Source organism: Klebsiella sp. KPN54798 (assembly GCF_021184225.1).
Lineage (GTDB): Bacteria > Pseudomonadota > Gammaproteobacteria > Enterobacterales > Enterobacteriaceae > Klebsiella > Klebsiella pneumoniae.
The window spans coordinates 1,539,868-1,655,210 of the sequence record NZ_CP089234.1 but is presented as its reverse complement, the minus strand read 5'-3'; the positions used below and the strand labels follow the sequence as shown (position 1 = coordinate 1,655,210).

At 58.1% G+C, this 115,343-nt stretch carries 91 protein-coding genes, 1 tRNA gene and 3 pseudogenes (1 of these 95 running past the window's edge); 45 read left to right on the top strand and 50 right to left on the bottom strand.

The features are described from left to right. Window positions 1–693 precede the first annotated feature (693 nt). Window positions 694–1,629, top strand: coding sequence for an alginate lyase family protein (locus LPQ25_RS08105; RefSeq protein WP_223274102.1), 936 nt, complete (start codon window positions 694–696; stop codon window positions 1,627–1,629). Between the two features lie 153 nt (window positions 1,630–1,782). Here LPQ25_RS08105 and LPQ25_RS27365 read toward each other — a convergent pair whose 3' ends face one another. Then, a complete protein-coding gene (locus tag LPQ25_RS27365; RefSeq protein ID WP_349815752.1) occupies window positions 1,783–1,950 on the bottom strand; it encodes an integrase core domain-containing protein in 168 nt (55 codons plus the stop codon). Between the two features lie 51 nt (window positions 1,951–2,001). Between LPQ25_RS27365 and LPQ25_RS08100 the strand changes: the two genes are divergently transcribed. Together LPQ25_RS08100 and LPQ25_RS08095 are read left to right on the top strand one after the other, a co-directional pair. Then, window positions 2,002–2,394: a hypothetical protein gene (locus tag LPQ25_RS08100; protein WP_050767837.1), complete on the top strand. Its 393-nt coding sequence runs from the start codon at window positions 2,002–2,004 to the stop codon at window positions 2,392–2,394. Window positions 2,395–2,425: 31 nt separating this feature from the next. After that, window positions 2,426–3,517: pseudogene (locus LPQ25_RS08095) on the top strand (alkyl/aryl-sulfatase); the annotation flags it as partial. Window positions 3,518–3,584: 67 nt separating this feature from the next. On the opposite strand, the gene LPQ25_RS08090 reads toward LPQ25_RS08095, so the two are convergent. Beyond that, entirely contained in the window at window positions 3,585–4,220 is a 636-nt protein-coding gene (locus LPQ25_RS08090; protein ID WP_014907204.1) for a helix-turn-helix domain-containing protein, read from the bottom strand. 203 nt (window positions 4,221–4,423) lie between these two features. Between LPQ25_RS08090 and LPQ25_RS08085 the strand changes: the two genes are divergently transcribed. After that, window positions 4,424–6,400 (top strand): alkyl/aryl-sulfatase, encoded by a 1,977-nt coding sequence (locus LPQ25_RS08085; protein WP_014907203.1) that lies wholly within the window; start codon window positions 4,424–4,426, stop codon window positions 6,398–6,400. Window positions 6,401–6,482: 82 nt separating this feature from the next. Here LPQ25_RS08085 and LPQ25_RS08080 read toward each other — a convergent pair whose 3' ends face one another. Then, window positions 6,483–7,409: a LysR family transcriptional regulator gene (locus LPQ25_RS08080; protein WP_014907202.1), complete on the bottom strand. Its 927-nt coding sequence runs from the start codon at window positions 7,407–7,409 to the stop codon at window positions 6,483–6,485. A 120-nt stretch (window positions 7,410–7,529) separates the two neighbouring features. On the opposite strand from LPQ25_RS08080, the gene LPQ25_RS08075 reads away from it, so the two are divergent. Together LPQ25_RS08075 and LPQ25_RS08070 are read left to right on the top strand one after the other, a co-directional pair. Continuing rightward, on the top strand, window positions 7,530–9,341 hold the full coding sequence (locus LPQ25_RS08075) for an adenine deaminase (RefSeq protein ID WP_014907201.1): 1,812 nt from the start codon (window positions 7,530–7,532) through the stop codon (window positions 9,339–9,341). A gap of 2 nt (window positions 9,342–9,343) precedes the next feature. Further along, on the top strand, window positions 9,344–10,687 hold the full coding sequence (locus LPQ25_RS08070; protein ID WP_014907200.1) for an NCS2 family permease: 1,344 nt from the start codon (window positions 9,344–9,346) through the stop codon (window positions 10,685–10,687). Here the strand turns inward: LPQ25_RS08070 and LPQ25_RS08065 are convergent. Beyond that, window positions 10,677–11,576, bottom strand: coding sequence for a LysR family transcriptional regulator (locus LPQ25_RS08065; protein WP_004149074.1), 900 nt, complete (start codon window positions 11,574–11,576; stop codon window positions 10,677–10,679). The two genes, LPQ25_RS08070 and LPQ25_RS08065, sit on opposite strands and share 11 nt — an antisense overlap. Window positions 11,577–11,759: 183 nt before the next feature. Between LPQ25_RS08065 and LPQ25_RS08060 the strand changes: the two genes are divergently transcribed. Continuing rightward, window positions 11,760–12,077, top strand: a complete 318-nt coding sequence (locus tag LPQ25_RS08060) for an RcnB family protein (RefSeq protein ID WP_002912749.1) — start codon at window positions 11,760–11,762, stop codon at window positions 12,075–12,077. Next, window positions 12,052–12,513, top strand: coding sequence for a GNAT family N-acetyltransferase (locus tag LPQ25_RS08055; RefSeq protein WP_004189070.1), 462 nt, complete (start codon window positions 12,052–12,054; stop codon window positions 12,511–12,513). Before LPQ25_RS08060 ends, LPQ25_RS08055 begins: the two co-directional genes overlap by 26 nt. On the opposite strand, the gene apbC is transcribed toward LPQ25_RS08055, so the two are convergent. Then, window positions 12,510–13,619: an iron-sulfur cluster carrier protein ApbC gene (apbC, locus tag LPQ25_RS08050; RefSeq protein WP_002912751.1), complete on the bottom strand. Its 1,110-nt coding sequence runs from the start codon at window positions 13,617–13,619 to the stop codon at window positions 12,510–12,512. The genes LPQ25_RS08055 and apbC overlap by 4 nt on opposite strands. 153 nt (window positions 13,620–13,772) lie before the next feature. On the opposite strand from apbC, the gene metG reads away from it, so the two are divergent. Beyond that, complete coding sequence (gene metG / locus LPQ25_RS08045) at window positions 13,773–15,806, top strand: methionine--tRNA ligase (protein WP_002912753.1); 2,034 nt, start codon at window positions 13,773–13,775, stop codon at window positions 15,804–15,806. Between the two features lie 114 nt (window positions 15,807–15,920). Here metG and LPQ25_RS08040 read toward each other — a convergent pair whose 3' ends face one another. The 3 genes from LPQ25_RS08040 to LPQ25_RS08030 are packed head-to-tail and all read right to left on the bottom strand — an operon-like array spanning window position 15,921 to window position 18,840. After that, a complete protein-coding gene (locus LPQ25_RS08040) occupies window positions 15,921–16,391 on the bottom strand; it encodes a YehS family protein (protein ID WP_002912756.1) in 471 nt (156 codons plus the stop codon). 47 nt (window positions 16,392–16,438) lie between these two features. Then, window positions 16,439–17,158, bottom strand: coding sequence for a two-component system response regulator BtsR (gene btsR / locus LPQ25_RS08035; RefSeq protein ID WP_004144215.1), 720 nt, complete (start codon window positions 17,156–17,158; stop codon window positions 16,439–16,441). Then, window positions 17,152–18,840: a sensor histidine kinase gene (locus LPQ25_RS08030; protein ID WP_002912760.1), complete on the bottom strand. Its 1,689-nt coding sequence runs from the start codon at window positions 18,838–18,840 to the stop codon at window positions 17,152–17,154. Before LPQ25_RS08030 ends, btsR begins: the two co-directional genes overlap by 7 nt. A gap of 229 nt (window positions 18,841–19,069) precedes the next feature. On the opposite strand from LPQ25_RS08030, the gene LPQ25_RS08025 reads away from it, so the two are divergent. After that, window positions 19,070–19,183: a protein YohO gene (locus LPQ25_RS08025; RefSeq protein ID WP_002912762.1), complete on the top strand. Its 114-nt coding sequence runs from the start codon at window positions 19,070–19,072 to the stop codon at window positions 19,181–19,183. Here the strand turns inward: LPQ25_RS08025 and LPQ25_RS08020 are convergent. From LPQ25_RS08020 to bglX, 5 genes are all read right to left on the bottom strand, one after another. Further along, a complete protein-coding gene (locus tag LPQ25_RS08020; RefSeq protein ID WP_004180609.1) occupies window positions 19,158–19,895 on the bottom strand; it encodes an ABC transporter permease in 738 nt (245 codons plus the stop codon). The genes LPQ25_RS08025 and LPQ25_RS08020 overlap by 26 nt on opposite strands. Continuing rightward, complete coding sequence (locus LPQ25_RS08015) at window positions 19,879–20,826, bottom strand: ABC transporter ATP-binding protein (RefSeq protein WP_014907199.1); 948 nt, start codon at window positions 20,824–20,826, stop codon at window positions 19,879–19,881. Before LPQ25_RS08015 ends, LPQ25_RS08020 begins: the two co-directional genes overlap by 17 nt. After that, window positions 20,819–21,976, bottom strand: coding sequence for an ABC transporter permease (locus tag LPQ25_RS08010; protein ID WP_004144224.1), 1,158 nt, complete (start codon window positions 21,974–21,976; stop codon window positions 20,819–20,821). The genes LPQ25_RS08015 and LPQ25_RS08010 overlap by 8 nt, the downstream gene beginning before the upstream one ends. 7 nt (window positions 21,977–21,983) lie before the next feature. Further along, the gene (gene osmF, locus LPQ25_RS08005) at window positions 21,984–22,901 is read right to left on the bottom strand and encodes a glycine betaine ABC transporter substrate-binding protein OsmF (RefSeq protein ID WP_004144225.1); all 918 of its coding nucleotides are present in this window, start codon (window positions 22,899–22,901) and stop codon (window positions 21,984–21,986) included. 136 nt (window positions 22,902–23,037) lie between these two features. Further along, window positions 23,038–25,335, bottom strand: a complete 2,298-nt coding sequence (bglX, locus tag LPQ25_RS08000; protein ID WP_015875047.1) for a beta-glucosidase BglX — start codon at window positions 25,333–25,335, stop codon at window positions 23,038–23,040. A 194-nt stretch (window positions 25,336–25,529) separates the two neighbouring features. Between bglX and dld the strand changes: the two genes are divergently transcribed. Next, the gene (gene dld, locus LPQ25_RS07995; RefSeq protein WP_002912827.1) at window positions 25,530–27,275 is read left to right on the top strand and encodes a D-lactate dehydrogenase; all 1,746 of its coding nucleotides are present in this window, start codon (window positions 25,530–25,532) and stop codon (window positions 27,273–27,275) included. A gap of 85 nt (window positions 27,276–27,360) precedes the next feature. After that, complete coding sequence (locus LPQ25_RS07990) at window positions 27,361–27,915, top strand: GNAT family N-acetyltransferase (RefSeq protein WP_002912829.1); 555 nt, start codon at window positions 27,361–27,363, stop codon at window positions 27,913–27,915. Window positions 27,916–28,256: 341 nt separating this feature from the next. Here the strand turns inward: LPQ25_RS07990 and pbpG are convergent, their stop codons facing one another. Then, window positions 28,257–29,207, bottom strand: coding sequence for a D-alanyl-D-alanine endopeptidase (pbpG, locus tag LPQ25_RS07985; RefSeq protein WP_004180615.1), 951 nt, complete (start codon window positions 29,205–29,207; stop codon window positions 28,257–28,259). Window positions 29,208–29,395: 188 nt separating this feature from the next. Further along, a complete protein-coding gene (locus LPQ25_RS07980; protein WP_002912831.1) occupies window positions 29,396–29,983 on the bottom strand; it encodes a Yip1 family protein in 588 nt (195 codons plus the stop codon). A 154-nt stretch (window positions 29,984–30,137) separates the two neighbouring features. On the opposite strand from LPQ25_RS07980, the gene LPQ25_RS07975 reads away from it, so the two are divergent. Continuing rightward, a complete protein-coding gene (locus tag LPQ25_RS07975; RefSeq protein ID WP_002912833.1) occupies window positions 30,138–30,707 on the top strand; it encodes a DedA family protein in 570 nt (189 codons plus the stop codon). A gap of 33 nt (window positions 30,708–30,740) precedes the next feature. Here LPQ25_RS07975 and mdtQ read toward each other — a convergent pair whose 3' ends face one another. The 6 genes and pseudogenes from mdtQ to dusC all read right to left on the bottom strand — a co-directional run bounded on the left by mdtQ (window position 30,741) and on the right by dusC (window position 39,506). Next, a complete protein-coding gene (mdtQ, locus tag LPQ25_RS07970) occupies window positions 30,741–32,180 on the bottom strand; it encodes a multidrug resistance outer membrane protein MdtQ (RefSeq protein ID WP_014907196.1) in 1,440 nt (479 codons plus the stop codon). A 268-nt stretch (window positions 32,181–32,448) separates the two neighbouring features. After that, window positions 32,449–33,843: a glycoside hydrolase family 1 protein gene (locus LPQ25_RS07965; protein WP_014907194.1), complete on the bottom strand. Its 1,395-nt coding sequence runs from the start codon at window positions 33,841–33,843 to the stop codon at window positions 32,449–32,451. A 15-nt stretch (window positions 33,844–33,858) separates the two neighbouring features. After that, window positions 33,859–35,833 (bottom strand): annotated as a pseudogene (bglF, locus tag LPQ25_RS07960) (PTS beta-glucoside transporter subunit IIABC). A 30-nt stretch (window positions 35,834–35,863) separates the two neighbouring features. After that, the gene (gene bglG, locus LPQ25_RS07955) at window positions 35,864–36,697 is read right to left on the bottom strand and encodes a transcriptional antiterminator BglG (RefSeq protein WP_002912842.1); all 834 of its coding nucleotides are present in this window, start codon (window positions 36,695–36,697) and stop codon (window positions 35,864–35,866) included. A gap of 155 nt (window positions 36,698–36,852) precedes the next feature. Then, a complete protein-coding gene (locus tag LPQ25_RS07950; protein ID WP_041937791.1) occupies window positions 36,853–38,217 on the bottom strand; it encodes a carbohydrate porin in 1,365 nt (454 codons plus the stop codon). A gap of 356 nt (window positions 38,218–38,573) precedes the next feature. After that, entirely contained in the window at window positions 38,574–39,506 is a 933-nt protein-coding gene (gene dusC / locus LPQ25_RS07945) for a tRNA dihydrouridine(16) synthase DusC (RefSeq protein WP_014907191.1), read from the bottom strand. A 357-nt stretch (window positions 39,507–39,863) separates the two neighbouring features. On the opposite strand from dusC, the gene LPQ25_RS07940 reads away from it, so the two are divergent. The 4 genes from LPQ25_RS07940 (at window position 39,864) to sanA (ending at window position 42,958) form a co-directional block, all read left to right on the top strand. Then, a complete protein-coding gene (locus LPQ25_RS07940) occupies window positions 39,864–40,262 on the top strand; it encodes a CidA/LrgA family protein (RefSeq protein ID WP_002912865.1) in 399 nt (132 codons plus the stop codon). Next, complete coding sequence (locus LPQ25_RS07935) at window positions 40,259–40,954, top strand: CidB/LrgB family autolysis modulator (protein WP_002912867.1); 696 nt, start codon at window positions 40,259–40,261, stop codon at window positions 40,952–40,954. Before LPQ25_RS07940 ends, LPQ25_RS07935 begins: the two co-directional genes overlap by 4 nt. Window positions 40,955–41,081: 127 nt before the next feature. Then, window positions 41,082–41,966 (top strand): cytidine deaminase, encoded by an 885-nt coding sequence (cdd, locus tag LPQ25_RS07930; RefSeq protein ID WP_002912869.1) that lies wholly within the window; start codon window positions 41,082–41,084, stop codon window positions 41,964–41,966. A 275-nt stretch (window positions 41,967–42,241) separates the two neighbouring features. After that, window positions 42,242–42,958, top strand: a complete 717-nt coding sequence (gene sanA, locus LPQ25_RS07925; protein WP_002912870.1) for an outer membrane permeability protein SanA — start codon at window positions 42,242–42,244, stop codon at window positions 42,956–42,958. Between the two features lie 70 nt (window positions 42,959–43,028). On the opposite strand, the gene mglC is transcribed toward sanA, so the two are convergent. From mglC to folE, 6 genes are all read right to left on the bottom strand, one after another. Next, the gene (gene mglC / locus LPQ25_RS07920) at window positions 43,029–44,039 is read right to left on the bottom strand and encodes a galactose/methyl galactoside ABC transporter permease MglC (protein ID WP_002912871.1); all 1,011 of its coding nucleotides are present in this window, start codon (window positions 44,037–44,039) and stop codon (window positions 43,029–43,031) included. A gap of 15 nt (window positions 44,040–44,054) precedes the next feature. Next, window positions 44,055–45,575: a galactose/methyl galactoside ABC transporter ATP-binding protein MglA gene (mglA, locus tag LPQ25_RS07915; protein ID WP_002912876.1), complete on the bottom strand. Its 1,521-nt coding sequence runs from the start codon at window positions 45,573–45,575 to the stop codon at window positions 44,055–44,057. A 118-nt stretch (window positions 45,576–45,693) separates the two neighbouring features. Next, complete coding sequence (mglB, locus tag LPQ25_RS07910) at window positions 45,694–46,692, bottom strand: galactose/glucose ABC transporter substrate-binding protein MglB (RefSeq protein ID WP_002912878.1); 999 nt, start codon at window positions 46,690–46,692, stop codon at window positions 45,694–45,696. A gap of 296 nt (window positions 46,693–46,988) precedes the next feature. After that, the gene (gene galS / locus LPQ25_RS07905) at window positions 46,989–48,011 is read right to left on the bottom strand and encodes an HTH-type transcriptional regulator GalS (protein ID WP_002912919.1); all 1,023 of its coding nucleotides are present in this window, start codon (window positions 48,009–48,011) and stop codon (window positions 46,989–46,991) included. 155 nt (window positions 48,012–48,166) lie between these two features. Further along, entirely contained in the window at window positions 48,167–49,324 is a 1,158-nt protein-coding gene (gene yeiB / locus LPQ25_RS07900) for a DUF418 domain-containing protein YeiB (RefSeq protein WP_014907189.1), read from the bottom strand. A 15-nt stretch (window positions 49,325–49,339) separates the two neighbouring features. Next, entirely contained in the window at window positions 49,340–50,008 is a 669-nt protein-coding gene (gene folE, locus LPQ25_RS07895) for a GTP cyclohydrolase I FolE (protein ID WP_002912924.1), read from the bottom strand. Window positions 50,009–50,368: 360 nt separating this feature from the next. Between folE and fghA the strand changes: the two genes are divergently transcribed. Continuing rightward, window positions 50,369–51,202 carry an S-formylglutathione hydrolase gene (gene fghA / locus LPQ25_RS07890; RefSeq protein ID WP_014907188.1) on the top strand — a complete coding sequence of 278 codons (834 nt, stop codon included), beginning with the start codon at window positions 50,369–50,371 and terminating at the stop codon, window positions 51,200–51,202. Between the two features lie 70 nt (window positions 51,203–51,272). Here fghA and cirA read toward each other — a convergent pair whose 3' ends face one another. From cirA to yieE, 3 genes are all read right to left on the bottom strand, one after another. Continuing rightward, the gene (gene cirA, locus LPQ25_RS07885; protein ID WP_004890725.1) at window positions 51,273–53,246 is read right to left on the bottom strand and encodes a catecholate siderophore receptor CirA; all 1,974 of its coding nucleotides are present in this window, start codon (window positions 53,244–53,246) and stop codon (window positions 51,273–51,275) included. Window positions 53,247–53,744: 498 nt separating this feature from the next. Next, on the bottom strand, window positions 53,745–55,214 hold the full coding sequence (locus tag LPQ25_RS07880; protein ID WP_004890722.1) for an amino acid permease: 1,470 nt from the start codon (window positions 55,212–55,214) through the stop codon (window positions 53,745–53,747). A gap of 178 nt (window positions 55,215–55,392) precedes the next feature. Further along, a complete protein-coding gene (gene yieE, locus LPQ25_RS07875; RefSeq protein ID WP_002912932.1) occupies window positions 55,393–56,259 on the bottom strand; it encodes a DNA-binding transcriptional regulator YeiE in 867 nt (288 codons plus the stop codon). 265 nt (window positions 56,260–56,524) lie between these two features. On the opposite strand from yieE, the gene LPQ25_RS07870 reads away from it, so the two are divergent. Continuing rightward, on the top strand, window positions 56,525–57,574 hold the full coding sequence (locus tag LPQ25_RS07870; protein WP_002912935.1) for a YeiH family protein: 1,050 nt from the start codon (window positions 56,525–56,527) through the stop codon (window positions 57,572–57,574). A 71-nt stretch (window positions 57,575–57,645) separates the two neighbouring features. Next, a complete protein-coding gene (gene nfo, locus LPQ25_RS07865; protein ID WP_002912937.1) occupies window positions 57,646–58,500 on the top strand; it encodes a deoxyribonuclease IV in 855 nt (284 codons plus the stop codon). A gap of 50 nt (window positions 58,501–58,550) precedes the next feature. Here the strand turns inward: nfo and fruA are convergent. From fruA to fruB, 3 genes and pseudogenes are all read right to left on the bottom strand, one after another. Beyond that, a pseudogene (gene fruA / locus LPQ25_RS07860) lies at window positions 58,551–60,243 on the bottom strand (PTS fructose transporter subunit IIBC). A 16-nt stretch (window positions 60,244–60,259) separates the two neighbouring features. Beyond that, on the bottom strand, window positions 60,260–61,198 hold the full coding sequence (fruK, locus tag LPQ25_RS07855; protein ID WP_002912941.1) for a 1-phosphofructokinase: 939 nt from the start codon (window positions 61,196–61,198) through the stop codon (window positions 60,260–60,262). Beyond that, entirely contained in the window at window positions 61,199–62,329 is a 1,131-nt protein-coding gene (gene fruB, locus LPQ25_RS07850; protein WP_002912947.1) for a fused PTS fructose transporter subunit IIA/HPr protein, read from the bottom strand. It abuts the gene before it with no gap. A 336-nt stretch (window positions 62,330–62,665) separates the two neighbouring features. Here fruB and setB point away from each other — a divergent pair, with 336 nt between their 5' ends. Then, window positions 62,666–63,847 (top strand): sugar efflux transporter SetB, encoded by a 1,182-nt coding sequence (gene setB / locus LPQ25_RS07845; RefSeq protein ID WP_014907186.1) that lies wholly within the window; start codon window positions 62,666–62,668, stop codon window positions 63,845–63,847. A gap of 39 nt (window positions 63,848–63,886) precedes the next feature. Here setB and LPQ25_RS07840 read toward each other — a convergent pair whose 3' ends face one another. After that, complete coding sequence (locus LPQ25_RS07840) at window positions 63,887–64,141, bottom strand: YkgJ family cysteine cluster protein (RefSeq protein ID WP_004175066.1); 255 nt, start codon at window positions 64,139–64,141, stop codon at window positions 63,887–63,889. A 147-nt stretch (window positions 64,142–64,288) separates the two neighbouring features. Here LPQ25_RS07840 and yeiP point away from each other — a divergent pair, with 147 nt between their 5' ends. Beyond that, window positions 64,289–64,861, top strand: coding sequence for an elongation factor P-like protein YeiP (gene yeiP, locus LPQ25_RS07835; RefSeq protein ID WP_002912951.1), 573 nt, complete (start codon window positions 64,289–64,291; stop codon window positions 64,859–64,861). A 70-nt stretch (window positions 64,862–64,931) separates the two neighbouring features. Here yeiP and uxuA read toward each other — a convergent pair whose 3' ends face one another. Further along, window positions 64,932–66,122 carry a mannonate dehydratase gene (uxuA, locus tag LPQ25_RS07830; protein WP_014907185.1) on the bottom strand — a complete coding sequence of 397 codons (1,191 nt, stop codon included), beginning with the start codon at window positions 66,120–66,122 and terminating at the stop codon, window positions 64,932–64,934. A gap of 207 nt (window positions 66,123–66,329) precedes the next feature. Between uxuA and LPQ25_RS07825 the strand changes: the two genes are divergently transcribed. From LPQ25_RS07825 to yejF, 9 genes are all read left to right on the top strand, one after another. Further along, a complete protein-coding gene (locus LPQ25_RS07825; protein ID WP_014907184.1) occupies window positions 66,330–67,796 on the top strand; it encodes a mannitol dehydrogenase family protein in 1,467 nt (488 codons plus the stop codon). Window positions 67,797–67,916: 120 nt separating this feature from the next. Further along, window positions 67,917–68,894 (top strand): CobW family GTP-binding protein, encoded by a 978-nt coding sequence (locus LPQ25_RS07820; protein ID WP_004189021.1) that lies wholly within the window; start codon window positions 67,917–67,919, stop codon window positions 68,892–68,894. Window positions 68,895–68,931: 37 nt separating this feature from the next. After that, window positions 68,932–69,645 carry a phosphatase PAP2 family protein gene (locus LPQ25_RS07815; protein WP_002912965.1) on the top strand — a complete coding sequence of 238 codons (714 nt, stop codon included), beginning with the start codon at window positions 68,932–68,934 and terminating at the stop codon, window positions 69,643–69,645. 426 nt (window positions 69,646–70,071) lie between these two features. Beyond that, a complete protein-coding gene (gene mepS, locus LPQ25_RS07810; RefSeq protein ID WP_002912967.1) occupies window positions 70,072–70,641 on the top strand; it encodes a bifunctional murein DD-endopeptidase/murein LD-carboxypeptidase in 570 nt (189 codons plus the stop codon). A gap of 188 nt (window positions 70,642–70,829) precedes the next feature. Then, window positions 70,830–72,392 (top strand): cyclic di-GMP phosphodiesterase, encoded by a 1,563-nt coding sequence (locus LPQ25_RS07805; RefSeq protein WP_002912968.1) that lies wholly within the window; start codon window positions 70,830–70,832, stop codon window positions 72,390–72,392. Between the two features lie 68 nt (window positions 72,393–72,460). Further along, window positions 72,461–74,266 carry an extracellular solute-binding protein gene (locus tag LPQ25_RS07800; protein ID WP_014907183.1) on the top strand — a complete coding sequence of 602 codons (1,806 nt, stop codon included), beginning with the start codon at window positions 72,461–72,463 and terminating at the stop codon, window positions 74,264–74,266. A gap of 9 nt (window positions 74,267–74,275) precedes the next feature. Further along, entirely contained in the window at window positions 74,276–75,370 is a 1,095-nt protein-coding gene (locus LPQ25_RS07795) for a microcin C ABC transporter permease YejB (protein ID WP_004149130.1), read from the top strand. Then, on the top strand, window positions 75,370–76,395 hold the full coding sequence (locus LPQ25_RS07790) for a microcin C ABC transporter permease (protein ID WP_002912972.1): 1,026 nt from the start codon (window positions 75,370–75,372) through the stop codon (window positions 76,393–76,395). Before LPQ25_RS07795 ends, LPQ25_RS07790 begins: the two co-directional genes overlap by 1 nt. Before the next feature lies 1 nt (window position 76,396). After that, window positions 76,397–77,986 carry a microcin C ABC transporter ATP-binding protein YejF gene (gene yejF / locus LPQ25_RS07785; protein WP_041168936.1) on the top strand — a complete coding sequence of 530 codons (1,590 nt, stop codon included), beginning with the start codon at window positions 76,397–76,399 and terminating at the stop codon, window positions 77,984–77,986. A gap of 3 nt (window positions 77,987–77,989) precedes the next feature. Here the strand turns inward: yejF and LPQ25_RS07780 are convergent, their stop codons facing one another. From LPQ25_RS07780 to rsuA, 3 genes are all read right to left on the bottom strand, one after another. Next, window positions 77,990–78,334, bottom strand: coding sequence for a YejG family protein (locus LPQ25_RS07780; protein ID WP_002912974.1), 345 nt, complete (start codon window positions 78,332–78,334; stop codon window positions 77,990–77,992). Between the two features lie 331 nt (window positions 78,335–78,665). Then, the gene (locus LPQ25_RS07775; protein WP_009486448.1) at window positions 78,666–79,862 is read right to left on the bottom strand and encodes a Bcr/CflA family multidrug efflux MFS transporter; all 1,197 of its coding nucleotides are present in this window, start codon (window positions 79,860–79,862) and stop codon (window positions 78,666–78,668) included. Further along, window positions 79,859–80,578 carry a 16S rRNA pseudouridine(516) synthase RsuA gene (gene rsuA, locus LPQ25_RS07770; protein WP_002912977.1) on the bottom strand — a complete coding sequence of 240 codons (720 nt, stop codon included), beginning with the start codon at window positions 80,576–80,578 and terminating at the stop codon, window positions 79,859–79,861. The genes LPQ25_RS07775 and rsuA overlap by 4 nt, the downstream gene beginning before the upstream one ends. A 147-nt stretch (window positions 80,579–80,725) precedes the next feature. Here rsuA and LPQ25_RS07765 point away from each other — a divergent pair, with 147 nt between their 5' ends. Together LPQ25_RS07765 and rplY are read left to right on the top strand one after the other, a co-directional pair. After that, on the top strand, window positions 80,726–82,483 hold the full coding sequence (locus LPQ25_RS07765) for a DEAD/DEAH box helicase (protein WP_004144263.1): 1,758 nt from the start codon (window positions 80,726–80,728) through the stop codon (window positions 82,481–82,483). A 136-nt stretch (window positions 82,484–82,619) separates the two neighbouring features. Then, complete coding sequence (rplY, locus tag LPQ25_RS07760) at window positions 82,620–82,904, top strand: 50S ribosomal protein L25 (protein ID WP_004189006.1); 285 nt, start codon at window positions 82,620–82,622, stop codon at window positions 82,902–82,904. Between the two features lie 58 nt (window positions 82,905–82,962). Here the strand turns inward: rplY and LPQ25_RS07755 are convergent, their stop codons facing one another. Next, the gene (locus LPQ25_RS07755) at window positions 82,963–83,850 is read right to left on the bottom strand and encodes a LysR family transcriptional regulator (RefSeq protein WP_004189004.1); all 888 of its coding nucleotides are present in this window, start codon (window positions 83,848–83,850) and stop codon (window positions 82,963–82,965) included. Window positions 83,851–83,954: 104 nt separating this feature from the next. Here LPQ25_RS07755 and LPQ25_RS07750 point away from each other — a divergent pair, with 104 nt between their 5' ends. Further along, complete coding sequence (locus LPQ25_RS07750; RefSeq protein WP_014907180.1) at window positions 83,955–85,241, top strand: serine hydrolase domain-containing protein; 1,287 nt, start codon at window positions 83,955–83,957, stop codon at window positions 85,239–85,241. A gap of 18 nt (window positions 85,242–85,259) precedes the next feature. Here LPQ25_RS07750 and LPQ25_RS07745 read toward each other — a convergent pair whose 3' ends face one another. Next, the gene (locus LPQ25_RS07745) at window positions 85,260–85,856 is read right to left on the bottom strand and encodes an NUDIX domain-containing protein (protein ID WP_004144265.1); all 597 of its coding nucleotides are present in this window, start codon (window positions 85,854–85,856) and stop codon (window positions 85,260–85,262) included. An 82-nt stretch (window positions 85,857–85,938) separates the two neighbouring features. Here LPQ25_RS07745 and LPQ25_RS07740 point away from each other — a divergent pair, with 82 nt between their 5' ends. After that, entirely contained in the window at window positions 85,939–86,700 is a 762-nt protein-coding gene (locus LPQ25_RS07740) for a DeoR/GlpR family DNA-binding transcription regulator (protein WP_014907179.1), read from the top strand. A 19-nt stretch (window positions 86,701–86,719) separates the two neighbouring features. On the opposite strand, the gene yejK is transcribed toward LPQ25_RS07740, so the two are convergent. After that, a complete protein-coding gene (yejK, locus tag LPQ25_RS07735) occupies window positions 86,720–87,727 on the bottom strand; it encodes a nucleoid-associated protein YejK (protein WP_004144267.1) in 1,008 nt (335 codons plus the stop codon). 186 nt (window positions 87,728–87,913) lie between these two features. Here yejK and LPQ25_RS07730 point away from each other — a divergent pair, with 186 nt between their 5' ends. The 5 genes from LPQ25_RS07730 to eco all read left to right on the top strand — a co-directional run bounded on the left by LPQ25_RS07730 (window position 87,914) and on the right by eco (window position 92,033). Then, window positions 87,914–88,141 (top strand): YejL family protein, encoded by a 228-nt coding sequence (locus LPQ25_RS07730; protein ID WP_004195346.1) that lies wholly within the window; start codon window positions 87,914–87,916, stop codon window positions 88,139–88,141. Between the two features lie 18 nt (window positions 88,142–88,159). Further along, on the top strand, window positions 88,160–89,920 hold the full coding sequence (gene yejM, locus LPQ25_RS07725; RefSeq protein WP_002912990.1) for an LPS biosynthesis-modulating metalloenzyme YejM: 1,761 nt from the start codon (window positions 88,160–88,162) through the stop codon (window positions 89,918–89,920). 76 nt (window positions 89,921–89,996) lie between these two features. Next, a tRNA-Pro gene (locus LPQ25_RS07720) sits at window positions 89,997–90,073 on the top strand. 184 nt (window positions 90,074–90,257) lie between these two features. Then, window positions 90,258–91,367 (top strand): AI-2E family transporter, encoded by a 1,110-nt coding sequence (locus LPQ25_RS07715; RefSeq protein WP_002912992.1) that lies wholly within the window; start codon window positions 90,258–90,260, stop codon window positions 91,365–91,367. A gap of 174 nt (window positions 91,368–91,541) precedes the next feature. Then, the gene (gene eco, locus LPQ25_RS07710) at window positions 91,542–92,033 is read left to right on the top strand and encodes a serine protease inhibitor ecotin (RefSeq protein ID WP_004175048.1); all 492 of its coding nucleotides are present in this window, start codon (window positions 91,542–91,544) and stop codon (window positions 92,031–92,033) included. A 66-nt stretch (window positions 92,034–92,099) separates the two neighbouring features. Here eco and mqo read toward each other — a convergent pair whose 3' ends face one another. Next, window positions 92,100–93,734, bottom strand: a complete 1,635-nt coding sequence (gene mqo / locus LPQ25_RS07705) for a malate dehydrogenase (quinone) (protein WP_002912994.1) — start codon at window positions 93,732–93,734, stop codon at window positions 92,100–92,102. Between the two features lie 359 nt (window positions 93,735–94,093). Between mqo and LPQ25_RS07700 the strand changes: the two genes are divergently transcribed. Further along, window positions 94,094–95,254, top strand: a complete 1,161-nt coding sequence (locus tag LPQ25_RS07700; protein WP_014907177.1) for a SulP family inorganic anion transporter — start codon at window positions 94,094–94,096, stop codon at window positions 95,252–95,254. On the opposite strand, the gene mgtE is transcribed toward LPQ25_RS07700, so the two are convergent. The 6 genes from mgtE to LPQ25_RS07670 all read right to left on the bottom strand — a co-directional run bounded on the left by mgtE (window position 95,217) and on the right by LPQ25_RS07670 (window position 102,564). After that, window positions 95,217–96,653 carry a magnesium transporter gene (mgtE, locus tag LPQ25_RS07695; RefSeq protein WP_002912996.1) on the bottom strand — a complete coding sequence of 479 codons (1,437 nt, stop codon included), beginning with the start codon at window positions 96,651–96,653 and terminating at the stop codon, window positions 95,217–95,219. The genes LPQ25_RS07700 and mgtE overlap by 38 nt on opposite strands. A gap of 148 nt (window positions 96,654–96,801) precedes the next feature. Continuing rightward, window positions 96,802–98,445: a multidrug ABC transporter permease/ATP-binding protein gene (locus tag LPQ25_RS07690; RefSeq protein ID WP_004175044.1), complete on the bottom strand. Its 1,644-nt coding sequence runs from the start codon at window positions 98,443–98,445 to the stop codon at window positions 96,802–96,804. Window positions 98,446–98,519: 74 nt separating this feature from the next. Then, window positions 98,520–99,173, bottom strand: a complete 654-nt coding sequence (gene alkB, locus LPQ25_RS07685) for a DNA oxidative demethylase AlkB (protein ID WP_014907176.1) — start codon at window positions 99,171–99,173, stop codon at window positions 98,520–98,522. Beyond that, a complete protein-coding gene (gene ada, locus LPQ25_RS07680) occupies window positions 99,173–100,237 on the bottom strand; it encodes a bifunctional DNA-binding transcriptional regulator/O6-methylguanine-DNA methyltransferase Ada (protein WP_014907175.1) in 1,065 nt (354 codons plus the stop codon). Before ada ends, alkB begins: the two co-directional genes overlap by 1 nt. A gap of 73 nt (window positions 100,238–100,310) precedes the next feature. Beyond that, window positions 100,311–101,363, bottom strand: coding sequence for an FAD:protein FMN transferase ApbE (gene apbE / locus LPQ25_RS07675; protein WP_004180700.1), 1,053 nt, complete (start codon window positions 101,361–101,363; stop codon window positions 100,311–100,313). A gap of 103 nt (window positions 101,364–101,466) precedes the next feature. Then, window positions 101,467–102,564, bottom strand: coding sequence for a porin OmpC (locus LPQ25_RS07670; RefSeq protein ID WP_004180702.1), 1,098 nt, complete (start codon window positions 102,562–102,564; stop codon window positions 101,467–101,469). Between the two features lie 771 nt (window positions 102,565–103,335). Here LPQ25_RS07670 and rcsD point away from each other — a divergent pair. Together rcsD and rcsB are read left to right on the top strand one after the other, a co-directional pair. Next, complete coding sequence (rcsD, locus tag LPQ25_RS07665; RefSeq protein ID WP_014907174.1) at window positions 103,336–105,993, top strand: phosphotransferase RcsD; 2,658 nt, start codon at window positions 103,336–103,338, stop codon at window positions 105,991–105,993. 15 nt (window positions 105,994–106,008) lie between these two features. After that, window positions 106,009–106,659, top strand: coding sequence for a response regulator transcription factor RcsB (rcsB, locus tag LPQ25_RS07660; RefSeq protein WP_002913007.1), 651 nt, complete (start codon window positions 106,009–106,011; stop codon window positions 106,657–106,659). A 45-nt stretch (window positions 106,660–106,704) separates the two neighbouring features. Here rcsB and rcsC read toward each other — a convergent pair whose 3' ends face one another. Beyond that, entirely contained in the window at window positions 106,705–109,545 is a 2,841-nt protein-coding gene (gene rcsC, locus LPQ25_RS07655) for a two-component system sensor histidine kinase RcsC (RefSeq protein ID WP_004180704.1), read from the bottom strand. A 131-nt stretch (window positions 109,546–109,676) separates the two neighbouring features. Continuing rightward, complete coding sequence (gene gyrA / locus LPQ25_RS07650; protein ID WP_004140833.1) at window positions 109,677–112,310, bottom strand: DNA topoisomerase (ATP-hydrolyzing) subunit A; 2,634 nt, start codon at window positions 112,308–112,310, stop codon at window positions 109,677–109,679. A gap of 146 nt (window positions 112,311–112,456) precedes the next feature. On the opposite strand from gyrA, the gene ubiG reads away from it, so the two are divergent. After that, on the top strand, window positions 112,457–113,185 hold the full coding sequence (gene ubiG, locus LPQ25_RS07645; RefSeq protein WP_002913014.1) for a bifunctional 2-polyprenyl-6-hydroxyphenol methylase/3-demethylubiquinol 3-O-methyltransferase UbiG: 729 nt from the start codon (window positions 112,457–112,459) through the stop codon (window positions 113,183–113,185). A gap of 343 nt (window positions 113,186–113,528) precedes the next feature. After that, window positions 113,529–115,343, top strand: partial view of a class 1a ribonucleoside-diphosphate reductase subunit alpha gene (nrdA, locus tag LPQ25_RS07640; RefSeq protein ID WP_009307388.1) — the 5' portion only. It continues 471 nt past the right edge of the window; the window shows 1,815 of its 2,286 coding nt (coding positions 1–1,815); it begins with the start codon at window positions 113,529–113,531; its stop codon lies off the right edge, out of view.

Sequence of the window (115,343 nt, the reverse complement as noted above, 5' to 3'; positions counted from 1 at the left end):
TAGGTTATTTATTGCTTTGGAGCATAAATGTAATTATTTTTAGTAAATTTCATAAACCATATTGTATAAGAGGTTAACGTAAGCAGTTTTGAGTTGAAAGTATAACCAAAGGCTCAAAAGCGGTGGTTATAGTAACTACAAAAGGATAGATACCAGAAACACTTAGTACCAGCGTACAAGATGTGTGCTGGTCCTTCAAATTCTTCTAAGCCTCATCCATTTTGTTTGTTGTTTACCAAAGAGTTATATCAATGATTCATCTCGTGACCAAGGACTAGTAACACCTCTTGTTTTGAGTCCATAGGTACGAAAAAGCGACATTTCTCAACTTAACGGTCTATACTTCGCAGGACGCACCCTTAAAAAAACAATAAAATCAATGTATTACTTTTTGATTCTTTTCGTTACAATGTTAGTTATTTACATTTTCTATACTTTAACTTAAAGCTTGCTCATGAGAATTATGAATTTATACTTTGCTCGATCTCATATCAAATAGCTTGTAATTTGGATCACTTGTGAGTAGTGGCATGACATTGCTTCCTCCAAGATCCAACAGGAATTAAACCAACTATCAATAGGTCAATCAGAATTATGCGAAATGTAGCCACTACTCTCCTGGCCGTTGCTTCAATCCTAGCAGTATGCCAATCATCCGTATCAGCACGGATGACATGTTCTATCAATGTCGACATGAAATACGTCAAGCCTCCAATTTCAAGAATTAAAGATGATACAGGCAATCTTCGTCCTCCATCACCGATGCAGCAGGTTCATACGGAAAGCATGTTAGCTGGGCAAGATATTTATATTCAAAGCATTAAATCGGAAAAAGATCTGCGCCTAATGTTAGTAAGTGCGATCGCATGGAAAAATGGATTGGGAAATGAGTGGTTTGAAGCATCGAAAGAATATCTTCTAGCTTGGATTAACACTTATGAGCCGGAATATCACCCCATAAATGAAACTGTTTTTGATCAATTAATTCAAACGTACGTAATTATTAAGTCAAATCTATCACCCCAAGAGCGCAGCGATATAAACAAATATTTATATAGTTGGGCAAATGGATACATAACTCGAATGAATAATGCACCAAAAGGAATATCTTGGTATAGTAACTGGCAAAGCCACAGAATTAAACTCATTACATTAATAGCTGTTGCAACAGATAATGATCACCTTTTTAACGAATCAAGAAGATTATTTAAAAAGCAAATTGAAGAAAACATGAATAGTGAGGGGGAGGTTGTTGACTTCAAACAACGAGATGCTATTCATTATGTTGTATACGACCTCCAGCCGCTACTACAGGCTGCACTTGCCGCAATGTCACGCGGTGAAGATTGGTACCATTGGACTGCTCCAAATAATGCGTCACTTGAAAAAGGAATAAACTGGCTGACCCCCTATGTCACAGGAGAAAAAACGCATAATGAATTTATAAATTCAAAAATAAAACTTGACGCCATAAGAAAGCAGCGCGGTCTAAAAAATTTCAATGGTATATTTCGGCCTGAGGAAGCTAAATCAGTTTACTGGTTAGCATCTGCATTCAATGCATCATATGAGCCACTAGCCTTGAAGCTCTTGGCTAAACCTCCTTTGATTATGGATTGGTGCAATTAATTTCATTTCAACAATAGTCATCTACATTATAATATGATGCATTCTGGTTAAGGATGCATCTTTTCGCAGTCCTAAGTCTCATTGGGTTAAATATATTGTCACATCAACATTTGATAACTCGCGGCAATGGCACAAATTCAGTGCAGTGCTAAATCAGAGCTCCTCGTCTTTCCGAAGACTTCGAATGAATTCAGCCAGAGTCGTGTCATTAAGTGACGAATGCTCCCTATCATGATTATATTCCCTGCGCCACTTGGCGAGTTTGTCCTGCGCATCTTCCCGTGGGAGGAACCAGTGAAAGTTTGCGCAGACTTTCTCAATAAACGGATTATCCTTTGGTTTTCCTAGGCGTGAGAAGTCCAGCGTGACACCGTGCCCATACAGCTATTTCCCCAGACTTTTCGAGATAAACTCGCTGCCGTTATCCGTCTGGATACGTACTGGCAAGCGCTTATTCAGCCCCCGTATTCCTTCCATTATGCTGACCACATCCTCGCCTTTCAGCTATATTCCGGCATGGTTAGCCAGACACTCACGACTAAAAATATCCACTACAGTCACCACCAGAAAACGTTGCCGGTTAAAAAGACTATCCGCCATGAAATCCCTACTCTAACACTGATTGATGTGCGTCAGACCCGAGCGCTGCTGGTGAAGTGCGGCACTGAAATGCTTGCAGGGGCGTTTTCTGCGCAGATTCAGCCCTACCTGGCAATAAATCCTGTGTGTTTAATTTTTGTTAATTTTCCAGCCTTCCCGCTATAACTGAATAGAAATACGTGGACAACCAAATAATATTAGGAAGAAGAAACTGATCGAATCCGCAGAGGATGTCACTCACACCCTGCATAACACTTACTCGCTGCGCGGGGCGAAGATCCGTGAGCCGCTGCCGTGGTCGAAATATATCAACCAGGCGATCGTTCGCTGGGGCGATAAGGCTGAGATCATTATGGCCCAGCATCACTGGCCGACCTGGGGCAACGAGAACGTGGTGAACCTGCTGAAGAGCCAGCGTGACCTGTATCGTTATATCAACGACCAGACCCTGAGGATGGCTAACGAAGGCCTGACCCGCGATGAAATCGCCGCTAACTTTAAGCTACCGGACAGCCTCGCCAATACCTGGGCTAACCGCGGCTACTACGGCTCGGTCAGCCACGATGTGAAGGCCACCTACGTGCTGTATCTCGGCTGGTTCGACGGCAACCCGGCCACCCTTGACGAACTGCCGCCGGAAGAAGCGGCGAAGAAGTTCGTCGATTACATGGGTGGCGCGGATGCCATCCTGAAGAAAGCGAAAGAGGACTATGACCAGGGTAACTACCGCTGGGTTGCCCAGGTGGTGAGCAAAGTCGTCTTCGCCGACCCTAACAACCAGCAGGCGCGTAATCTGGAAGCCGATGCCCTGGAGCAGTTAGGCTATCAGGCGGAGTCCGGCCCGTGGCGTAACTTCTATCTCACCGGCGCCCAGGAGCTGCGTAACGGTGTGGTAAAAGGCCCGACCCCGAACACCGCCAGCCCGGACACCGTCCGCGCCATGACCCCGGAAATGTTCTTTGATTATCTGGCGGTCCATATCAATGGCGAAAAAGCGGGTAACGCGAAGTCGGTGTTCAATATCGATCTCGGCAGCGATGGCGGCCAATATAAGCTGGAGCTGGAAAACGGCGTGCTGAACCACACCGCGAATGCGCAAGCCAAAGAGGCGGATGCCACCCTGACGCTGGATCGCGCCACCCTGAACAAAATCATCCTCAAAGAAGAGACCCTGAAGCAGGCGGAAGATAAGGGTGAGGTGAAAATCAGCGGTAACGGGGCTAAACTCGATGAAATGCTTGGCTATATGGACCCGTTTGACTTCTGGTTTAACATCGTGACGCCGTAATGATTCGCTGACGGGCGTAGTGGGTAGCAGGGCGGTGAATGCCGCCTTGTTACCTTCTCAGCGACGTTTAGTACTCTGCGGGCAACGGTCGATCGATAGAGATAAGCTTGCCACGTTTCATGGTGATATATCCCCCCGCCTTTAAGTCCGCCAGCACGCGAAAAACATGGGTACGCGAAAGATTGGTACGCCTGATGATAAATAACGCCAGTCCCTCATTTTCACCCTCATGCGTATGCTGCCGATACAGATAGCGATATAGCATCGGGCGAATCGTCTGATAGCTCGTCACCTGACGGCGTTCATTGTGCAGGTCGATGGTAAAGATACTCATGAACACCAGCACTTTCGCCAGCGCCTCAACGCGCTGCGGATGATTTTCAATAAACAGACGATCGAAGGCCGCGTAAGTGATTTTTCGCAGCGTCACCGGGCCACTGCCTGTATATTCAAATTTCGCCAGCGGGCAATACCGCTCCATCAGGCCAATCGGCATATGCTCAATGGAATTACCAATACTCAATCCATTATCCGGCATTAATATTGATAACGAACCCTCGGTACAAAAATAAATATATCCTGTCTCCGGACGCCAATTTTTACTGGCGGCGAGAATAACCTCTTCACCCTCCACGAGGATATCAGCAAAAAAGTCGGCTATGGTTAACGTTTTATAATAACTATGTATTTCCTGGAAATTCATCCTCTGCCCTCGCCTGCGCCGTTAGCGACAGTATAGCAGTCCTCGCCTGCTAAAGACGAGAGGCTCCTTTGGCGGCGCCGCGCCAGTCCCATATGGGACTATTCAGCGGAATATTAGTCTTTAGAATAAACCGCAAGCCATTCACTTTTTAAGCGGGAAATATTGCTTTTATTCCCACGTAATAAATTACCTGAGAGGTAGTGATGAAATTAAATCAGATAGCCAAAAATCTGACGCTGGCCGGAATGTTATCGTCTTTGTCGATAACCGCCTTTGCCGCCGCGCTACAACAGGATGCCACACCGGCCACGCGTGAGGCGAATCAGGCGCTATACCGCAAACTGCCGTTCGCGGATAAAACCGACTTTAATAACGCCCATCAGGGTTTTATCGCCCCCCTGCCGCCAGCGATGCTCAAAGGCGCACAGGGAAATATTATCTGGGATCCCGCCAAATATGATTTCGTCAAAGAAGGCGAAAAGGCGCCGGACACCGTCAATCCCAGCCTGTGGCGACAGTCACAATTGCTCAATATCGGCGGCTTGTTCAAAGTTACCGACGGCGTTTACCAGATCCGTAATCTCGATCTTTCCAATATGACCATTATCGAAGGCAAAACCGGGATTACGGTCATCGACCCCTTGCTGAGCGCCGAACCGGCCAAAGAGGCTCTGGCGCTCTATTTTGCCCACCGGCCGAAAAAACCGGTGGTGGCGGTGCTGTTTACCCACAGCCATGTGGACCACTACGGCGGTATCCGTGGCGTAGTCGATGAAGCTGACGTGAAGGCCGGTAAAGTGAAGATTTACGCCCCTGCCGGCTTTATGGAGGAAGCGGTTTCCGAGAACATCATGGCCGGTACTGCGATGAGCCGCCGCGCCAGCTACATGTACGGCAACCTGCTGAAGCCGGACGCTAAGGGACAGGTCGGCGCCGGTCTCGGCACCACCACCTCGGCGGGTACCGTTACGCTGATCCCGCCGACCCACTACATTACCCATACCGGTCAGCAGGAAGTGATCGACGGTCTGACCTATGACTTTATGATGGCGCCGGGCTCGGAAGCGCCGTCGGAAATGTTGTGGTATGTCAAAGAGAAGAAAATGATCGAGGCGGCAGAGGATGTGACCCATACCCTGCACAACACTTACTCTCTGCGCGGCGCCAAAATCCGCGATCCGCTGGCGTGGTCGAAATACATCAACGCCGCCATCGACCGCTGGGGCAACGAGGCGGAAGTGATTATCGCTCAGCACCACTGGCCGACCTGGGGGAACGACAATATCGTGAAGCTGATGAAAGGTCAGCGCGATATGTATCGCTATATCAACGACCAGACCCTGCGTATGGCGAACTTAGGCATGACCCGCGATGAGATCGCCGCCAACTTCAAGCTGCCGGATTCGCTGGAGAAACAGTGGTCCAGCCGCGGCTACTACGGTTCCGTTAGCCACGATGTGAAAGCGACCTACGTCTTCTATCTCGGCTGGTTTGATGGCAACCCGGCCACCCTCGACGAGCTGCCGCCAGAACAGGCGGCGAAGAAGTTCGTGGAATATATGGGCGGCGCCGATGCCATCATGCAGAAAGCCAAAGCCGACTACCAGCAGGGGAACTACCGCTGGGTGGCCCAGGTGACCAGCAAAATCGTCTTCGCCGATCCTGACAATCAGCAGGCGCGTGATCTTGAAGCCGACGCCCTGGAGCAGCTCGGATATCAGGCGGAAGCCGGGACCTGGCGCAACTTCTACCTCACCGGCGCTCAGGAGCTACGTAACGGCGTGCAGAAACTGCCGACGCCGAACACCGCCAGCCCGGATACCGTGCGGGCGATGACGCCAGAAATGTTCTTCGATTACCTCGGGGTGCATATCAACGGCGAAAAAGCCGGGGCGGCTAAAGCGGTCTTTAATATCGACCTGGGTAAAGACGGCGGCAAGTACAAACTGGAGCTGGAAAACGGCGTGCTTAACCATACCGCCAATGCGGTGGCGGACAATGCCGACGCCAGCATCTCGCTCAGCCGCGACACCCTGAATAAGATTATCCTCAAGCAGGAAACGCTGAAGCAGGCTGAAGCTCAGGGCAAGGTCAAGATTAGCGGTAATGGCGCTAAGCTCGACGAGATGCTGAGCTACATGGACACGTTTGCCTTCTGGTTCAATATCGTCACACCATAAGCGTTTAACACGGACATCCCCCGTCGCCGGTCAGGCCGCGGGGGATTTTTTGATCCCCCCGCCACGATAATCAATGTGCGGATCAGGCATCAGCGCGACGCAATTCTCCCTGCAGCAGGGAAAAACAGGCTTCGATAAGCGGCGGCAGCGCCTGCGGGCCGCGCATCAGGGCCACCGTACGGGTCAGCGCCGGCTGCTGCAACTGGGCGACCTGGAGCGCCGGGTCCTGCAGATGGGTGGTGTACAGCGCCGGCAGAATGGCCACCGCTAAGCGCGAGCGCACCAGACCATACAGGGTTTCGATATAGTCCACCTGGTAGCGGGTGGTCAGCGTCAGGCGATGGCTCTCCACTAATGCCGCCACCAGCCGTTGAATATTGCCCTTCGAGAAGACGGCAATATCCCGCCCCACCAGCTGCTTCCACGGCAAGTGCGCCTGCGCGGCCAGCGGATCGTCGCGGTGCAGCACCGCCACAAAGGGATCTTCGCGCAGCGGATAGACCAGCAGTTCAGCAGGCACTGAGCTGTCGATCGCCCCGATACCGAAATCAATCTCGCCGCGCAGCAGCGCCTGGATAAGCGCATCGTTGGTCTGATCGTGAAATTCAATGCGCAGGCGCGGAAAGGCCTGGGCCAGGGTCTGCGGCAGCAGAGGAAACAGCAGCGAACTGACCGACGGCACCAGGCCGATGCGCACCGTCCCGTCGCCGCCCGCCTCGACGATCTGCTGCATATCGGAAAAGGCCGCCTGCGCCACGCTGAGGATCCGCTGGGCGTGGGGTAACATCGCCGCCCCCAGTTCAGTCAGAGTGACCGTCGCAGCGGTACGGTTGACCAGCTTACCGCCGAGTACCGTTTCAATCTGCCGCAGGGCGCTGCTCAGCGCCGGCTGGCTAATCGCCAGCCGACTGGCGGTATCGGTAAAATGGCGCAGCTGGGCCAGGGTGACGAAATACTGAAGCTGTTTAAGAGAGAGCGCGGGCAGCCGCTGCCAGGGTTCGTTCATCATCGGGTTCGCTACGGTGGTCCTGCACAATAACCCGAGCTTATCGGGTGATAAATTTATTCATCTGGGCAAACGTTTGCTGTGCCCCTAGAGTATCCGCATTATCCTTGTGCCGGAGTGGTTATGTCCAGCAATGCTCAAGTCCGCCGTCGCGCCGTGCAGGCCGCGCGCGGTGAATCCCCGTTTGATCTGCTGCTGATCGATGCGCAGATCGTCGATATGGCCACGGGCGAAATTCGCCCCGCTGACGTCGGTATCGTCGGCGAGATGATCGCCAGCGTCCACCCGCGCGGCAGTCGCGAAGACGCCCATGAAGTGCGTTCCCTGGCCGGTGGCTACCTGTCCCCCGGCCTGATGGACACCCACGTGCATCTCGAAAGCTCGCACCTGCCGCCGGAGCGCTATGCGGAAATCGTCCTCACCCAGGGCACCACCGCAGTGTTCTGGGATCCGCATGAGCTGGCCAACGTCCTCGGCGTCGCTGGCGTGCGCTATGCGGTGGACGCCAGCCGCCATCTGCCGCTGCAGGTGATGGTCGCCGCGCCGTCCAGCGTCCCCTCCACGCCGGGTCTCGAAATGTCCGGCGCTGATTTCGCCGGCGAGGAGATGGAGACCATGCTCGGCTGGCCGGAAGTGCGCGGCGTGGCGGAGGTGATGGATATGCACGGCGTGCTGCACGGTAGCGAGCGGATGCAGGAGATTGTCCAGGCCGGTCTCAACAGCGGCAAACTGATTGAAGGCCACGCCCGCGGCCTGAGCGGCGCTGACCTGCAGGCCTACCTCGCCGCCGGCGTCACCTCCGATCACGAACTGACCTCGGCGGACGACGCGCTGGAAAAACTGCGCGCCGGGCTGACGATCGAGATCCGCGGCTCGCACCCCTATCTGCTGCCGGATATCGTCGCGGCGTTAAAAACGCTGCCGCACCTCTCCTCGCAGATCACCGTCTGCACCGATGACGTGCCGCCGGATATACTACTGGAGAAAGGCGGCATCATCGCCCTGCTTAATCTGCTGATCGAGCACGGTTTACCGGCGGTCGATGCGCTGCGATTCGCCACCCTCAACGCCGCTATTCGCCTGCAGCGCCACGATCTTGGGCTGATTGCCGCCGGGCGGCGCGCCGATCTGGTGGTGTTTGATTCCCTGGAGAAACTGGTGGCCCGCGAAGTCTACGTAGGCGGTAAGCTGCTGGCCCGCGCGGGCAACCTGCTGACACCGATCGCGCCCGCCGCGGGCGTCACGCCGCCGCGCGATACTTTGCAGATCGCCCCCCTCCGCGCCGATGACTTTATTCTGCGCGTCCAGGGCATTCGTCACGGCATCGCCCGCCTGCGCCATATCCGCGGCGCGCGCTTCACCCAGTGGGGCGAAGTGGAAGTGCAGGTTCGTGACGGGAAAGTCCAGCTGCCCGCCGGCTTCAGTCTGATCTGGGTCAAGCACCGCCACGGCCGCCATCAGGCGACGCCGCAAATCGCCCTGCTTGAAGGCTGGGGTGAGCTGCACGGCGCCATCGCCACCAGCTACTCCCACGACTCGCATAATCTGGTGGTGCTCGGGCGCGACGCTAATGATATGGCGCTGGCGGCCAACCAGCTTATCGCCTCCGGCGGCGGGATGGCGCTGGCGCAACAGGGCGAGATCCTTGCCCATGTGGCGATGCCGATTGCCGGCATGCTGTCGGATCTCCCGGCCGCGGAACTGGCGCGTCAGTTCCGCGAGCTGCGCGATCTGAGCAGCCAAGTCGCCGACTGGGAGCCGCCGTACCGGGTCTTCAAGGCCATTGAAGGCACCTGCCTTGCCTGTAACGCCGGGCCGCATTTAACCGATTTGGGTCTGACCGACGGCGGCAGCCGCCAGATAGTCGACCCGTTGATAGCCTGCCGGGAGATCCCGGAGCCAACCGATCACAACAATAATCCTCAGGGAGCCTGAGCATGGCCGATAACACACTTCACTCTTCCGCCCGCGCTAACTGGCTGGAGCGCCGCTTTGCGCTGCGCTCGCGCGGCGGCACGCTACGCACCGAATGCCTGGCCGGGATCACCGGTTTCCTCGCCGCCGCCTATTTACTGGTGGTCATCCCGGGGCTGCTGGCGATCGGCGGGATGGATAAAGGCGCCGCCACCACCGGCACCATTCTGGTCTTCGTCGTCGGCTCGCTGCTGATGGCGTTTTATGCCAACCTGCCGTTTATCGTCGGCCCGGGCATTGGCGGCTCGGTGCTGGTGGGGGTGACGCTGGCTGGTAGCGAAGGGATTGGCTGGCAGACTGGCCTCGGAATTGCCTGCTGGTCGGGGATCCTCTTCTTCCTGCTGACCCGCTTTGGCCTGCGCGAAGTGGTCACCCGCTCGGTGCCGCAGTCGATCAAGCTGGGATTGACGGCCTCCATCGGCCTGTTTGTCACCGTCCTCGGTTTTCGCAATGCCGGGCTGGTGCTGGCCAATGCGAAAACCAACGCCCTGATGCTCGGCGACTTTCTCGCCCCCGGCGCGCTGGTGGCGCTGTGCGGCCTGTTCCTGGCGATAGCCCTGCAGGCGCGTAAGGTTCCGGGCGCCATTTTGTGGGCCATTCTGTGCGCTACCCTGGTGGGTATCCCGTTCGGCGTGACTAAACTGCCGACGCATTTTATCGATGCCCCCCACTCGCTGGCGCCGGTGCTGGGACAGGTTGACCTGCTGGGGGCGTTAAACATCGCCTTCCTGCCGTTCCTGTTCGTCTTTTTCGCATCTGAGTTTTTCTCCACCATGGGGACAACGCTGGCGGTGGGCGGCGAGGCGGGTCTGCTGGATGAAGAAGGCAACATGCCGCAGATTAATCGCCCGTTCATGGTCGATTCGATTGCCGCCGCGCTCGGCCCGTGGGTGGGCATTCCGGCGGCGACGGCGCTGATTGAATCTTCGGCGGCAGCGGAAGCGGGCGGCAAAACCGGCCTCACCGCCCTGTCGGCGGCGGTAATGTTCCTGCTGATGCTGCTGTTCACGCCGGTGGCGTTGATGATCCCGAAAGAAGCCACCGCCCCGGCGCTGATCCTGATTGGCCTGAACATGTTCAGCGGCCTGCGCAAAGTGGATCTTGCCAACTTCACCGACGGGCTGCCGGTGCTGATGATGGTGATGATCACCCTTATCGCCAACAGCTTTGGCACCGGGATTGCCGGCGGGCTGCTGTTTTACATTGTGATCAAGGCTATCGCCGGTAAGTGGCGGGAGATCCCGATTGGCCTGTGGGTATTGGCCGTCCCGCTGGTGTATTACTTCGCGACCTTAGTCAGGCATTAAGCCCTTCACAATGTGATTTCACCTCTTCATATAACAAACGCACCGCGGCAGAGAGCTGTTTGCGGTGCGGACAAATCAGATTCAACGGCACTACATCCCCCTGATAACGCGGCAGCAGGCGCCGCAGGCGCCCCGCCCGCAGATCGTCGCTGACGTCGAGCATCGATTTATAGGCAATGCCCTCCCCGGCGATCGCCAGCCGACGGATCACTTCGGCGTCGTCGCTCATCACCGTGCCGGAAACCTTCTGCTGCTGAACCACGCCGTCGAGGCTCAGCGACCAGCGGTCGAACGGACGGCCGCGCAAAATGTAGATCAACGCATTGTGCTGGCTGAGTTCCTCGAGGGTCTGCGGTTCGCCATGGCGGGCGATCCACTCAGGCGAGGCCACCAGCACCCGACGATTTTCCGGCGCCACCGGCAGCGAGATAAACGAGGCATCGTCGTTATTGCCATAGCGAAACGCAACGTCCACCGGATCTTTAAACACGTCGGTCAGCTGATCGGAAAAGAGCAGCCGCAGGCGCAGCGCCGGGTGGCGTTGGCGGAAATCGCGGAACAGGGTCAGGAGCAGATTACGCCCGAGGTCCGACGGCACGGCAATTTGCAACATGCCGCGAACTTCATCGTCCGGGGTTTGGATCTTCTGCAGACCGGCCTCGAGAGTATCGAGCATCTGGGTGGCGTAGGGCAGCCAGGTCTCCCCCTCCGGCGTCAGGCGCAGGCTGCGGGTCGAACGGGCAAACAGGCGAATATTGAGGATCGTCTCCAGACGCTTAATCGCCGCGCTGACCTGCGCCGGCTGCTGCCCGGCCTCGCGCGCCGCGTCGCTAAAACTGCCCAGCGCCGCGGCGCGGACAAATAAGGTCAGATCTTCCAGCCTGAACATGCCGATTCTCCCCTGCTTCAGATTGCTCCCAAAATACGCATCACCGTCGCTGCAACGCAAGCGGCACAAGACTTGCGCCGCGTTTTGCTTACACTTTTTAAAAATCCAGTGCTTGCCATTTCAGCAACGCATCAGGAATGATACGAGGCTGCTATTTTGAGTCCAGGTAATATTGAGGAAACTATGCGTAAAACAAAAATGATGCTTCTGGGCGTACTTCTTGCCACCGCTGGCGCCAGCTGGACGGCTACTGCCGCGGGGATCGATCAGTATGCGCTGAAAGAGTTCACCGCCGATTTCACCCAGTTTCACATCGGCGACACCGTTCCGGCGATGTATCTCACCCCGGAATACAACATTAAACAGTGGCAGCAGCGTAACCTGCCTGCGCCGGACGCCGGCAGCCACTGGACCTATATGGGCGGTAACTACGTGCTGATCACCGATACCGAAGGCAAAATCCTCAAAGTGTACGATGGCGAGATCTTCTATCATCGCTGATCCGCGCAATCTCCACGTCCGCCCCGGCGAGCCAGCGGACTCTCCGGCGCTGCGCCAGATCTTCCTGCGGGCGCGCAGTTTATCGTGGACCTGGCTTCCCGCCGCGGCGTGGCGGCTGGAGGATTTCGATGCCGCCACTGCGGATGAACAGCTGTGGGTCGCGGAATGTGACGGCCAGCCGGTGGGCTTTGCCGCCGTATGGACCGCCGATAATTTCCTTCACCATCTGTTTGTCGACCCCGACTGGCAGGGCAAACATATCGGCAGCGCGCTGCTGGCGCAGGTCGAACGGACCTTTACCGCCAGCGGAACGCTGAAGTGCCTGATGGAAAATAAAAACGCCCTGCGCTTCTACCAGCGTCATGGCTGGACCATCGAAGCACAGGGCGCGTCGCCCGAGGGCAGATACTGGCTAATGCGCTCGCCGCGGCCTTAAACGGCGCGGAAGGCAATCTCACCCGGGATCACTTCTCCCTGCCAGTACATCTGGGCCGCCACCCGGCCCGCCAGCTGGCGGTAGATGTCGGTAAATTCGCTGTCCGGACGCGCCACCACCGTCGGCGTGCCGTTATCCAGATCTTCCCGCAGCGTAATATGCAGCGGCAGCTGGCCCAGCAGCTGGGTGTGGTATTTCTCGGCCAGTTTTTGCGCGCCGCCGGTGCCGAAGATAGGCTCGTGGTGCCCGCAGTTGCTGCAGATATGCATGCTCATGTTTTCCACGATCCCCAGCACCGGCACTTCCACTTTCTCGAACATCACGATGCCTTTTTTGGCGTCGATCAGCGCGATGTCCTGCGGCGTGGTGACCACCACCGCGCCGGTCACCGGGATGTTCTGCGCCAGGGTCAGCTGGATGTCGCCGGTGCCCGGCGGCATATCCAGCACCAGGTAGTCGAGGTCCGGCCACAGCGTCTCCTGCAGCATCTGCATCAGCGCCTTGCTGGCCATCGGCCCACGCCAGACCATGGCGTTGTCGTCGGTCACCAGGTAGCCGATGGAGTTGGTTGCCAGACCATATTTCATGATCGGCGCCATATGGGTGCCGTCCGGCGAGGTCGGGCGGCTGTCTTCCGCACCCAGCATGGTCGGAATCGACGGACCATAGATATCGGCATCCAGAATGCCCACCTTCGCCCCTTCCGCCGCCAGGGCCAGCGCCAGGTTTACGGCAGTAGAAGATTTACCGACGCCGCCTTTGCCGGAGCTGATGGCGATAATGTTTTTCACGCCGTTGACCCCGGGCTGGTTTTTCACCCGCTTGAGGGTCGCGATGCTGTGGGTCAGCTTCCAGTCGATGGCCTTCGCGCCGGTGATGCGCAGCAGTTCGGCGCTGCACTGCTCTTTCAGCGCTTCGAAGGCGCTGCTCCAGACGAACGGCATTTGCAGTTCAATATGGACGGTATCGTCCAGCCAGGCGACATGGTGCAGCGCCTTAAGGGCGGTGAGATTATGCTTCAGGGTTGGGTGCTGGAAATTGGCCAGCGTCCCGGCGACCATCGCACGTAGGCGCTCAGGGGATTTGGCCTGGGATTGCGAATTCATCCCGACTCCTTTGTTGTTTTGAGATGCTTTCAGTAATCACAGAGTTTATCACAGGTAACGATTATCCATATATGGGCAGCCATTTATGGCGCACCCACAGCCCTTTTGGTAATATCGGAAGCCCTTTTTACAACAGAAGATGTAATGCTCACTATGACTCAAGTCGCGAAGAAAATTCTGGTAACGTGCGCCCTGCCGTACGCCAACGGCTCCATCCACCTCGGCCACATGCTGGAGCACATCCAGGCTGATGTCTGGGTCCGTTACCAGCGAATGCGCGGCCACGAGGTCAACTTCATCTGCGCCGACGACGCCCACGGCACGCCGATTATGCTCAAAGCGCAGCAGCTCGGTATCACTCCGGAGCAGATGATTGGCGAAATGAGTCAGGAGCATCAGACCGATTTCGCCGGCTTCGACATCAGCTATGATAATTATCACTCGACGCACAGCGACGAGAACCGCGAGCTGTCGGAGCTTATCTACACCCGCCTGAAAGAGAACGGTTTTATTAAAAACCGCACCATCTCTCAGCTCTACGATCCGGAAAAAGGCATGTTCCTGCCGGACCGTTTTGTGAAAGGCACCTGTCCGAAGTGCAAATCTCCGGACCAGTATGGCGATAACTGCGAAGTGTGCGGCGCGACCTACAGCCCTACCGAGCTTATCGACCCGAAATCGGTGGTCTCCGGCGCCACGCCGGTGATGCGTGACTCCGAGCACTTTTTCTTCGACCTGCCGTCGTTCAGCGAAATGCTGCAGGCGTGGACCCGCAGCGGCGCCCTGCAGGAGCAGGTCGCGAACAAGATGCAGGAGTGGTTCGAATCCGGCCTGCAGCAGTGGGACATCTCCCGCGATGCGCCGTACTTCGGCTTCGAAATTCCCAACGCGCCGGGCAAATATTTCTACGTCTGGCTGGACGCGCCGATCGGCTACATGGGCTCCTTCAAGAACCTGTGCGACAAGCGCGGCGACACCACCAGCTTCGACGAATACTGGAAGAAAGATTCCACGGCCGAGCTGTATCACTTTATCGGCAAAGACATTGTCTACTTCCACAGCCTGTTCTGGCCGGCGATGTTGGAAGGCAGCAACTTCCGTAAGCCGACTAACCTGTTCGTACACGGCTACGTGACGGTCAACGGCGCCAAGATGTCCAAGTCGCGCGGCACCTTTATCAAGGCCAGCACCTGGTTAAATCATTTCGATGCCGACAGCCTGCGCTACTACTACACCGCCAAGCTCTCTTCACGCATCGATGACATCGACCTGAACCTGGAAGATTTCGTGCAGCGCGTGAACGCCGACATCGTCAACAAGGTGGTTAACCTCGCCTCGCGCAACGCCGGCTTTATCAGCAAGCGTTTCGACGGCGTGCTGGCCGCGGAGCTGGCCGACCCGGCGCTGTACAAAACCTTCACCGACGCGGCGGAAAGCATCGGCGAAGCATGGGACAGCCGCGAGTTCGGTAAGGCCATCCGCGAAATCATGGCCCTCGCCGACGTGGCTAACCGCTACGTCGACGAGCAGGCGCCGTGGGTGGTGGCGAAACAGGAAGGCCGCGACGCCGACCTGCAGGCCATCTGCACCATGGGCCTGAATATGTTCCGCGTGCTGATGACCTGGCTGAAGCCGGTCCTGCCGCAGCTGGCCGCGCGTGCGGAAGCGTTCCTCAACAGCGAACTGAGCTGGGACGCCATTCAGCAGCCGCTGCTGGCGCATAAGGTCAATCCGTTCAAGGCGCTGTACAACCGTATCGAGATGAAGCAGGTGGAAGCCCTGGTAGAAGCCTCTAAAGAAGAGGTGAAAGCCACCGCGGCGCCGGTCACCGGTCCGCTGGCGGACGATCCGATTCAGGAGACCATCACCTTTGACGATTTCGCCAAAGTCGATCTGCGCGTGGCGCTGATTGAAAACGCGGAATTCGTCGAGGGCTCCGACAAGCTACTGCGCCTGACGCTGGATCTCGGCGGCGAAAAACGTAACGTCTTCTCCGGCATCCGCTCCGCCTATCCGGATCCGCAGCCGCTGATTGGTCGCCTGACGGTGATGGTCGCCAACCTGGCGCCGCGCAAAATGCGCTTCGGCATCTCCGAGGGCATGGTGATGGCCGCCGGCCCTGGCGGGAAGGATATCTTCCTGTTAAGCCCTGACGACGGCGCCAAGCCGGGTCAGCAGGTGAAATAACAAAAAAGCCGGAGAGTATCTCCGGCTTTTTTTTGCCCGGCGGCGCTATGCTAGCACGCGCCCGGGGGCAGTCGTTGTAGGCCGGGTCAGGCGAAGCCGCCTCCCGGCAAAAAATCACGCCTTCGGGTTATGCACCCGCTGGGTCAGTCCGCGCAGGAAATTGCGCAGAAACTGGTCGCCGCACTCGCGGTAGTTTTTGTGGTCAGGCGAGCGCATCATGGCGGTGATCTCCGGCACCGACACCCGGTATTTCTGCTCGCTCATAATCGCCTGGATATCGTCCGTTTTCAGCGAGAAGGCGATCCGCAGCTTTTTCAGCACCGTGTTGTTATTCACCCGACGCTCCAGCGCCAGCTCCGGGGCCGAATCATCTTTGCCGCGCTTGTCATAGATAAGGCCGTTCAGGAAACCCGACAGGATAATGTCCGGGCAGCGAACAAAGCCCTCTTCATCCTCTTTCGTCGTCCAGGTGTCGAAGCTGGCGGCGGTGGATTCCATAGCGGAGAGCGCGAGAATGCGCACCATATCGTTATTATTGACTTTCAGGGTGTAGCGCAGGCTACGAAGAATATCATTACTGAGCATGAGGGCCTTTTACTGTCGATGATGCAATGGGGCGCAGTGTACCAGCTTTACAGGCCAATCGCCTCTTTCAGGCTTTTTAAATAGCGTCGGCTCACCGGCACCGTTTGCCCGGCGCGCATCAGCAGCTCCGCCTGACCATTCTCCTCCAGGCGAATCTCCTTCAGGTGCGCCATATTCACCAGATACTGGCGATGGCAGCGCAGCAACGGCGTGCGGCTCTCAAGGGTGCGCAGGGTCAGTTCGGTAAAGCCCTCTTTTCCCTCGCGGTCGGTCACGTAGATGCCGCTCATCCGGCTGCTGACGAAGGCCACATCCTCCATCTGCAGCAGCCAGATACGACTGTGGCCGGTACAGGGAATGTATTTCAGCGTCTGCTGAGCATCATCCAGCAGCGACACATCCTGCAGATTACGCTCCTGGCGCAGGCGGGCGAGGGTTTTCTCCAGCCGGGCAGCTTCAATCGGCTTCAGCAGATAGTCAAAGGCATGCTCCTCAAAGGCTTTCACCGCGTATTCATCAAAGGCGGTGAGAAACACGATATAGGGGCGGTGCTCCGGGTCGAGCATCCCGACCATCTCCAGACCGCTGATGCGCGGCATCTGGATGTCGAGAAACAGCACGTCGGGACGCAGCTTATGCACCGCGCCAATGGCCTCCACCGCGTTGCCGCACTCGCCGACGATCTCGATATCGCGCTGTGTCTCCAGCAAAATGCGCAGGTTTTCCCGCGCCAGCGGCTCATCATCGACGATCAATACTCTCAGCATGCATTCTCCTCCAGGGGCAGACGTAGGGTGACACGGGTAAAGCGCTCCGGCTCGCAGGTGACGCTGATGCCGCAGTCGGCGCCAAAACGCGCCCGCAGCCGCCTGTCCACCAGATTCATCCCCAGCCCGCTGGCCTGGGGGTTGGCCCGGTACAGCCCGGCGTTATCTTCGATATCCAGCTGCAGCCAGCGATCGTCCTGGCTGGCGCGGATGGTAATTTCGCCGACGCCAAGATGTTGCGATGTACCATGCTTAATGGCGTTCTCCACGATCGGCTGCAGGGTAAAGGCCGGCAGCTGGTGATGCGCCAGCCCTTCCGGCACCGCCATCTGGATCTGCAGGTTAGCCTGAAAGCGAGCCTTCTCAATCTGCAGATAGGCGTTAACATGCTCGATCTCATCGGCAAGAGTGACAATTTCCGTCGGCCGTTTCAGGTTCTTGCGAAAGAAGGTCGATAGATACTGCACCAGCTGGCCGGCCTGATCGCTGTCGCGGCGGATCACCGCCTTCAGCGTGTTAAGCGCGTTAAACAGGAAGTGCGGGTTGACCTGGGCGTGCAGGAGCTTGATTTCGGATTGCGTCAGCAGCGCCTTCTGCCGCTCGTACTGTCCGGCGAGGATCTGCGCCGACAGCAGCTGGGCAATCCCCTCCCCGAGGGTGCGGTTGATCGAACTGAACAGGCGATTTTTCGCCTCATACAGTTTAATGGTGCCTATCACCCGTTGGTTCTCGCCGCGCAGGGGGATCACCAGCGTCGACCCCAGCTTACAGTGCGGATGAATCGAGCAGCGGTAAGGCACCTCGTTGCCGTCGGCGTAGACCACCTCCCCGGTCTCAATCGCCCGTTGCGTATACGAGGAGGAAATAGGCTTGCCCGGCAGATGGTGGTCGTCGCCGATGCCGGTAAACGCCAGCAGCTTGTCGCGATCGGTGATCGCCACCGCGCCGATGTCCAGCTCCTGGATCAGCACCTGGGCCACCTTCATGCTATTCTCTTCGTTGAATCCCTGACGCAGGATCCCCTCGGTGGACGCCGCCACCTTCAGCGCCGTGGCGGAAAAGGCGGAGGTGTACTTCTCAAACATCGCCCGTTTATCCAGCAGAATGCGCATAAACAGCGCCGCTCCGACGGTATTGGTGACCATCATCGGCGCGGCAATGCTCTGCACCAGATGCAGGGCGTCCTGGAACGGGCGGGCAATCAGCAGAATGATCATCATCTGCACCAGCTCGGCCACGAAGGTGATCGCCCCGGCGGTCAGCGGGCTAAAGACTTTGTCCGGCCGGCCGCGTTTGACCAGCACGCTGTGCACCAGACCGCCCAGCAGCCCCTCAACGATGGTGGAGACCATGCAGCTTAAGGCGGTCATTCCCCCCAGCGAGTAGCGGTGCAGGCCGCCGGTGAGCCCTACCAGCCCGCCGACCACCGGCCCGCCGAGCAGGCCGCCCATCACGGCGCCGATGGCGCGGGTGTTGGCGATGGAGTCTTCGATATGCAGACCGAAATAGGTCCCCATAATGCAGAAAATGGAGAAGGTGACGTAGCACAGCAGCTTGTGCGGCAGGCGAACGGTGACTTGCATCAGGGGGATAAACAGTCGGGTTTTGCTCATCAACCACGCGATGACCAAAAATACGCACATCTGCTGAAGCAGCAGCAACACCAGATCAAACTCGTACATACCCGCAAACCACACATGCCTGAAAGCGCGTACCATACCCTGCCTGGCGAAAACTTTCTTTGAAGCCCTGCATAAAAATGAAAAATGACGGCCAGGATCACACTTTTTTGCGGCGCGTTGCGCAGCAAACGCGGCAAAAAGCCCGGCGCGGCGCGCTAAACCGCAATTAATGTTTCATTAACACCTGCGCTTCACCGTATAATCCCCCTGTTAACATCAGGAGCCTATTATGAAGCCAGCGAAAATCGCGGTCGTCACCCTCTTCTTACTTATGGCCATCGGCGGGATCAGCGGCGTAATGCTGGCCGGCTATTCCTTTATTGTGCGTGGCGGTGTCGGCTGATCCAGCGGGTCAGACGCTCAAACGCGCGGTCGACGATAATCGCCGCCAGGGCCACCAGCAGCGCCCCCTGAACAATATAGGCGGTATTAAAGCCGCTCAGGCCGATGATGATCGGCGTCCCGAGCGTACTGGCCCCCACCGTCGAGGCAATGGTCGCGGTACCAATATTGACGATGACCGAGGTGCGGATCCCCGCCAGGATCACCGGGGCCGCCAGCGGTAGCTCCACCTTATACAGACGCTGCCAGCCGGTCATTCCCATCCCTTCAGCCACACCTGACACCCCCGGCGGTATCGAACCCAGCCCGGCCAGCGTCCCCTGCAGCACCGGCAGTATGCCATACAGCGCGAGGGCTATCAGCGCCGGCAGCCAGCCAAAGCCCAGCACCGGCACCGCCATCGCCAGCACCGCCACCGGCGGAAAGGTCTGCCCGATAGCGGCGATGGTCTCCACCAGCGGACGAAACGCGCCGCCGGCGGGCCGGGTGACCGCCACCCCAGCCCCCAGCCCGATTGCCGTTGCCGCGAGGCTGGACGCCACCACCAGCCAGCCGTGATCGAGAGTGAGCGCCCAGAAGCTCTCCTGCTGGTAGACCGGCCGCGGCAGCTCCGGGAACAGCCGACTGAACAGCGGCGCGCTGTAGGGCAGCCCTGCCAGCAGGCCGATAAACAGCGCGATAAGCCACCACAGCGGCTCACGAAGCGCCTTCATGGCTCATCTCCTGACGCAGCAGATCGGCAAAATGCAGCGTACCGCAGGGCCTGCCTTCGGCATCGACCACCGGCAGCGTCTCGCAGCGCCGGGCGACAAACTGCGACAGCGCTTCCCGCAGGGTCATGGTGACGGTCAGCCCCTCGCCCGCCAGCCGTTCGTCGGGACGCAAATAGTCCCCCACCTCGCGCAGCGACAGCAGGCGCACGCCCAGCTCGCTACGACCAAAAAAGGTCTGTACAAAGCTATTTTTCGGTCGCAGGAGCATCTCCAGCGGCGCCCCCTGCTGGACCACCTCGCCCCCGTCCATCAGCACCAGGTGGTCCGCCAGACGCAGCGCTTCGTCAATATCATGGGTCACCAGCACAATCGTCCGTCCCAGCAGACGGTGGATGCGCAGCATCTCCTGCTGCAGCGCCTCGCGGGTCACCGGGTCGAGGGCGCCGAAGGGCTCATCCATCAACAGCACCTCCGGATCTGCCGCCAGCGCCCGCGCCACCCCCACCCGCTGCTGCTGGCCGCCGGAGAGCTGATGCGGGTAACGGTCGCGCAGCGTCGCCTCCAGCCCCAGCAGCGCCATCAGCTCGTCGATCCGGTCGGCGATCCTTGCCTGCGGCCATCTTTGCAGCTGCGGCACGGTGGCGATATTCTGCGCCACCGTCCAGTGGGGAAACAGGCCGATGGACTGGATGGCATAGCCCATCCGCCGCCGCAGGGTCAGGACCGGCTGCTGGCGAATGTCCTCGCCGGCAAAGCGAATAGTGCCCCGGTCCGGCTCCAGCAGACGGTTGATCATCTTCAGCGTCGTCGACTTGCCCGAGCCGGAAGTCCCCACCAGCACCGAGAAAGCGCCTTCGCGCAGCTCCAGGGTCAGGTCCTTCACCGCCGGGTGGCCGGCAAACACTTTGCTGACCCCTTGAAATTCAATCATTGGCCTCTCCTTTTAGCCAGGCGCCCCACAGGGCGAACAGGGCATCCACCACCACCGCCAGGGCAATGGTCGGCACCACGCCCAGCAGCACCAGATCCAGCGCACTGCTCAGCAGCCCCTGAAAAACCAGCGCGCCAAAGCCGCCGGCGCCGATCAGCGCGGCCACTACCGCCATGCCGACGGTTTGCACGCTGACCACCCGCAGGCTGCGCAGCAGTACCGGCATCGCCAGCGGAAGCTGCACCTGACGAAAGCGCTGCCCGGCGCTCATGCCCATTGCCGTCGCGCTTTCCAGGGCATCCTGCGGTACCTGCTGCAGGCCGGTCACCACCCCGCGCACCAGCGGCAGTAGCGCATAGAGAGTGAGAGCGATCAGGGCTGGCGCCACGCCGGTCCCGGAGACGCCCAGCTCGCCCAGCGTCGGGAAATAACGCGCCAGACCGGCAAGCGGCGCAATCAGCAGGCCAAAAAGCGCTACCGACGGAATAGTCTGGATCACATTGAGCGCGGTGAAAGCTGGCGCCTGCCAGCGCGGACGCCGCCACAGCCATACCCCCAGCGGCAGGCCAATCAGCAGGCCCGGCAGCAGGGTGCCGAACAGCAGAAGCAGATGCTGGCGCAGGGCGTCATCAAATACCTCCTGACGGTTGGCATACTCCTTCAGCAAGGAGAGCTGATCGAGCGCCCCGATAGCGAGCAGGATGATGGGCAACAGCCAGACTTGCGCATTGAGCAGCCAGCGCCAGAGCGGCCGGACGGTAAGATGACGGATGGCCTCGCTGGCCAGCAGCAGACAAAGCGCCAGCGACAACCACAGGCCGCTGCCGGGCGAGGTGCGCGCCAGCGGCGAGCCGTGGCGGGAGAGCTCAAGCGCCGCCTGGCCGCTGCCCCAGATAAGCAGCGGGAAGAGCAGTTCGGCCAGCAGCAGGTGAAGAAGCGGCGCGGCCCTGCCTGGCAGCCAGCAAAGCAGCATCCCGGCAAGGGCCGCCGCCAGCTGAACGCCGGCGAGCCAGGGCATTACCTGCCACAGCCCGCGCCCTTCGCCGGAGAGTAAGCGATTCGGCGCGTAAGTAATAAACGGCAGCGCCAGCGTAACCAGCAGCAGACCTGTCAGCAGCAGGCCGACGCGATGAGTACAGCGAATGGTCACCGGTGGCTTACTTCAGCAGGCCTTTCTGCTGCAGATAATCTGCCGCCACGCGCTTCGCATCCTGGCCCTCCACCGCAATGCGGGCGTTCAGCTGCTGCAGCGTTTTTTCATCGAGGCTGGCGAAGACCGGCTGCAGCCAGTCGGCGATCTGCGGGTAGGCCTTGAGCACCGCCTCGCGCACCACCGGCGTCGGGGCATATATCGGCTGCACGCCCTGCGGGTCGCTCAGCGTCTGTAACCCCAGGGCCGCCACCGGGCCATCGGTGCCGTAGGCCATCGCCGCGTTAACGCCGGAGGTCTGTTGCGCCGCCGCTTTGATGGTCACCGCCGTATCGCCCCCGGCCAGCGACAGCAGCTGGTTCTGGTTGAGGTTGAAGCCATACGCTTTTTCAAACGCCGGCAGCGCGTCCGGGCGCTCAATAAATTCCGCCGAAGCCGCCAGCTTAAATTCGCCGCCCTGCTTCAGGTAGCGACTGAGGTCGGCCAGCGAGGTCAGCTTATTTTTCTCCGCCAGGTCCTGGCGCACGGCGATAGTCCAGGTGTTGTTGGCCGGCGCCGGGGTGAGCCATACCAGCTGATGTTTCTCCTGATCGAGGCGCTTCACCTTCTCATAGCCCTGTTGGGCATTCTTCCACGCCGGGTCGTTTTCATCTTTGAAGAAGAAGGCGCCATTGCCGGTATATTCCGGGTAGATATCCAGCTCGCCGGCGACAATCGCCCCGCGCACCACCGGCGTGGTGCCGAGCTGGATTTTATTAATCGTTTTTACGCCGTGGCTTTCCAGCACCTGCTGGATCATATTGCCCAGCAGCGCGCCTTCGGTATCAATTTTCGAGCCGACCTTCACCGGCTCCGCCGCCTGCAGCGGTAAACTTATCAGGGCGGCCAGCGCCAGCGCGCCGGACCATTTCATTGCCATCTTCATCCCGCTTCCCTCAGTTCTTTTGCGCTTCGCTTACAGAAGCTTAAGAGAAAAGCGTAGCCCATTTGCCAGCGATGCGAAAAAGAAAAGGCCGATTAATCGGCCTTTAAAGCGTGACGTTGGACTTAAGAGCGATGCCTTACAGCAGCTCAAATTCGCTCTGCTTCACGCGGGCGGAGTCCACGCCGATAAAGACATTGAATTTGCCCGGCTCAGCAACGTATTTCATTTGCTGATTCCAGAACTTCAGCGCGTCGACGTCGATTGGGAAGCTAACGGTTTGCGTTTCGCCCGGTTTGAGGGTGACCTTTTTAAAGCCGCGCAGCATTTTCACCGGCCGGCTCATGGAGGCGGTGACGTCCTGCAGGTAGAGCTGGATCACCGTCGCCCCTTCGCGATTGCCGGTGTTGGTCACCTGCACGCTGGCGGTCACGCTGCCATCGCGCGGCATGGTGGCCGACGACATGTTGACATCGGAGACGCTAAAGGTGGTGTAGCTCAGGCCGTAACCAAACGGATACAGCGGGCCATTGGCTTCATCGAAGTAACGCGAGGTGTACTTGTTCGGCTTCTCCGGATTATACGGCCGGCCGGTATTCAGGTGGCTGTAGTAGGTTGGGATCTGCCCCACCGAGCGCGGGAAAGACATCGGCAGCTTGCCCGACGGGTTGTAGTCGCCAAACAGCACGTCGGCGATGGCGTGGCCGCCTTCGGTGCCAGCAAACCAGGTCTCCAGCAGCGCATCGGCTTGCTGATCCTCTTTCACCAGCGCCAGCGGACGCCCGTTCATCAGCACCAGCACCAGCGGTTTGCCGGTGGCTTTAAGAGCGGCAATCAGATTGCGCTGGCTCTGCGGCAGGGTGATATCGGTCCGGCTGGAGGCCTCATGCGCCATGCCCTGCGCCTCGCCCACCACGGCGACCACCGCATCGGATTGCTTCGCCGCCGCGACCGCTTCGTCGATCATTTCCTGCGGCGAGCGCGGGTCAACCTGCACTGCGTTCTCATACAGGTTAAGGAAATTGACAATACCTTTATCGTCAGTGACGTTCGCCCCTTTGGCGTAAATCACTTTGCCGTTATCGCCCAGCGCTTCTTTGATGCCGGTCAGGACGGTCACCGACTGGTCGGCCACCCCGGCCGCGGACCAGCTGCCCATCATGTCGCGCTTGCTGTCCGCCAGCGCGCCCACCACCGCGATAGTGCCGGATTTTTTCAGCGGCAGCGTATCAAGACGGTTTTTCAGCAGCACCAGGCTCTCGCGAGCCACTTCGCGCGCCTCTTTACGATGCAGACGACTTTCCGCATTGGTGTCCTGCGGGTCAGAATCTTTCGGTCCCAGGTGGCTGTAGGGATCGTTGAACAGTCCCATATCATATTTCACGTTGAGCACGTGTCGGGTGGCATCATCCAGCTCGGCCATGGTCACCTTGCCGGACTTCACCAGCCCCGGCAGGTACTTGCTGTAATACTCGTCGCTCATGCTCATGTTGATGCCGGACTTCAGCGCTACGCGCACCGCGTCTTCCGGGTCGGAGGCCACGCCGTGCTTAATCAACTCTTTGATGGCGCCGTGGTCGGAAACGGTGATGCCTTTAAAGCCCCACTGGTCGCGCAGGACGTCTTTCAGCAGCCAGGAATCAGAGGTCGCCGGGGTGCCGTTCAGCGAGTTCAGGGCTACCATCACCGCGCCGCTGCCGGCATCAAGCCCGGCTTTATACGGCGGCATATAGTCGTTGAACAGGCGCTGCGGGCTCATGTCGACCGTATTGTACTCTTTCCCGCCCTCCACCGCGCCGTAGGCGGCGAAATGCTTGACGCTGGTCATCACCGAATAGCGGTCCGCCGGGCTCTTGCCCTGCATCGACTCCACCATCGCCTGGCCCATCATCGTGGTCAGATAGGTGTCTTCCCCGAACCCTTCGGAAGCGCGTCCCCAGCGCGGGTCGCGGGAGACGTCGACCATCGGCGCCCAGGTCATGTTCAAGCCGTCATCGGCGGCTTCATAAGCTGACACGCGGCCCACGGTCTTCACCGTATCAAGGTTAAACGACGAGGCCAGGCCGAGGCTTATCGGAAACACGGTACGCTGACCGTGCAGCACATCGTAGGCAAAGAACAGCGGGATCTTCAGGCGGCTAAGCTGCATCACCTGATCCTGCATTACACGGATATCCGGGCGGGTAACGGTGTTAAAAATCGCCCCCACCTGACCGTTCTTGATCATTTCACGGATCGCCTCTTTCGGGTTATCCGGGCCAACGCTTATCAGACGCAGCTGGCCGATTTTCTCGTCCACCGTCATTTTTTTCAGCAGGTCGGTGACAAAGGCATCCCGCGCCTGCGGGGTCAGGGGGTGGTTACCAAACAGTTCATCCGCCAGCGCGGGTTGCAGCGCCAGACTCACGGCGACGCCTACAGTGCAGAGCCATTTCATTGTTATCTCGCTTTATCTCAGACGGGGACTCGGTAAAACATAATAAAAACCGCAGTTTGCCATATATATAAACAACGCGCCCGCAGAATGCTAAGGTTCTTCTCTGATTTTTGCGAAACATTCATGCATCAAATTGTCATACAAAGCGCTATGCTTATCCTCGATATTTCGCGCACCACCACAAGGAGTGGAACATGTCATCTGCACCCACTGACACCCATAAAACGTTTCTGGCTGACCTGGCGCGCCTGGTTGGCCCTTCGCATCTGCTGACCGACCCGGCAAAAACCCAGCGCTACCGCAAAGGCTTCCGCTCCGGTCAGGGCGAGGCCCTGGCGGTTGTCTTTCCCGGTACCCTGCTGGAGCTCTGGCGCGTGCTCAACGCCTGCGTAGACGCCGATAAAATTATTCTGATGCAGGCGGCCAACACCGGCCTGACCGAAGGTTCGACCCCCAACGGCAATGATTACGATCGCGAGATCGTGATTATCAGCACCCTGCGCCTGGACAAACTGCATCTGCTGGACAAAGGCGAGCAGGTGCTGGCCTGGCCCGGCACCACCCTCTATTCGCTGGAAAAAGCGCTCAAACCGCTGGGACGCGAACCGCACTCGGTGATCGGTTCGTCATGCATCGGCGCGTCGGTCATCGGCGGGATCTGCAACAACTCCGGCGGCTCGCTGGTGCAGCGCGGGCCGGCCTACACTGAGATGTCGCTGTTCGCGCAGATTGACGCCGACGGCAAGCTGAAGCTGGTCAATCATCTGGGCATCGATCTCGGCAGCACGCCGGAGCAGATCCTCAGCCGCCTCGATGACGAACGGATTAGCGATAGCGATGTCCTGCACGACGGCCGCCACGCCCACGATCACGACTATGTCACCCGCGTACGCGATGTCGATGCCGACACCCCGGCGCGCTATAACGCCGACCCGGACCGCCTGTTCGAATCCTCCGGCTGCGCCGGCAAGCTGGCGGTTTTCGCCGTGCGTCTCGATACTTTCCCGGCGGAAAAGCGCCAGCAGGTGTTTTACATTGGCACCAACCAGCCGCAGGTATTGACCGAGATCCGCCGCCATATCCTCGCCGAGTTCCAGCATCTGCCGGTGGCGGGGGAATATATGCACCGCGATATTTACGATATCGCCGAGAAGTATGGCAAAGACACCTTCCTGATGATCGACAAGCTCGGCACCGACAAAATGCCGTTCTTCTTCACCATGAAGGGGCGCACCGACGCGATGCTGGAGAAAGTCTCGCTGTTTAAGCCGCACTTTACCGACCGCTTTATGCAGAAGCTCGGCCACGTCTTCCCGGCGCATTTACCGGAGCGGATGAAAACCTGGCGTGATAAATATGAACATCATCTGCTACTGAAGATGGCTGGCGACGGCATCGAAGAAGCGCAGCGTTGGTTGACGGAGTACTTCCAGCAGGCCGAGGGGGATTTCTTCGCCTGTACGCCGGAGGAAGGCAGCAAGGCGTTCCTCCATCGCTTTGCCGCCGCCGGCGCGGCAATCCGCTATCAGGCGGTGCATGCCGACGAAGTCGAAGATATTCTGGCGCTGGATATCGCCCTGCGCCGTAACGATACCGAGTGGTTCGAACATCTGCCGCCCGAAATCGACAGCCAGCTGGTGCATAAGCTCTACTATGGCCACTTTATGTGCCATGTGTTCCATCAGGATTACATCGTCAGGAAAGGGGTCGACGCCCACGCGCTGAAGGAAAAAATGCTGGAGTTACTGAAAGCGCGCGGCGCCCAGTACCCGGCGGAGCATAACGTGGGTCATCTGTATGAGGCCCCGGAGAGCCTGCAGCAGTTCTATCGCCAGAACGATCCCACCAACAGCATGAACCCGGGGATTGGTAAAACCAGCAAGCAGAAATACTGGGGTGAAGCGGCCCCGACGCCAGCCTCTCCGGCGGATCCGCAATAATCGACGGCAGGACTATTCAGCCTGGCGCTTCTGTATTACGCTGCACGCCGGAGAATGTTTCTCCGGCAGATTCAGGAGCGCCGCCATGCCCGCAGAGGCCCCGTTACTCGACAGTGATTTAGAAATTCGCGAAGCGCTGCCCGACGATGCGCACGCCATCGCCGCGCTGTATGTCTGGCACGTGCTTAATGGCCGCGCCTCCTTCGAAGAGATCCCCCCCACCGTTGACGAAATGCGTAAACGGATCCAGACCGTGCGCGACAACGGGCTGCCGTGGCTGGTAGCGCTGTGGCGCGGGGCTATCGTCGGCTACTGCTATGCCACCTTCTATCGCCCGCGTCCGGCCTATCGCTACACCCTCGAGGAATCGATATACGTGGAATCCGGAATGGGCGGACGCGGCATCGGCAGCGCGCTGCTGTCCAGGCTAATCGCTGAGTGCGAGAAAGGCCCGTGGCGGCAGATGCTGGCGATCATCGGCGATGGCCATAACAATGCCGGCTCGCTGGCGATCCATAAAAAGTTCGGCTTTACCGTGGCGGGTCAGCTGCGCAGCGTCGGCTACAAGATGGGCGACTGGCGGGATACGTTGATTATGCAGCGCGCGCTGGGTGACGGCGACTGGACGCTACCGGAGTGATATCCGGCGCCAAATCCCCGGCTCGCGGCGTAAACGCCTTAGCCGGGCTACCGTTCAGCGCGGTTCCGGAGAGGCGTCAGCCGCCATCCTGCACAAACACCGGCACTCGGCCTGATTGCCCGGCGGCGCTGCGCTTGCCGGGCCTACGAAGGGGATGAACCCGCCGCCAAATCACGTAGGCCGGATAAGGCGCGAGCCGCCATCCGGCACACACGCGGCACGGTGTCGGGTATATTGCCCGGCGGCGCTGCGCTTGCCGGGCCTACGAAAGGGGCGAACCCGGTGCCAAATCACGTAGCCCGGATAAGGCGCAATGCGCCGCCATCCGGGAGACATGCAGATTAATCGTTCTGCGCGGTCTGCGCGCCGCCTTTCAGCATCGCCTCCGCCATCTGCGCTTCGCGCTGCTTTTTATAGCTCAGCGCCGAGGCGGGTACCGGCATCACCTTCCCGGTTTCAATCCAGGTCCGCAAGCGGCTGGCGTCAGCGAAGTGGGTATATTTGCCGAAGGCATCCATCACCACCAGCGCCACCGGACGTTGGTTAATCACCGTGCGCATAATCAGGCAGTGGCCGGCAGCGTTGGTGAAGCCGGTTTTGGTCAGCTGAATGTTCCAGTTATCGCGATACACCAGATGGTTGGTGTTGCGGAACGGCAGGCTGTAGGCCGGATGGGCGAAGGTGGCGGTCTCTTCTTTGGTGGTGCTCAGCTGGCCGATCAGCGGATACTGCTCGCTGGCGATCAGCAGTTTGGTCAGATCGCGGGCGGTGGAGACGTTATGCACCGACAGGCCGGTGGGCTCCACGTAGCGGGTATGGGTCATGCCCAGCGCCTGGGCTTTGGCGTTCATCGCGCGAATAAAAGCGTCGTAGCCGCCCGGATAGTGATGCGCCAGGCTGGCGGCCGCGCGGTTCTCGGAAGACATCAGCGCCAGCAGCAGCATATCGCGGCGACTAATCTGGCTGTTGAGGCGCACGCGGGAGTAGATCCCCTTCATTTCCGGCGTATGGCTGATATCCACCGTCAGCATCTCATCCAGCGGCAGATGGGCATCGAGCACCACCATGGCGGTCATCACTTTGGTGATCGACGCCATCGGGCGCACCAGATCAGGCTGGCTGGCATAAATGATTTTTTTCGTGGCCAGATCGACGATCATGGCGCTGCCGGAGGCAATTTCCGGCTGCGAGGCGGTCACCGCCGTCGGGGTTTTTGCTAACGCCTGGGGCGCAAAAGGCACAGCCAGCAGCAAGGTCAGGCTGAGCAAAGAGACTCGAAATTTCGGCATCATGGGCATTCTGAAAAGTATTTTTGCACGTTATGGAACGTACGCCGCGAGGTTAAGTGGGCAACTTCGCTGGCAAACGCCATCATACCGCGCCGTAAGGCCCTGTGCCTAATAAGAATCGTGAAGAAATGCTGCATTGCCGACATAAAATACATATTTGCCGGCAATGCATATTTACCCGTGTCGCCCGATCAGAAGAGTCGGTAGCCATACCCCCAGAGCACCACGGTGATGGCCAGCAGCACTTCCAGCACCAGTACCCCAATAGCTAGCGTCGAGCTGGCAAAGCTTAACCCCTCTTCCCGATTAATGCTCAGGAAGGTCGGAATGCCGAGATACAGCAGATACCCGGTATAGAACAGCGCAATAGTACCGACCAGCGCGCACAGCCAGACCAGCGGATAGAGCGCCACAATCCCGCTCAGAAACAGCGGGGTGGCGACGTAGCCGGCAAACACCATGCAGCGTTTCAGGGAAGGCTGCTGCGGATACTGCCTCGCCATCCACCAAATGACCCGCCCCATGATCGCCACCCCGGCGAGCATCACGGCGTAAAACAGCACCGCCAGCGCCAGTCCGGTCAGCATCGACAGTTTAATCACGGTGCCATCGCCGAAGTTCCAGCCCAGCTGCGTGGTGCCGATAAAGGCGCAGATTACCGGAACCGCCGCCATCAGCAGCACATGATGCGTATAGTGATGAGAAATGGTTTCATTCTCGCTCTTAATCACGCTCATTTCCCGGTTGGGATGAGCGAAGAGCCCCCAGACATGGTTCATAGCGTCCCCCTTGTCACGGCTTCGTACTGCACTGATCCAAGTATAATTCACCCTGTAGATTATTTTATGTACAGCACAGAAAATTCTGCGTCGCCGCGTTTTGGTCAGCAGGGTGTATGATTAAGAGGTGATGAGGTAAGGAGAAAAGCTTTTTATGGATATCAATCACCTGATTTCCCAGTATGGCTACGCGGCGCTGATCGTCGGCAGCATGGCGGAAGGTGAGACCATTACCCTGCTGGGCGGCGTCGCGGCGCATCAGGGGCTACTGAAATTTCCCCTGGTGGTGATCGCCGTCGCCCTCGGCGGGATGATTGGCGATCAGCTGCTCTATCTGGTCGGTCGCCGCTTCGGGGGACGCATCCTGCGCCGTTTCGCCAGTCAGAAAGCGCGGATCCGTAAAGCGCAGCGTATGATCCAGCACCGGCCGTGGCTGTTTGTCATCGGCACCCGCTTTATGTATGGCTTCCGGGTAATCGGCCCCCTGCTGATCGGCGCCAGCCGCCTGCCGCCGCGCATTTTCCTGCCGCTGAATATTGTCGGAGCGCTGGTGTGGGCCCTGCTGTTTACCACCATTGGCTATCTCGGCGGCGAGGTGGTTGGCCCGTGGCTGCATCATCTGGACGCCCATCTGAAGCACTGGATCTGGCTGATCCTCGCGGTGGTGGTGGTGGTGGCCGCCCACTGGTGGCTCAGGCGGCGCGAGAGTAAGAAGAAAGACTAAGCGGCGCGCCCGCGGGCGCACCGTGGTTGGCGGTTACTTCACCGTCTGGTGGTAACCGCCGCCGAGGGCCGAGGTCAGTTGAATGCTAGCGTCAATCCACTGGCCGTGCAGGCGCAATGCGGTGATCCGCTCCTGCAGCGCCGGGAGCTTCGCCATACTGACCCTGGAGCCAGGTAAGATCCCCGCCGCCATTCGGGCCTGCGCCAGATCCACTACCCGTTGAGCGTCTTTTTCAACCTGCTGCTGCTGCTGGCTTTTGGCCATTAATGTTTCGACCTGGCTGGCGGTTTTCGCCACCTGGTTAACGGCATCCACCACCGCTTTGTTGTACTGGGCGATCGACAGGCTATTCTGCGCGCTGGCGATATCCAGGTTGGCGTTAAGGCGGCCGCTGTCAAAGATCGGCAGCGTCAACCCGGCAGTAACGCCCATCTGCTGCGCCGAATGGCGGAAAAGATCGCTTAAGTGCAGGGCATCCTGCTGCAGGAACGCCATCAGATTGATGTCCGGATAAAACGCCGCTTTCGCCGCGTCCACTTCGCTCAGGGACGCCTCAATATACCAGTGGGCGACCTGCAGATCCGGGCGGCGCGCCAGCAGCTCATAGCCGAGGGTATCTGGCAGCTGCGCGCTGACCGTTGGCAGGCTGGCGGGTTTGAGGTTTAGCGACTGGCTCTGGCTGTTGGTCAGGGCCATCAGCCGCGCTTCAATCTCTTTCATCGTGCCCGTCACGTCCGCCAGCTGCTGGTCGGTTTTGCTGACGTTAATATCGTTCTCCGCCCCTTCGGCGGAGTTAGTGATCCCGCGCTGATACAGGGCCTTGTCGACCGTCACGATATTATTTTGCTCGTTTTTCACCTGCTGCAGCACCGCTTTGATAGCCGCTTCCGTCTGCCACTGCCAGTACAGACGCGCCACGCTGCCGGAGAGCAGCTCACGGGTCTGGGCCTGTTCAGCAACCTGGGCTTTCAGCTCGCCGATACGCGCTTTCACCAGCGCACGGTTTTTTCCCCACAGATCGAGATCCCAACCGGCGGTCAGGCCAAAGGTACCGTTGGTGTACAACGGGCCGGTATTGCCGTCGGTGTCGGTAGCAAACGGTCCCATCAGGCCTTCGGCCGACATGCGCTGGCGTTCAATATCGGCGGAGAAATCCATCTCCGGGCCAAGATTCGCCTGCGACATTCGCGCCTGCGCTTCGGCAAGCCTGATGCGCTGTTCGGCAATCTGCATATCCGGCGCGTTGGCCAACGCTCGCTGAATCAGATTATTAAGCTGTGGGTCATGGTAATCTTTCCACCAGTCAGTCTGCGGCCAGCCATTTTTCACGGCGGCAGGGAGATCCATGGAAACATGGGAGGCCGGAATTTGCTGCTGCGGCGGATTAGCAACCTCATGAGATGGCGCGCAGCCAGCCAGCGCGATGGCCAGGGGCAATGCCGCCAGCACGCTTTTATTTAATATCAATTTCATTGGACAGGTCAGATAACTTAATCAGGTTGGTTATCATAAGTTAATTGAATTAAACGCGTTTAGTAAAGCGTGTGACTAAATTATTAGTTTGCTAAAAATAAACAACCTTATCAATTCAAGGGGTGAATATGAGCCGGCATCTTTTAACGAGCCGCACCTCTTTACCACCCTGCCCGCTCTGGATGAAGAGAAAGAACGTCCGATGATCTTTTTACTGCGCGCGTAAACCGGCTAATCTCCCGCCCGGCGATGGCCGGGCGGGCATTCTTTAGGCTTTCAGGCTGGCGCCGCGGCTGGCAATCACCTCTTTATACCAGCCAAAGCTCTTCTTCTTACTGCGCGCCAGGGTGCCGGTACCGTCATCATGGCGGTCGACATAGATAAAGCCGTAGCGCTTCGACAGCTCCGCCTTTGAGGCGCTCACCAGGTCAATCGGTCCCCAGCTGGTAAAGCCCATCAGCTCAACGCCATCGTCAATGGCTTCCCGCGCCTGCACCAGGTGGTCGTTCAGGTAACTGATGCGGTAGTCATCGTTAATGCTGCCGTCGGCTTCCACCTTATCTTTGGCGCCCAGACCGTTTTCCACGATAAACAGCGGCTTCTGGTAGCGATCCCACAGCACGTTCAGCAGCGTGCGCAGGCCCAGCGGGTCTATCTGCCAGCCCCACTCCGAGCTCGCCAGGTGCGGGTTCGGCACCATGCTGAGAATATTGCCGCGCGCCTGCTGGTTCAGCGCCTCGTCGGCGGTGACGCAGCCGGTCATGTAGTAGCTGAAGGAGATAAAGTCGACGGTGGTTTTTAGCGCTTCACGATCGGCGTCGGTGATGGTGAGCGTGATGCCGTTGTCACGGAAATAGCGCTGCATATAGCCCGGGTACGCGCCGCGCGCCTGTACGTCGCCAAAGAACTGCCAGCTGCGGTTCTCCTGCAGCGTCTCGAACACATCCTCCGGTTTGCAGCTCAGGGGATACATCAGCCCGCCGAGCAGCATATTGCCGATTTTGCCCTCAGGCACCAGCTCATGACAGGCTTTGACCGCCAGCGCGCTGGCCACCAGCTGGTGGTGAATCGCCTGATACACCTCGCCTTTGCTGCTGCCGGCCGGCAGGCCGACGCCGGTCATCGGGGCATGCAGCGACATATTGATTTCGTTAAAGGTCAGCCACAGTTTGACCTTATTTTTATAGCGGCTGAACACCGTCCGGGCGTAGCGCTCAAAGAAGCCAATCACCTCCCGGCTGCCCCAGCCGCCGTAGTTTTTTACCAGCGCCCATGGCATTTCATAATGCGACAGCGTCACCAGCGGGGTGATCTTGTGCTTCGCCATCTCGTCGAACAGCTTGTCGTAGAACGCGAGGCCGGCTTCGTTCGGCTCGGCGTCGTCGCCGTTGGGGTAGATGCGGGTCCAGGCGATGGAGACTCGCAGGCAGTTAAAGCCCATCTCGGCAAACAGGGCAATATCTTCCGGATAGCGATGGTAAAAATCGATCGCCACATCTTTTATGCCGCTGTCGCCGGGTACGCGCTCGACCACTTCGCCGAACACGCCGTGCGGCTGCACATCGGAGGTGGATAAGCCTTTGCCATCTTCCAGATAAGCACCTTCCACCTGATTGGCCGCGGTCGCGCCGCCCCATAAAAAATCCGTCGGGAATGTTTTCATCTTTTTCTCCTGTGATTAATGGCTGACTGACAACAGCGGCTGACCGGCTTCGACGGTACTGGACGCCACCGTATCAATCTCCCGGTAGTCGTCGCTGTTGCTGATAATGATCGGGGTCACCAGGTCGTAGCCGGCGTCCAGAATCGCCTGGCGATCAAACTCAATCAGCAGATCGCCGGCCTGTACCCTGTCGCCCTCTTTCACATGCGCGGTAAAGGGCACGCCGTCGAGTTTGACCGTGTCGATGCCGACGTGGATCAGCAGCTCAATGCCGCTGTCGCTTTGCAGGCCGATGGCGTGTTTAGTCTGAAACAGGGAGGCCACTTCGCCCGGGAACGGGGCAATCACTTGGCCCACCGCCGGGATAATGGCGACCCCTTTACCCAGCAGGCCGCTGGCGAAGGTGCTATCCGGCACCTGCTCGAGGGCGATAACGCTGCCGCTCATCGGCGCCAGAATATCGTTTGCCGAGGCCGGGGCTACCGTCACGGCGCCCGGTGCAGCGCTGGCGCGCGGCAGGCCGGCGAAGAAGGTCAGCACGCAGGCGAGCACGAAAGCCACGCCGGTGCCGATAAGCCCGCCCCAGACGCTGGCGTCAATCCCGCCGGGCGGGATCATTTGCGCCGGGAAAAAGATGTTTGGCAGGCCAAACGAGTAGGCATAACTGTTGCTAAAGGCAGTGATCGCCCCGCCAATCGCCCCGGCGACACAGCCGAAGATAAACGGACGGCGCAGCGGCAGAGTCAGGCCATAGATAGCCGGCTCGGTGATGCCGAACAGCCCGGCGGAGAAGGCGGAACCGGCCAGCACCCGCTGACGCGCATCGCGGGTGGCGAGGAAAATACCGAGCACGGCGCCCACCTGGGCAATCACCGCCGGAAGAATAATCGGCAGCATGGAGTCGTGACCAAGTACCGTCATGTTGTTGATCATCAACGGCACCAGACCCCAGTGCAGGCCGAAAATAACGCACACCTGCCACATGGCGCCCAGTACCGCGCCCGCCAGCCATGGGGCAAACGCATAAATGAACTGGTAGCCGTTGGCCAGCAGATGGCTCAGCCAGGTGGCGACCGGGCCAATCACCAGGAAGGTGAGCGGGACCACCACCGCCAGGCAGATCGCCGGGCTGAAGAAGTTTTTCATCGATGACGGCAATAGCGCATTGCTCTTGCGCTCCAGCCAGCAGGAGACCCATGAGGCGAGAATAATCGGGATCACTGACGAGCTGTAGTTGATAAAGGTCACCGGAATGCCGAGAAAGTGCTCCACCGCCGCGCCCGGCGCCTGGCTGGCCTCAAAGGCCTGAATCATCAGCGGGTGGGTTAACGCCCCGCCAATCACCATCGAGATAAACGGGTTGCCGCCAAACTTCTTCCCGGCGGTATAGCCAAGAAACAGCGGGAAGAAAAAGAACAGCGCGTCGCTGGCGGCAAACCAGATTTTATAAGTCCCCTGCTCCGGCGTAAGCCAGCCGCAGGTCACCGCCAGCGCCAGCAGGCCTTTCAGCAGACCGGTTGCCGCCATCACGCCGATAAACGGTGTAAAAATGCCGGAGATGATGTCGATAAGCTGGCTTAACACCGATCCTTTGGCCGTTTTTTCCTCGGCAACCGGTTCGCTGTCATCGCTTAACCCCGCCTCCTGGCGCACCGCCAGCCAGACGTCGTGAACGTGGTTGCCAATCACCACCTGAAACTGGCCGCCGCTCTCCACCACCATAATCACGCCCAGATTGGCCTTCAGCCCTTCGGCATCGGCTTTGCCGTTATCCTTCAGTTTAAAACGCAGACGTGTCGCACAGTGAACCAGACTCACAATGTTCTCTTTGCCGCCGACGCGGTTGAGAATATCCTGCGCGAGTGCTTTATATTCCATGCTCTTTTCCTTACTGCCGCTGCCCGCAGACAACCGGCGACTGAGTAGTAAAAAATAAAAAAACCCGAGAACCACGCCGGTGGGCGTCGCGCTCAGGTTTTGCCTGCATCATGCAGTAACAATCCAGTTTTGTTGGGGAGAATTAACGCCCCTCTTTTCTTACCCGTTCGATATGAATGGCAAGAAACATAATTTCTTCGGTGGTCAGCGACCGCTGATACTGCTTTTGCAGATGCGTCGCCACCGTTTCCGCACACTTCCACGCTTTGGCGTAGTTATCTTTCACCGCGCTGTGCAGCGAGACGTCGTCATCTTCCACCACCGTGCGCGTCAGCATCCGCTGGGCGAAAAACTTCAGGTGGGTGACGAAACGCTGATAGCTCAGCGACTCTTCATCGTAGTTAAGCTGCAGCTGATACTTCACCAGCTGCAGGATCTCCTGCATCACCCGGGTCACGTGCATGACCTCCGGCATTTCGCTGTTAAGCTGCGCCGTCACCAGATGCAGGGCGATAAATCCGGCTTCATCCTCCGCCAGCTCCACGCCGAGCCTTTTGGCAATGATGGCCCTTGCCTCCTGGCCCAGCGCGAACTCCTTCGGATACAGCCGCTTAATCTCCCACAGCAGCACGTTACGCAGTGCGATGCCCTTTTTCTGCCGCTCGATAGCAAAATGACAGTGATCCGTTAACGTGATGTACAAACTTTCCTGTAACTTGCCCAGCCGTCCGCGTGCCAGGTCGATAATGCGATCGCAGGTGGTCATCACTTCTAACGGTATCTGACTGAGAAGCTCGCCTAAGCGGCCGACCAGCTCATCGCTTTGTAAGGCGAAAACTTTTTCAATTTTACTGTCGTCCAGCACGTCGCCCGGGCGTTTCTGAAAGGCCAGCCCTCGCCCCATCACCACCTGTTCGCGCCGGTGCTCGTCGAGAACCACCACCACATTGTTATTGAGTACTTTGGCGATTTGCATATAGACCCCAGAAACAAAAAAACCTGACCCCCGACGAAACGCCAGGTGATCAGGTTTTGCCTGCCGCAGCAGTTGCAATCCAACACCCGCACTGTAACAACTTCTGCTGCGCGCTCAACCTGACAAGTGAAAAAACGTGATTAAGATCGCGACTATCAGAAGGTCACGACGGTTTTCCACTCCACTACCCACGCGTCCTGGGTCTGCGCGACGCCGCCCGGACGGTGCCAGTACTGCAGGCCCGGCTGCAGCTCCAGCCAGGAGACCGGGCGGAAGCGATAATAGAGTTCACCGTTCAGCGAATGACCGGCCACCGGCAGGTAAGCCGGATCGTTATAGTCGGTGGCGCCGCTTATCTGATTCATATAGCGCTGATTACGTGCGTAGTGGCTGCTCATGTCGATCCACGTCAGGCCGAAGCCAATCCAGTCCTCCGGGCGGGCGTCAAACAGACCGCGGTAGCGCATGGAGGCGGCGACGGCGGAGTGGATATAGTTGCTGCGCTGGTCGCTGAGGCTGCCGCTCAGTGAGACGCTCATTCCCCGCAGCGGGTCGTCGGCGTGGCGGGTGATCTGCTGGTTCAGGCCGGCGTACATAAACCAGGTGCTGTCGTGCTCGGCGTAACCTTGCGGATCGGTCGCCCCGGCGCCGCCGGATTTACCGCTGTAGAGGTCGCTCTGCGGCGCGTTAGTCCAGACCACGCCAAGGTTATAGGCTCCCGGCAGGCCATTAATCAGCGGACGGGTTTCGATCTCCATCGGCAGTAAGATGCCTTTGCTACCCTTCGTCGACCAGCTCCACGCGTGGCTGCGCGCGGTAGCCTGCGGGTTTTGCTCCATCACTCCGCCTTTCAGGGTGACGGTCGGCGTCAGCTTGTACTCCAGGGTGGTGCCCCAGGTATGAATGTTCCAGTTATTCCAGGTCAGCGAGTTGGCCGATTTCCCACCGCACTGGGTCAGCAGCTGAAAATCGCAGGGTATGATCTGGTCGAAGGTTTGCACCTTGTTCATCATGCCGATGCGCCAGGTCAGGCGGCGGTCGTCAAAGCTGCGGGCAAAGGTCAACCAGCCAAGGCGGGTAATCGACCCGCCGCCCCAGCTCTCCTGCGATAGATCGTTGAAACTCACCCGCGGATCCTGCAGCCGTTTCGTGGTGAGATTATCATCGTGGTTGCGGTTGACGATATTGCCCTCAAGCCGCGCGTCCGGTATGCCGGTCCAGCGCTCCAGATCCTGGGTAAAGGTCAATGACACCTGGTCAATATAGGCCAGATGTTTATCATGGTTATAGCCGCCGCCGGCGTTGTAGGCCATCTCGTTAAGATAGCCGAGATTATAATGAAAGCCGTTTTCTTCAAGGATCGGACGAATGCCTAGCATATCGCCCAGCAGCCCTTGCTGCCCGGCTTCAAACCCCAGCGCGCTGCCGTTCCACGCCGGGATGTCCGCGGCGCTCACGGCAGGCGCCATGGCCGCCAGCATAGCGCCGATCAAAAGCTGATTTATTTTTTTGTTATGCATTGTGATATCCACCGTGACTGAATAAAAACAAAGGGATCCCCAGGCTATTTATTTACCCGTTTTCTTTTTTTAAAAATGAATGGCAAAAAGCGTCCGTCGGTAATAAAACCGCGACAATGCCAGAGAAATCGTTATTCACATCTCATTGTTTTACATCATCATTTTATCCACCCTGAATTTTTACCAAAAAAAAAACCTAAGCACTTTGCGCCACGAATGACGAAAGTGCTTAGGTTTTGCCTGAGTTCAGTAGCAATCCTGAATTGATTGACCGCACATTATCACTTTATTCAACCCATGCCTATCATCAATAGGCATGCAAGTAATAATATGTGAAGCGAATAACAGTATGGCGGTTAATAGCGGCCGATCGCCACCGCTATTTCAGCAGACGTTTGCAGGGCGCGAATTTCATTAAACAGGGTCAGCGCCTCGGTATATTCCTTGCGTAAATAGCCTAACCACTGCTTAATTCTCGCCACATGATACAGGCCGGTATCACCCTGCTTTTCCAGGCGGGTATATTTTTGCAACAGCTGGACCACCTGCGGCCACGGCATGCGCGGTTCATTGTATTTGATCACCCGGCTGAGGTTCGGCACATTGAGCGCCCCGCGGCCAATCATCACCGAATCGCAGCCTGTGACAGCCATACAATCCTGGGCGCTTTGCCAGTCCCAGATTTCACCGTTGGCGACCACCGGGATAGTCAGGCGCTGGCGGATCTCGCCGATCGCCTGCCAGTTGATGCGTTCGGCTTTGTAGCCATCTTCTTTGGTACGGCCGTGAACCACCAGTTCGCTGGCCCCCGCCTGCTGCACCGCGTCGGCGATTTCAAAGCGCCGTTCACCGCTGTCCCAGCCAAGACGAACTTTCACCGTCACCGGCAGATGCTCGGGAACCGCCTCTCGCATGGCTTTCGCGCCGCGATAGATCAACTCTGGATCTTTCAGCAGCGTTGCCCCGCCGCCGCTGCCGTTTACCAGCTTCGACGGACAGCCGCAGTTTAAATCCACCCCCCATGAACCCAGCGCCACCGCGCGGGCGGCATTTTCCGCCAGCCACTCGGGATATTGTCCCAGCAGCTGGACGCGTACGCGGGTGCCGGACGGCGTGCGGCTCTGGTGATGCAGTTCCGGGCATAGCCTGTAGAACGATTTTACCGGCAGCAGTTGATCCACCACGCGCAGAAATTCGGTGATGCAGAGATCGTAATCGTTAACCTCGGTCAGCAGCTCGCGCACCAGCGAATCGAGCACGCCTTCCATCGGCGCCAGTAGAACACGCATATCGTTACCCGGAAAAAAAAGAGGCGCTATGGTAGCGCCTCCGGGCGCTGGTTGAAAGCGCTCAATGCGTCGGACCAGACGCACGCCGTTCCCCGCACGCTCGATGCGGCAAAGCGGCGAGATAATCTCTATGCTTTACAGGGGTCTGTGGCGTCCCATTCGCCTTTATTTGCCGCGCCTCATCCAGCAAGGTAGCGTGGGGAGCGATCCCGCCTGAGCCGCAAGGTGTCGGGCCCTGACGGGTGAGACTATGGTTCCCGTAAGCTATCAGCGCTATGCATAGAATTCATGATGTGATCGGTAGCACATTTTAGGGATTAATTGTATGATGAATGCACTTCATCAAGGGTTATTACCATGAGTAAATCGCTGACTATTATCTGGCAGTACCTGCGGGCTTTCGTCCTGATTTACGCCTGCCTGTACGCCGGAATTTTTATCGCCGGGCTGCTGCCTATCACTATCCCCGGCAGCATCATCGGCATGCTGATCCTCTTCGTGCTGCTGGCGCTGCAAATTATGCCGCCGCAATGGGTCAACCCCGGCTGCAATATCCTGATCCGCTATATGGCGCTGCTGTTCGTGCCGATCGGCGTTGGGGTGATGCAGTACTGGGATCTGCTGCGCGCCCAGCTGGGGCCTGTCGTTATCTCCTGCGCCATCAGTACGCTGGTGGTGTTTGTAGTGGTGAGCTGGAGCTCCCATTTGGTGCATGGCGAACGTAAAGTGATTGGCCAAAAAGGAAAAGAAGAATGATGCATGAAATCTGGTGGTCGCTACCGCTAACCCTGATCGTCTTTTTTCTCGCCCGCAAACTGGCGGCCCGCTTTAAGTTCCCGCTGCTCAACCCGCTGCTGGTGGCGATGGTGGTGATTATTCCATTTCTTCTGCTGACCGGGATCTCCTATGAGCGTTATTTTGCCGGCAGCAAAGTCCTGAACGATCTACTGCAGCCGGCGGTAGTGGCCCTTGCGTTCCCGCTGTATGAACAGCTGCACCAGATCCGCGCCCGCTGGAAATCTATCATTACCATCTGCTTTATCGGCAGCTGCGTGGCGATGATCACCGGCACCACCGTCGCTCTGCTGATGGGCGCCACGCCGCAAATCGCCGCCTCTATTCTGCCTAAGTCAGTCACTACGCCGATTGCTATGGCGGTTAGCGGCAGCATCGGCGGCATTCCGGCCATCAGCGCCGTGTGCGTAATTTTTGTCGGCATCCTCGGCGCGGTATTTGGGCATACGTTGCTTAACCTGATGCGCATTCGCACCAAAGCGTCGCGCGGCCTGTCAATGGGCACCGCCTCGCACGCCCTCGGCACCGCCCGCTGCGCCGAGCTGGACTATCAGGAAGGCGCGTTTAGCTCACTGGCGCTGGTGCTGTGCGGGATCATCACCTCGTTGATGGCGCCGTTCTTATTTCCGCTGATCCTCGCAGTGGTAGGTTAATCGTGATTTAAATCACATTTTTTAATGCAACAAATCAGAGTTGCATAAAGAATGAGATATTCATCACATATGGAACCGCTGGCCGCCCGTACACTGGCTTCCCATTACACTGTTATGAGGCAACGCTATGCACTCACGTTTTCAAGCTGCTTTGACGACTCTGGCAGCAGATCTGCAGGCGGCCATCGCCCCGATGCTCGCCGACCCGCATTTCCCGGCGCTGCTCGAAGCCGATCAGGTGGCGACGCTGCAGCATGCGACAGGTCTGGACGAAGACGCGCTGGCTTTTGCGCTACTGCCGCTTGCCGCTGCCTGCGCGCGCCCCGACCTTTCTCATTTTAACGTCGGGGCTATCGCCCGCGGCGTCAGCGGCCGCTGGTACTTTGGCGGCAATATGGAGTTTCTCGGCGCTACCATGCAGCAGACCGTTCACGCGGAACAGAGCGCCATCAGCCACGCCTGGCTGCGCGGCGAGACCTCCCTGCGCGCTATCACGGTGAACTACACGCCGTGCGGTCATTGCCGTCAGTTTATGAACGAACTGAACAGCGGGCTGGCGCTGCGCATTCATCTGCCGGGTCGCGAAGCGCATGCCCTGGAGCACTATCTGCCGGACGCCTTTGGCCCGAAAGACCTCGAGATCAAAACCCTGCTGATGGATGAACAGGACCATGGCTTCCCGGTCAGCGGCGATGCCCTAACCCAGGCAGCTATTCAGGCCGCCAACCGCTGCCATGCGCCCTACAGCCACTCGCCTTCCGGCGTGGCGCTGGAGCTGAAAGACGGTACCATTTTCAGCGGTAGCTATGCGGAAAACGCAGCGTTCAACCCGACGCTGCCGCCGCTGCAGGGGGCGCTGAATCTCCTGAGCCTCAACGGCTATGATTATCCCGCTATCCAGCGGGCAATCCTGGCGGAGAAAGCCGACGCGGCGCTGATCCAGTGGGATGCCACCGTCGCCACCCTGAAGGCGCTGGGCTGCCACAATATTGAGCGCGTCCTGTTAGGTTGATCAGCCTGAGCAGATTGCTGGACGGCGTCTTCGGCTTATCCGGCCGACTTTTTATACCGTTAGGTGTCGGGTGGCGCTACGCTTACCCGACCTACGGTTCGCGCCATGGCGACCTGAAGATCCCTATGCCGGGTGTCGGCTCACGCCTTACCCGGCCTGCATTCGGCGATCTGTCTATATTGCTGAAAATCCCCGCAATCAAACGCGGGTTTCTTGCGCTTACCCGGCGGGTAAAGTAGCCTGAAGACTCCGTTGTCTATTATTGAGCCAAGTTCATGTTAAAGCGTGCGTTCTACAGCCTGTTAGTCCTGCTCGGCCTGCTGCTGTTGACCGTGCTGGGCCTTGACCGCTGGATGAGCTGGAAAACCGCGCCCTATATCTATGATGAACTGCAGGACCTGCCCTACCGTCAGGTCGGTGTGGTGCTGGGCACCGCCAAATATTACCGCACCGGCGTCATCAATCAGTATTACCGTTACCGCATCCAGGGTGCGCTGAACGCCTACAACAGCGGCAAGGTCAACTATCTCCTGCTGAGCGGCGATAATGCTCTGCAAAGCTACAATGAACCGATGACCATGCGTCGGGACCTGATTAAAGGCGGCGTCGATCCCGCGGATATCGTACTGGACTATGCCGGCTTCCGTACCCTCGACTCGATCGTCCGTACCCGGAAAGTGTTCGACACCAACGACTTCATTATCATCACCCAGCGCTTCCACTGCGAACGGGCGCTGTTTATCGCCCTGCATATGGGGATCCAGGCCCAGTGCTACGCGGTGCCGTCGCCGAAGGATATGTGGAGCGTGCGGCTGCGCGAGTTCGGCGCCCGCTTTGGCGCGCTGGCGGACCTCTATATCTTCAAACGGGAACCGCGCTTTCTCGGCCCTCTCATCCCGATTCCGGCGCAGCAGCATGACGTGCCGGATGACGCCCAGTCCTACCCGGCCGTCACCCCGGAGCAGCTGCTGGAGCTGCAGAAAGAAAAGTAGCCTCCATCAACGCATTCGTTTCAGATATAAAAAAACCCGCGCCAGGCGCGGGTTTTTGATGCGTTCAATCTTATTTCTTACGGGCGTATTTCAGGGAGTCCAGCGCCACGGCGAAGATAATAATCGCCCCCTTAATAATGTACTGCCAGTAAGGGTTGACGCCGATATAGGTCAGGCCGTAGTTGATGACGGTGAAGATAATCACCCCGGTCACCACGCCAAACACCGTCCCTACCCCGCCGCTGAACGATACGCCGCCCACCACACAGGCGGCGATGGCGTCCAGTTCATACATAAAGCCGAGGTTATTGGTCGCCGAACCGATACGTCCGGCTTCCAGCAGGCCGCCGAAGGCGTAGAACACGCCGGAGAGGGCATAGATCATCAGCAGGTTTAACGCTACGTTAACCCCGGAGACCTTCGCCGCTTCCGGGTTACCGCCGATAGCGAAAATGTTTTTGCCAAAGCGCGTCTTGTTCCACAGGATCCAGACAAAGAAGACGGCAATCAGCGCGTAGAAGGTAATGTAGGACAGGCGGAAGGAGCCCAGCGCCACAAACCCCTGCGCGAAATGGGAGAAGTGGCTGTCGAAGCCGGAGATCGGCGACGCGCCCACGAAGTCGTAGTACAGCGAGTTAATGCCGTAGACGATAATCATGGTGCCGAGAGTGGTAATAAACGGCGTCACGTTCAGGTAGGCAATGACGATCCCGTTAATCAGGCCGATGACCGCCCCGATGGCGCACACCAGCAGGATCACCAGCGGGATCGGCATGGTCGCCATATCCGGGAATACCTTATTGGCATTATCCACCGCCTGCAGCATGGTGGCGGCAATCACCGCCGCCAGACCCACCTGACGGCCGGCGGAGAGGTCGGTCCCCTGCGTGACGATAAGTCCGGCCACGCCGAGGGCAATAATAATACGCACCGAGGACTGGGTCAGAATATTACTCAGGTTGAGCAGACTTAAAAATGTCGGATCCTGGAAAATAATAATGGCCAGCAGGACCAGAAGGACAACATATATCCCACCCTCTTTCAGGTAAGTGAGAAAACTCTTTTTATTTAACGCACTCATGTGAAGCCCCTGATCTTAAAGGTGCAATGACGCAAGACGCAGTATTTCGTTTTGCGTGGTGGTTTTAGTCTCAACAATGCCCGCGACCAGGCCGTTGCTCATCACCAGAATGCGGTCGGTAATCCCCAGCAGTTCCGGCATTTCGGAAGAAATAATAATGATCCCTTTGTCTTTTTTAGCCAGTTCGGCAATCAGCTGATAGATTTCAAACTTGGCGCCGACGTCGATACCGCGCGTTGGCTCATCCAGCATCAGGATCTCCGGCTGGGTCAGCAGCCAGCGGCCTATAATGACCTTTTGCTGGTTACCACCGGAAAGCGAGCCAATCTGCGTATGCTGACCGGGGGTTTTGACGCGCATCGAGTCAATAACCCATTGGGTATCGCTCTTCATTCGCGAGTTATCCAGCAAGCCGACGCTGTTTTTATATTTCTTAATATTGGAGATCAGCGAGTTAAACCCGATATCCAGATAGGCGTAAATCCCGGTAGAGCGCCGCTCCTCGGTCACCAGCGCAAAACCGTGGTTAATCGCCTCGTTGGCGCTGTGGTTGTTGATCTTCTTGCCGTGCAGCGTGATGGTGCCGCTGGCCTTCTCACGGATGCCGAACAGGGTCTCCACGATGTCGGTGCGTTTAGCGCCCACCAGGCCGGCGATACCGAGAATTTCGCCCTTATGCAGGTCAAAGGAGACATCGCGAATGGAGGGCTGGCGCAGCGAGGTGAGATTGCGCACCTGGAGGATCACTTCGCCCGGGGTGTTTTCGCGATCCGGAAAACGCTGGTTAAGCGAACGCCCGACCATCATGGCGATGATCTTATCCATATCCAGCCCTTCCAGCGGCTGGGTGGCGATCCACTGGCCGTCGCGCAGGATGGTTATTTCATCGCACAATTGGAAAATTTCTTCCATTTTATGCGAGATATAGACGATACCGCAGCCGCGATCTTTCAGCTTACGGATGATCTTAAACAGATGGTTGACCTCTTTTTCCGTCAGCGATGACGTCGGCTCATCCATGATGACGATTTTGGCGTCATAGGAAAACGCCTTCGCGATCTCAATCATCTGCATCTGAGATACCGATAAGGTACCGACGCGGGCGCGCGGATCGATATCAATATCCAGCTCATCAAAAATGGCCTTGGTATCCCGGTACATTTTGTCCTGATCGACAAACATGCCTTTAGTTGGATAGCGCCCGAGCCACATGTTATCCATGACCGAACGCTGTAATACCAGGTTTAATTCCTGATGCACCATCGAAATACCGTTTTCCAGGGCTTCTTTCGCCGAATGGAAATCGATCTCTTTTCCCTGAAAAAGAATGCTACCGGAATCTTTTTGATAGATCCCAAAAAGGCATTTTAATAATGTCGATTTACCGGCGCCGTTCTCACCCATTAACGCATGAATGGAGTGCGGACGAACCTTCAGGTTGACATTATCAAGAGCCTTGACGCCAGGAAACGATTTGTTGATGTTGCTCATCTCCAACAAATATTCGCCTGACCGTTCGCTATTATTGCTGACCATAGTTATACCTGGCTGCGTTCATGCAAGCCCCGTCCGGCGCACTAGCGCCAGCAGGAGTCTGGTTCTGTATCAGGAATAATCGGGCGTGGATAACCCACGCCCGCAACTCACATCACGATTATTTGCCGGTAAACTGGCTCAGGTTGTCTTTATCGACGCCCACGTAGGGGACGCGAACAATCTTGTTGTCAATTTTCCAGTTGGTGCCTGCCGCGGCGTCTTTCCCGTCGGCAAGGTTTTTCGCCAGCTCGAAGGTCGCTTTCGCCTGGTTATTGGCATCGTTCAGCACAGTACCGGCCATCGCGCCGGATTTCACCAGCGCCAGGGCTTCCGGCAGGGCATCAACGCCGAACACCGGAATGCTGCTCTTGTTGTGCGCTTTCAGCGCTTCAACCGCGCCCATCGCCATGGCGTCGTTGTTAGCGATCACCACTTCAATCTTGTTGGCATTCGGGCCGGAGAGCCAGGCGTCCATTTTGTCTTTCGCCTGGGCGGTATCCCACATCGCGGTATCCAGCTGCAGCTGCTGGGTCTTCAGACCTTTATCATTCAGCTCTTTAATAACGTAAGTGGTACGCGCTTCCGCATCCGGATGGCCCGGCTCGCCTTTCAGCAGGACGTACTGGATCTGACCGTCTTTATTCAGATCCCAGTTCGGGTTGGCTTTCCAGTGCTTGGCGATCAGATCGCCCTGAATAATCCCCGACTCTTTCGAGTCGGTACCGACGTAATAAGCCTTGTCATAACTATCCAGCGCTTTGCGGGAAGGCTCTTTGTTGAAGAACACCACCGGAATATTCTGCCCGCGCGCCTTTTCAATCACCGTACCTGCGGCGGCCGGGTCAACCAGGTTAATCGCCAGCGCCTTCACGCCTTTCGCCAGCAGCACGTCAATCTGATCGTTTTGTTTCGACTGATCGTTCTGCGAATCATTCATCAATAGCTGGACGTCTGGCGCGGATTTGCCATCTTTTTCAATCGCCTTACGCACTACCGACATAAAGTTGTCGTCATATTTATAAATCGTCACGCCGATACGGGTATCTGCTGCGTGTGCGGCGGCGCCAAATAACAGACCAGCCATTACAGCAGACAGGGTAAACACCTTCTTATTCATGGAATCTCCGGTTTTATTATGCAGGGTCATTATTGTGAGAAAATGCAGGCGGGATTTGTTGCATTAGTGTTACCGCACAACGCATTTCACGACGAAAATTCGGTCTTCCGTGTCGGGTAACGCTCCAGAAAAATACGACTGTAAAACTCGTTTAACGCCTTGTTCCTACTAAATAAAGTGAGAAATATCCATCACCTCGTGGTTCAGACTGGTAAACGCTGCCATCATAATCAGGCGAATGTTAATATACTGTGAATTTACTCACAAATTGAAAGCGGTTACATCCCGCGATCGCGTCAGTTAGTGATCGGCCCCACAGTTTGCCGCTGGGCAACGGAATGACGGCGCACCAGCGTCGGCATAAAGCAGTGCGTTGCCTCGCGATCCAGCTTGCCGGCCGCCCCCAGCAGCGCCAGCTCGGTGGCCAGCTTTGCCATCGACATTACCGGATAGCGCACGGTGGTGAGCTGAGGATCGGTGTAACGGGAAATAGGAATATCATCAAAGCCAATCAGCGACAGATGCTGCGGCACGACAATGCCGTTGTCCTTCAGCGTCGTCAGCGCGCCGGCCGCCATGCTGTCGTTATAGGCAAACACCGCGGTGAGGCCGAGATTGCGCCCCAGCAGTTCGACCATCGCCGCTTCACCGCCCTGCATATCCGGGGAGCCGGAACCGATCCAGCTGTCCGGGGCGATGATGCCTTGCTCCTGCAGCGCTTTGCTCCACCCTTCCCGGCGCATATCGTCATCTTCAATGCCGTGGTTTGAGGAGAGATAGCCGATGCGCTGGTGACCATGATTGAGCAGCATACGGGTGGCCATCAGCGCGCCGCTGACGTTGTCGAGTCCGACGCAGCGATGGGCATACCCCGGCACGATGCGGTTGATCAGCACCATCCCCGGGATATGTTGCATAAAGTCGCTCAGTTCATCATCGCTCAGCGCTTTCGAATGGACGATCAGCGCCGAGCAGCGCTGACGGATCAGCACCTCGATGGCGTGACGCTCTTTTTCCGCCTCGTGATAGCTGTTGCCGATCAGCACATATTTCTGATGCTGCTGAGCAACGGTATCCACTGCTTTCACCAGCGCGCCGAAGAAGGCGTCGGAGACGTCCATCACCACCACGCCGATGGTATCGCTGACCTGGGTGGCCAGCGCCTGGGCGTTGGCGTTGGGCCGGTAGCCCAGTTGGGTCACCGCTTTCATCACCACGTCGCGCGTATCCGGACTCACCAGCGCGCTGTTATTCAGCACCCGCGACACGGTGGCCACGGAAACGCCCGCCTGGCGGGCGACATCACGAATGGTGATCATACTCAGCGACCTTAAGAGAATTACAGCACGTCACATTCACCTCCTGTGCTTAGCAAGGAGGCTATTCTGGCAGCGACCCGCGGTCCGCTGCGTGAGTGAGGTCACACGGCTGGAAACGTTTACATCCGTTTTGTTAATGATTGTGATCGAGATCGTTATCTGGATGTGTCTTTCAATGATGTGCCTGACGCACGCAAGGTTAACTGACGCCACAGCCATTCCACCGGCCCCTGGCGGAAGCGGCGCAGCCAGAGCGATGAGACAAGGAGGTTAACGGCCCAGATGGGGGGGACAAAGGCCAGCAGCTGCAGACGATCGAAGCGCATAAACAGCCCAAGATGATAAAACAGGGTGGTGCAGATCAGGGTCTGCAGCAGGTAGTTGGTCAGCGCCATGCGTCCGACGCAGGCGATAGCGCCCACCAGGCGGAAACGGCAGAGTTGCGGCCAGTAGCCCCAGGCCAGCGCGGCATAGCCGATAGCCTGCAGCGGGGCGCTAAGTTCGCGCGGCGCCTGCAGTAAAAACGCGCACCAGCGATAGTCCCAGGCCAGATACCACTGGGCGAATATTGCCGGCAGATTGACCGCCATGCCGGCCGCCACCAGCAGCGCGCCGGTACGCCGGTAGTGACGCAGGCTAAACTGCCCCTTCAGCCAGCCGCTGCGCATCAGCGCCGCGCCCATCAGCATCATCCCCGCCAGCTGCCAGCCATACTGCGCGCCCAGCGCCAGCAGATTGTCAGATAGCATATCCGCCCGGTTGCTGACCGCCTCCATGCCACCGTGCAGCTTCCAGTACTGCTCATACTGCAGGTTCGCCGCGTCCGGCACCCACGAGCGATTCGCAGCGGTCCCGGAGATCATCCCCAACAGGACCAGCACCGCAATGCCGGTGAGGTAGAGCACCACCCCGGTGTTGAACAGCGATTTGACATGGTGCGCCTCACGCACCATGCGCCAGCTCACCAGCCCCACCAGGGCATAGGCCAGCAGAATATCGCCATCCCAGAAAAAAAGACCGTGAATGAAACCGAGCAGCGCCAGCAGCGTCAGCCGCGACTGGATCCAGCGCTTCCCTCGCGGAAGCAATAGCTGAAGACCGGCGCCAAACAGCAGCGCGAACAGGGTGAGAAACTTCACCTGCGCCAGCAGGTCGAGGAGCGCCCAGGTCCAGGCATCGCTAAGGGACGCGCTTCCTGACCAGGCGGGATTGAGATAAGCGGCCTTCGGCAAGCCGAAGGCGCTGATATTGAGAAGCAGGATACCGAGGATGGCGACGCCGCGGACAAAGTCCAGCGTGACATTTCTCTCCATGCACCCTGCTCCGTTTTAGTTGTGGTGACGTACTGCGCGCAGGAATTCCTGGCGGGTATTCTGGCTGGATTTAAACAGGCCGCCGAGAGAGGTGGTGGTGGTGGCGCTGGTCGCGTCGCGAATGCCGCGCGCCTTCACGCAATAATGCACCGCGTCAATGGATACCGCCACGTTGTTGGTGCCGAGCAGCGTCTGCAGCGCGATCAGGATCTGCTGCGTCAGACGCTCCTGGACCTGCGGACGTTGGGCGAAGAACTGCACGATGCGGTTGATTTTCGACAGGCCGATCACCGAATCTTTCGGGATATAGGCTACCGTCGCTTTACCATCGATGGTAACGAAATGGTGTTCGCAGGTGCTGGTCAGGGTGATATCGCGCACGGTGACCATTTCATCGACCTTCATTTTGTTTTCAATGACGGTGATTTTCGGGAAGCGAGAATAATCCAGCCCGGAGAAGATCTCATCGACATACATTTTGGCGATGCGATGCGGGGTCTCCATCAGACTGTCATCACTCAGATCCAGATTCAGCAGTTGCATAATCTCGGTCATATGACCGGTAATCAAACGCTTGCGTGTTTCGTTATCAATTTCTTGTACTGGCGCACGCATCGGCGTCTCCAGCCCACGAGCGACCAGCGCTTCATGAACGAGGACGGCTTCTTTACTCAGTGATGACATTTATGTTTCTCCTGCAGGTGTGGCGCTCTTTGCTTTTTCTGGGGGCAAAGTTTGTATTCATTGTGCGTGAGGTGGCGCACAGAATCCAGTAGCCGTAACGATAATTATTGAAATTGGCGCTGCCTTTTATTAGGGAGCGAAGCCATGCCTCAGGCGCAACGCCAAATCCTTATCGCCGTATCCGGAATGTTCCAACCGCTGTACGCATTCATAAGCGCCGTCGCTACACCGGCATGTTGGCTATAAGTTGCATTAATGATGCAGTAAGTTCTCAAAAGGAGAAAGTGAAAGTTGCTCACCGGCTAATGAAATATCTGTATTATGAACGTTTACGCGCACATCCCTTCCGAGGAGCCTTGCATGGAACTGCTTGAAGAGCATCGCTGTTTTGACGGCCAGCAACAACGCTGGCGTCATCACTCCCCTGTCCTGAACTGCGCCATGACGTTCAGCATTTTTTTACCCCCTGAGCGCGAAACGCCGCCGCCGGTGCTGTACTGGCTGTCGGGGCTGACCTGTAACGATGAGAACTTTACCACCAAGGCGGGCGCCCAGCGCATTGCCGCCGAGCTGGGCATCGCGCTGGTGATGCCGGATACCAGCCCGCGCGGTGACGAGGCGGCCAACGACGAAGGTTACGATCTCGGACAAGGCGCCGGCTTCTACCTGAACGCCACCGAGGCGCCCTGGGCGGCGCACTACCGAATGTACGATTACCTGCGTGACGAACTGCCCGCGCTTATTCGTAGCGAGTTTAGCGTCGGCGAACGCTGCGCCGTCAGCGGCCACTCGATGGGCGGCCACGGCGCGCTCATCATGGCGCTCAAAAATCCCGGCCGCTACGCCAGCGTCTCCGCCTTCGCGCCGATAGTCAATCCCTCCCAGGTCCCGTGGGGCAAGAAAGCGTTTACCGCCTATCTCGGCGCGGATGAATCGGCATGGCACTCCTGGGACAGCTGCGCGCTGATGCAGGCCAGCCGGCCGGAGGACGCCGTGCCGACGCTTATCGATCAGGGCGACAACGATCCTTTCCTTGCCGGACAGTTGCAGCCGGCGGTACTGGCGGAGGTCGCGCGGCAGAAGGCCTGGCCGTTAACGCTGCGCATCCAGCCCGGTTACGACCACAGCTATTACTTTATTGCCTCGTTTATTGAAGACCATCTGCGCTTCCATGCGCAGCATCTCTTTGGCTAAACGCCAATGCGCCGCGAAGCTGCTTCGCGGCGCATGTTCAGGCCTACAGGACGCGTTTTAGCGCCGGCAATCAGAAGCGATAATCCACCGCCATAAAGTAGCGACGGCCTTCTTCGGTATAGCTGTAGTCGTCCCGGCTCAGATCTTTATCACCCACGTTCTGCACCCCGGAGCGCAGTTTCACGTTTTTGGTCACCTGCCATGCCGCGCCAACGTCAAACAGGGTGTAGCCGCCCGGCGTTTTGCCGGTGGCGCTCACCGCGCGCTGCTGGCCGGTATAGTTGGCCGTCACGTAGAAGGACCAGTCGTCCAGCGGTTTCCAGTCGAGCGTGCCGTTGGCGGTATGGAACGGCAGCGTCTGCAGCGGTTTGTCGCCGCCATTGCTCAGATCGCGACCATCGTTGTAGGTGTAGTTCACCGTCAGCTTCCACTCATCGCCAAACGGGATCTTCACCTCCGTCTCCACCCCTTTGATGCGGGCTTTGTTGACGTTGAAATAGCGGAAGATCGGCACGCGCTTGCCGTTGACAGTTTTCCAGCCGACAAAGTTCGGGTAGCCCGGCGCTTCGCTGGCGCTGGAGGTGCGCAGAACGTCGATCATGTCGTCGACATTATTCTGGAAGGTGGTGATGCTGCCTTCGACATTTTCAAGCCAGCCCTCTTCCCCGCGGTAGTAGAGACCGAGCTCGAAGCTTTCGCTGGTTTCCGGTTTCAGATCCGGGTTACCGACGATGCTGCACGAGCCGCGGCAGGAGTTGGTGGTCCAGTCGGGGTTAAGCTGCAGCAGCGACGGGGCTTTAAACGCCGTCGCCCAGCCGCCTTTGACGGTGACGGTATCGGTGGCGTTATACACCAGATAGGCGCGCGGGCTCCAGTGATCGCCATAGGTCTGATGGTCGTCCATACGAATGCCGGTGGTCAGCGCCAGCGGCTCGATGATGCGCCATTCGTCTTCGATAAACAGGGCGTACTGGCTGGCCGACGTTGACTGGCCGCCGCTGCTCAGGTTGACCGGATCTTTAAGTTTGTCGTGGCGCCATTCGCCGCCGAAGGTCACCAGCTGGTTAATCATGCCCAGCGGCAGGACATACTTGCCGTCGATGGCATTGCTTTCCGAGGTAATAGTCCCGCTCTGCCCTGGATTTTTGTTATCCACCTTTTCGCCGTAGAACTTGAGCTCGCTATTGCCGATATCCCAGCGGCCGTTATGGCTCAGAGAGTAGTTCTCCCGCTCAAGGCGGTTGCGGTCAAGGGAATCGGAATCGCGATCCTGACGGTCAAAGCCGTAGCCTGCGGTAAAATCGTGGTTTTCGTTCGGCGTCCAGGCGAATTCAACATTGCCATCGCGGCTGGTGAAGCCCTCGATGCGCGGCGTCTCGCCGGTGGCATTACTGGATGACTGCGGATCGTCCTTGGCGCGTTTTGCCAGGCTGCCGTAGGCCTTCATTCCAAGTACGCCGTCGATCAGCGGGCCGCTGGTGAAGAACTGGCCGTTCCAGGTATCCCCGCGATCGCGGTGCTCCTGAATAGTGGTATCAGCACTCAGCGTCCCGGTCCATTTCTGGCCGATTTTTTTGGTAATAATGTTGACCACCCCACCGAGCGCATCGGAGCCGTAGAGGGAGGACATCGGGCCGCGCACCACTTCGATACGCTCAATAGCATCCACCGGGATCCAGTTAAGGTCGAAGTCATTGTGGCGGAAGACGGCGTTCCGCGAGTTAACGCGCTTGCCGTCGACCAGGATCAGGGTATAGCTGCTGCTCAGACCGCGGATGCTAACGCCCTTGCGGTTATCCCCTTCGTTGGTGAGCTGGACCCCAGGCACATCGCGCAGCACGTCTTTCAGGTTCTGAACAGGCTTGCGTTGTAAATCCTGTTGGGTGATGACGCTGATGCTCGCCGGCGCGTCTTTGACATTCTGTTCAGTGGCCGAGGCGGTCACCACCAGCGTTTCTTCATTCACATCGGCCAGAGCCGGAAACGCCAACGATACGACGGACGCAGACAATCCCGCCCGGATAAAAGGGTTTAACCTGAACATTCCAAATCTCCATGAGGTGTACAACCAAACAAACAACAAGGTGCTGCTCACACGCGCTGGCGGCTTGCCGCTCTGTCGGCGGCATGCTCGCGCTGTTTTCTCGTCGATGTGGCTGGTCGCCCGGTGTCAGTCTGTACAAGCGGCAGAGACGGGGAGTGGCTTCATCCGTAATGGGCGAAAATGATAAAGATAATGATTACGATTATCAATACAATTATGAAGAATTGTGACAAGCTGTAACCGCACAAACATAAAAAAAGCCCTCTGTTCAGAGGGCTTGCGGGTGATGACAAATCTGTCTTCGTTATTGTGCTCACATGTCTGCCGGTTGGCGGCTTTCGCCTTACCCTGTCTACGAAACATAGCAATATCAATCAGTTACGCGGTTATCTGTAGGCCCGCGCAAGCGCAGCGCCGCCGGGCAATCCCTGAAGATTGCACTTTGCCAGCAATATAAAGCCCTCTTCACAGAGGGCTTTTATCGCACAATCGCGAAGATTAACGCTTAAAGCGATCCGGGAAGGTCATTTCGCTGTAGCGAACAAAGCGGGTGCCTTTCGCCAGCTTGTAACCAAACCAGATGACGAGGAACAGCGGAATACCAATGTAGGTCGCCGCCACGCCGCCCCAGTCAATGGTGTCCTTGAGGAACGCTTCGTAGTTCTGTCCGAGGGTGATGATCAGGCACAGCACGAAGGCGAAGATCGGCCCCAGCGGGAAGAACCCGGAACGATACGGCAGATTATTAATATCGTTACCCTGCTGGACGTAGCCGCGACGGAAACGATAGTGGCTGATCGCAATACCCAGCCAGGCGATAAAGCCCGTCATCCCGGAGGTGTTCAGCAGCCACAGGTACACCGTCTGGTTGCCAAACATGGAAGTCAGGAAGCAAAGCGCCGCGATCACGGTGGTCGCGTACAGCGCGTTACGCGGCACGCCGCCACGCGACAGCTTCGAGAAAATACGCGGCGCTTTACCGTCGCAGGCCAGGGTGTACAGCATACGCGTGGAGGCGTACATCCCGGAGTTACCCGCCGACAGCACGGCAGTCAGGATAACGGCGTTCATGATTGCCGCCGCCGACAGCAAACCAGCATGCTGGAACACCAGGGTGAACGGGCTGACGGAGATATCCTTCACATCGTTGCGCAGCAGACTCGGATCGGTATACGGAATGATCAGGCTGATAATCAGGATCGCGAAGACGTAAAACAGCAGGATACGCCAGAAGACCTGGCGCACCGCGCGCGGAATGTTCTTCTCCGGATTTTCAGATTCACCGGCAGCGATGCCGATAAGCTCGGTGCCCTGGAACGAGAAGCCGACAATCATCGCCACGCCAATCATCGCCGAGAAACCGCCGGCGAACGGCGCATCCGCGATCCCCCAGTTGCTCCAGCCGGCTGGCTGCGCCCCTTTGAAGATGCCGACAATCATCATCACGCCGACGATGATAAAGATAATGACGGTGGCTACCTTTATCAGCGAGAACCAGTATTCCGCCTCGCCAAAGCCGCGCACCGAGATCCAGTTCAGCAGGAACATGATGCCGAGGAACAAGGCGCTCCAGATCCAGCCCGGAGTGTCGGGGAACCAGTAGCTCATCACCAGCTGTGAGGCCACGAGGTCAACGGCGATCGTCACCGCCCAGTTGTACCAGTAGTTCCAGCCCAGCGCGAAGCCGAAGCCTTCTTCAACATAATTCTGCCCGTAGGTGGCGAAGGAACCGGATACCGGCATAAACGCCGCCAGCTCGCCGAGGCTGGTCATCAGGAAATAGACCATCAAACCGATCAGAATATAAGACAGCAGCGCCCCGCCGGGACCTGCTTGCGAAATGGTTGCGCCAGAGGCAACAAAAAGACCCGTACCGATGGAACCGCCGATGGCGATCATGGTCAAGTGGCGCGCCTTCAGTTCACGACGTAGCGTGGGCGCTTCTGTGGTTTTAGTTTCCGAAACCATGTGATAATGCTATCCATCCAAAAAATGAGGCGCGATTGTAGCAGACGATCGGGGTTCCATCCGGTACAAATGCAAAGTTATAAGAGAGCTTCATGATCGCCCGCAAATTATTAGTAAAGCACTAACCTGCGGAATTGCCAGCGAATTCCCCCCGTAATCAGGCGATAAAACCGGGCTGCTACACCTGGCAATAGTGCAGAAAACGTTGTAATGCTTTAGAAATATGCTTCTGCCGGTGATGGATCCGCCACAGCGTGCGCGTCAGCCGGGGCAATGGCACTTTCAGTTCCGCCAGCGTGCCCGAGGCAAGCTGTTCGGCAATCACCCGCCGCGATAGACAGCTGATGCCCAGGCCATGCCTGACCGCGTGCTTGATCGCCTCTGAATTACCCAGCTCCATGCCCAGATGAAACGCCGGCAGATGCGACAGCAGAACGTAATCGACAATCTCCCGGGTGCCGGAGCCATGCTCGCGCAGGATCCACGGCGCCTCGGCCAGTTGCTGCAGGGTCACCTCCCCCGCCAGCAGCGGTGAGTTGGGCGCGGCAAACACCACCAGCTCATCCTCCAGCCACGGCTCGGCAATAATATCGGCGGCATGGCACGGCCCCTCAATCAGGCCGAAATCCACCCGCAGGTCGGCGACGGCGTTGATGACGTCCAGGCTGTTGCCGACGCTCAGCTCGACCGGCAGATCCGGGAAGTCATGACGATAGCGGGCAATAATCTCCGGCATAATATAGTTGCCGATGGTGCTGCTGGCGTAGACTCGGATCGCCCCGTTATCGCCGCGAAACAGCTGCTCGATCTCCAGGGCCCGCTCCAGCAGCGCCAGCGCACGCGGGTACAGCAGCCGTCCATGCTCATTCACCACCAGTCGTTTACCGACGCGGTCAAACAGCTGCACGCCGAGCTGCCCTTCCAGATCGGTCAGCGCGGCGCTGACCGCGGATTGCGAAAGCGCCAGCATCTGTGACGCCTGAGTGGTCGACCCACTCTTGTGGACTTCGGCGAACACTTCCAGCTGCCGCAGCGTAATATGCATAACCCACCCGTTTAGTAATCCAACCTGAATAACCTTCCTTACTATGGTGACACAAATCGAGGCGGCTGACGGAAGGAAAATCCGCTTATATCACAAAATCATCGTCTTGCCGGCGAGACCGCCCCGCTTCTGCCTAACCCGCTCTCGCCCCGTTGTAACCGGCGAAGCGGCCATTAACCACTTATTACGATTGATTATAAACATATAATCAATTTTATATTTAATCCCGCACGGCGTAACCTTTAGGCAGACAAAGGAGAAGGTTATGACAGCACTCACTTTACCCACCAAACATCGTTCCCTGTGGCATTTTGTCCCAGGCCTGGCGCTGACCGCCGCTCTGACCGGCGCCGCCCTGTGGGCCGGTAGTTTCCCGGCCATCGCCGGCGCAGGCTTTAGCGCCCTGACCCTCGCTATCCTGTTCGGGATGGTCGTCGGCAACACGGTCTACCCGAAAATCTGGCAGCCCTGCGACGGCGGGGTGATCTTCGCCAAGCAGCATCTGCTGCGCCTGGGGATCATCCTCTACGGCTTTCGCCTGACGTTCGCCCAGATTGCCGACGTCGGCGTGAGCGGTATTTTGATTGACGTTCTGACGCTCTCCAGTACCTTTTTCATCGCCTGCTTCCTTGGCCAGAAAGTGTTTGGACTCGATAAACACACCAGCTGGCTGATCGGCGCCGGCAGCAGCATCTGCGGCGCGGCGGCCGTGCTCGCCACCGAGCCGGTGGTCAAAGCCGAAGCCAGTAAAGTGACGGTTGCCGTCGCTACAGTGGTTATCTTCGGTACCATCGCCATCTTCCTCTACCCGGCGATGTACCCGCTGCTGGCGCACTGGTTTACCCCGGAGACCTACGGGATCTATATGGGCTCCACCATGCATGAAGTGGCGCAGGTTGTTGCCGCCGGCCATGCGGTCAGCCCGGACGCGGAGAACGCGGCGGTTATCGCCAAAATGCTGCGCGTCATGATGCTGGCTCCATTCCTGCTGTTCCTGGCGGCGCGTGTTAAACAGCTGACCCCGGCAGGCAACGGCGAGAAAAGCAAAATCACCATTCCGTGGTTCGCCATTATGTTCATCCTGGTGGCGGTGTTTAACTCCTTCCATCTGCTGCCGAAAGCCGTGGTGGATATGCTGGTGACGCTGGATACCGTCCTGCTGGCGATGGCAATGGCCGCCCTCGGGGTCACCACCCACGTCAGCGCGCTGAAAAAAGCCGGGGCGAAACCGCTGCTGATGGCGCTGATGCTGTTCGTCTGGTTGATTGTCGGCGGCGGGGTCATTAACGTCGCTATCCACAGCCTGATGGCATAAAGCACTACATCTTTCTCCAGTTAAGCCGCTATCATTACCCACCCCCCAGCGGCTTTAACTGGAGTTTTTTTATGAAATACGTAGGAGCGCACGTGAGCGCCTCAGGTGGACTGGCCAATGCCGCCATTCGCGCCGCCGAAATCGAAGCAACCGCCTTCGCCCTCTTCACCAAGAACCAGCGCCAGTGGCGCGCCGCGCCGCTCAGCGACGAGACCATCGCCGAATTCAAAGCCGCCTGTGAAAAGTATCACTTTGGCCCGGGGCAGATCCTGCCGCACGACAGCTACCTGATTAACCTCGGCCACCCGGTGGAAGAAGCGCTGGAAAAATCCCGTGATGCCTTCATTGATGAAATGACCCGCTGCCAGCAGCTGGGGCTGACGCTGCTCAACTTCCACCCCGGCAGCCATCTGCAGCAGATCCCGGAGGAGGAGTGCCTGGCGCGCATCGCCGAATCGATCAATATCGCACTGGCGAAGACCGAAGGCGTTACTGCGGTGATCGAAAACACCGCTGGCCAGGGCAGCAACCTCGGCTTTAAGTTCGAGCACCTCGCGGCCATCATCGACGGCGTGGAAGATAAATCCCGCGTCGGCGTCTGCATCGATACCTGCCATGCTTTCGCCGCCGGCTACGACCTGCGCAGCGCCGAAGCCTGCGAAAAAACCTTCGCCGCCTTCGAACGCATCGTCGGTTTTCAGTATCTGCGCGGCATGCATCTCAACGATGCCAAGAGCGCCTTCGGCAGCCGGGTCGACCGTCACCACAGCCTGGGGGAAGGCAACATCGGCCACGATTGCTTCAGCTGGATCATGCAGGACAGCCGCTTCGACGGTATTCCGCTGATTCTGGAAACCATCAACCCGGATATCTGGGCGGAAGAGATTGCCTGGCTGCGGGCGCAGCAGATTGCCGAAGTGGCGTAAATAGAGACAAAAAAGGGCCGAACAGTCGGCCCTTTTTTATTGCGGTAGGATTATGCCGCTTTTTCAACTTCCGCTGTTTGCGCCTCAGGGCGTTTCAGCACCGCGTAGGCAAGGCCCGCCACCAGCGTTCCGGCAACAATCGCCAGCAGGTAGCCCAGCACCGGCGTAATTGCCCCCGGGATCAGCAGAACAAACAGCCCGCCGTGCGGCGCCATCAGTTTCGCGCCGACCGCCATGGAGATAGCGCCGGTTACCGCGCCGCCGACGATACAGCACGGCAGAACGCGCATCGGGTCACGGGCGGCAAAAGGAATCGCCCCTTCCGAGATAAAGCACAGGCCAAGAACCAGCGCGGCTTTGCCCCCTTCCCGCTGCCCTTTGTCGAACTTATTGCGCGCTACCAGCGTCGCGATACCCATCGCCAGCGGTGGCACCATACCGGCCGCCATGATCGCCGCCATCGGCGCATAGGTCTGGGTACTCAGCAGGCCAACGCCAAAGGCATAGGCCGCTTTGTTTACCGGCCCGCCCATATCGGTACACATCATCGCGCCGAGGATCGCGCCCAGCAGAACCGCGTTGGCGGTGCCCATGGTTTGCAGCCAGTGGGTCAGCCAGGCGAGGATACCGGCTACCGGTTTACCGATCAGATAGATCATTGCCAAACCCACGATCAGACTGGAGACCAGCGGAATGATCAGGATTGGCTTCAGGGCTTCCATACTCTGCGGCAGTTTCAGCTTCGTGCTGATGGCTTTCGCCACATAACCGGCAAGGAAACCAGCAATGATCCCGCCGATAAAGCCGGAGCCGCCGCTAACCGCCAGCATACCGCCGATAAGGCCCGGGGTCAGACCCGGACGGTCGGCAATGGAGAAGGCGATAAAGCCTGCCAGTACCGGCACCATCAGCGCGAAGGCCGAGCCGCCGCCGATCTGCATCAGCGCCGCCGCCAGGGTGTCTTTCACTTCAAACGCTTTGATCCCGAAGGCAAAGGAGAGCGCGATACACAGGCCCCCGGCCACTACCATCGGCAGCATATAGGAGACGCCGGTCAGCAGGTGGCGATAGGCGCCAGCCGACTCTTTTTTCCCTTCAGCAGCCGCCTGAGGTTTGCCGGATGGCTGGTACGGTTTGGCTTCCGCCACCGCTTTATCCAGCTCCTGGGCGGTTTTCTTCAGCGCCAGACCGGTGGTGGTGCGGTACATCGGCTTGCCGGCGAATTTCGCCAGGTCCACCTCGATATCGGCAGCGACGATCACCAGATCCGCCTCGGCCACCTCTTCCGGGTGATGGCATTGCCCGCCCCAACGGAGCCGCGGGTCTCCACCTTCACCCACCAGCCGCGTTTTTTGGCTTCGGTTTCGATGGCTTCTGCCGCCATAAAGGTGTGGGCGACGCCGGTCGGACAGGCGGTGACCGCGACAATGCGTTTCTGCCCTGAGCGGCGGCCGGAACGGCTACCGCCGCTGGCGCAACGTAGGGCTTAGCGTGGTCTTTCGCTTCTCCCAGGAACAGCTCCGGATGGGCGACAGCACGGTTAATATCGCCCAGGTAAACGTTTTTACCATTCAGCGCGCTATCGGCCGGCAGCGCGGTTCCCAGCACGATGGCCAGTTCGGCGTCATTCGGGTTATCAATCAGCTCAAGGTGCGCTTTCGGCGCCGCGGCACCCAGCAGGGTTTTCGCCATGTAGGCGCGCGCCTGTCCGAGTCCGGCATCAATAATCAGCAGCGTTTTCATTATGCCTCTCCTGCTGTCAATTAAAGGGTTGTAAGTCGACGCGCGCCATCATCGCGGCCAACTGGGTACGGTCGGTAATTCCTACATTGCTCTGGCTGACGGCCAGGGCAGCGACGGCGGTCGCCAGGCGCAGGGTATGCTCGCTGGATTCACGCATCAGCAGGCCGTAAATCAGGCCGCCGACCATCGAATCGCCGGCGCCAACGGTACTGACCACTTCCACTGAAGGTGGTTTAGCAATCCACTCCCCAGAGGCGTTGACCCACAGCGCGCCCTCTTCGCCCAGGGAGATCACCACGTGGGCGATACCCTGCTCGCGCAGCGCATGGGCGGCGTCGATAACATCTTTCATCTCCGGCAGCTTGCGGCCAGCCCAGATTTCCAGTTCGCGACGGTTCGGTTTCACCAGCCACGGCGCCGCTTTTAGTCCGGCAACCAGCGCTTCGCGGCTGCTGTCGAAAATAATGCATGGGCACTGACTGCGCAGACGGGTCATCCAGTCGGTGAAGGCTTCCGGGCTAACGCCGGACGGCAGGCTGCCGCTGACGCAGACCATATCGAACTGCCCGAGCCAGCTCAGGGAGTCGTTGACGAAGCGTTCCCAGTCGCCCGGGGTGACTTCAAAGCCGGAGAAGTTGAAATCGGTCACTTCGCCATCTTTTTCCGTCAGCTTAACGTTGATACGGGTCCGGCCCTGCACCACCTGGAAACGGTTGGCGATCCCCAGCTCGCTGAACAGCTGCTGAAAGCCGTCCTGGTTGTCTTTACCCAGGAAACCGCCGACGGTGACGTCAATGCCGAGATCTTTCAGCACTTTCGCCACATTAATGCCTTTCCCGGCGGCGTGCAGGCCGGTGGTGCGCACCAGGTTCACTTCGCCGCGTTCAATCTCCGGGGTGAATCCCACCAGGTCGTATGCCGGGTTTAACGTAATCGTTGCTACACGTCTGCTCATTTATGCGCCCTCCCCAAGGCCTGCGGCGATCGCTTCGCCAATCGCATCCAGCGCTTGTTGCGCATCCTCACCCTGCGCGGTAAAACGCAGACGGTGACCTTTTTTCACACCCAGCGCCACAACCTTCATCAGGCTGCGACCGTTAGCCGGCTTGCCGGAACCGTCGAGATTGGTGACGGTGATGTCGCTGGAAAATTGTTTAATGGTGTTGACCAGCATGGTGCCCGGACGGGCATGCAGGCCGTGTTCATTGCGCACCACGAATTCGGCGCTCAGCACATCTTCGGCAATGGCGTCGTCGCTGGTCAGCAGCGCCAGCACGGTGGCGGCGTCGGCTTTCAGCAAATGTTCAGCTTTCTTGTCCAGCAGCAGCTTGCTCAGACGGTTCAGCACTGCGGTCGGCTGCTCGTCGGCCATCGCCACCGTGACCAGCAGGGAAACCGGCTGCTCGTCGCGGGTAAAGGCGTTAGCCGCGCGGCTGACCGCCACGGCGCTGCGCAAATTGCCTTCCGCACTGTCGTTCAGCCAGACGCCCTGACCGAGGTTCAGCGGCGTATCGTTAATGACGTGGCTAACGAAGGCGGCATCGACAGCGCCAACTTCTTTCAGACGCGCCGCGTTCAGCGCCTGCAGGGTCAGCAGATCGCTGGCCGCGACGTCGAGACTGAGGGTCTCGTTATCCAGCTTCAGCGCTTCGCTCTGCTTCTCTCCCATCAGCAGCGCACGCAGCTCTTCCGCGGTGGTGGCGGACTGCAGCTGCGCGGCGACCGCGTCATCGCTCAGCACGTGGGTCAGCTGACGCAGCAGGCCGAGGTGTTCATCTGAGCTGGCGGCAATCCCGATCGCCACATAGGCGGTCTGCCCTTCACCCCAGGTGACGCCCTGCGGGAACTGAAACACCTGAACGCCGGTCTTCAGCACCTGGTCACGCGTATCCGTCGTGCCGTGCGGGATCGCAATCCCGTTGCCGAGGAAGGTCGAGGTCTGCTGCTCGCGCGCCAGCATGCCGTTCACGTAGCCATCGGCCACGTTGCCGGCGCTGACCAGCGCTGCGGCGACCTGCCGGATGGCCTCTTCTTTATTACCGGCCTGCTGGCCGGGATGAATATCCTGCACAGATAACTGGAACATGGTTCTCCTCTCCTGCTGAATTGAATCGTTTCAGCTAACTTGAGAAAAAAGGCGCCATCTGACGGGGAACGGATTGCCGAATGACGCTGAAACGTTTCAAGAATTTTGTACCTTTCTTGCTCAACGCGCAAGGTACGTCAGCGACTTGATCGCAGAACTTAGAGGTACTGCACACTTTTGCTGAAGCATTAGCTATCGACCGCCTCGAACGTCAGCTTTTTGCTGAACCCTATATTTTGAAACGCCTTTTTAATTATTCGTGCCATACTACTGTTTATTTTTAGCCAGCAGGCGTAAACTCCGCGCCGTCTCCTGAAACTACAGAAAACCAAACCCATGGAAAACCGTAGCGCCGCTCTCCCCCGACGCGGGTTCGATGTCACCTCTTCCGCCTTCTTAATCGTCGCCTTTCTGACGGGCATTGCCGGGGCGCTGCAAACCCCGACCCTGAGCCTGTTTCTGACCAACGAAGTGCACGTCCGCCCGGCGATGGTCGGTTTCTTTTTTACCGGCAGCGCGGTTATTGGCATTCTGGTCAGTCAGTTCCTCGCCGGCCGCTCCGACCGTCAGGGCGATCGCAAGCAGCTGATTGTCGTCTGCTGTCTGCTGGGGGTGCTGGCCTGCGTCCTCTTTGCCTGGAACCGCAACTATTTCATTTTGCTGTTCATCGGCGTTTTTCTCAGCAGCTTTGGATCGACCGCCAACCCGCAGATGTTTGCCCTCGCGCGGGAGCATGCCGACAGGACCGGCCGCGAAGCAGTGATGTTCAGCTCCATTTTACGTGCCCAGGTCTCCCTGGCATGGGTGATTGGTCCCCCGCTGGCCTACGCCCTGGCGATGGGGTTTGGTTTTACCGCGATGTATCTCAGCGCCGCGGCGGCGTTTATCGTCTGCGGGATCATGGTCTGGCTATTCTTGCCCAGCATGCGCAAAGAAAACCCGGTAGCGACCGGCCGGCTGGAAGCTCCGCGCACGCATCGCCGCGATGCGCTGCTGCTGTTCAGCATCTGCACCATGATGTGGGGTACTAACAGCCTGTACATCATTAACATGCCGCTGTTTATCATTAACGAGCTGCATCTGCCGGAGAAGCTGGCGGGGCTGATGATGGGCACCGCCGCCGGACTGGAAATTCCGACCATGCTGATTGCCGGTTACTACGCCCGGCGTTTCGGCAAACGCTTTCTGATGCGTCTTTCTGCAGTGGCCGGGGTGCTGTTTTACGTCGGCATGCTGACGGTGCATACGCCAGCGCTGCTGCTGGCGATGCAGGTGCTGAACGCCATCTATATCGGGATCCTCGCCGGGATCGGCATGCTCTATTTCCAGGACCTGATGCCGGGGCAGGCGGGCGCGGCCACCACCCTCTATACCAATACTACCCGCGTCGGCTGGATCATCGCCGGTTCACTGGCGGGGGTAGTGGCGGAGATCTGGAGCTATCACGCAGTGTTCTGGATTGCGTTGGCGATGGGCGTTGTCACTCAGGCCTGCCTGTGGCGGATAAGAGACGTGTAAGCACATTGGTTTCCATCCCTCTCATCTGCTGTGTTGAGCTCAGGGCGCGGTGGCCAGCTCAAGCTCCAGCAGCCAGGTGATCGCTTCATCGCGGTGGGTGAGGCACATCTCCGGCGAGGGCTGCAGGCTGGCGCACACCTTCGGGCGCAGAGGGGAGCCGAAAATAAGGCATAAATTGCGCTCGGAAAGCTGGATACAACGGGTGTTAGCCGGCTTGCCCTGCGGCATGCCGGGGATCGGCGATGATATAGAGGGGGCGATGCAACATGCGCCACAATCAGTACGACATTCCACAACCCGACTCCCAAACGCTCATTTTGCGCCACAGCCTAAACGTTTTGCCAGAAGATAGCAAAACTCGCGAAATCCGCTTGCCTGAACGCCCGGGCGCGAGTAGTTTTACGCGATATTTTTGACTCGTTAAGTGACAGGATTACTGCAATGCCAAGAGCGAATGAAATTAAAAAAGGTATGGTGCTGAATTACAACGGCAAGCTGCTGATTGTGAAAAATATTGATATTCAGTCACCCAGCGCCCGCGGTGCTGCGACACTGTATAAAATGCGTTTCTCCGATGTGCGCACCGGCCTGAAAGTAGAAGAGCGCTTCAAAGGCGACGATATCGTCGATACCGTCACCCTGACCCGCCGTTTCGTCGACTTCTCCTACGTCGATGGCAACGAATACGTGTTCATGGATAAAGAAGACTATACCCCTTACACCTTTACCAAAGAGCAGATTGAAGAAGAGCTGCAGTTTATTCCGGAAGGTGGGATGCCGGACATGCAGGTGCTGACCTGGGACGGCCAGCTGCTGGCGCTGGAGTTGCCGCAGACCGTTGACCTGGAAATTATCGAAACCGCGCCGGGTATTAAAGGTGCGTCCGCCAGCTCCCGCACCAAGCCAGCCACCATGAGCACCGGCCTGGTGATTCAGGTGCCGGAATACCTGACCACCGGTGAGAAAATCCGCATTCATATCGAAGAGTGCCGCTATATGGGCCGCGCGGATTAATCATCGGTAACGCCCCGACAGTAAAAAAGGACAGCGCTGGCTGTCCTTTTTATTATCCCCATTGCCGCGATTACAGCAGTTCAGGGTATTTGGTCATTTTCAGCGCCAGCTCGACGCCGCGCACTTCCGCCATCCCCTTGAGACGGCCAATCGCCGAATAGCCTGGGTTGGTTTTCTTGCGCAGATCGTCGAGCATCTGATGACCATGATCCGGCCGAAATGGGATCGGGCGCAGATCGCCGGCCTGTTTACGCCGCTGCTCTTCACGCAGGATAGCATCCACCACCGCCACCATATTGACGTCGCCGCTAAGGTGCGCCGCCTCGTGGAAGGTTTTTGGGTTTGCTTCACGGCAGGTAGAGCGCAGATGGGTAAAATGGATGCGATCGCCAAAGGTCTCCACCATCTTCACCAGATCGTTATCGGCGCGAACGCCATACGATCCGGTACACATGGTGAAGCCATTATTAATGCTGTCCACCGTCTCCTTCAGCCACTGCATATCTTCGATGGTCGACACGATACGCGGCAGGCCAAGGATCGGCCGCGGCGGATCGTCCGGATGCACAGCCAGGCGGATCCCTACCTCTTCGCACACCGGCACGATGGCGCGCAGGAAATAGGCCATATTTTCACGCAGCTGCGCTTTATCAATGTGGTCGTACTCCGCCAGACGCGCGCGGAACTGGTCAAGGGTGTAGCCCTCTTCCGCTCCCGGCAGGCCGGCGATGATATTGCGGGTCAGTTTATCGATATCTGCTTCGCTCATAGCCTTGAGATAGACCTCAGCCTGACGCTGCTCTTCTTCACTGTAATCCGCTTCCGCACCCGGGCGTTTAAGGATATGCAGCTCAAAGGCGGCGAAAGCGATCTGATCGAAACGCAGCGCCCGGGAGCCGTCCGGCAGCTCATATTCCAGATCGGTGCGCGTCCAGTCGAGGATCGGCATAAAGTTGTAGCACACGGTATCGATGCCGCAGGCCGCGAGGTTGCGGATGCTCTGCTGATAGTTGGCAATCCAGGTCGCATACTGCCCGCTGTGGGTTTTAATATCCTCGTGGACGGGAATGCTTTCGACGACCGACCAGGTCAACCCTTTTGCCGCTAACAGCGCCTGACGCGCTTTAATCTCGTCGACCGGCCATACCTGACCGTTTGCAATATGGTGCAGCGCAGTGACGACGCCGGTCGCCCCCGCCTGCCGTACATCATCAAGCGATACCGGATCGTTCGGCCCATACCACCGCCAGGTTTGCTCCATCGCTATGTCCTCACAAAAGTTGTTATACCAATAATGGCGACACTCATGACGACTACCATACATGTTTCTCACCTGGCTGCAAACAGTGCTGGCCTATTGATTGATCCAGCTCACAGTCAGCGGATAATTTCGGCTTACCAATTTAACTTCCTGTCATATAACTTTAGACTGGCATTGTTAATAAGCAGTTAAACAGGTGTGGGAAGAATGACAACAATTGCAACCGCTACGCTACCGAAGAACGTGCAATACCCTCAATACGATCGCAGCCAGCTCCGCTCGCGTATTGTCCATTTCGGCTTTGGCGCGTTTCACCGCGCGCACCAGGCGCTGCTCACCGATCGCGTGCTGAATAACGTCGGCGGCGACTGGGGGATCTGTGAAATCAGTCTGTTCAGCGGCGACACGCTGATGAGCCAGCTTCGCGAACAGGACCATCTGTTTACCGTGCTGGAAAAAGGCGCCGACGGCAACCAGCCCATTGTGATCGGCGCGGTGCACGAATGTCTGAACGCCAGGCTCGATTCGCTGGCGGCGATTATCGAAAAATTTTGCGAGCCGCAGGTAGCGATTGTCTCGCTGACCATTACGGAAAAAGGCTACTGCATCGATCCGGCGACCGGGAAACTGGATCCGACGCATCCGCGCATTATTCACGATCTGGAGAATCCGACGCTGCCGCAGTCGGCTCCCGGTATTTTAGTTGAAGCGCTGGCCCGCCGCCGGGAACGAGGCCTTCCGCCCTTTACCGTGCTCTCCTGCGATAATATCCCCGACAACGGTCACGTGGTAAAAAATGCCGTCCTCGGCATGGCGGAAAAACGCAGCCCGGCGCTGGCGGACTGGATCGCCGACAACGTCAGCTTCCCGGGCACCATGGTGGATCGCATTGTTCCCGCGGCCACAGCGGAGTCGCTGGCGGAAATCGCCGCCGTGCTGGGGGTCGACGATCCCTGCGCCATCAGTTGCGAACCCTTCATTCAGTGGGTGGTCGAAGATCACTTTGTCGCCGGGCGACCCGCCTGGGAGACGGCGGGCGTGCAGATGACCGATGACGTGTTGCCCTGGGAGCAAATGAAGCTGCGGATGCTCAACGGCAGCCACTCTTTCCTCGCCTGGCTTGGCTATCTGGCAGGGCATGCGCACATTAGCGACTGCATGCAGGATGACGTCTTCCGCCGCGCCGCCCGCCAGCTGATGCTTGACGAACAGGCTCCGACGCTGACCATTACCGGCGTTGATCTGCTGGCCTATGCCGACAGTCTCATCGCCCGCTTCAGCAATCCGGCGCTCAAACACCGCACCTGGCAAATCGCCATGGACGGTAGCCAGAAGCTGCCCCAGCGCATGCTCGATGGCATCCGCGTACATCTGGCGCGCGACAGCCGTTGGCCGCTGCTGGCTCTCGGCGTGGCCGGCTGGATGCGCTACGTCAGCGGCACGGACGACGCCGGTCAGACGATCGACGTGCGCGATCCGCTGGTCGACAAGATCCGGCAGCGGGTGGCCCAGAGCGATGAGCAGCAGCGCGTCGACGCCCTGCTGGGGCTGGAGGAAATATTTGGCCGCGACCTGCCGCACAACGCCCAGTTTGTCGCCGGGATCCGCGCCGCCTGGCAACAGCTGGCGACGCACGGCGCCCGCGAGGCCGTCGCCCGCGCGCTGAATTCTTAACAATATTTGCGCTTATGCGGACAGAATTCTCTTCTGTCCGCCTCAGGACTTCTCTTTTCCTCCTTTTTTCGTCAGGATAGGCGTAACTGTTACAACATTACATTTATCCTGGAGAAAAGAGTGACCAGAACCAATTTGATCACCGGCTTTCTCGGCAGCGGTAAGACGACCTCGATTCTTCATCTGCTGGCGCAGAAGCCTGCGGATGAAAAATGGGCCGTACTGGTTAACGAGTTTGGCGAAGTCGGGATAGACGGCGCGCTGCTGGCCGATAGCGGCGCCCTGCTCAAAGAGATCCCCGGCGGCTGCATGTGCTGCGTCAATGGCCTGCCGATGCAGGTTGGGCTGAACACCCTGCTGCGCCAGGGCAAACCCGATCGCCTGCTGATCGAACCCACCGGTTTGGGCCACCCAAAGCAGATCCTCGATATCCTCACCGCGGCGGTGTATGAGCCCTGGATCGATCTGCGCGCCACGCTGTGCATCCTCGATCCCCGCCAGCTGCTGGATGAAAGAGCCGTCAGCAACGACAACTTCCGCGATCAGCTGGCCGCGGCGGACATCATTGTGGCTAATAAAAGTGATCGGGAAACCGCCGAAAGCGCCCGGGCGCTGGCCGACTGGTGGCAGCGCTGGGGCGGCGAGCGTCGCAAGGTGTCGGCAATCCAGGGCAATATCGATCTGACCCTGCTCGATGAGCCACGACGGAACACCGCCCCGCTGCCGGCGAGCGCGGAGCACGCCCACCGCCATCCCCCCACTTCCGGCCTCGCCGCGCTCAGCCTGGCGGAACACCAGCGCTGGCGCCGACATCTCAACAATGGCCAGGGCTTTCAGGGCTGCGGCTGGATCTTCGACGCGGAGACGGTCTTTGACACCATCGGCCTGCTCGAATGGGCCAGGCTGGCGCCAGTGGGGCGCGTTAAAGGCGTGATGCGCATTGCCGAGGGGGCGGTGCGAATCAACCGTCAGGGGGAGGATCTCCATATCGAGACCCTCAGCGTCGCTCCGCCCGATAGTCGGATCGAGCTTATTTCCGCGAATGAAGCCGACTGGAACGCACTCCAGACCTCGTTGTTGAGGCTTCGTTTAAGTTAAGGCGGCTAAGGTTGCCGCCGACTGTCACAAAATCGCAATGGCTATGATGAAAAACCGAATTCCTTTAATCCTGCTGCTTAACATCGCGGGTGTAGCGCTATTTTGCTCCTGGTATCTGCCAGCCAACCATGGCGCGTGGTTGCCGGTCGACTCCGCGATCTTCCATTTCTTTAACCATGGCGTCAGCGTCAGCCATGCTTATGCCTGGCTGCTGGCGATCATCAACAATCGCGCCTTCGACGCCTGTTCGCTGCTGGCGATGGGCTGCCTGATGCTGAGCTATTGGCTAAAGGCGCCGACTGCAGGCCGTCGTCAGATCGCCATCATGGGCCTGGTGATGCTGCTGGCGGCGGTGATCATCAACCAGCTCGCACAACACCTGATGCCGGTACAGCGCGCCAGCCCGTCGCTGTTTTTTAGCGATATTACCCGCGTCAGCGACGTCGTTAACTTCCCCACTAAGGATGCGTCGAAGGACAGCTTCCCTGGCGATCATGGGATGATGCTGCTGATCTTCGCGAGCTTTATGTGGCGCTATTTTGGCCGTCGCGCGCTGGGCGTCGCGCTGATTATCTTTGTGGTCTTTGCTTTCCCGCGGGTAATGATTGGCGCCCACTGGTTTAGCGATATTGCCGTCGGCTCCCTGACCGCCGTGCTGATCGGCGCGCCCTGGGTATTGATGACCCCGCTGAGCGATAAATTGATCGCCTTTTTCGATCGCTACTTACCCAGCAGAATATCGGCCAAATAATGTCTCCGGCAGCCGCCAAAGTCATTAACTATAAGGGGACCTTTTGGGTCCCTTTTTACATTTTCCCTTTTTTTCAACATGACGTTCATCTTCTTGTCACATTAATCCCGTGACAAATGAAGGAATTGTCTGTTTTTTGCCCGATATTGCCGTAATTTTGGCCTTTCCCGATGATTCACTTTTTGTCACCAAAATACTTATAAGAAATCGCGCAAAACCGCTCGCCATGCGGCGTTTGATAGGGTAATCTCGTTCTCGTTTTGCCTTTTCCGCAGCATTAATTCAGGGCATGAATAAAATTGTGCGTGACTGCACAAATTTAAGCTTAAGGAATTGTCTCATTGCGGATGGGTATTTAGGCTCTAACACGTTTGGCATTTTTTATAACGACATTGTCGTTAAGGACAACAAGGGAAAATAAACAGCATGGTCAAATCTCAGCCGATTTTGAGATATATCTTGCGGGTAGCCCCCGCGATTGCAGTAGCGGTTCTGCTTTCCGCGTGTAGTTCAACAAGTACCGCCAGGAATATGCATTCTGAGACGCATGCTGTGGGTAGTGGCGATTTATCATCACTGCAAGCCTCTCAGGATGAATTTGAAACGATGGTCCGTAACCTGGACGTAAAGTCCCGTTTAATGGATCAGTATGCCAGCTGGAAAGGCGTGCGTTACCGCCTCGGCGGCAGCACCCGCAAGGGTATCGACTGCTCAGCGTTTGTGCAGCGCACCTTCCGCGAACAATTTGGTCTGGAACTGCCGCGTTCAACTTCTGAACAGCAGGAAACCGGAAAATCGATTTCTCGTGCCCAACTGCGTACAGGCGATCTGGTTCTGTTTCGTGCCGGCTCTACCGGCCGCCATGTCGGGATCTACCTCGGCAACAACCAGTTTGTTCACGCCTCCACCAGCAGCGGGGTGACTATCTCCAGCATGGATGAGCCATACTGGAAAAAGCGCTACAATGAAGCGCGTCGAGTCCTGAGCCGCTCGTAAACTGTCCTCCACCGCCGCCGGTTATCCCTTGGCTGGCTGCGGGATAAAAAACACTGCCCCAGGCAGTGTTTTTTTTTGCCACCTGGTTCTCAACGTCGCAAAATAAGCTATGTCTTTTAAGTGGGAATGAGAAAAACGACGACCGACACTCCGTTGATGCGCTTCAATAATACGGAAAGAATCTGGCTATGCTTACTCGCTACTTTTCGCCCCAGCGTAAAACCTGGTTAACCAGCCTGAGCGTGGGGATCATCGTCGCGCTGTTGGCCGGGAGCATTCAGTTTATGGTGATCTACCATAACCGGGCCGAGCGCTTCGACGCCATTATCAACAATGTTAATACCTATCTGAAAAGCTATTTTCACGACCTGCGCCAGACCATTGACGGCCTGCAGCCGCTGGTGGACCAGCCCTGCGAGAATATTGACTCCGGGCTTACCTCCCACGCCGCGTTCAGCCCCAACGTCCGCGCTTTCCTGCTGGTCAAAAACGGCATCGCCTTTTGCTCATCGGCCACGGGAGCCATGAATACGCCCCTCAGCCAGCTGATCCCGGCCATCGATATCAGCAAACCCGTTGCTATGGCGATTTTACCAGGCACGCCGATGATGCCGAAGAGCGCGGCGCTGGCGCTGTGGGTAGGTAAACCCGGCGATCAAAACAGCGGCATTTTCGTGTCGATTAACGCTAATCTCACACCGTATATCCTCTATTCCGCACGGCAAAACGATTTCAGCGGCATTGCGCTGGCCATCGATCACACCGCTATCTCCACCTTCAGTAATCGGCTGGTGGATCCGCAAACGCTGCATAACGCGCCGATCCGCCAGGCACAGATCGAGGGCTTACCGCTGAAGGTCTACCTGTATGCCAACAGCTGGCTGGCGGAAAATACGCAGTTTGCTCTGCTGCTCGGGGTCGTCTGCGGCCTGCTGGCGGGGCTGCTCTGCTATTACGTGCTGACGATCAAATCGGATCCGCGAAAATCCATTCTGCTGGGGATCAAAAATAACCAGTTCTACATCGTTTATCAGCCGGTGGTTAATGCTCAGACTCTACGTATCAGCGGCGTGGAGGTCCTAATGCGCTGGCGCCATCCGGTGGTTGGTGAAATTCCGCCCGACGTTTTTATTAACCTGGCCGAAACCCAGCAGATGATCGTGCCGCTAACCCATCACCTGCTCGCGCTGATCGCCAGCGACGCTGCGGTGTTGAAGCGTATTCTGCCGCGCGGCGTGAAGCTGGGGCTGAATATTTCCCCTGCCCATCTGCAGGCCGACAGCTTCCGCGACGATATGCTGCGCTTCGCCGCCGCGCTGCCAGCCGACCACTTTCACGTGGTGCTGGAGGTAACCGAGCGGGCGATGATTGATAAAGAAAAATCGATGGCTAACTTCGCCTGGCTCCACCGCCAGGGATTCGAAATCGCGATTGATGATTTCGGCACCGGGCATAGCGCGCTGATCTATCTCGAACGCTATAACTTCGATTATCTGAAGATCGATCGCGGTTTTGTGCAGGCGATTGGTACTGAAACAGTAACCTCGCCGGTGCTGGATGCGGTACTGACCCTCAGCCGCCGGCTGAAATTAATGACCGTCGCCGAAGGGGTGGAGACCCAGGAACAGGCGGAGTGGCTTCGCGGCCAGGGCGTTCATTTCCTGCAGGGGTACTGGATCAGCCGACCGCTGTCGCTGGCCGGGCTGGTGGCTGCGCACGATGAACCCGCGAACTATTTCACAACGCGCTAAGTCTCACTTATGATGCGGGAACGGATGTCGGCCATGGGGGCCGGCCATGACAGGGTATTCTGCCGCCTATGTATGCGCGCCTCTTTCTGATTCTGCTGGCTCTGTTTAGCCTGGACGCTAAGGCGCAAACCATTCAGGAAAGCGTAGCCTTCGCGATTATCGGCGAACCGAAATACGCCGCCGGTTTCAGTCATTTTGATTACGTCAATCCCAGGGCGCCGAAAGGCGGCACCCTCACCCTGGCGGCGATCGGCACCTTTGATAACTTCAACCGTTATGCGCTGCGCGGCAACCCCGCGGTACGCACGGAGGCGCTCTACGATACCCTGTTCACCACCTCGGATGATGAGCCCGGCAGCTACTACCCGCTGATTGCCGAGCGGGCGCGCTATGCCGAGGACTATTCCTGGATGGAGATCGCGCTCAACCCGCGCGCCCGCTTCCATGACGGCACGCCGATCACCGCCCGCGATGTGGCGTTTACCTTCAACAAGTTTATGACCGAAGGGGTGCCGCAGTTTCGCCTGTTTTATAAAGGCACCTCCGTGAAGGCCATCGCGCCGTTGACCGTGCGTATTGACCTCGGCCAGCCCGGCAAAGAGAACATGCTGAGTCTGCTGAGCCTGCCTGTGATGCCCGAGGCGTTCTGGCGCCAGCACAAACTCAGCGACCCGCTGTCGAAGCCGCCGCTGGCCAGCGGGCCATACCGCATCAGCGCCTGGCGAATGGGGCAATACATTACCTATTCCCGGGTCGCCAACTACTGGGCGGCCGACCTGCCGGTCAACCGCGGTCGCTGGAATTTCGATACGCTGCGCTATGACTATTATCTCGACGACAATGTCGCTTTCGAAGCCTTTAAAGCGGGGGCCGTCGATCGCCGGGAAGAGACCGTCGCCAAAAACTGGGCTACCCGCTACGTCGGTCGCAACTTCAGCCGCGGCTACATCATTAAAGATGAGCATACCAATACCTCGGCGCAGGATACACAGTGGCTGGCGTTCAATATTCAGCGCCCGATTTTTGCCGATCGCCGGGTGCGGCAGGCCATTACCCTGGCGTTCGATTTCGAATGGATGAACAAGGCGCTGTTTTACAGCGCCTATCAGCGCGCCAACAGCTATTTCCAGAACACCGAATATGCCGCCCGCAGCCTGCCTGACGCAGCCGAGCTGGCCCTGCTGACGCCGATGAAAAACGAACTGCCTCCGGAGCTCTTCAGCCAGGTTTACCAGCCGCTGGTCTCCCGCGGCGATGGCTTCGACCGCGCCAACTTACTCAAAGCCGACGCCCTGCTCAATGCGGCGGGCTGGACGGTGAAGAACCAGCGCCGGGTCAACGCCGCCACCGGCAAGCCGCTGCGCTTTGAGCTACTGCTGCCGGCCGGAGGCAATGACCGCTGGGTGCTGCCGTTTCAGCACAACCTGCAGCGTCTGGGGATCGTCATGGATATTCGTCAGGTTGATAATTCGCAGTACAGCAACCGCCGCCGCAGCCGGGATTACGACATGATGCCAAGCCTGTGGCGCGCCATGCCCTGGCCGGGGACCGACCTGCAAATATCCTGGGCGTCCGACTATATTCACTCCAGCTACAACGCGCCGGGGGTGCAAAGCCCGGTAGTGGATAAGCTGATTGCGCAGATCCTGCAGTGGCAGGGCAATAAGCAGAAACTGATCCCTCTCGGTCGGGCGCTGGATCGTGTGCTGACCTGGAATAACTACATGTTGCCGATGTGGTATATGGCGCAGGACCGCACCGCGTGGTGGAATAAGTTCTCTTTCCCCGCGACCCGCCCCATCTATTCGTCCGGCATCGATACCTGGTGGTACGACGTGAACAAAGCGGCCACCCTCCCCGCGGACAGACGCTAAGGACATCCCATGGGCAGCTACCTGATCCGCCGTTTGCTGTTAGTCATCCCCACCCTGTGGGCCATCATCACCATTAACTTTTTTATTGTCCAGATCGCGCCTGGCGGCCCGGTCGATCAGGCCATCGCCGCCATCGAGTTTAATCAGCGCGGCGGGATGCCGGGGGCTGGCGACGGCGGCATGGGCGCCAGCCATGCCCGCACCGGCGCAGGCAATATCAGCGAGGGTCACTATCGCGGCGGGCGCGGCCTCGACCCGGAAGTCATCGCCGAGATCACCCACCGCTACGGCTTCGATAAACCGCTGCACGAACGCTATCTGAAGATGCTGAGCGATTATCTGCGCTTTGATTTCGGCGACAGCCTGTTTCGCAGCGCCTCCGTGCTGCAGCTGATTAAAGACAGCCTGCCGGTCTCGGTGAGCCTCGGGCTGTGGAGCACGCTGATTATCTATTTGGTCTCCATTCCGCTGGGCATCCGCAAAGCGGTCAGCAACGGCAGCCGCTTTGATATCTGGAGCAGTACGCTGATTATCATTGGCTATGCGATCCCTGCCTTTCTGTTCGCCATCCTGCTGATCGTGATTTTTGCCGGCGGCAGCTATTTCGACCTCTTCCCGCTGCGCGGTCTGGTCTCGCCAAATTTCGACACCCTCCCCTGGTATCAAAAGATCCTCGACTACCTGTGGCACATCACCCTGCCGGTGCTGGCGACGGTAATTGGCGGCTTTGCCGCGCTGACTATGCTGACCAAAAACAGCTTCCTCGACGAGATCCGCAAACAGTATGTGGTCACCGCCCGCGCCAAAGGCGTTGGTGAGAAACAGATCCTCTGGGGACACGTGTTCCGTAACGCCATGCTGCTGGTGATCGCCGGGTTCCCGGCCACCTTTATCAGTATGTTCTTTACCGGCTCGTTGCTGATCGAAGTGATGTTCTCGCTAAACGGCCTGGGTCTGCTGGGCTATGAAGCGACGGTCTCCCGCGACTATCCGGTGATGTTCGGCACGCTCTATATTTTCACTCTGATTGGCCTGCTGCTGAATATCGTCAGCGATATCAGCTATACGCTGGTCGACCCGCGCATTGATTTTGAGGGCCGCTAATGTCTTTCTTCAGTCCCGTTAATCAGGCCCGCTGGGCGCGCTTTCGCCACAACCGTCGCGGCTACTGGTCACTGTGGCTGTTTTTAATTCTCTTTCTTTGCAGCCTGGGCGCCGAGCTGCTGGCCAACGATCGCCCGCTGCTGGTGCAGTACCGGGGCCAGCTGTACGTCCCGGTGTTAAAAAACTACACTGAGCAAACCTTCGGCGGCGCGTTCGCCACCGCCGCCGACTATCAGGATCCCTGGCTGCAGCAGCAGCTGGCGACTCACGGCTGGGCGCTATGGCCGCCAGTGCGCTTCGGCGCGACGACAATTAATTTTGCCAGCACGGTTCCCTTTCCATCGCCGCCCTCGGCCAGCAACTGGCTCGGCACCGACGCCAACGGCGGCGATGTGCTGGCGCGGATCCTCTATGGGACACGCATCTCGGTGCTCTTCGGTCTGCTGCTGACGCTGTTCTCCAGCGTGCTGGGGGTGCTGGCCGGGGCGATACAGGGTTACTACGGCGGTAAAATCGACCTGTGGGGACAGCGCTTTATCGAAGTCTGGTCCGGCATGCCAACGCTGTTCCTGATCATCCTGCTCTCCAGCGTCGTGCAGCCGGGCTTCTGGTGGCTGCTGGCAATCACCGTTCTCTTTGGCTGGATGACGCTGGTGGGCGTGGTGCGCGCGGAATTTCTCCGCACCCGCAACTACGACTATGTTCGGGCGGCGCAGGCGTTAGGGGTTAGCGACCGGCAGATCATCCTGCGGCATATGTTGCCCAACGCGATGGTGGCGACCCTCACCTTCCTGCCCTTTATCCTGTGCAGCTCCATTACCACCCTGACGTCGCTGGATTTTCTCGGCTTCGGCCTGCCGCTCGGCTCGCCCTCCCTCGGCGAGCTGCTGCTGCAGGGCAAAAACAACCTGCAGGCGCCCTGGCTGGGCATTGCCGCATTTCTCTCCGTCGCCGTGCTGCTGACGCTACTGATTTTTATCGGTGAAGCGGTTCGCGACGCCTTTGATCCGAGTAAGGCGGTGTAATATGACCCACCCGCTGTTAGCTATCGACAATCTCTCTATTGCCTTTCGCCAGCAGGGTGAGACGCAGACCGTGGTGCACAATCTGTCGCTCGAGGTGGCGGTCGGCGAAACGCTGGCCCTGGTGGGCGAATCCGGCTCCGGTAAGAGCATCTCCGCCCTGTCGGTGCTGCGGCTGCTCCCTACCCCCCCGGCCAGCTACCCCAGCGGTGACATCCGTTTTCATGGCCAGTCGCTGCTGCATGCGGATGAGGCGACCCTGCGCGGCGTGCGCGGCAACCGGATCGCGATGATCTTTCAGGAGCCGATGGTATCGCTCAATCCTCTGCACACCCTGGAAAAACAGCTCTACGAGGTGCTGTCGTTACACCGGAGAATGCGCAAACAGGCGGCGCGCGGGGAGATACTCGACTGCCTGGAGCGCGTCGGGATCCGTCAGGCGCCGCGGCGGCTGGCGGACTATCCGCATCAGCTCTCCGGCGGCGAGCGCCAGCGGGTGATGATCGCCATGGCGCTGCTGACGCGCCCGGAGCTGCTGATCGCCGACGAGCCGACTACCGCCCTGGACGTATCGGTGCAGGCGCAAATTCTGCAACTGCTGCGCGAGCTGAAGCAGGAGCTGAACATGGGGCTGCTGTTTATCACTCATAACCTGAGCATCGTCCGCCAACTGGCTGACCGGGTGGCGGTAATGCAGAACGGCCGCTGCGTGGAACACAATGACTGTCGGGCGCTGTTCAGCGCGCCAGCGCATCCCTACACCCAACGCCTGCTGGATAGCGAGCCGGACGGGGAGCCGGTGCCGCTGGCCGCCGATGCCCCGGTGCTGCTGCAGGCGGACGATTTAAAGGTGGCGTTTCCCGTTCGCAAAGGGATCCTGCGTCGGGTGGTCGATCATCATCGGGTGGTCAACAGCCTTAGCTTTCAGCTGCGCGCCGGCGAGACGCTGGGCCTGGTGGGGGAATCGGGTTCCGGTAAAAGCACCACCGGCCTGGCCCTGCTGCGCCTGATCCCGTCCGGGGGCAAGATAACCTTCGCCGGCCAGCCGATTCAGGGGCGTAACCGCCGACAGCTGCTACCGCTGCGCCGACAGATGCAGGTGGTTTTTCAGGATCCGAACTCGTCGCTCAATCCGCGCCTCACGGCGCAGCAGATCATTGAGGAAGGCTTGCGCGTCCACCAGCCGACGCTGACGGCGGCCGAACGCGAACAGGCGGTGATCCTTGCCATGCAGGAGGTCGGCCTCGACCCGGCCAGCCGCCAGCGCTATCCGGCGGCGTTCTCCGGTGGCCAGCGACAGCGTATCGCCATCGCCAGAGCGTTGATCGTCAAACCGCAGCTGATCGTCCTCGATGAACCGACCTCATCGCTGGACAAAACCGTTCAGGCGCAGATCCTGAACCTGCTGAAAGCCTTACAGCGAAAGCATCAGCTGGCCTATATTTTTATCAGCCATGATTTAGGCGTGGTGCGGGCGCTGTGTCACCAGGTGATGGTGCTGCGTCAGGGAGAGGTGGTCGAACAGGGCGAGTGCAAGTCCGTCTTCAGCGCACCCCGGCATGAGTATACCCGCCAGCTGCTGGCGCTAAGCTGACGGTCAGAAAGGGTTATTGCCGGAGAAGGGCTCGGCGATGGCCACGCCAAAGTTTTTCAGACGACAGGTGGCGGCAAACTCATCCTGCAGGTTTACGAACAGGCAGGGTTCACCTTCGCACTCCAGCACGGAACAGTCGACTTCGATGTCGCTTAACGCCTGGCTGAGCTTATGCATCACCGGCCAGGCTTTCTCACCGTCCGGGCTCAGCAATTTCAGGGCAACGAGACTGTTCTCGTTCTGCGCGCCGTTTTGCGGAATCGGTTCAACTCTGGAACCCGCAAAACCGGCCAGCCAGCGATAGCTCTGCGGCAGACGGTGTACGATAGAGAGTTGTTGTGTATTCACTTGGTTTCCCCGGAAGCAAAAGGCTTCACAATAAATTTACATCAATATTAACACACTGTTGACAAATAGTCCTGCCTTGAGGCAGAAAACGTTTACAGCGGCGGCGGACCTGGGTTAAGCGCTTATAATCCAGCGCTTTATTTTTTATACCTGGCGAGCCAATTGGCGCTATATGTACCCGTTTCTGTGATCCAAAACAACTTTTTTATCGCAACAATGCGACTTTTTACACTAATTGATTTTACATAAAGGAAACAAATCGCAGAACCCTGAAGCCCATTGCGGTTGACATGCATCAAGAAAGGGGCGATTTCGCCCCTGAAAATGTGACCTAGCGTGCGATTTTTCGCCGCCGGGATGCGTAAAGCGAGAAGAAAATAGAGCAGGTTGCGCAGAAGGCAATAGAGATCAGCATCGGCCAGGCGGTGGTAAACGTCGCCATCGACAGCAGCGCGCCGATAATCGCCCCGATACCGAAACGGAAAGTCCCCGCCAGCGACGAAGCAGTGCCCGCCATATGCGGAAACTCATCGAGGATCACCGCCATGGCGTTAGACGACACCATGGATACGCAGCCGACAAAGGCCGCTACGCCGATCACCAGTGACCAAAAGCCGACATCCAGCAGCGCGCAGACCACCATCCACACCGCCATGGCAAACTGGATCCACAGCCCGGCGCGGAACATACGCAACGCCCCTACCCGCCGCACAAACCGGCTGTTGAACATGGTCATCAGAAACAGAAAAACGATGTTCAGCGCAAAATAGTAGCCAAAGTGCTGAGGCGCGACGTGGTTTATATTGATGTAGACAAAGGGACCGGCGCTAAGGAAAGAGAACATGCCCGCGAAGCTAAAGCCGCTCGCCAGCATATAGCTCAGTACCCGCTTGTGGCGGAACAGCGTGGCAAAGTTACCCAGCGTGGTGCGCAGATGGAACGGCTGACGCCTTTCAGCCGGCAGCGTTTCGCGGACAAACAGGCCGATCATCAGCGAGGCCAGCAGGGCCACCAGGGCGAGGATCCAAAAGATGGCATGCCAGCTGAACCAGACCAACACCGCCCCGCCGACCATCGGCGCCACCAGCGGCGCAATGGTCGTGACCAGCATGACAAACGACATCATGCGCGAAAACTCATCTTTCGGATAGATGTCGCGCATCAGGGCGTTAATCACCACGCTGGCCGCCGCGGCTGCCAGACCGTGGAAGAAACGCATGACAATCAGCATATCGACGGTTTGCGACAGGGCGCAGGCTACCGCCGCCGCCGCGAAGACCAGCGTCCCGCCGAGGATCACCGGCTTGCGGCCAAGGCTGTCCGCCATCGGGCCGTACAGCAGCTGACCCAGCGCAAAGCCGAGGATATAGGTGCTGAGCGTCATCTGCGCGCTGCCGTCCGGGACGTTATACTGGGCGGCGATCACCGGCAGGGCCGGAAGATACATATCAATAGACAGCGGCATCAGCATGGCCAGCAGGCCAAGGATAAACACAATCCCCAGTGAAGAATTTTGCTTCAGCGTCACGTTTTACTCCGTGGCTGCGGGGCGCCCACGCTGGCGATTTCCGCTTCCGTCAGCGGACGATATTCACCCGGCGCCAGCGATTCATCCAGCAGGATGTCGCCGATGCGTTCCCGATGCAGGCCAACCACGTGGTTGCCCACGGCGGCGAACATGCGTTTCACCTGATGGTAGCGGCCTTCGCTGATGGTGAGGCGCACTTCGGTCGGAGTGATAACTTCCAGCAACGCCGGTTTGGTGAGATCTTTTTCGTTATGCAGCTGGACGCCTTTGGCGAACAGCTCCGCGGTCCCTTCCGCCAGCGGGCTTTCCAGCGCCACCAGATAGGTTTTTTCACAGTGGTGGCGCGGCGAGGTAATGCGATGCGACCACTGGCCGTCATCGGTCATCAGCACCAGCCCGGTGGTGTCGATATCCAGCCGTCCGGCGGCGTGCAGCTTATGCGCCACCGGCTCGTCGAGGAAATAAAGGATAGTCGGATGATCGGGATCGTCGGTGGAACAGACGTACCCTTGCGGCTTGTTGAGCATAAAGTAACGCGGGCCATTCTGCTGGGTCAGCGTATTTCCGTCATACTCCACCTCGTGCTCCGGCTGGAGCTTAAAAGAGGCATCTTTCACAATGTCGCCGTCCACGGTAACGCGGCTGCCGCGAATTTCACGCCCGGCAATAGCCCGGCTGACGCCCAGCTGCTGAGCGATAAACTTATCAAGTCGCATGAGATTTTTTTAGCCTGTCATAGTGCTGGAGCGGGCAAATCGCCCGAAAAAGAAGAATTTCACCGGCTAGTATAACGGGCTCTTAACACCACTCAAGGGAAAAGATTCATGGCATACTATTCGCCAGTTAATTAGCCCCGTGAATTCATGACTTTTACATTACGTCCTTACCAACAAGAAGCCGTCGATGCCACCCTCGCCTGGTTCCGTCGCCATACCGAGCCGGCGGCGATTGTCCTGCCCACCGGCGCGGGCAAAAGTCTGGTGATCGCCGAGCTTGCCAGGCTGGCGCGCGGCCGCGTGCTGGTGCTGGCCCATGTCAAAGAGCTGGTGGCGCAGAACCATGCCAAATACTGCGCCCTTGGACTCGAGGCGGATATCTTCGCCGCCGGTCTGCAGCGAAAAGAGAGCCACGGCAAAGTGGTGTTCGGCAGCGTGCAGTCGGTGGCGCGCAATCTCGACCAGTTTCGCAGCGAATTTTCGCTACTCATCGTCGATGAATGCCACCGCATCAGCGATGATGACGACAGCCAGTATCAGCAGATCATCGGTCACCTGCGGCAGGTCAATCCGCAGATCCGGCTGCTCGGCCTGACGGCCACGCCGTTCCGCCTTGGCAAGGGCTGGATCTATCAGTTCCATTATCATGGGATGGTGCGCGGCGATGAAAAGGCCCTGTTCCGCGACTGCATCTATGAGCTACCGCTGCGCTATATGATTAAACACGGCTATCTGACGCCGCCGGAGCGCCTCGATATGCCGGTGGTGCAGTACGATTTCAGCCGCCTGCAGGCGCAAAGCAACGGCCTGTTCAGCGAAGCCGATCTTAACCATGAGCTGAAAAAACAACAGCGTATCACGCCGCATATTGTCAGCCAGATCGTGGAGTTCGCCGAAAACCGCAAAGGGGTGATGATCTTTGCCGCCACCGTGGAACACGCCCGGGAAGTGACCGGCCTGCTGCCGGTAGGCCAGGCGGCGCTGATCACCGGCGAAACGCCTGGGCCGGAGCGGGATCGCATCATCGAGGCCTTTAAAGCGCAGGCGTATCGCTATCTGGTGAACGTCGCGGTGCTGACCACCGGCTTCGACGCCCCGCACGTCGACCTGATCGCCATCCTCCGCCCCACCGAGTCGGTGAGTCTTTACCAACAGATCGTTGGCCGCGGTCTGCGCCTGGCGCCGGGGAAAACCGACTGTCTGATCCTCGACTACGCCGGCAATCCGCATGACCTGTATGCCCCGGAAGTAGGGACGCCGAAGGGCAAAAGCGACAACGTGCCGGTGCAGGTCTTCTGCCCGGCCTGCGGCTTCGCCAATACCTTCTGGGGCAAAACCACCGCCGACGGCACCTTGATTGAACACTTTGGCCGCCGCTGCCAGGGGTGGTTCGAAGATGACGACGGCCACCGCGAACAGTGCGACTTCCGCTTTCGCTTTAAAAACTGCCCGCAGTGTAATGCGGAAAACGACATCGCCGCCCGCCGTTGCCGGGAGTGCGACACTATACTGGTTGACCCGGACGATATGCTGAAGGCGGCGCTGAAACTGAAGGACGCGCTGGTGCTGCGCTGCAGCGGCATGGCCCTGCAGCACGGCGGCGACGAGAAGGGCCCGTGGCTGAAAATCACCTACTACGATGAAGACGGGGCGGATGTCAGTGAGCGCTTCCGTCTGCAGACCCCCGCCCAGCGCACCGCCTTCGAACAACTGTTTATTCGCCCGCATACCCGCACCCCCGGGGTGCCGCTGCGCTGGATAACGCCGGCGGATATCGTGACCCAGCAGGCGCTGCTGCGCCATCCGGACTTTGTCGTCGCCCGCATGAAGGGGCAGTACTGGCAGGTGCGGGAAAAAGTGTTCGATTATCAGGGGCGTTTTCGTCGCGCCAACGAGCTGCGTTAATTACCGGAAAGCTGAGGTTTTGATTGCCCGGGTGTCGTTTGGCGGCTATAATGCCGCCCGCTTTTGCATTCGCAAAGCAGATAATCCGCCTGTTGCTGGGTCGCCTGTAGCAGGCTTTATATATAGAGAGACATCAATGTTTACTATCAACGCAGAAGTACGTAAAGAGCAGGGTAAGGGTGCGAGCCGCCGCCTGCGCGCAGCTAACAAGTTCCCGGCAATCATCTACGGTGGCGCAGCTGCTCCGGTTGCTATCGAACTGGACCACGACAAAGTATGGAACATGCAGGACAAAGCTGAGTTTTACAGCGAAGTTCTGACCGTCGTTGTTGATGGCAAAGAAGAAAAAGTCAAAGTTCAGGCTGTTCAGCGCCACGCGTTCAAGCCGAAACTGACTCACATCGACTTCGTTCGCGCGTAATCGCCGATAGCAAGTTGTATGGCAAGCGCCCCGGGGTCTCAGGCTCCGGGGCGTTTTGTTATCTGCGCAGCCAAAGCTCCGGCGCCTCGTGCACGATGTCGCTAAGCATCCGATGCTTATTCATTCCGGGCAGCCAGAGCATCACCATAGTGACGTTCAGCCCCTGACTGCCGACCTCCGTCGCGATTTCACTGACTCCCTGCCACTCGCCTGGCCGCAAATGGTCCGGTAAAAACCCCCAGCCCCTCCCCTGCTCCAGCGCATGGCGCAACAGGGTAATTTCATTCATATACAGCGTATGGCCGGAAATCTGCAGCCGGCGGGCGATTTGATCGTCACTGCGCCGGTGCATCACTAACTGCGGCGTCAACGAAAGATTCAATAGCGTCAGCGGCCGCGGAGCGTCGTGGAACAGGCTGTCCGCCGCGTAGAAACGCAGATCCACGGTGCCGAGCGCCCGCCACTCCATTTCGCTCCCCAGCGTGCGGTTGTTAGCCTGACAAATCGCCATCTCCGCCACGCCATCGCTCAGCGCCTGCTCGGCTTCGCGACGCGAGGCGCTCCAGCAGCTCAGGCGGATCTGCCGTCGGGCCAGGTTATCGGCCAGCGCACAGAGAAATTCACGCGGCACGAAGGGATCGTACACCAGACGCAGCGCCTGCCCGGCGGTTTGCGGCAGCGTTTGCGCAAAAGACTCGAAAGCCTGCGCCTGACGCAACAGCAGATGCGCCTGGCGAAACAGCTGCTCGCCCTCGGCAGTTAGCGTCAGGCTACGTCCTTCACGGCTGAACAGCCGGTAGCCCAGCGCATCTTCCAGATAGTCCAGCAGATCGCGCAGCGTGGTCCGGTCTTTAGCTAAACGAATGGCCGCCTGCGACAGGCTGCCGGTCTCAGCAATCGTCGCGAAGGCTTCAATCTGTGCGAATGAATACTGTAGGGTTTTCATCCTTTTTCTCCCTTAAGGGGGAAAATCCCCCATGTGCTGATTTTAGCCGGCGCGCGCCGATTTATATACTGCGCAGCGAATCTATGGCAAACGAGGAAATGACAATGATAAGAAAACCACTGGCCCTGGCGTTAATATTGGCGGCGCTGCCGGCGGCGGCAATGGCGCAACACTGCGGCAGCCTGACGCTGGATGTCTGCCCAACGCCTTACGATCAAACGCTACCCGCGGCCAAAGACATGCTCAGCTGGGATCAGACTTCACGCGTGATTGGCTTTCGCAATGACTATCGCAACTATGCCGGCGATGTCTTCCGCCACGGCGCCTCGACGCCGCTGGAGCGCGCTGAAAAACAACTGACCGATGCCCGCTATACGCTCAACGGCCACACCTGGAATTTGCAGGATTACCTGAAGCGCGAGAACGTCAGCGGTATGCTGGTGCTGAAAGATGGTAAAGTCGCCTGGAAATATCTCGCCGAAGGTAATACCGACACCACCCTGTGGACCTCGCGCTCGGTAGGCAAATCGGTGGTCTCGACGCTGGTCGGTATCGCCATTCAACAGGGTAAAATCCACTCCCTTGATGACCTGATTACCGTTTATGAACCCGAACTGAAAGGCACCGCCTGGGACGGCGTAACGCTGAAGCAGTTGATTCAACACACCAGCGGGGTGGAATGGAATGAAGACTACACCGACCCGCAGTCGCATTTCGCCCGCCTGACCCAGTGTGAAGCGCACCCCGGCGCCTATGCCTGCGTGCGTAAGATCGTCACCGGCCTGGCGCGTCAACACCCGGCGGGCGAGCAGTGGTCCTACTCTTCCGGCGGCGCCTGGCTGCTTGGGGATATCCTGGAGCGCGGCACCGGCATGTCGCTGGCCGCCTGGCTTGAACAGGCTCTATGGCAGCCGGCCGGGATGGCCCACGACGGCGTGTGGCATGCTTATCAGCAAGGGAAGCACGACGTCGGCGCCCACGGCTTTAACGCCACCCTTGAAGACTGGGGCCGCTTTGGTGAATTCGTCGCCCGTGACGGTCGGTTAAGCAATGGCAAACAGCTGGTGCCGACTGGCTGGTTCGATCAAGCCGCCAGCTGGACCAAGGCGCTAAACTCGGTCTCGGCAGCGCATCCGGAGGGTATTTACGGCTATCAGTGGTGGAATAACGCGATTCCGGCGAATGCGCAAAACGTCCAGCCGACGCCGCAGGAAGGGCTTAAAGGGTCGCTGTGGGCGCTGGGGATCTACGGCCAGGTGATCATGGTGAACCGCGCGGAACACCTGGTGATCGTCCAGTGGTCGACCTGGCCGCAGGCGGAACCTTCCTTCAACGCTCAGCCGTTGGAAGCGGCGCTGATGTACAGCGCCATTGCCCGCGAGCTGCGTTAACTCCCCGCTCCTTGCCGCTCAGCCGGCGAGGAGCGTGTCGGCATTCAGCGCCAGGTGTTGCAGCAGGATAATGGTTTTAGCATCCATGATCTCGCCATCGCGAATGGCCTGCAGCGCCCGCGTCAGCGGCCACTCCAGTACTTCAATGTCCTCACCTTCCGCCGCCAGTCCGCCGCCGTCGCCCCGACGGTCATCGGCCTGATATTCGGCGATAAAAAAGTAGAGTTTTTCGGTGACGGAGCCGGGGCTCATAAAGACGGTGAAGACGGGTTCGACACGCGTCACGCGAAAGCCGGTCTCCTCTTCCGCTTCGGCAACGATCCGCGCCTCCGGCGAGGCGTTATCCAACAGCCCGGCGGCCGCCTCAATGAGATATCCGTCGTGGCCATGAGTAAATACCGGAAAACGGAACTGACGGGTCAGGACCACCGTCCGCTTTTCCCGGTTGTAGAGTAAAATGACTGCGCCGTTGCCCCGGTCATAAGCCTCGCGGCTCTGCTCCTGCCAGCGACCGTCCCGACGCAGCAGTTCGAAGGTATATTTTTTCAACGTGTACCAGTTATCCGAGAGCAGCGTCTCGCGAACGTGGCGGACGTGCGGTGCATGTGTTTGCATGTTATTTCCCCTTTGAGGTGACAGCAGGCACCATAACATGCATAATCGTGCACAAACAAGATCATTCGATGAAGGAAAACCGATGCTCGCCAGTCAGAGAAAACAGCAGATCCTCCAGATCCTCACCGAGGAAAAACAGGTGATGTCCGGGGAGCTAAGCCAGCGGTTTAACGTCTCCGAGGACTCCATTCGCCGCGATCTGCGCGAGCTGGCGGCGGAGGGAAAACTGCAGCGGGTCCATGGCGGGGCATTGCCGGTATCCGCCGCCATTGCGCCAATTGAAACGCGCAAAAGCGTGCAGATCGCCTCCAAGCAGGCGGTCGCCCGCGCCGCCGCCGCCCTGATCCAGCCGGGACAGGTGGTGATTGTCGATGGCGGCACCACCACCGCGGCGATGATCGGCTTTTTACCCGCCGACCTCAGCTGCACGGTGGTCACCCACAGTCCGGGCATCGCCGTGGCGCTGGTGGACCACCCGCGAATCGAGGTGATCCTGCTCGGCGGCAGAGTATTTAAACATTCGGTTGTCGCCGTCGGCGCCGAGACGCTGGCGGGAATGGCGCGGATCAACGCCGATCTGTTCTTTATGGGGGTGACCGGCGTCCACCCGCGGGCGGGTTTCACCACCGGTGATTACGAAGAGGCAGGCATCAAGCGCGCGCTGACGGCCAGGGCGGCAGAAACCGTGGTAATGGCCTCCCGGGAGAAGCTCAACGCCGCGTCGGCCTTTGCCATCGGCGAGCTGAGCCTCGCCAGTACGCTGATTGTCGATGGAGAACCCGACGCCGCGCTGCGCCAACAGTTGTTGCAGAGCGGCGTGGAGATCGTCCCCGTTCAGCGGTAGCGCCGCCGGGGCGCAGGGCTTAATTGCCGCCTGACGTCCGGCGCTGCAGCTGGTCGCGCAGATTCGGCGGGGTACCCTTAATGGTCAGGGTATCAGTGGCGGGATCCCAGAATACGCGTTCGCCCAGCAGCATGGCGTCGAAGTTAATGGTCAATCCGCCGCCGCTGCCGGCAAACTTGGTCAGCTGACGTAAGGTGCTGCGATCCGCCGGGAAGCTCTCTTCCAGCTCATAGCCCTGCTCAGCGGTGAATTCCTGGAAGCTCTTTTCGCTGACGCCGGCGAGCTCTTTGGACAGCGACTCCAGCTCAATCTCTTCCCCAGCCTGCAGCTGTTCGTTGCAGTAGGCGTAGACCTGCTGGCGCACGTTCTGTCGCTCGGATTTATCAAGCTGGGCATCGGCGGCGAAGTCATCCACCGCCTGCAGCAGGCCGCGGTTCTGCGCTTTGGCGTTAAGCCCTTCGCTGGCGCCGAGGAAATCCATAAAGAAATCGGCCACTTTGCGCCCTACCCGCCCTTTCAGGAAGGTCAGATAGCGGGTCGACTCCGGGTTGGTTTCCCACTCGGTGAGATCGATGCGCGCGACGATATCGGCATGGTTAATATCCAGATAATGGGTCGAGCGGATATCCAGCTCTTCGTTGACGCGCATACTGCTCAGGTTATTGAGTACCGCCACCAGCAGATACTCGACCGCAAGGTAACGATACTGGCAGAAGAGGACAATGCCTCCTTCGGCGAACGGGTATTTCGCCAGCTCATCGCGCAGGCGACCGGTCGCCGCGCGGCTAAACGCCAGAAACTCTTCTTCCCCCTGACGCTGCAGGCGCAGCGCTTGGGCCAGTTCGCTCTCTTCATTGAACAAGCCATAGGCTTTGCTTTTGGCGCTATAGACCCGGTGCAGTTCAGCCATCATCTCGACGACCGTCGCGTTCGGCTCCAGCAGTGACTCGCGCAGCACCAGCTCCAGATTTTGTTCATCACGTTTGATTAACTGATGCAGGGCAATCTGGTCGATATCCAGACTCATGTTAAACTCTCCTTTTAGACCGGGCGGTATTCAACCACCGCCGGGTGGCCGACGCAACTGGCGCCACACATTTCGACGTCGTTAACGTCGATTGATGCGCTTTTGCGCCGCGGCGAAAAAATGCGGAAAAAAAGCTGCTGCTACGGTAATATGTTGCCCTTTCACGAACAAACAGATTTTGAGTTTATGCCGCAAATTTCCCGCTATAGCGATCAACAGGTCGAACAGTTGCTCAGCGAGCTGACGAACGTCCTGGAATCACACAAAGCCCCGGTGGACCTTTCACTGATGGTGTTAGGCAATATGGTGACCAACCTGATCAACAGTAGCGTCGCGCCGGCGCAGCGTCAGGCCATCGCCCGTTCTTTCGCGCAGGCTTTGCAATCTTCGATTAACGACGATCCAGCGCATTAAGGATAACAGCAACAGTATATGGTGACTCTACGTCAGCCCTACCGAGAAAAAGTCTCCCAGATGGTTAGCTGGGGGCACTGGTTCGCCCTGTTCAACATGTTGTTGGCCATGGTGCTCGGCAGCCGCTACCTTTTTGTCGCCGACTGGCCGACGACGCTTGCCGGACGACTGTTTTCGTACGTCAGTCTCGTCGGGCATTTCAGCTTTCTGGTGTTTACCAGCTATGTGCTGATCCTCTTTCCGTTGACCTTTATCGTGGTCTCGCAGCGCCTGATGCGCTTCCTGTCGGTGATCCTTGCCACCGCCGGGATGACGCTGCTGCTGATAGACAGCGAGGTTTTTACCCGCTTCCATCTGCACTTAAACCCGGTCGTCTGGGAGCTGGTCATCAACCCTGACCAGAATGAGATGGCGCGCGACTGGCAGCTGATGTTTATCAGCGTCCCGGTCATCTTCTTGATTGAAATGCTCTTCGCCACCTGGAGCTGGCAAAAGCTGCGCAGCCTGACGCGCCGCCGCCATTACGCCCGCCCGGTCGCCTGGTTCTTCTTTTTGTCGTTCGTCAGCAGCCACCTGGTCTATATCTGGGCGGACGCCAATTTCTATCGCCCGATCACTATGCAGCGGGCGAATCTGCCGCTCTCCTATCCGATGACCGCCCGTCGTTTCCTTGAGAAACATGGCCTGCTCGACGCCCAGGATTATCAGCGTCGTCTGGTGGAGCAAGGGGCGCCGGAGGCGGTATCGGTCCAGTATCCGCTTAGCAACCTGCGCTACCGTGACCTCGGCGCGGGCTACAACGTGCTGCTGATCACCGTCGACAACCTGAACTACTCGCGGTTTGAAAAGACCATGCCGGCGCTGGCGGCATTTGCCAAAGAAAACGTTAACTTTACCCAGCATATGAGCTCGGGCAATACCGCCGACAGCGGCCTGTTTGGCTTGTTCTACGGTATTTCGCCTGGCTATATGGACGGTGTCCTCTCGGCGCGTATTCCCGCCGCGCTGATTACCGCCCTCAATCAGCAGGGCTACCAGCTGGGCCTCTTCTCCTCCGATGGGTTTAGCAGCCCGCTGTATCGCCAGGCGCTGCTCTCCGATTTCTCGCTGCCGAGCGCGAAGACCCAGAGCGACGAGCAGACGGCCAATCAGTGGATCGGCTGGCTGGACCGTTACGCGCAGGATGAGAATCGGTGGTTCTCGTGGATCTCGCTCAATGGCACCACTCTCGACGACACGCAGCAGCAGGGCTTTGTCCGCCGCTACAGCAAGGCGGCAGGCGACGTTGATGCCCAGATCGATCGGGTGCTGACTGCGCTGCGCGAAGCCGGCAAACTCGATAATACGGTGGTAATTATTACCGGCGGCCACGGCAAGCCGCTGAATGCGAAACACGACGCGTTCGACTGGTCGCGCGAGCAGCTGCAGGTGCCGCTGGTTATTCACTGGCCGGGCACGCCGGCGCAGGAGATTGCCACCCTGACCGATAACAAAGATGTGATGACTACGCTGATGCAGCGCCTGCTTCACGTTTCGACGCCGGCCAATGAGTACTCGCAGGGAGAAGATCTGTTCAGCGCCGCGCGGCGTCGTAACTGGGTCACCGCGGCCAACGGCGATACGCTGGCCATCACCACCCCGACCATCACCGTGGTCCTCAACCATAACGGCACCTATACCACCTGGAGCCGCGACGGCGAGAAAATTAAAGATCAGAAACCGCAGCTCAGCCTGTTGCTGCAGGTCCTGACTGACGAAAAACGCTTTATCGCTAACTGATTGATTAATTATGAATCAATCGCGCGTGACCCGCTTGCATTCGCCTGGGGAACGGGTAATATTGTTCCCCACGCGTCGGCACGTAGCGCAGCCTGGTAGCGCACCGTCATGGGGTGTCGGGGGTCGGAGGTTCAAATCCTCTCGTGCCGACCAAAAACTCCACAGAAACCAGCCTTTTAAGGCTGGTTTTTTTATGCCTGTTTCCCCTGTTGCCGCCCGCTCGCTTAATTTGTGCCCTTTCTTCAATGTATCGTGAAGATGTACGACTATCCTGATGGTAAATTACGTCGTAGCATCTATTATTCGACCGTATGACTCATAAGCAGGAGCGGATAACATGAGAGTTAATGGACTTACCAAAGGATTTTTCATCCTTATCGTCTTCATTGTAACCCTGGCCTTTTTTGATGTTCTCTCACCCTATTATTCCGCCATCCTTTGGGCTGCGATCCTCGCGGTGATTTTTAATCCGGTCAAAAACAAGATCCGTACCCGCCTCGGCGAGCGCAATGGCCTCGCGGCGCTGATGACCATCGTCATTATCTGTCTTATCGTTTTTACGCCGCTGGCTATCATTCTCTCCTCGCTGGCCTACGAGCTCAATCTGGTGTACAGCAAACTGCAGCATAACGACACCCAGTTTCCGACGGTGGTCGCCAGCCTGTTCGCCCATCTCCCCGGCTGGGCCAGAAGCTTCCTCGCCGATCATAACCTTGATAGCGCGCAGCAGATCCAGCAGCAGCTCTCTGATGCCGCTCTGAAAGGCGGTCAGTATCTGGCCGGCAGCGCGTTTCTGATTGGCAAAGGGACTTTTGGCTTCACCGTCAGCTTCGGCATCATGCTGTATCTGCTGTTTTTCCTGCTGAAGGATGGACCTTATCTGGTGCTGTTGATCCTCGAGTCTCTACCGTTATCAAGCTATGTGAAGCAGCATTTGTTCGCTAAATTCGCCGCTGTGGCCCGCGCCACGGTAAAAGGTACCGTCGCCGTGGCGCTGGCGCAGGGGGCGCTGGGTGGCTTTGCCTTCTGGATCGCCGGTCTGGACGGCAGCATTCTCTGGGGAGCGCTGATGGCGTTTCTGTCGCTTATCCCGGCGGTGGGCTCGGCCATTATCTGGGTGCCAGCGGCCATCTACCTCTTCGCCACCGGCCAACTGTGGCAGGGCGCCTTTATCGTCGGCTTCTTTGTGATTGTGATTGGCCTGGTGGATAACATTCTGCGTCCACTGCTGGTGGGCAAGGATACCAGGATGCCGGACTATCTGATCCTTATCGCCACTCTGGGCGGCATGGAGATCTACGGTATCAACGGCTTCGTGATCGGGCCGCTGATCGCCGCCCTGTTTATCGCCTGCTGGAACCTGCTGTCGGGACGAGAACATGCCGGCAATACCGATGAAATCGATGAAGAGTTTATTGAGGAAGCGAAAAATAGCCGTAATGAATAGCTTTCCCGGCAGGGGGCTGGCGGCCCGCCAGCGCCTCTGCTGCGCTCTGCGCGGCCGATGTCTTACCAGTAGATAACACTATTCATTTTGCAAAAATTGGTAAATAAATCTTAACATTCAGCTGAGTGATGATAGGCTATCTCTGTCAGGAACGAAAATAAAGGATGATCAACCGTGAAAAAAATCACTACGCTAGCCGTTTCTCTGCTGACCGCCGCCTGCATGTCCGCTGGCGCATTGGCCGCAGACCAGCCGCTGGAAAAAGTCGCGCCGTTCCCGAAAGCGGAAAAAGGCATGAAGCGTCAGGTTATTCAGCTGCCGCAGCAGCAGGATGAGTCGGCGCTCAAGGTTGAGCTGATGATCGGCCAGACGCTGGAAGTCGACTGCAACCATCATCGTCTCGGCGGGGAACTGGAAAGTAAAACCCTGGAAGGCTGGGGCTATGATTACTATGTCTTTGAGAAGCTGAGCGGCCCGGTATCCACTATGATGGCCTGCCCGGACGGCAAAAAAGAGAAGAAATTTGTCACTGCCGGCCTCGGGGATGACGCCATGTTGCGCTACAACAGCAAACTGCCGATCGTGGTATACACGCCGAGCAATGTCGATGTGAAATATCGCATCTGGCGCGCCGACGAGACTATCGGCAACGCCGTCGTCCGCTAAGGCGAACAGCGCAAACGGCAATAAAAAACGGCAGCCCGCAGGCTGCCGTTTTTGTCAGAGCGTTTATCAGAGCGCGATATCCGCCATCGGCTTGCCGCCGCTCAGCGGCTTCAGCTCCGCCTGCGGTACCTCATCCACCGCCCCGGCTGGCTCATATTTCAGTTCCAGCACTTCACTGGTCCACGCCAGCGCTTTCTCGATCTCCGCCGGGTTGCCGTCAAGACGAATACCGTAGGTTGGGATGATCGCCTTCAGCTTGGCCTGCCATTCCGGCGAATTGACTTTATCTTTAAACACTTTTTCCATTAGCTGCAGCATGATAGGCGCCGCGGTGGAGGCCCCTGGCGACGCGCCGAGAAGCGCCGCGACGGTGCCTTCATCATCGCTGACCACTTCGGTGCCCAGGCGCAGTACCCCGCCCTTCTTCGCGTCGCGCTTAATGATCTGCACGCGCTGACCGGCCTGCCACAACCGCCAGTCCTCTTTCCGCGCTTCCGGATAATATTCGCACAGCGCGGCCAGACGATCTTTATCTTTCTGCATCACCTGGCTAATCAGATATTTTACCAGATCGAAGTTGTCCAGGCCGACGTTGAGCATTGGCAAAATATTTGAGGTATTCGTCGAGGCCAGCAGATCCCACAGCGAACCGTTCTTCAGGAAACGGGTCGAGAAGGTGGCGAATGGTCCGAACAGCACCACGCGTTTACCGTCGATAATACGGGTATCGATGTGCGGCACCGACATCGGCGGCGCGCCCACTTCGGCCTGACCGTAGACCTTCGCCAGATGGTGGTTCACCACCTCCGGATTTTCGCAGACCAGGAACTGGCCGCCGACCGGGAAGCCCGCATACTCTTTGGCCTGCGGAATGCCGGTCTCCTGCAGCAGGGTCAGCGCTGCGCCGCCGGCGCCGATAAAGATAAATTTAGCTTTAATGACCCGCTTCTGACGACGATTGTCGGCATCCGCCAGGGTGACCGTCCAGCTCTTGTCGGCGTTGCGCTTGAAGCGACGCACCACGGTGCCCAGCTGTAGGGAGAAATTATCATGCTTTTGCAGACCGGCGATCAGCTGGCGGGTAATTTCACCATAGTTGACGTCGGTTCCCACTTCTGAGCGAGTGGCGGCGACCTTTTGCAACGGGTCGCGGCCTTCCATCACCAGCGGCGCCCAGGCTTTGATCTGCTGATGGTCTTCAGAATAGCGAATACCGCGGAACAGTTCACTTTGCTGCAGCGCCGCGTAGCGCGCACGCAGGAAGTTGACGTTATCTTCGCCCCACACAAAGCTCATGTGCGGCACGCTGTTAATGAAAGATTTTGGTTTGTTCAGGACGCCGCGCGTCACCTGATGCGCCCAGAACTGACGCGAGATATGGAAGGCTTCGTTGATGTCGACCGCTTTGTCGATATTGATGCCGTTGGCGGTCTGCGGCGTGTAGTTCAGCTCCATCAGCGCCGCGTGGCCGGTACCCGCATTATTCCACCCGTTTGAGCTCTCTTCCGCCACGCTGGACATCTGCTCAACCATGGTAATAGACCAGTCTGGCTCAAGCTCCTGCAGCCAGGTTCCCAGTGTGGCGCTCATAATGCCGCCGCCAATCAACAATACATCCGTCTCTTGCTCATGGCGGGTGTTGGTCCGAGTGCTGTTGGGACCAACCGCCTGTGAGCGTGGTACGGCCATCTTTTTATTCATCGGATTTGAGCCTTACTTTACTCGCTGTTTTTATTTAGCGCAGGTGATACGATTCTCACCCCTCACGTTACCACCGAAGCTCAAAAATTTAAATATTGTTTAAATTTTAAGTTCTGTTTTGAGATCCGTTATAAAAATGTTTAATAAATGTATACACCAAATCACTTTTTGTACTGGTGCGCTGACAGATTCCGCGCTATCATCCCTGGTTTTGTGACAGACCGCACGGAAGCAGGGCCTGACACCGCTCCCTCTTTTTTTATAAGCTGCGAACTTTTTTTATGCCCCCAGTTTCTGACCCCGCCGCTTCCGGCAACCTGCGTCTCATCCTCCGCTCCCCGTCTTTACTGACGCGCGAAATGCTGGCCGGCGTGCTCACCGCCCTGGCGCTCATCCCTGAAGTGATTTCGTTTTCAGTCATTGCCGGCGTTGACCCGCAGGTAAGCCTGATTGCTTCGGTGGTGCTCTGCCTGGCGATGTCAGTCTTCGGCGGACGCCCGGCGATGGTCACCGCCGCCGCGGGCTCGGTGGCGCTGGTGATTGGCCCGATGGTGCAACAGCACGGCGTGGGGTACATTTTACCGGCTGTCATTCTGGCGGGTATTATTCAAATTTTGTTTGGTCTGTGCGGCATGGCGCGCCTGATGCGCTTTATTCCCCCGGCGGTGATGACCGGCTTCGTCAACGCCCTCGGGATCCTGATTTTCTTTGCTCAGGTGCCGCATTTCTGGAGTCGACAACCGCTAATCGTTGGCCTGTTCGTCCTGACGCTGCTTATCGTCCTGTGGGCGCCGCGCGTTATTAAGGCTATCCCGGCACCGCTGATCGCCATCGTCGCGCTCACCCTCTATACCGCGACCACCGGCCAGCAGCTGCCGACCGTCGGCGATGAAGGGTCAATGAGCGGCGGCCTGCCGGGGTTCACCGCCCTGACCGTTCCCCTGAACCTGACCACCCTGCAGATAATCTGGCCGTGCGCCCTCAGCATCGCCTTTGTCGGCCTGATGGAGTCCTTGCTGACGGCTAAGCTGGTAGATGATCTCACTCATACCCCGTCGAACAAATCGCGGGAAAGCGCCGGGCTGGGTATCGCCAATATCCTTGCTGGCTGCTATGGCGGCATCGCCGGCTGCGCGATGATCGGCCAGACTATCGTGAACGTGGAAATGGGCCGGGCCCGCAGCCGCCTCTCAACGGTAATCGCCGGCCTGGTGCTGCTCCTGCTGGTGACAGCGCTCAGCCAGGTGATGGCGAAGATCCCGATGGCGGTTCTGGCCGGGGTGATGGTGATCGTGGCGGTGAAGACCTTTAGCTGGCACAGCATTCGCCCGGGCGAGCTGGCGCGTAATCCGTGGCCGGAAACGCTGGTGATGCTGGTGACCGTCGCCGCGACGGTGGGAACCAGCAATCTGGCGATCGGTGTACTGGCGGGGATTGTCGCGATGGCGATCATCCCCCGCCGCCTGCGGGCAAAAGCGCAGGCTACATTAGAAACAGCGTCGCCAGACCCAGAAAAATAAAGAAGCCGCCGGTGTCGGTGATGGCGGTGATCATTACGCTGGAGCCGACCGCCGGGTCACGCCCCAGCTTCACCATGACCATCGGGATTATCACGCCCATCATTGCCGCCATCAGCAGGTTGAGCATCATGGCCAGCGTCATCACCCCGCCGAGCTGCGGATCGTCATACAGCCACCAGGTGATGGCCCCCATAATCCCGCCCCACACCAGGCCATTAATCAGCGCAACACCCATTTCACGCAGGATCAGAAAGGTAAAGCTGCCGGGCTGGATCTGCTGCAGCGCCATCGCCCGGACGATCATGGTGATCGTCTGGTTGCCGGTGTTGCCGCCGATCCCGGCGACGATCGGCATCAGCGAGGCCAGCGCCACCAGCTGTGAAATGGTGTGTTCGAAGCCGTCGATGACCCGGGAAGCAATAAACGCCGTACACAGATTGACCGCCAGCCATGCCCAGCGGGTTTTCACCGCTTTGCTGACCGGGGCGAAGACATCCTCTTCATCGCTCAGGCCGCCCATCCGCCGCAGATCGTTATCGGTTTCTTCATAAACCACATCGACGATCTCATCGATGGTCAGGCGCCCGATCAGCTTGCCGTCGGCATCAATGACGGCGGCGCTGAGCAAGTCATCACGTTCGAAGGTGCGCGCCACCTTCTCGGCCTCTTCGTGCGGCTGAAAGGTGACCGGGTCGCCCTCCATCACCTCCCCCACCCGCTTCTGCGCATCATTGAGCAGAATGGTCTGCAGCTCCAGCTCGCCGAGCAGCAGCTTGTTACGGGTGGTAACGAACAGCTTATCGGTGTTTTCCGGCATTTTACCGAGACGCCGCAGATAGCGCTGCACCGCCGCCAGGGTGGCCTCCGGTCGCACCGTAATGACCTCAAACTCCATGATCGACCCGACGCTGTTGTCGGCGTAGCGCATAATCTGGCGAATACGGGCGCGCTTCTCGGCCGGCAGGGTCGCCAGCAGCCGTCCGGTCAGGTTGCGCGGCAGATGCTGCAGCAGGTAAACCTGTTCATCGATATCCAGCGGCTGCATGGCCTGCAGCAGCTCGGGGTCGCTCATCTTGTCGATCAGGTCGCCCCAGACGTTCTCTGAGGCCTCCAGCAGCACTTCGCCGCGTTTATCGTCGGGCACCAGGCACCATAGCGCGGTGCGGGCGTCATAGGGAAGCGCTTCCAGCGCATCGGCGAGATCCGGCGGAGGCAGATGCGAGACCAGCATTTCCACTTCGGCCAGGTCATCGGCCAGCGTCCCTTCATCATAGCGCTCAGCCAGCGTCAGTTTGCCCAGCAGCGCGGAAGTCACCGCTTTATCGGTGCTCAAGAGCCAAATCAGACGGGCGCGCTCTTCGTCACGCAAGCGGGCGCTTTTTTTATGCAAAACGGACATCGATCGGGCAATCCTTTTGAGAATGGTGAGCCGGCCTGCGGGCCGGAAGCCTTAAGCATAGCGCGAGGAGGGGGAAATAATAACCGTCAGCGATGTAGACGCTGAAAATTTCAGCGGCGCCCGGGCTTTTCCGGGCGCGCGTTGTGAATCAGGCCGTACGGGCCACCGCATCGCGGGAAGCCTGTTCCCGCTCTTCGCCGGTAAGTTCGGCGAGCTGGCCAGCGCGCATCTCCAGCAGACGATCGGCGTGCTGGAAGTAGTGATCGTCATGGCTGATGGCGAACACGGTTTTGCCCATCTGCTGCATCAGCGGCAGCAGGACCTGGTAGAACTCGCGGCGGAAATGTGGATCCTGATCCGCCGCCCATTCATCCAGCAGAATGATGTCCCGGGACTCGGCCAGCGCCAGCAGGAGCGCCACGCGCTTCTTCTGCCCTTTCGACAGCCGCAGGTCGGCGATTTTTCCGTTCTCCAGCTGCAGCTTGTGGGCCATTTGCAGACGCTCCAGCCATGTCGCCACCAGCGCCGGATCGGCCTCCTCGCCCTGCGGCCCGAGCAGGCGGTCAAACAGCCAGACGTCGGTAAACACTGCGGAAAACAGTTTGCGGTACTCCTCTGGCCTCTCCGCCGCCAGCGGCTGGCCGTCGACGAGGATCTGACCGGATATTGGCTGGTACAGGCCGGTCAGGAGCATCGCCAGCGTTGACTTGCCGCTGCCGTTGCCGCCTATCAGAAACACCAGCTCGCCGCGCTTCAGCGTCAGATTAAGCGGCCCTACCGCAAAGCGCTGGTCCGGATAATGGAAGGTGACATCGCGCAGCTCCAGCGTCTGCCAGTCAGGATGCGCCTGCGGCCGGGGAAAGTCGGCCCGGTACGGGGCGAGGGAGAACTGACGCAGCTTGTTAAACGCCACCTGGGCGCTGAGCAGCGTGGGCAGCGCGCCGACGGCGGAGAGCAGCGGCGTGCGCAGAAACAGCAGCGTCAGGGAATAGGTCGCCGCCACGGCGGTATCGGCCCAGCCGAGGCTGTTGGCCATCCAGAACACCAGCCCGATGGCGCCAAGCATCATAATATTCGACCAGTTGACCGCGCTGAGGTGGAAGGTATCGGCGCGAACGATATGGTGCCGGTACTCCCGGGCGTCCGGGAGGTAGAGCTGGTTAAACACATACTCCGCGCGCTCGCGGTTGAGGGTCAGCTCTTTACGCCCCTCCAGCACCGTCTGATAGTCGTGATACAGTTTATCTTCCGTTTCGCGCAGGCTGGCCATATGTTTGTACACCCGCGAGACCAGCACAAAGCCGCCCCAGATGGTGAGCGCCATCCACAGCGCCGTCACCAGCATCATTTTTCCTGACAGCCAGGCGAGGTAGGCCGCGGAGCCGAACGTGAGAATGATCCCCTGCACCAGCTCCGGCAGGCGCACAAAGGCGATGGTGATATTGCGGATATCGCTGGTCAGCCCGGCAAGCAGCGACGCGCTGCCGATCTTCTCTACTTGTTCAATCTGGGTATCGAGGATGCGTTTAACAAACTCACCGCGCAGACGATAGACAAAATGGTGGCCGAGGGTGGTTAGCGCCAGCTGCGAACCCAGGGTCACCGCCATCAGCAGCCCCAGCAGACCAAGAAACTCCGGCAGGACCCGCAGCGAGGTATCGACAGAGGTAATCAGACGCAGGTTAATGAAAGCGATTAAGCCGATACCCAGCGCGGCGCTGAGCAGGCTGAGAGCAATAACGCCCAGAAACGGCCAGCGGTACTGGCGCCAGACGAGAGAGAGAAGTTCCATAACAGGCTATCCGCAAAAGCAAAACAGCCAGCAGTTTAAACGGCTCGCCGATGACATCAAGAATAATTCTTATTTTAATACTGACGACCACCCGCCTGTCGGAAGGTGAGATTGTAACGACAATCGTCCGTTTCCGGATGATGCCCCGCTTTCAGCGGCTGAATGCCATGATAAAACAGGCGCGACTCGCCGCCCCAGACCACCACATCGCCATGCTCCAGCAGCAGCCGCTGCAGCGGGTCGCTGCGTTGCAAGCCGCCAAACTGAAAGATGGCCGGCAAGCCCAGCGAGACCGAGACAATCGGCGCCCGCAGATCCTGTTCATCTTTATCCTGATGCAACGACAGTTTTGCGCCAGGACAATAGCGGTTAATCAAACAGGCGTCAGGGGAAAACTCCGGATAGCCGCCGGCGGCGGCCGCCGCCAGCGCCAGTTCATGAAAGACGGCAGGCATCGGCGGCCAGGTTTGATCGGTTACCGGGTCGACCGGGGCGTACAAATAGCCGTGGCGATCGGTAGTCCAGCCCAGCGCGCCGCAGTTGGTCATGGCGACCGACATGGTGTACCCGCCCGGCGTGACCATCTGGCGAAACGGCGACTGACTGGCGACGTCGGCTATCGCCTGCAGCAGCGCCGGGGCGCGTTCGCGGGCAAATCGCCGCAGCACCACCGCGCCGGGGGCCAGCGGCTCCTGCCACGGTGGGGTATCGCTAAACAGATCGAGCATTACTCCTCCTCATGTTGGGCCTCGCGCGCCAGCAGCTGCGCTTTTCGCGCCGTTCCCCAGCGATAACCGGACAGGGCGCCATCTTCACGCACCACCCGGTGGCAGGGAACAATCACCGCCAGCGAATTCGCCGCGCAGGCGCCGGCCACGGCTCTAACCGCCCGCGGCTGGCCAATATGCTCTGCCACCTGGCGGTAGCTGCGGGTCTCACCCGCCGGGATCTGCCGCAGCGCCTGCCAGACCTGCAGCTGAAACGCGGTGCCCTGCAGATCCAGCGGCAGCGATACCGGCCGCCGGCTGTCGTCGAGGTGGGCGAAAATCTCGGCCATCTGCTGACAAAAATCGGGGTCGCCTTCACGCAGCTCGGCATTGGGAAAGCGCCGGCGCAGGTCGTCGATCAATGCCGCATCGTTATCACCCGGCAGCACCGCGCAGACGCCGCGCTCGCTCTGCGCCACCAGGCAACGACCCAGCGCGCAGTCGCCCGTGGTCCAGGTTACCACGGTGGCGGCGCCGCCGCGGCGAAACTGGCTGGCGGTCATCCCTAACGCTGCGTCGGCCTGGCGATAATAGCTGCTGCTGTCGGGAAAACCAGCCGCCAGCGCGGCGCGGGTCACCGGTATCCCCTGCTCCAGCGCTTCCCGCAGGCGCTGCGCCCGCCACGCTTGTTGCCAGGCTTTAGGGGTCATGCCGGTGACGGATTTAAATAAACGGTGGAAATGAAACGGGCTCATCGCCAGCTGGCCTGCCAGCGCATCGAGGGTCAGGGGCGCGTCCTGCTCCAGCAGCCGACAGGCCTGCGCCACTTTGTCGACCCTTTGCTGCTGCGGGTAGTCTTTATCCGGTTGGCAGCGTTTGCAGGGGCGGAATCCCGCCGCCACGGCGGCGGCGACGTCGGCAAAAAAGCGTACGTTTTCCCGCCGCGCGCGCCGCGAGCGGCAGGAGGGACGACAGCAGATGCCGGTGGTCAGTACCGCAAAGACGAACTGACCATCGGCCCGGGTATCACGTTCGCAGACCGCCTGCCAGCGGCGATCATCGGTATCGGCAACTATCGGTTTCATGACGGGTCTCCAGCTGTAAGTGTACCCTCAGTCTGTGGTAAAGCCCGCAGTAAAAAACCCGCAATCTTGCTTTTTAATTTTTCTCGCCGACAAGGAAAGTGCGGAACTGCGGCGACATCCAGGTTTTAAAACCCTCTCCTTCTTTAACGATCATGTAGACCGCCAGCCCCTCCTCGCGCACCACCTGCTGCGCTTTTTCCGGCCCCAGCACCATCAGTCCGGTATCCCAGCCATCCGCCTCCAGCGCTGTTGGCGCAATGACGGTCACGGAGACCAGCTTATGGGTTATCGGCTGCCCGGTCTGCGGATCGATAACGTGCGAGATGCGTTTGCCATCGAGTTCATAGTAGTTGCGATAGCTGCCGGAGGTGCTGATGCCGTGCCCATTGATGTCGACAATCGCCTGAACGGCGTTTTCGCGGTCGGTCGGTTTCTGGATCGCTACCCGCCAGGGCTTGCCTTCGCCGTTCATCCCGCGGCTGACCAGCGCTCCGCCCACCGACACCAGATAGCGGGAGATCCCCTCCTGCTCCATCAACCGCGCGAGGTGGTCGGCGGCATAGCCTTCTCCCACAGTGGAGAGGTCGACAAACAGATCGGGAATATCTTTTTGCAGGAACTGCCTGCCGCTCTGATTAATAACCTGCAGATGCTGCAGGCCGGTGCGCGCCTTCGCCGCGGCTATCGCCTCGGCATCCGGGGTGGTGACCGGCTGTTTATCCGGGCCAAAGCCCCACAGGTTGACCAGCGGCCCCACGGTAATATCCATCGCGCCGTGCGTTTTGGCGCCAATCCGCAGCGACAGGGTGACGATATCCGCCATCGCTTCGCTCACCGGCCAGGGTTCGGTAGTGGCGGCATGATTGAAGCGCATCAGCGCTGAGTCGTTTTTCCAGGTCGACAGCAGGCGATCGTCGGCGTCCAGCTGGGCCTGAACCTTGGCGCGCAACGCCTGGGCCTTTGCCTCATCCACGCCAATGACGCTGACCCGCCAGAAGGTGCCCATCGTTTTGCCATCCAGCACGGTGGCCGTCGCGGTGGGGGTCGCAGGAGTGGTAGCTGAATCGCAGCCAGAGAGCAGAACGCAGGCGCCCAGCAGCGCGGCGCGAAAGAAAGTCATATCCATTAATCGAGGCTCCTCTTACCAGGGCGACAAGAGTATACCAGCGAGGTTAAACCGGACATAAAAAAAGGCGCCAGAGGCGCCTTTTTGTTATGCAGCTTGCAACTTAGAACTGGTAAACCAGGCCCAGTGCAACCACGTCGTCGGTAGAGATACCGGCGTTGCGGGTGAAGCTGTTGTCGTCCAGCAGGTTGATTTTGTAGTCAACATAGGTGGACATGTTTTTGTTGAAGTAGTAGGTCGCGCCAACGTCAACATATTTCAGGATGTCCTGGTCGCCGTAGCCGCGCTCCAGATCCTTACCTTTAGACTGCAGGTAAGCCACAGACGGACGCAGACCGAAGTCGAACTGGTACTGAGCAACCACTTCGAAGTTCTGCGCTTTGTTTGCAAAGCCCAGGGAACCGGCGCGAGTTGCGTTGTAGGTCTGGGTGTACTGAGAGGCCAGGTAGATGTTGTTGGCGTCGTATTTCAGACCGCCGGTGTAGGTTTCAGCGTTGTCGCCACGACCCAGTGCCGGAACACTATTCTGCTCGTCGGTACGTTTGGAGTGAGAGTACGCGAAACCAGCGCTGATGCCATCCCAAATATCGTAGGTCAGAGAGGTGCCGAAGCCGTCGCCGTTCTGTTTGCTCCAACCACGACCGTTGTTGGTCGCGCCTTCGCCGCTGACGCTGCCGTTTTTACCCTGATACTGCAGAGCAAAGTTCAGGCCGTCAACCAGACCGAAGAAATCAGAGTTACGGTAGGTTGCAACGCCGTTAGCACGGGACTGCAGGAAGTTGTCAGAACCGTAGGTGTCGCCGCCGAATTCCGGCAGAACGTCGGTCCAGGACGTTACGTCGTATACTACGCCGTAGTTACGACCGTAGTCGAAAGAGCCCGCGTCGCCAAATTTCAGGCCTGCGAATGCCAGACGAGTCCATGCCTGATCGCTGGAGCTTTCAGTGTTGTTCGCCTGAACGTTGTATTCCCACTGGCCGTAACCGGTCAGCTGGTCGTTGATCTGGGTTTCGCCTTTCACGCCTACACGCATGTAGGTCTGGTCGCCGTCGACGCTCTTGTCGTCAGAGAAGTAGTGCAGACCGTCAATTTTACCGTACAGGTCTAATTTGTTGCCGTCTTTGTTATAAATTTCAGCCGCATTTGCTGCGCCTGCTACCAGCAGAGCCGGTACCAGGAGGGACAGTACTTTAACTTTCATGTTATTAACCCTCTGTTTGTTATATGCCTTTTATTATGCCACTGCTTACTGATTACCCTTCTAATCAGTCGGCTATTTCATTGTGCTGCAAAATGCAGAATAATCCAACAAGAATATGATACTAAAACTTCTAAGATGTTTCAAAGTTCCCACAAGATGTTTCAATTTGTAAATTCAGCGGAACTTTTTTCACCGCAAAATGGTCAGGGAAATACGCACTAATCATCAAAAAAAATATTTAACCTTTTATAATCAAAGTGATAGACGACAACATATCTATAGCACTGAATGGTAAAACAAAATGTTCATTGGTGGCTAAAATAAGAGTCGCTATCATCATTAACTTTATTTATTACCGTCATTCAGTTCTGAATGTCTGTTTACCCCTATTTCAACCGGATGCCTCGCATCCGGTTTTTTTTACCCTTCTTTACACAACTTTAATTTATCTGTGCTACGGCTAATGATTCCCTAACGACTATTAATCAATCAATTAGGCCATCAGTGGTGCATATTCTGCCAATGTCTTGTTATTTCGTGCGATTCTTCCCTTTTGTTTCCGTCAATATCGTCGCCGGTTAACCTTCCCGGCGCGGTTTCATTTACGCTTCGTTTCTAAGATAATTCCTGGGCGGCATCGCACCGCTGGCACCAATCTGTAGTATGGATTTACGCCATTAGCCTTTATACTGCCAGCAGCATCTGCTTTGTTGCCAGTTACTCTGGCGCTACATCCTGTTTACAAACAATGATGAGTCGTTCAGCCACAAGATGACCCCGAAAAAATTCTCCCTGATCCCCGGCAACATCAGCCGCTTCTTCATTTTGATGGTTATTGTCCTGCTGGCGACAATGGGGGTGATGATCCAAAGCGCCGTCAATGCCTGGCTGAAGGAGAAAAGCTATCAGGTGGTTGATGTCTCCCACGCTCTGCACCAGCGCATTGACGCCTGGCGCTATGCCACCTGGCAGATCTACGACAATATCGCCGCCACCTCAGTCAACACCGCAAGCGGCGGTCTGCAGGAGACGCGTTTAAAACAGGACGTTTACTACCTGGAGAAACCCCGGCGTAAAACCGAAGCCCTGATCTTTGGCTCCCATGACAGCTCCACCCTCGAAATGACGCAGAAAATGTCCGATTATCTCGATATTTTGTGGGGCGCGGAGACCATTCCGTGGTCGATGTACTATCTCAACGGCCTGGACAATAGTCTGATCCTGGTCTCCACCCTGCCGTTGAAGGACCTCTCTTCGAGCTTCAAAGAGTCAACGATCAGCAGCGTCGTGGAGTCGCGGCGCGCGGAAATGCTGCTGCAGGCTAATACCCTTGATGAGCGCGAGACGTTCTCGCCGCTGCGCCATCTCGCCTGGCAGAACGCGCACTATTTTACGTTACGCACCACCTTCAACCAGCCCGGACACCTTGCCACGGTGGTCGCCTTCGATCTGCCGATTAACGATCTGATCCCGCCCGGCATGACCATCGACAGCTTCCGTATCGAGCCTGACCCGTCGCAAAATCTCGCCACCACGCCGGATAAAGAGAGCGCCGATCATATCGGGATCACCTTTAACGGCATGCAGATTGACATCGCCACCGACATCATCACCACCGGTATGCAGTTGCTGTGGACGGTACCAATGAGCACCATGCTGCTGGAGTCCATGCAGAACATTCTTCTGCCGCTGCTGCTCAACATTGGTCTGCTGGCGCTGGCGCTGTTTGGTTTTACCACCTTTCGCCACTATAAAGGACGCAGCCATTCGTCTGGCGCCGGGCTCCCCTCCGCCGCCAACAGCGAACTGCGTCTGCTGCGCGCCATTAACGAAGAGATTGTTTCTCTGCTGCCGCTGGGGCTGCTCGTTCACGATCAGGAAGCCAACCGAACGGTTATCAGCAATCCAATTGCCGACCATCTGCTTCCGCACCTGAATCTGCAGAACATCACCAATATGGCGGACCAGCACCAGGGGGTGATCCAGGCCACCGTCAATAATGAGCAGTATGAAATCCGCCAGTATCGCAGCCAGGTAGCGCCGCGCACCCAGATCCTGATCATCCGTGATCAGGACCGCGAAGTGCTGGTTAATAAAAAGCTCAAGCAGGCCCAGCGCTTGTATGAGAAAAACCAGCAGGGACGGGCCGCCTTTATGCAGCACATCGGCAGCGCCCTGAAGCAGCCCGCGCTGACGCTGGCGGCAGAGGCGGCGGCGCTCAGTAGTACAGAGAATCGGACGCTGGCCCAGCATGCCGATGAGCTGGTCAAACTCATCGATGACATTCAGCTCGCCAATCTGCTGGAAAGCGATGCCTGGAAAACCAACCAGACGTTGTTCTCGGTGCAGGAGCTTATTGACGACGTCGTGCCGGAAGTGCTGCCGGCGATGAAACGCAAGGGTCTGCAGCTGCTCATCAACAATGCGCTCCCGGCCGGCGAGCAGCGCTATGGCGACCGTGAAGCTCTGCGGCGCACGCTGGTGCTGTTAATCCAGTATTCAGTGACCACCACGCCTATCGGCAAGATCACCCTCGACGTCTGTCAGGATGAGTCGGCCAGCGATCGCCTGACCTTCCGCATTCTGGATACCGGCAACGGCGTCTCGGCAAACGAGATCGACAATATGCACTTCCCGTATCTCAACGAGACCCAGAGCGACCTGTACGGCAAAGCAAACGCCCTTACCTTCTGGCTATGCGACCGCATGACGCGCAAGCTGGGCGGGCAATTGACCATTAAAGCCCGGGAGTCGCTGGGGACGCGCTATACCCTGCATCTGAAAATGCCGGCTAGCGAAGAGGCGCCAGAGGCGGGAGAGCATTTGCTGGATGACGTTATCGTCCTGCTGGATGTGACTTCCAGCGAAGTGCGGCGGATTGTCACTCGCCAGCTGGAGAGCTGGGGAGCGTCCTGCATCACACCGGACGATCGGGCGACCAGTCAAGCCTTTGATCTTTATTTAACGGATAATCCGTCTAATCTTACTGCTTCAGGCTTGCTTTTAAGCGATGATGAGGTCGGGATACGCAAGATCGGCCCGGGCCAACTGCGGGTCAACTTTAATATTAGCACGGCGATGCAGGAGGCTATCCTGCAGCTTATTGAGCAGCAGCTGGCGGAGGAGGCGGTTCAGCCCGTCACCTCAGGAAACGAGAGTAACGCCGAACTCCATGCCAGCGGCTATTACGCACTGTTTGCCGATACGGTACCGGATGATGTTCAGAGATTGTATACTGAAATCGAAGCGGGCGATTTTGCTGCTCTGGCGCAAACCGCCCACCGCCTCAAAGGGGCATTTGCTATGCTTAATCTGATACCCGGCAAGCAGTTATGTGAAACGCTTGAGCATCTGATTCGCGAAAAGGATGCGCAAGGCATAGAAAAATATATCAGCGACATTGACGCTTACGTCAAGAGCTTGCTGTAGAAGGTAGCCTTATACATGAACACTATGAACGTAATTATTGCCGATGACCATCCGATCGTACTGTTCGGTATTCGTAAGTCACTTGAGCAAATTGAGTGGGTGAACGTCGTTGGCGAGTTTGAAGACTCCACGGCCCTTATCAACAATCTTCCGAAGCTGGACGCCCATGTGCTGATCACCGATCTGTCCATGCCCGGTGACAAATACGGCGACGGGATCACGCTGATTAAATACATCAAGCGCCACTTCCCGGATCTGTCGATCATTGTTCTGACCATGAACAACAATCCGGCGATCCTCAGCGCGGTGCTGGATCTGGATATCGAAGGGATCGTCCTCAAGCAGGGGGCGCCGACCGACCTGCCAAAAGCGCTGGCCGCGCTGCAGAAAGGGAAGAAATTCACCCCGGAAAGCGTCTCTCGCCTGCTGGAAAAAATCAGCGCCAGCGGCTATGGCGATAAACGCCTGTCGCCGAAAGAGAGCGAAGTACTGCGCCTGTTCGCCGAAGGTTTCCTGGTAACCGAGATCGCCAAAAAGCTTAATCGCAGCATTAAAACCATCAGCAGCCAGAAGAAATCGGCGATGATGAAGCTGGGCGTCGAAAACGACATCGCCTTGCTGAACTACCTCTCTTCCGTCTCGCTGAGCGCGACGGACAAAGAGTAATCTCTTCGCCCTCTCCGTCTCGCCCCGGCGAGACGGAGCTCCCCATTATTCCCGCCCTTTACGCACCCGCGCCGCATATACCGTCAGCGTTTGCTTCAGTACGTCGAGGGTGACCGGCTTGGACAGACAACTGTCCATCCCCGATTCCAGACAGCGCTGCTTCTCTTCCGCCAGGGCATTGGCCGTTACGCCAATCACCGGCAGCGTCAGGCCAAGCTGACGAATGCGCTGCGTCAGGCGATAACCATCCATATTAGGCATGTTGACGTCGCTGAGCACGATATCGATGTGCTGCTTGCTGAGGACGTTGAGCGCGTCGATCCCGTCGTTCGCGGTCACGCACTGGTAGCCGAGCGAACCCAGCTGATCCGCCAGCAGGCGGCGGTTGATCGGGTGATCGTCGACCACGAGGATCATCATGTCGTCGTTATTGCCGGCCTGCGCCTCCGGGGCCATCAGCGCCGGGCTATTTTCCGCACTGGCGAGCGCAACATGGAAAATACGCCCCAGCAGCGGCAGCAGTTCGTGGGGAGTCGTCACGCTGTGCAGCCATTCGCCGGCGGACCGCTCCTGCGGAATACCGATATGACGGCGACAGAAGATGACCATGGCCCTTCCCTGCCATCCGCTCAGCGCCTCATCGTCAGTGAGTAAGACATCCTCGGCGTCCGGCGTTTCGCCGGCATGGCGGCGGACCGTCAGGCCGTGGTAGCTGAGCAGCGAGGTGACGAACATCGCCAGCGAAGTGTTATGAATCGCCAGCCAGCAGGTCTTGCCAGCGAAACCGTCTCTGCTCACCGGTGAGGTATTCTGCACGCCATACAGAGGAATACGGATGGTAAAGCGGCTACCCATCCCCGGCTCGGTTTCGACAGCAATATCGCCATCCATCATGCTGATCAGTTTTTCACAGATCGCCAGGCCAAGGCCGGTGCCCTGAAAATTGCGCTGCACGCCGGTCCCCACCTGGAAGAAAGGATCGAAGAGGCGCAATACCTCTTTCGCCGGGATCCCCTCTCCGGTGTCGCGAACGCTAATCTGCAGATAATCCCCCGCGCACTGGACGTGCAGGACAATACAGCCGGTATCGGTGAACTTTATCGCATTGCTGAGCAGATTTGAGATCACCTGCTGCAGGCGCATCGGGTCGCCGGACATTTGTTCCGGAACGTCCGGCTCGATAAAGCAGTACAGGCCCAGCTGCTTACGCACCACCAACGGCAGATAGTTAGCGGAGATATGGTTCATGACTTCACGCGGAGAGAACTCCCGCGGCTCGATCTTCAACTGCTCGGACTCGATTTTCGAGAAATCAAGAATATCGCTGATGATTTTCAGCAGCAGGCTGGAGGAGTTGTTCATCGCCGTCACAAGGCGATCGACGCCTTTCGGCAACGCTTTGGTCTGCAGCAGATCGAGGTTACCGATGATGCCATACAGCGGGGTACGCAGCTCATGGCTAACCGTCGCCAGGAACATCGATTTCGACTGGCTGGCCTGCTCCGCCGCCTGGGCCATCTCCTGCAGCGACTCCTCCATTTTCACGCGGGCGGAAACGTCCACCAGCACGCAAATGGCGACGTTTTCATTGCGATAGCGTGAATGAACAAAGCTAATCTGCAGGTTGGTATGGTTGCTGGTCAGCACGTCGACAAAATTGACCTGCTGGCCGCAGATGATCTGCGTCAGCCGCTGGCGGTCCTCGTGGGTCAGCATGTTCAGGTAGTTGTGCGCCAGTTCATTACTGAGAATATTGGTCCCGTCGGCAGTGCGCAGAATACAGATCCCTACCGGGGCAGAAGCCACAATTTTGCGGTTGAACTGCTCGTGCTCTTCCAGGCGCTGGGCGTCATTCTCCGCGGGGATAAAAATGCGCCGCTCATACATCCGCGCCAGCGCGAACAGCATCGCGCCGCTGAGAATATTAAGAACGATAGCATTGATGATCAGCATACGGATCCGCTCCAGCACCTGATCTACCGAGACGGAATAGACGATGCTCAGGGAGGACGGCGAGAGGCTTTTTTTCAGCACCAGCTCGCGGAAACCCGAACTGTAGCCAAACCACATCCGCTCCTGCATCCACTTCGCTTCGCTCTGGATTTTACCTTCCGCACCGGCCAGCGAAATCAGCGGCTGCCCGTTATCGTCAAAGATCGTCACGCTCATCGGCAGGCTGCCCGGCGTAAAGAAGCTTTCCATGCGGATGGTCTGCTCCACGCCCAGCATCGCCTGCAGGCGATTGGCCATATAGACCGGCGTCAGGGCGTAAAAATAGCCCACCCCGGGGCGAACGCCCTGGCTTATCCAGAACAGGTTGTTGCCGCGCTCGTTTTGCGGCGCGTTGCGATATTGCTCTATGCGCTGATGCAGGACTTTCAGCGCCTGATCGCGCTCAATCGGCACGTCCCGCAGGCCAAAGTTGGCCATGCAGAGGTTATCGCTGCCGATGAGAAAGATGCGGTTAAGGTCGTAGGCGGCAGTAAAATTATCCCGCCAGTAGCGCATAAACCATGCCAGCGACTGCAGCGAATTACGCCAGGTGGCGCTCATCGCGCTGCAGTCGGAATCGGGGTACAGGGGTTCAAAGTTGGGCACCGCCATATCGCCGTTTTGCCCTTGCGCTATCGCGTCCCCTGCCGACAAGCGGTTACCGGCGACATACTTCAGCTCTTTCATTACATCCGCGGTACGCTGGATATAGCGCTGGGCCTGATCGGCGTTGAGATTAAGCTCCTGATGGATTTCGGCTTCCCGCTCGTGCAGCGCGTTGACGATATAAAACACAGAGACAAACGCAATAAGCAGCCACAGCAATACCGCCAGCGCTCTGAACAGATAACGTGAAACCTTCAGGGTTGTATGAAAAGAGGCAAGATATTTCAATGTGGCGATGCTCGGCCGTCAGGGACTCAACAGAATGCGGTTAAGGTAGCGGTAAACCGGCTTTGCCGCAATGTTAATGCAAAAAGGGCCGGGAAAATACCCGGCCCTTCCAGAACATTTACCTCGGACGATTATTCTTCGTCTTCGGCGATGTCGTCATCGGTATCCGCTTCCGGGGCGATATCGTCATCGCCTTCCGCCGCGCTACCGTCGATGGCATCCAGCTCTTCATCATCCACCGGCTCAGCCACGCGCTGCAGACCCACCACGTTTTCATCTTCCGCGGTGCGGATGAGGATCACGCCCTGGGTGTTACGGCCCACGATGCTCACTTCGGAAACGCGGGTACGCACCAGCGTCCCGGCGTCGGTGATCATCATGATCTGATCGCAGTCATCCACCTGCACGGCGCCGACCACGGAACCGTTACGCTCGGTGACTTTGATCGAAATAACGCCCTGGGTGGCACGCGACTTGGTCGGATACTCCGCCGCCGCGGTACGTTTACCGTAACCGTTTTGCGTCACCGTCAGGATCGCGCCTTCGCCGCGTGGAATAATCAGCGAGACGACGCTGTCGTTTTCCGCAAGCTTAATACCGCGTACGCCGGTGGCGGTACGGCCCATGGCGCGAACGGCGTCTTCTTTGAAGCGTACAACCTTACCGGCCGCGGAGAACAGCATCACTTCATCCTGACCAGAGGTCAGATCGACGCCGATCAGCTCATCGCCTTCGTTCAGGTTGACCGCGATGATACCAGCGGAACGCGGACGGCTGAACTCGGTCAGCGCGGTTTTCTTCACGGTACCGCTAGCGGTGGCCATAAAGACGTTGACGCCCTCTTCGTACTCGCGGACCGGCAGGATGGCGGTGATGCGCTCATCGGCTTCCAGCGGCAGCAGGTTGACGATCGGCCGACCGCGCGCGCCGCGGCTGGCTTCCGGCAGCTGATAGACCTTCATCCAGTACAGACGGCCGCGGCTTGAGAAGCAGAGGATGGTGTCATGGGTGTTGGCCACCAGCAGACGGTCGATAAAGTCTTCTTCTTTAATGCGCGCTGCCGATTTGCCTTTACCGCCACGACGCTGTGCTTCGTAGTCGGTCAGCGGCTGATACTTCACATACCCCTGATGCGACAGGGTGACCACCACATCTTCCTGGTTGATCAGATCTTCGATGTTAATATCAGCGCTGTTGGCGGTGATTTCGGTACGACGTTCGTCGCCGAACTGGTCGCGGATCAGCTCCAGCTCTTCGCGAATCACTTCCATCAGACGGTCGGCGCTGCCGAGAATGTGCAGCAGCTCCGCGATCTGCTCCAGCAGCTCTTTATATTCGTCGAGCAGTTTTTCATGCTCAAGGCCGGTCAGTTTCTGCAGACGCAGATCCAGAATCGCCTGAGCCTGCTGCTCGGTCAGGTAGTATTTACCGTCGCGTACGCCGAACTCTGGCTCCAGCCATTCCGGACGCGCGGCGTCATCCCCGGCGCGCTCCAGCATCGCCGCAACGTTACCGAGATCCCACGCCTGGGCAACCAGCGCCGTTTTCGCTTCTGCCGGGGTCGGCGCGCGACGGATCAGTTCGATAATCGGGTCGATGTTGGCCAGCGCAACGGCCAGCGCTTCGAGGATATGCGCCCGGTCGCGCGCTTTGCGCAGTTCGAAAATCGTACGACGGGTCACCACTTCACGGCGGTGGCGTACAAACGCGGCGATAATGTCCTTCAGGTTCATGATCTTCGGCTGACCATGGTGCAGAGCTACCATGTTGATGCCGAAGGAGACCTGCAGCTGGGTCTGGGAATAGAGGTTGTTAAGCACCACTTCCCCTACCGCATCGCGCTTCACTTCAATCACGATGCGCATCCCGTCTTTATCAGACTCGTCACGCAGCGCGCTGATGCCTTCCACGCGTTTTTCTTTGACCAGCTCGGCGATTTTCTCGATCAGGCGCGCTTTGTTCACCTGATACGGAATTTCGTGCACGATGATGGTTTCGCGGCCGGATTTCGCGTCCACTTCCACTTCCGCGCGCGCGCGGATGTACACTTTACCGCGACCGGTGCGGTAGGCCTCTTCGATGCCGCGACGGCCATTGATAATGGCGGCGGTCGGGAAATCAGGGCCAGGAATATGCGCCATCAGCCCTTCAATGCTGATGTCTTCATCGTCAACATACGCCAGACAGCCGTTAATCACTTCCGTCAGGTTATGCGGCGGTATGTTGGTGGCCATCCCTACGGCGATCCCGGAGGCGCCGTTCACCAGCAGGTTAGGAATTTTGGTCGGCATGACGTCCGGAATACGCTCCGTACCGTCATAGTTGTCGACGAAATCGACCGTCTCTTTTTCAAGATCGGCCATCAGCTCATGAGCGATTTTCGCCAGACGAATTTCGGTATAACGCATCGCCGCGGCGGAGTCGCCGTCGATGGAACCAAAGTTACCCTGGCCGTCCACCAGCATGTAACGCAGCGAGAACGGCTGCGCCATACGCACGATGGTGTCGTATACCGCGGAGTCGCCGTGCGGGTGGTATTTACCGATTACGTCACCAACGACACGGGCTGATTTTTTATAGGCTTTGTTCCAGTCATTGCCCAATACGTTCATGGCGTAAAGTACGCGACGGTGTACCGGCTTCAGGCCATCTCGGACATCCGGCAGCGCACGGCCAACAATGACCGACATCGCATAATCCAGATAAGAGTTCTTAAGCTCTTCCTCAATGTTGACCGGTGTAATTTCTCTCGCAAGGTCGCTCATCTAACCGCTATCCCTCTACTGTATCCCGGATTCAAAGGTCGCAAATTATAACACAGCCGCGCTAATAGAGGTAAAGCAATACGGTTTATTCATGGCGCGCTGCTGATATACTCGCAGGTCTGAACAGAAAAGGAGTAAAAGCGCCCATGAATGCCGAAAAAACGTCGGTAGCCCCTAACGTCGATCATGCTGAAATCGCCAAATTCGAAGCCGTCGCCTCGCGCTGGTGGGATCTGGAGGGCGAGTTCAAACCGCTCCACCGCATCAACCCGCTGCGGCTGGGCTATATTGCCGAACGCTCCGGCGGCCTGTTCGGTAAAAAAGTCCTCGATGTCGGCTGCGGCGGCGGCATCCTCGCCGAGAGCATGGCGCGCGAAGGCGCGACGGTCACCGGGCTGGACATGGGGGCCGAACCGCTGCAGGTCGCCAGGCTGCACGCCCTGGAGAGCGGTATTCAGGTAGACTATGTTCAGGAAACAGTTGAGGAACATGCCGCGAAGCACCCGCAGCAGTATGACGTCGTGACCTGCATGGAGATGCTGGAGCACGTCCCCGACCCGCAGTCGGTGGTACACGCCTGCGCGCGGTTAGTGAAGCCCGGCGGCCAGGTCTTCTTCTCCACCATCAACCGCAACGGCAAGGCCTGGCTGATGGCGGTAGTCGGGGCGGAATATGTCATGAAGATGGTGCCCAAAGGCACTCATGATGTGAAGAAGTTTATCAAGCCGGCCGAGCTGCTGGGCTGGGTAGATCAGACTACTCTGAAAGAGCAGCATATCATCGGTCTGCATTACAATCCGCTGACCAATACCTTCAAGTTAGCGCCGGGGGTTGATGTTAACTATATGTTGCATACAACCGCCAAGCAGGACTGAGGTCAGCACCTCCGCTTATGATGATTGCGCGGCATCAAGCCGCGTGATTATTTCTTCCGATGAAGAAATCAGCACTCGATCAAATTTTCATTTTTTTTTCTGTTTTATTGACTTCTTCTCCAGGCCTTATGCGACGTGGACTTGCGGATTATTACCCTTCCGCAACCTCAATTTAACGTCAAAATCAACCCTTGTACTCAAAAGATTCCTTACTAAAATACTCACCATATAGCGTTTCTTTTATCGACAACCCCCTACATATAGTATTTATCCACAGAGTTAGTCACAACGGCCTTCTGTGGATAAACGGGGATATTTTCTTTCACGGACAGGTAAAATCCACATGAATCAGAGTCTGCTGGTGACAAAGCGCGACGGGACCACCGAGCGCATCAATCTCGACAAAATCCATCGCGTACTGGATTGGGCGGCAGAAGGACTGAATAACGTTTCGATTTCCCAGGTAGAGCTGCGCTCCCATATCCAGTTCTATGACGGCATCAAAACCGCGGACATCCACGAAACCATTATTAAAGCCGCTGCGGATCTGATCTCCCGCGACGCACCGGATTACCAGTACCTCGCCGCGCGTCTGGCGATTTTCCATTTGCGTAAAAAAGCCTTCGGTCAGTTTGAGCCGCCGGCGCTCTACGATCACGTGGTGAAGATGGTCGAGAAAGGTAAATACGATCATCATCTGCTGGAAGACTACACGGAAGAAGAGTTCCAGCAGATGGACGGTTTCCTCGACCACTGGCGCGACATGAACTTCTCCTACGCAGCCGTTAAGCAGCTGGAAGGCAAGTATCTGGTACAAAACCGCGTCACCGGCGAAATTTATGAGAGCGCGCAGTTCCTCTATATTCTGGTCGCCGCTTGCCTGTTCTCGAACTATCCGCGCGAAACGCGTCTGGACTATATCAAGCGTTTCTACGACGCGGTGTCCACCTTTAAAATCTCGCTGCCGACGCCGATCATGTCCGGCGTGCGTACCCCAACCCGTCAGTTCAGCTCCTGCGTGCTGATCGAGTGCGGCGACAGCCTGGATTCCATCAACGCCACCTCCAGCGCGATTGTGAAATACGTTTCCCAGCGCGCCGGCATCGGCATCAACGCCGGGCGCATTCGCGCGCTGGGCAGCCCGATCCGCGGCGGCGAAGCCTTCCACACCGGCTGCATTCCGTTCTACAAGCATTTCCAGACCGCGGTGAAATCCTGCTCGCAGGGCGGCGTACGCGGCGGCGCGGCAACCCTCTTCTACCCAATGTGGCATCTGGAAGTGGAAAGCCTGCTGGTGCTGAAAAACAACCGTGGTACCGACGCCAACCGCGTTCGTCACATGGACTACGGGGTACAGATCAACAAGCTGATGTACACCCGTCTGCTGAAGGGCGGCGATATTACCCTGTTCAGCCCTTCCGACGTCCCGGGCCTGTATGACGCCTTCTTCGCCGATCAGGACGAGTTTGAGCGCCTGTACACCCAGTACGAGCAGGACGACACCATTCGTAAGCAGCGTATTAAAGCCGTTGAGCTGTTCTCGCTGATGATGCAGGAGCGCGCCTCTACCGGCCGCATCTATATCCAGAACGTAGACCACTGCAACACCCACAGCCCGTTCGATCCGGTAGTCGCCCCGGTGCGTCAGTCTAACCTGTGCCTGGAGATTGCTCTGCCGACCAAACCGCTGGAAGATGTCAACGACGAAAACGGCGAAATCGCGCTGTGCACCCTGTCGGCCTTCAACCTCGGGGCTATCGACAGCCTCGACGAGCTGGAAGAGCTGGCGGTGCTGGCGGTGCGTGCTCTGGATGCGCTGCTCGACTATCAGGATTACCCCATCCCGGCGGCTAAACGCGGTGCGATGGGGCGTCGTACGCTGGGTATCGGCGTGATCAACTTCGCTTACTATCTGGCGAAGCATGGCAAACGCTACTCCGACGGCAGCGCCAACAACCTGACGCACAAAACGTTCGAAGCGATTCAGTACTATCTGCTGAAGGCCTCTAACGAGCTGGCTATCGAGCAAGGCGCCTGCCCGTGGTTCAACGAAACCACCTATGCGCAGGGCATCCTGCCGATCGATACCTATAAGAAAGATCTGGACGGCATCGTCAGCGAACCCCTGCACTACGACTGGGAAGCATTGCGCGAATCC

Excerpts from the sequence above, each read along its gene's own strand:
- mepS (WP_002912967.1), top strand. The coding sequence starts at position 70,072 with ATGGTCAAATCTCAGCCGATTTTGAGATATATCTTGCGGGTAGCCCCC.
- bglX (WP_015875047.1), bottom strand. The coding sequence starts at position 25,335 with ATGAAATGGCTCTGCACTGTAGGCGTCGCCGTGAGTCTGGCGCTGCAA.
- yeiB (WP_014907189.1), bottom strand. The coding sequence starts at position 49,324 with ATGGAGAGAAATGTCACGCTGGACTTTGTCCGCGGCGTCGCCATCCTC.
- LPQ25_RS07825 (WP_014907184.1), top strand. The coding sequence starts at position 66,330 with ATGACAACAATTGCAACCGCTACGCTACCGAAGAACGTGCAATACCCT.
- yeiP (WP_002912951.1), top strand. The coding sequence starts at position 64,289 with ATGCCAAGAGCGAATGAAATTAAAAAAGGTATGGTGCTGAATTACAAC.
- LPQ25_RS08090 (WP_014907204.1), bottom strand. The coding sequence starts at position 4,220 with ATGAATTTCCAGGAAATACATAGTTATTATAAAACGTTAACCATAGCC.
- LPQ25_RS08060 (WP_002912749.1), top strand. The coding sequence starts at position 11,760 with ATGCGTAAAACAAAAATGATGCTTCTGGGCGTACTTCTTGCCACCGCT.
- LPQ25_RS08075 (WP_014907201.1), top strand. The coding sequence starts at position 7,530 with ATGTCCAGCAATGCTCAAGTCCGCCGTCGCGCCGTGCAGGCCGCGCGC.
- LPQ25_RS07815 (WP_002912965.1), top strand. The coding sequence starts at position 68,932 with ATGGCTATGATGAAAAACCGAATTCCTTTAATCCTGCTGCTTAACATC.
- nfo (WP_002912937.1), top strand. The coding sequence starts at position 57,646 with ATGAAATACGTAGGAGCGCACGTGAGCGCCTCAGGTGGACTGGCCAAT.
- LPQ25_RS08070 (WP_014907200.1), top strand. The coding sequence starts at position 9,344 with ATGGCCGATAACACACTTCACTCTTCCGCCCGCGCTAACTGGCTGGAG.
- galS (WP_002912919.1), bottom strand. The coding sequence starts at position 48,011 with ATGATCACCATTCGTGATGTCGCCCGCCAGGCGGGCGTTTCCGTGGCC.
- LPQ25_RS08105 (WP_223274102.1), top strand. The coding sequence starts at position 694 with ATGAAATACGTCAAGCCTCCAATTTCAAGAATTAAAGATGATACAGGC.
- LPQ25_RS07745 (WP_004144265.1), bottom strand. The coding sequence starts at position 85,856 with ATGCAAACACATGCACCGCACGTCCGCCACGTTCGCGAGACGCTGCTC.
- metG (WP_002912753.1), top strand. The coding sequence starts at position 13,773 with ATGACTCAAGTCGCGAAGAAAATTCTGGTAACGTGCGCCCTGCCGTAC.
- LPQ25_RS08015 (WP_014907199.1), bottom strand. The coding sequence starts at position 20,826 with ATGATTGAATTTCAAGGGGTCAGCAAAGTGTTTGCCGGCCACCCGGCG.
- mgtE (WP_002912996.1), bottom strand. The coding sequence starts at position 96,653 with ATGTCCGTTTTGCATAAAAAAAGCGCCCGCTTGCGTGACGAAGAGCGC.
- rcsD (WP_014907174.1), top strand. The coding sequence starts at position 103,336 with ATGACCCCGAAAAAATTCTCCCTGATCCCCGGCAACATCAGCCGCTTC.
- rcsB (WP_002913007.1), top strand. The coding sequence starts at position 106,009 with ATGAACACTATGAACGTAATTATTGCCGATGACCATCCGATCGTACTG.
- fghA (WP_014907188.1), top strand. The coding sequence starts at position 50,369 with ATGGAACTGCTTGAAGAGCATCGCTGTTTTGACGGCCAGCAACAACGC.
- fruK (WP_002912941.1), bottom strand. The coding sequence starts at position 61,198 with ATGAGCAGACGTGTAGCAACGATTACGTTAAACCCGGCATACGACCTG.
- LPQ25_RS07990 (WP_002912829.1), top strand. The coding sequence starts at position 27,361 with ATGCCCGCAGAGGCCCCGTTACTCGACAGTGATTTAGAAATTCGCGAA.
- mqo (WP_002912994.1), bottom strand. The coding sequence starts at position 93,734 with ATGAATAAAAAGATGGCCGTACCACGCTCACAGGCGGTTGGTCCCAAC.
- LPQ25_RS07950 (WP_041937791.1), bottom strand. The coding sequence starts at position 38,217 with ATGCATAACAAAAAAATAAATCAGCTTTTGATCGGCGCTATGCTGGCG.
- LPQ25_RS07730 (WP_004195346.1), top strand. The coding sequence starts at position 87,914 with ATGCCGCAAATTTCCCGCTATAGCGATCAACAGGTCGAACAGTTGCTC.
- LPQ25_RS07975 (WP_002912833.1), top strand. The coding sequence starts at position 30,138 with ATGGATATCAATCACCTGATTTCCCAGTATGGCTACGCGGCGCTGATC.
- cirA (WP_004890725.1), bottom strand. The coding sequence starts at position 53,246 with ATGTTCAGGTTAAACCCTTTTATCCGGGCGGGATTGTCTGCGTCCGTC.
- setB (WP_014907186.1), top strand. The coding sequence starts at position 62,666 with ATGGAAAACCGTAGCGCCGCTCTCCCCCGACGCGGGTTCGATGTCACC.
- dld (WP_002912827.1), top strand. The coding sequence starts at position 25,530 with ATGTCATCTGCACCCACTGACACCCATAAAACGTTTCTGGCTGACCTG.
- uxuA (WP_014907185.1), bottom strand. The coding sequence starts at position 66,122 with ATGGAGCAAACCTGGCGGTGGTATGGGCCGAACGATCCGGTATCGCTT.
- dusC (WP_014907191.1), bottom strand. The coding sequence starts at position 39,506 with ATGCGTGTTCTACTGGCGCCGATGGAAGGCGTGCTCGATTCGCTGGTG.
- LPQ25_RS08080 (WP_014907202.1), bottom strand. The coding sequence starts at position 7,409 with ATGATGAACGAACCCTGGCAGCGGCTGCCCGCGCTCTCTCTTAAACAG.
- cdd (WP_002912869.1), top strand. The coding sequence starts at position 41,082 with ATGCACTCACGTTTTCAAGCTGCTTTGACGACTCTGGCAGCAGATCTG.
- LPQ25_RS07880 (WP_004890722.1), bottom strand. The coding sequence starts at position 55,214 with ATGGTTTCGGAAACTAAAACCACAGAAGCGCCCACGCTACGTCGTGAA.
- fruB (WP_002912947.1), bottom strand. The coding sequence starts at position 62,329 with ATGTTCCAGTTATCTGTGCAGGATATTCATCCCGGCCAGCAGGCCGGT.
- apbC (WP_002912751.1), bottom strand. The coding sequence starts at position 13,619 with ATGAATTCGCAATCCCAGGCCAAATCCCCTGAGCGCCTACGTGCGATG.
- bglG (WP_002912842.1), bottom strand. The coding sequence starts at position 36,697 with ATGCAAATCGCCAAAGTACTCAATAACAATGTGGTGGTGGTTCTCGAC.
- ubiG (WP_002913014.1), top strand. The coding sequence starts at position 112,457 with ATGAATGCCGAAAAAACGTCGGTAGCCCCTAACGTCGATCATGCTGAA.
- alkB (WP_014907176.1), bottom strand. The coding sequence starts at position 99,173 with ATGCTCGATCTGTTTAGCGATACCCCACCGTGGCAGGAGCCGCTGGCC.
- LPQ25_RS07715 (WP_002912992.1), top strand. The coding sequence starts at position 90,258 with ATGAGAGTTAATGGACTTACCAAAGGATTTTTCATCCTTATCGTCTTC.
- LPQ25_RS08025 (WP_002912762.1), top strand. The coding sequence starts at position 19,070 with ATGAAGCCAGCGAAAATCGCGGTCGTCACCCTCTTCTTACTTATGGCC.
- yejM (WP_002912990.1), top strand. The coding sequence starts at position 88,160 with ATGGTGACTCTACGTCAGCCCTACCGAGAAAAAGTCTCCCAGATGGTT.
- gyrA (WP_004140833.1), bottom strand. The coding sequence starts at position 112,310 with ATGAGCGACCTTGCGAGAGAAATTACACCGGTCAACATTGAGGAAGAG.
- LPQ25_RS07765 (WP_004144263.1), top strand. The coding sequence starts at position 80,726 with ATGACTTTTACATTACGTCCTTACCAACAAGAAGCCGTCGATGCCACC.
- pbpG (WP_004180615.1), bottom strand. The coding sequence starts at position 29,207 with ATGATGCCGAAATTTCGAGTCTCTTTGCTCAGCCTGACCTTGCTGCTG.
- LPQ25_RS08065 (WP_004149074.1), bottom strand. The coding sequence starts at position 11,576 with ATGTTCAGGCTGGAAGATCTGACCTTATTTGTCCGCGCCGCGGCGCTG.
- LPQ25_RS07940 (WP_002912865.1), top strand. The coding sequence starts at position 39,864 with ATGAGTAAATCGCTGACTATTATCTGGCAGTACCTGCGGGCTTTCGTC.
- LPQ25_RS07800 (WP_014907183.1), top strand. The coding sequence starts at position 72,461 with ATGTATGCGCGCCTCTTTCTGATTCTGCTGGCTCTGTTTAGCCTGGAC.
- LPQ25_RS07980 (WP_002912831.1), bottom strand. The coding sequence starts at position 29,983 with ATGAACCATGTCTGGGGGCTCTTCGCTCATCCCAACCGGGAAATGAGC.
- LPQ25_RS07870 (WP_002912935.1), top strand. The coding sequence starts at position 56,525 with ATGACAGCACTCACTTTACCCACCAAACATCGTTCCCTGTGGCATTTT.
- LPQ25_RS07755 (WP_004189004.1), bottom strand. The coding sequence starts at position 83,850 with ATGAAAACCCTACAGTATTCATTCGCACAGATTGAAGCCTTCGCGACG.
- LPQ25_RS08020 (WP_004180609.1), bottom strand. The coding sequence starts at position 19,895 with ATGAAGGCGCTTCGTGAGCCGCTGTGGTGGCTTATCGCGCTGTTTATC.
- LPQ25_RS07790 (WP_002912972.1), top strand. The coding sequence starts at position 75,370 with ATGTCTTTCTTCAGTCCCGTTAATCAGGCCCGCTGGGCGCGCTTTCGC.
- mglA (WP_002912876.1), bottom strand. The coding sequence starts at position 45,575 with ATGGTCAGCAATAATAGCGAACGGTCAGGCGAATATTTGTTGGAGATG.
- LPQ25_RS08085 (WP_014907203.1), top strand. The coding sequence starts at position 4,424 with ATGAAATTAAATCAGATAGCCAAAAATCTGACGCTGGCCGGAATGTTA.
- LPQ25_RS07670 (WP_004180702.1), bottom strand. The coding sequence starts at position 102,564 with ATGAAAGTTAAAGTACTGTCCCTCCTGGTACCGGCTCTGCTGGTAGCA.
- osmF (WP_004144225.1), bottom strand. The coding sequence starts at position 22,901 with ATGAAGATGGCAATGAAATGGTCCGGCGCGCTGGCGCTGGCCGCCCTG.
- folE (WP_002912924.1), bottom strand. The coding sequence starts at position 50,008 with ATGTCATCACTGAGTAAAGAAGCCGTCCTCGTTCATGAAGCGCTGGTC.
- LPQ25_RS07965 (WP_014907194.1), bottom strand. The coding sequence starts at position 33,843 with ATGAAAACATTCCCGACGGATTTTTTATGGGGCGGCGCGACCGCGGCC.
- mglB (WP_002912878.1), bottom strand. The coding sequence starts at position 46,692 with ATGAATAAGAAGGTGTTTACCCTGTCTGCTGTAATGGCTGGTCTGTTA.
- yejK (WP_004144267.1), bottom strand. The coding sequence starts at position 87,727 with ATGAGTCTGGATATCGACCAGATTGCCCTGCATCAGTTAATCAAACGT.
- sanA (WP_002912870.1), top strand. The coding sequence starts at position 42,242 with ATGTTAAAGCGTGCGTTCTACAGCCTGTTAGTCCTGCTCGGCCTGCTG.
- yieE (WP_002912932.1), bottom strand. The coding sequence starts at position 56,259 with ATGCATATTACGCTGCGGCAGCTGGAAGTGTTCGCCGAAGTCCACAAG.
- rplY (WP_004189006.1), top strand. The coding sequence starts at position 82,620 with ATGTTTACTATCAACGCAGAAGTACGTAAAGAGCAGGGTAAGGGTGCG.
- mglC (WP_002912871.1), bottom strand. The coding sequence starts at position 44,039 with ATGAGTGCGTTAAATAAAAAGAGTTTTCTCACTTACCTGAAAGAGGGT.
- LPQ25_RS07700 (WP_014907177.1), top strand. The coding sequence starts at position 94,094 with ATGCTGGCCGGCGTGCTCACCGCCCTGGCGCTCATCCCTGAAGTGATT.
- btsR (WP_004144215.1), bottom strand. The coding sequence starts at position 17,158 with ATGCTGAGAGTATTGATCGTCGATGATGAGCCGCTGGCGCGGGAAAAC.
- mdtQ (WP_014907196.1), bottom strand. The coding sequence starts at position 32,180 with ATGAAATTGATATTAAATAAAAGCGTGCTGGCGGCATTGCCCCTGGCC.
- LPQ25_RS07740 (WP_014907179.1), top strand. The coding sequence starts at position 85,939 with ATGCTCGCCAGTCAGAGAAAACAGCAGATCCTCCAGATCCTCACCGAG.
- ada (WP_014907175.1), bottom strand. The coding sequence starts at position 100,237 with ATGAAACCGATAGTTGCCGATACCGATGATCGCCGCTGGCAGGCGGTC.
- apbE (WP_004180700.1), bottom strand. The coding sequence starts at position 101,363 with ATGGATATGACTTTCTTTCGCGCCGCGCTGCTGGGCGCCTGCGTTCTG.
- LPQ25_RS07750 (WP_014907180.1), top strand. The coding sequence starts at position 83,955 with ATGATAAGAAAACCACTGGCCCTGGCGTTAATATTGGCGGCGCTGCCG.
- LPQ25_RS07690 (WP_004175044.1), bottom strand. The coding sequence starts at position 98,445 with ATGGAACTTCTCTCTCTCGTCTGGCGCCAGTACCGCTGGCCGTTTCTG.
- LPQ25_RS07795 (WP_004149130.1), top strand. The coding sequence starts at position 74,276 with ATGGGCAGCTACCTGATCCGCCGTTTGCTGTTAGTCATCCCCACCCTG.
- LPQ25_RS08040 (WP_002912756.1), bottom strand. The coding sequence starts at position 16,391 with ATGCTCAGTAATGATATTCTTCGTAGCCTGCGCTACACCCTGAAAGTC.
- yejF (WP_041168936.1), top strand. The coding sequence starts at position 76,397 with ATGACCCACCCGCTGTTAGCTATCGACAATCTCTCTATTGCCTTTCGC.
- LPQ25_RS07935 (WP_002912867.1), top strand. The coding sequence starts at position 40,259 with ATGATGCATGAAATCTGGTGGTCGCTACCGCTAACCCTGATCGTCTTT.
- LPQ25_RS08030 (WP_002912760.1), bottom strand. The coding sequence starts at position 18,840 with ATGTACGAGTTTGATCTGGTGTTGCTGCTGCTTCAGCAGATGTGCGTA.
- LPQ25_RS07805 (WP_002912968.1), top strand. The coding sequence starts at position 70,830 with ATGCTTACTCGCTACTTTTCGCCCCAGCGTAAAACCTGGTTAACCAGC.
- rsuA (WP_002912977.1), bottom strand. The coding sequence starts at position 80,578 with ATGCGACTTGATAAGTTTATCGCTCAGCAGCTGGGCGTCAGCCGGGCT.
- LPQ25_RS08055 (WP_004189070.1), top strand. The coding sequence starts at position 12,052 with ATGGCGAGATCTTCTATCATCGCTGATCCGCGCAATCTCCACGTCCGC.